Annotated in this window: 118 protein-coding genes, 1 tRNA gene and 3 rRNA genes (2 of these 122 running past the window's edge); 72 read left to right on the top strand and 50 right to left on the bottom strand. The window is 63.4% G+C overall.

The annotated features are described in order from the left end of the window. Together LDH74_RS06385 and LDH74_RS06380 are read left to right on the top strand one after the other, a co-directional pair. A protein-coding gene (locus LDH74_RS06385; RefSeq protein WP_226041685.1) for a PQQ-dependent sugar dehydrogenase crosses the window boundary here: on the top strand, window positions 1–148 show its 3' end. The gene continues 1,136 nt to the left of window position 1, outside the view; 148 of the gene's 1,284 nt are visible here — the last part of the coding sequence; the start codon falls outside the window, past its left edge; the stop codon is at window positions 146–148. Window positions 149–286: 138 nt separating this feature from the next. Next, window positions 287–613: a zinc ribbon domain-containing protein gene (locus LDH74_RS06380; RefSeq protein ID WP_226041684.1), complete on the top strand. Its 327-nt coding sequence runs from the start codon at window positions 287–289 to the stop codon at window positions 611–613. Between the two features lie 67 nt (window positions 614–680). Here the strand turns inward: LDH74_RS06380 and LDH74_RS06375 are convergent, their stop codons facing one another. Further along, window positions 681–1,421: an SDR family oxidoreductase gene (locus LDH74_RS06375; protein WP_226041683.1), complete on the bottom strand. Its 741-nt coding sequence runs from the start codon at window positions 1,419–1,421 to the stop codon at window positions 681–683. A gap of 101 nt (window positions 1,422–1,522) precedes the next feature. Next, the gene (locus tag LDH74_RS06370; RefSeq protein WP_226041682.1) at window positions 1,523–2,635 is read right to left on the bottom strand and encodes a glutamate-cysteine ligase family protein; all 1,113 of its coding nucleotides are present in this window, start codon (window positions 2,633–2,635) and stop codon (window positions 1,523–1,525) included. A gap of 632 nt (window positions 2,636–3,267) precedes the next feature. On the opposite strand from LDH74_RS06370, the gene LDH74_RS06365 reads away from it, so the two are divergent. Next, window positions 3,268–4,239 (top strand): phosphoadenosine phosphosulfate reductase family protein, encoded by a 972-nt coding sequence (locus tag LDH74_RS06365; RefSeq protein WP_226041681.1) that lies wholly within the window; start codon window positions 3,268–3,270, stop codon window positions 4,237–4,239. A 138-nt stretch (window positions 4,240–4,377) separates the two neighbouring features. Here the strand turns inward: LDH74_RS06365 and LDH74_RS06360 are convergent, their stop codons facing one another. The 7 genes from LDH74_RS06360 to LDH74_RS06335 all read right to left on the bottom strand — a co-directional run bounded on the left by LDH74_RS06360 (window position 4,378) and on the right by LDH74_RS06335 (window position 9,743). Next, window positions 4,378–4,572, bottom strand: a complete 195-nt coding sequence (locus LDH74_RS06360) for a hypothetical protein (RefSeq protein WP_226041680.1) — start codon at window positions 4,570–4,572, stop codon at window positions 4,378–4,380. Between the two features lie 91 nt (window positions 4,573–4,663). After that, window positions 4,664–5,434 (bottom strand): hypothetical protein, encoded by a 771-nt coding sequence (locus LDH74_RS06355; protein ID WP_226041679.1) that lies wholly within the window; start codon window positions 5,432–5,434, stop codon window positions 4,664–4,666. 147 nt (window positions 5,435–5,581) lie between these two features. Next, window positions 5,582–6,424 carry an aldo/keto reductase gene (locus tag LDH74_RS06350; protein WP_226041678.1) on the bottom strand — a complete coding sequence of 281 codons (843 nt, stop codon included), beginning with the start codon at window positions 6,422–6,424 and terminating at the stop codon, window positions 5,582–5,584. 138 nt (window positions 6,425–6,562) lie between these two features. Continuing rightward, complete coding sequence (locus LDH74_RS06345) at window positions 6,563–7,987, bottom strand: amidase (protein ID WP_226041677.1); 1,425 nt, start codon at window positions 7,985–7,987, stop codon at window positions 6,563–6,565. 242 nt (window positions 7,988–8,229) lie between these two features. Then, the gene (locus LDH74_RS26635) at window positions 8,230–8,553 is read right to left on the bottom strand and encodes a hypothetical protein (protein WP_345778541.1); all 324 of its coding nucleotides are present in this window, start codon (window positions 8,551–8,553) and stop codon (window positions 8,230–8,232) included. Window positions 8,554–8,692: 139 nt separating this feature from the next. Then, window positions 8,693–9,439 (bottom strand): PAC2 family protein, encoded by a 747-nt coding sequence (locus LDH74_RS06340; RefSeq protein ID WP_226041676.1) that lies wholly within the window; start codon window positions 9,437–9,439, stop codon window positions 8,693–8,695. Between the two features lie 88 nt (window positions 9,440–9,527). Next, entirely contained in the window at window positions 9,528–9,743 is a 216-nt protein-coding gene (locus tag LDH74_RS06335) for a hypothetical protein (protein WP_226041675.1), read from the bottom strand. Between the two features lie 157 nt (window positions 9,744–9,900). Here LDH74_RS06335 and LDH74_RS06330 point away from each other — a divergent pair, with 157 nt between their 5' ends. Both LDH74_RS06330 and LDH74_RS06325 read left to right on the top strand, forming a co-directional pair. Further along, window positions 9,901–10,812 carry an RsmB/NOP family class I SAM-dependent RNA methyltransferase gene (locus tag LDH74_RS06330; protein WP_226041674.1) on the top strand — a complete coding sequence of 304 codons (912 nt, stop codon included), beginning with the start codon at window positions 9,901–9,903 and terminating at the stop codon, window positions 10,810–10,812. Beyond that, window positions 10,809–11,453: a hypothetical protein gene (locus LDH74_RS06325; RefSeq protein ID WP_226041673.1), complete on the top strand. Its 645-nt coding sequence runs from the start codon at window positions 10,809–10,811 to the stop codon at window positions 11,451–11,453. Before LDH74_RS06330 ends, LDH74_RS06325 begins: the two co-directional genes overlap by 4 nt. A gap of 108 nt (window positions 11,454–11,561) precedes the next feature. Here the strand turns inward: LDH74_RS06325 and LDH74_RS06320 are convergent, their stop codons facing one another. Further along, entirely contained in the window at window positions 11,562–12,155 is a 594-nt protein-coding gene (locus LDH74_RS06320) for a hypothetical protein (RefSeq protein WP_226041672.1), read from the bottom strand. 106 nt (window positions 12,156–12,261) lie between these two features. On the opposite strand from LDH74_RS06320, the gene LDH74_RS06315 reads away from it, so the two are divergent. Next, entirely contained in the window at window positions 12,262–12,672 is a 411-nt protein-coding gene (locus LDH74_RS06315; protein ID WP_226041671.1) for a helix-turn-helix domain-containing protein, read from the top strand. A 61-nt stretch (window positions 12,673–12,733) separates the two neighbouring features. Here the strand turns inward: LDH74_RS06315 and LDH74_RS06310 are convergent, their stop codons facing one another. Beyond that, complete coding sequence (locus tag LDH74_RS06310; protein ID WP_226041670.1) at window positions 12,734–13,078, bottom strand: cupin domain-containing protein; 345 nt, start codon at window positions 13,076–13,078, stop codon at window positions 12,734–12,736. Window positions 13,079–13,213: 135 nt separating this feature from the next. On the opposite strand from LDH74_RS06310, the gene LDH74_RS06305 reads away from it, so the two are divergent. From LDH74_RS06305 to LDH74_RS06295, 3 genes are all read left to right on the top strand, one after another. Beyond that, the gene (locus LDH74_RS06305) at window positions 13,214–14,065 is read left to right on the top strand and encodes a triphosphoribosyl-dephospho-CoA synthase (RefSeq protein ID WP_226041669.1); all 852 of its coding nucleotides are present in this window, start codon (window positions 13,214–13,216) and stop codon (window positions 14,063–14,065) included. Further along, on the top strand, window positions 14,062–14,733 hold the full coding sequence (locus LDH74_RS06300) for a DUF447 domain-containing protein (protein WP_226041668.1): 672 nt from the start codon (window positions 14,062–14,064) through the stop codon (window positions 14,731–14,733). The genes LDH74_RS06305 and LDH74_RS06300 overlap by 4 nt, the downstream gene beginning before the upstream one ends. 65 nt (window positions 14,734–14,798) lie before the next feature. Continuing rightward, on the top strand, window positions 14,799–14,990 hold the full coding sequence (locus LDH74_RS06295) for a 30S ribosomal protein S17e (protein WP_006432730.1): 192 nt from the start codon (window positions 14,799–14,801) through the stop codon (window positions 14,988–14,990). Window positions 14,991–15,224: 234 nt separating this feature from the next. Here the strand turns inward: LDH74_RS06295 and LDH74_RS06290 are convergent, their stop codons facing one another. Further along, window positions 15,225–15,491, bottom strand: a complete 267-nt coding sequence (locus LDH74_RS06290; RefSeq protein WP_226041667.1) for a hypothetical protein — start codon at window positions 15,489–15,491, stop codon at window positions 15,225–15,227. 243 nt (window positions 15,492–15,734) lie between these two features. Here LDH74_RS06290 and asd point away from each other — a divergent pair, with 243 nt between their 5' ends. From asd to LDH74_RS06275, 3 genes are all read left to right on the top strand, one after another. Further along, window positions 15,735–16,769, top strand: coding sequence for an aspartate-semialdehyde dehydrogenase (gene asd / locus LDH74_RS06285; protein WP_226041666.1), 1,035 nt, complete (start codon window positions 15,735–15,737; stop codon window positions 16,767–16,769). A gap of 209 nt (window positions 16,770–16,978) precedes the next feature. Next, complete coding sequence (locus LDH74_RS06280; protein WP_226041665.1) at window positions 16,979–17,623, top strand: helix-turn-helix domain-containing protein; 645 nt, start codon at window positions 16,979–16,981, stop codon at window positions 17,621–17,623. Between the two features lie 53 nt (window positions 17,624–17,676). Beyond that, entirely contained in the window at window positions 17,677–17,985 is a 309-nt protein-coding gene (locus LDH74_RS06275) for a HalOD1 output domain-containing protein (protein ID WP_226041664.1), read from the top strand. 80 nt (window positions 17,986–18,065) lie between these two features. Here LDH74_RS06275 and LDH74_RS06270 read toward each other — a convergent pair whose 3' ends face one another. Continuing rightward, the gene (locus LDH74_RS06270; RefSeq protein WP_226041663.1) at window positions 18,066–18,497 is read right to left on the bottom strand and encodes a universal stress protein; all 432 of its coding nucleotides are present in this window, start codon (window positions 18,495–18,497) and stop codon (window positions 18,066–18,068) included. A 159-nt stretch (window positions 18,498–18,656) separates the two neighbouring features. Then, a complete protein-coding gene (locus tag LDH74_RS06265) occupies window positions 18,657–19,631 on the bottom strand; it encodes a D-2-hydroxyacid dehydrogenase (RefSeq protein ID WP_226041662.1) in 975 nt (324 codons plus the stop codon). A 637-nt stretch (window positions 19,632–20,268) separates the two neighbouring features. Between LDH74_RS06265 and LDH74_RS06260 the strand changes: the two genes are divergently transcribed. Beyond that, window positions 20,269–21,660, top strand: coding sequence for an NAD(P)/FAD-dependent oxidoreductase (locus LDH74_RS06260; protein WP_226041661.1), 1,392 nt, complete (start codon window positions 20,269–20,271; stop codon window positions 21,658–21,660). Window positions 21,661–21,814: 154 nt separating this feature from the next. Continuing rightward, entirely contained in the window at window positions 21,815–22,723 is a 909-nt protein-coding gene (locus LDH74_RS06255) for a heme-copper oxidase subunit III (RefSeq protein WP_226041660.1), read from the top strand. A 51-nt stretch (window positions 22,724–22,774) separates the two neighbouring features. Here the strand turns inward: LDH74_RS06255 and LDH74_RS06250 are convergent, their stop codons facing one another. Continuing rightward, window positions 22,775–22,957 (bottom strand): hypothetical protein, encoded by a 183-nt coding sequence (locus LDH74_RS06250; RefSeq protein WP_226041659.1) that lies wholly within the window; start codon window positions 22,955–22,957, stop codon window positions 22,775–22,777. 387 nt (window positions 22,958–23,344) lie between these two features. Between LDH74_RS06250 and LDH74_RS06245 the strand changes: the two genes are divergently transcribed. After that, the gene (locus LDH74_RS06245) at window positions 23,345–24,187 is read left to right on the top strand and encodes a manganese catalase family protein (RefSeq protein WP_226041658.1); all 843 of its coding nucleotides are present in this window, start codon (window positions 23,345–23,347) and stop codon (window positions 24,185–24,187) included. A 163-nt stretch (window positions 24,188–24,350) separates the two neighbouring features. Here the strand turns inward: LDH74_RS06245 and LDH74_RS06240 are convergent, their stop codons facing one another. Both LDH74_RS06240 and LDH74_RS06235 read right to left on the bottom strand, forming a co-directional pair. Beyond that, window positions 24,351–24,989 (bottom strand): hypothetical protein, encoded by a 639-nt coding sequence (locus tag LDH74_RS06240; RefSeq protein ID WP_226041657.1) that lies wholly within the window; start codon window positions 24,987–24,989, stop codon window positions 24,351–24,353. Continuing rightward, window positions 24,986–27,274, bottom strand: coding sequence for a DUF6789 family protein (locus LDH74_RS06235; RefSeq protein WP_226041656.1), 2,289 nt, complete (start codon window positions 27,272–27,274; stop codon window positions 24,986–24,988). The genes LDH74_RS06240 and LDH74_RS06235 overlap by 4 nt, the downstream gene beginning before the upstream one ends. Before the next feature lie 218 nt (window positions 27,275–27,492). On the opposite strand from LDH74_RS06235, the gene coxB reads away from it, so the two are divergent. Beyond that, on the top strand, window positions 27,493–28,266 hold the full coding sequence (gene coxB / locus LDH74_RS06230) for a cytochrome c oxidase subunit II (protein ID WP_226041655.1): 774 nt from the start codon (window positions 27,493–27,495) through the stop codon (window positions 28,264–28,266). Between the two features lie 556 nt (window positions 28,267–28,822). Here coxB and LDH74_RS06225 read toward each other — a convergent pair. The 6 genes from LDH74_RS06225 to LDH74_RS06200 form a co-directional block, all read right to left on the bottom strand. Continuing rightward, entirely contained in the window at window positions 28,823–29,242 is a 420-nt protein-coding gene (locus LDH74_RS06225; RefSeq protein ID WP_226041654.1) for a hypothetical protein, read from the bottom strand. Window positions 29,243–29,416: 174 nt separating this feature from the next. Further along, window positions 29,417–29,538, bottom strand: a 5S ribosomal RNA gene (rrf, locus tag LDH74_RS06220). Window positions 29,539–29,715: 177 nt separating this feature from the next. Next, window positions 29,716–32,636 (bottom strand): 23S ribosomal RNA (locus LDH74_RS06215). Window positions 32,637–32,863: 227 nt separating this feature from the next. Continuing rightward, window positions 32,864–32,935: transfer RNA gene (locus tag LDH74_RS06210), tRNA-Ala, on the bottom strand. A gap of 151 nt (window positions 32,936–33,086) precedes the next feature. Continuing rightward, window positions 33,087–34,559: ribosomal RNA gene (locus LDH74_RS06205) — 16S ribosomal RNA — on the bottom strand. Together the 16S, 23S and 5S rRNA genes with 1 tRNA gene alongside form the textbook arrangement of a ribosomal RNA operon. 694 nt (window positions 34,560–35,253) lie before the next feature. Continuing rightward, complete coding sequence (locus tag LDH74_RS06200) at window positions 35,254–35,877, bottom strand: metal-dependent hydrolase (protein ID WP_226041653.1); 624 nt, start codon at window positions 35,875–35,877, stop codon at window positions 35,254–35,256. A 294-nt stretch (window positions 35,878–36,171) separates the two neighbouring features. Here LDH74_RS06200 and LDH74_RS06195 point away from each other — a divergent pair, with 294 nt between their 5' ends. The 6 genes from LDH74_RS06195 (at window position 36,172) to LDH74_RS06170 (ending at window position 40,764) form a co-directional block, all read left to right on the top strand. Beyond that, window positions 36,172–37,272: an ABC transporter ATP-binding protein gene (locus LDH74_RS06195; RefSeq protein ID WP_226041652.1), complete on the top strand. Its 1,101-nt coding sequence runs from the start codon at window positions 36,172–36,174 to the stop codon at window positions 37,270–37,272. Beyond that, complete coding sequence (locus LDH74_RS06190) at window positions 37,269–38,111, top strand: ABC transporter permease (protein ID WP_226041651.1); 843 nt, start codon at window positions 37,269–37,271, stop codon at window positions 38,109–38,111. Before LDH74_RS06195 ends, LDH74_RS06190 begins: the two co-directional genes overlap by 4 nt. 148 nt (window positions 38,112–38,259) lie before the next feature. Beyond that, entirely contained in the window at window positions 38,260–38,481 is a 222-nt protein-coding gene (locus tag LDH74_RS06185; protein WP_226041650.1) for a hypothetical protein, read from the top strand. 209 nt (window positions 38,482–38,690) lie between these two features. After that, window positions 38,691–39,983, top strand: coding sequence for a histidinol dehydrogenase (hisD, locus tag LDH74_RS06180; RefSeq protein ID WP_226041649.1), 1,293 nt, complete (start codon window positions 38,691–38,693; stop codon window positions 39,981–39,983). A gap of 90 nt (window positions 39,984–40,073) precedes the next feature. Next, on the top strand, window positions 40,074–40,286 hold the full coding sequence (locus LDH74_RS06175; protein WP_226041648.1) for a hypothetical protein: 213 nt from the start codon (window positions 40,074–40,076) through the stop codon (window positions 40,284–40,286). 103 nt (window positions 40,287–40,389) lie between these two features. After that, entirely contained in the window at window positions 40,390–40,764 is a 375-nt protein-coding gene (locus tag LDH74_RS06170; RefSeq protein ID WP_226041647.1) for an iron-sulfur cluster assembly accessory protein, read from the top strand. 150 nt (window positions 40,765–40,914) lie between these two features. Here LDH74_RS06170 and LDH74_RS06165 read toward each other — a convergent pair whose 3' ends face one another. The 4 genes from LDH74_RS06165 to LDH74_RS06150 form a co-directional block, all read right to left on the bottom strand. Then, window positions 40,915–41,115: a dodecin gene (locus LDH74_RS06165; protein WP_006180927.1), complete on the bottom strand. Its 201-nt coding sequence runs from the start codon at window positions 41,113–41,115 to the stop codon at window positions 40,915–40,917. Between the two features lie 93 nt (window positions 41,116–41,208). After that, window positions 41,209–41,868 carry a hypothetical protein gene (locus tag LDH74_RS06160; RefSeq protein ID WP_226041646.1) on the bottom strand — a complete coding sequence of 220 codons (660 nt, stop codon included), beginning with the start codon at window positions 41,866–41,868 and terminating at the stop codon, window positions 41,209–41,211. Continuing rightward, entirely contained in the window at window positions 41,861–42,478 is a 618-nt protein-coding gene (locus LDH74_RS06155; protein ID WP_226041645.1) for a hypothetical protein, read from the bottom strand. Before LDH74_RS06155 ends, LDH74_RS06160 begins: the two co-directional genes overlap by 8 nt. A gap of 95 nt (window positions 42,479–42,573) precedes the next feature. Next, on the bottom strand, window positions 42,574–43,563 hold the full coding sequence (locus tag LDH74_RS06150) for a metal-dependent hydrolase (RefSeq protein WP_226041644.1): 990 nt from the start codon (window positions 43,561–43,563) through the stop codon (window positions 42,574–42,576). A 256-nt stretch (window positions 43,564–43,819) separates the two neighbouring features. Here LDH74_RS06150 and LDH74_RS06145 point away from each other — a divergent pair, with 256 nt between their 5' ends. Then, on the top strand, window positions 43,820–45,031 hold the full coding sequence (locus LDH74_RS06145) for an alanine--glyoxylate aminotransferase family protein (protein ID WP_226041643.1): 1,212 nt from the start codon (window positions 43,820–43,822) through the stop codon (window positions 45,029–45,031). Window positions 45,032–45,067: 36 nt separating this feature from the next. On the opposite strand, the gene LDH74_RS06140 is transcribed toward LDH74_RS06145, so the two are convergent. Together LDH74_RS06140 and LDH74_RS06135 are read right to left on the bottom strand one after the other, a co-directional pair. After that, window positions 45,068–45,376, bottom strand: a complete 309-nt coding sequence (locus LDH74_RS06140; RefSeq protein WP_226042506.1) for a hypothetical protein — start codon at window positions 45,374–45,376, stop codon at window positions 45,068–45,070. Window positions 45,377–45,597: 221 nt separating this feature from the next. Beyond that, on the bottom strand, window positions 45,598–45,837 hold the full coding sequence (locus tag LDH74_RS06135; protein ID WP_226041642.1) for a DUF5816 domain-containing protein: 240 nt from the start codon (window positions 45,835–45,837) through the stop codon (window positions 45,598–45,600). Between the two features lie 187 nt (window positions 45,838–46,024). Here LDH74_RS06135 and LDH74_RS06130 point away from each other — a divergent pair, with 187 nt between their 5' ends. Continuing rightward, window positions 46,025–46,435: a universal stress protein gene (locus LDH74_RS06130; RefSeq protein ID WP_098727089.1), complete on the top strand. Its 411-nt coding sequence runs from the start codon at window positions 46,025–46,027 to the stop codon at window positions 46,433–46,435. A gap of 53 nt (window positions 46,436–46,488) precedes the next feature. On the opposite strand, the gene LDH74_RS06125 is transcribed toward LDH74_RS06130, so the two are convergent. Together LDH74_RS06125 and LDH74_RS06120 are read right to left on the bottom strand one after the other, a co-directional pair. Beyond that, complete coding sequence (locus LDH74_RS06125) at window positions 46,489–46,929, bottom strand: universal stress protein (RefSeq protein ID WP_226041641.1); 441 nt, start codon at window positions 46,927–46,929, stop codon at window positions 46,489–46,491. 98 nt (window positions 46,930–47,027) lie between these two features. Next, window positions 47,028–48,038, bottom strand: coding sequence for a mechanosensitive ion channel family protein (locus LDH74_RS06120; RefSeq protein ID WP_226041640.1), 1,011 nt, complete (start codon window positions 48,036–48,038; stop codon window positions 47,028–47,030). A 139-nt stretch (window positions 48,039–48,177) separates the two neighbouring features. Between LDH74_RS06120 and LDH74_RS06115 the strand changes: the two genes are divergently transcribed. The 8 genes from LDH74_RS06115 to LDH74_RS06080 all read left to right on the top strand — a co-directional run bounded on the left by LDH74_RS06115 (window position 48,178) and on the right by LDH74_RS06080 (window position 57,213). Then, the gene (locus LDH74_RS06115) at window positions 48,178–49,245 is read left to right on the top strand and encodes a TrmB family transcriptional regulator (RefSeq protein ID WP_226041639.1); all 1,068 of its coding nucleotides are present in this window, start codon (window positions 48,178–48,180) and stop codon (window positions 49,243–49,245) included. Between the two features lie 315 nt (window positions 49,246–49,560). After that, window positions 49,561–51,027, top strand: a complete 1,467-nt coding sequence (locus LDH74_RS06110) for an extracellular solute-binding protein (protein ID WP_226041638.1) — start codon at window positions 49,561–49,563, stop codon at window positions 51,025–51,027. Next, entirely contained in the window at window positions 51,017–52,114 is a 1,098-nt protein-coding gene (locus LDH74_RS06105) for a sugar ABC transporter permease (protein ID WP_226041637.1), read from the top strand. Before LDH74_RS06110 ends, LDH74_RS06105 begins: the two co-directional genes overlap by 11 nt. Beyond that, window positions 52,114–53,196 carry a carbohydrate ABC transporter permease gene (locus tag LDH74_RS06100; protein WP_226041636.1) on the top strand — a complete coding sequence of 361 codons (1,083 nt, stop codon included), beginning with the start codon at window positions 52,114–52,116 and terminating at the stop codon, window positions 53,194–53,196. The genes LDH74_RS06105 and LDH74_RS06100 overlap by 1 nt, the downstream gene beginning before the upstream one ends. A 4-nt stretch (window positions 53,197–53,200) precedes the next feature. Next, complete coding sequence (locus LDH74_RS06095) at window positions 53,201–54,388, top strand: ABC transporter ATP-binding protein (RefSeq protein ID WP_226041635.1); 1,188 nt, start codon at window positions 53,201–53,203, stop codon at window positions 54,386–54,388. Window positions 54,389–54,647: 259 nt separating this feature from the next. After that, window positions 54,648–55,733, top strand: coding sequence for a Gfo/Idh/MocA family oxidoreductase (locus LDH74_RS06090; RefSeq protein ID WP_226041634.1), 1,086 nt, complete (start codon window positions 54,648–54,650; stop codon window positions 55,731–55,733). Window positions 55,734–55,883: 150 nt separating this feature from the next. Beyond that, window positions 55,884–56,129, top strand: a complete 246-nt coding sequence (locus LDH74_RS06085; RefSeq protein ID WP_226041633.1) for a hypothetical protein — start codon at window positions 55,884–55,886, stop codon at window positions 56,127–56,129. Window positions 56,130–56,244: 115 nt separating this feature from the next. Further along, a complete protein-coding gene (locus LDH74_RS06080; protein WP_226041632.1) occupies window positions 56,245–57,213 on the top strand; it encodes a sugar phosphate isomerase/epimerase in 969 nt (322 codons plus the stop codon). 12 nt (window positions 57,214–57,225) lie between these two features. Here the strand turns inward: LDH74_RS06080 and LDH74_RS06075 are convergent, their stop codons facing one another. The 3 genes from LDH74_RS06075 to LDH74_RS06065 all read right to left on the bottom strand — a co-directional run bounded on the left by LDH74_RS06075 (window position 57,226) and on the right by LDH74_RS06065 (window position 59,719). Next, the gene (locus LDH74_RS06075) at window positions 57,226–57,534 is read right to left on the bottom strand and encodes a HalOD1 output domain-containing protein (protein ID WP_226041631.1); all 309 of its coding nucleotides are present in this window, start codon (window positions 57,532–57,534) and stop codon (window positions 57,226–57,228) included. A gap of 125 nt (window positions 57,535–57,659) precedes the next feature. Beyond that, entirely contained in the window at window positions 57,660–59,069 is a 1,410-nt protein-coding gene (locus tag LDH74_RS06070; RefSeq protein ID WP_226041630.1) for a deoxyribodipyrimidine photo-lyase, read from the bottom strand. A 209-nt stretch (window positions 59,070–59,278) separates the two neighbouring features. Further along, on the bottom strand, window positions 59,279–59,719 hold the full coding sequence (locus LDH74_RS06065; RefSeq protein ID WP_226041629.1) for a hypothetical protein: 441 nt from the start codon (window positions 59,717–59,719) through the stop codon (window positions 59,279–59,281). Window positions 59,720–59,998: 279 nt separating this feature from the next. Between LDH74_RS06065 and LDH74_RS06060 the strand changes: the two genes are divergently transcribed. Next, the gene (locus tag LDH74_RS06060) at window positions 59,999–60,187 is read left to right on the top strand and encodes a hypothetical protein (protein ID WP_226041628.1); all 189 of its coding nucleotides are present in this window, start codon (window positions 59,999–60,001) and stop codon (window positions 60,185–60,187) included. 41 nt (window positions 60,188–60,228) lie between these two features. On the opposite strand, the gene LDH74_RS06055 is transcribed toward LDH74_RS06060, so the two are convergent. The 3 genes from LDH74_RS06055 to LDH74_RS06045 all read right to left on the bottom strand — a co-directional run bounded on the left by LDH74_RS06055 (window position 60,229) and on the right by LDH74_RS06045 (window position 63,765). After that, complete coding sequence (locus tag LDH74_RS06055) at window positions 60,229–60,936, bottom strand: 6-hydroxymethylpterin diphosphokinase MptE-like protein (RefSeq protein ID WP_226041627.1); 708 nt, start codon at window positions 60,934–60,936, stop codon at window positions 60,229–60,231. Window positions 60,937–61,256: 320 nt separating this feature from the next. Then, window positions 61,257–62,450: a dihydropteroate synthase gene (gene folP / locus LDH74_RS06050; RefSeq protein ID WP_226041626.1), complete on the bottom strand. Its 1,194-nt coding sequence runs from the start codon at window positions 62,448–62,450 to the stop codon at window positions 61,257–61,259. Between the two features lie 85 nt (window positions 62,451–62,535). Continuing rightward, complete coding sequence (locus tag LDH74_RS06045; RefSeq protein ID WP_226041625.1) at window positions 62,536–63,765, bottom strand: orc1/cdc6 family replication initiation protein; 1,230 nt, start codon at window positions 63,763–63,765, stop codon at window positions 62,536–62,538. 952 nt (window positions 63,766–64,717) lie between these two features. On the opposite strand from LDH74_RS06045, the gene LDH74_RS06040 reads away from it, so the two are divergent. Then, the gene (locus LDH74_RS06040; protein WP_226041624.1) at window positions 64,718–65,479 is read left to right on the top strand and encodes an RNA methyltransferase; all 762 of its coding nucleotides are present in this window, start codon (window positions 64,718–64,720) and stop codon (window positions 65,477–65,479) included. Window positions 65,480–65,630: 151 nt separating this feature from the next. Then, window positions 65,631–66,668 carry a hypothetical protein gene (locus LDH74_RS06035; RefSeq protein ID WP_226041623.1) on the top strand — a complete coding sequence of 346 codons (1,038 nt, stop codon included), beginning with the start codon at window positions 65,631–65,633 and terminating at the stop codon, window positions 66,666–66,668. Between the two features lie 28 nt (window positions 66,669–66,696). Here LDH74_RS06035 and LDH74_RS06030 read toward each other — a convergent pair whose 3' ends face one another. Together LDH74_RS06030 and gatE are read right to left on the bottom strand one after the other, a co-directional pair. After that, window positions 66,697–67,368 (bottom strand): HTH domain-containing protein, encoded by a 672-nt coding sequence (locus tag LDH74_RS06030; protein WP_226041622.1) that lies wholly within the window; start codon window positions 67,366–67,368, stop codon window positions 66,697–66,699. Between the two features lie 245 nt (window positions 67,369–67,613). Beyond that, window positions 67,614–69,482 (bottom strand): Glu-tRNA(Gln) amidotransferase subunit GatE, encoded by a 1,869-nt coding sequence (gene gatE / locus LDH74_RS06025; RefSeq protein WP_226041621.1) that lies wholly within the window; start codon window positions 69,480–69,482, stop codon window positions 67,614–67,616. Window positions 69,483–69,654: 172 nt separating this feature from the next. Here gatE and LDH74_RS06020 point away from each other — a divergent pair, with 172 nt between their 5' ends. Next, complete coding sequence (locus tag LDH74_RS06020; RefSeq protein WP_226041620.1) at window positions 69,655–69,801, top strand: hypothetical protein; 147 nt, start codon at window positions 69,655–69,657, stop codon at window positions 69,799–69,801. Window positions 69,802–69,803: 2 nt separating this feature from the next. On the opposite strand, the gene LDH74_RS06015 is transcribed toward LDH74_RS06020, so the two are convergent. Together LDH74_RS06015 and btuC are read right to left on the bottom strand one after the other, a co-directional pair. Further along, window positions 69,804–71,288 carry a heme ABC transporter ATP-binding protein gene (locus LDH74_RS06015; RefSeq protein WP_226041619.1) on the bottom strand — a complete coding sequence of 495 codons (1,485 nt, stop codon included), beginning with the start codon at window positions 71,286–71,288 and terminating at the stop codon, window positions 69,804–69,806. Continuing rightward, on the bottom strand, window positions 71,285–72,382 hold the full coding sequence (gene btuC / locus LDH74_RS06010; RefSeq protein ID WP_226041618.1) for a vitamin B12 ABC transporter permease BtuC: 1,098 nt from the start codon (window positions 72,380–72,382) through the stop codon (window positions 71,285–71,287). Before btuC ends, LDH74_RS06015 begins: the two co-directional genes overlap by 4 nt. 60 nt (window positions 72,383–72,442) lie before the next feature. Between btuC and LDH74_RS06005 the strand changes: the two genes are divergently transcribed. The 4 genes from LDH74_RS06005 (at window position 72,443) to LDH74_RS05990 (ending at window position 75,644) form a co-directional block, all read left to right on the top strand. After that, window positions 72,443–73,513, top strand: coding sequence for a PGF-CTERM-anchored ABC transporter substrate-binding protein (locus LDH74_RS06005; protein ID WP_226041617.1), 1,071 nt, complete (start codon window positions 72,443–72,445; stop codon window positions 73,511–73,513). Between the two features lie 106 nt (window positions 73,514–73,619). Next, window positions 73,620–73,901 (top strand): signal recognition particle subunit SRP19, encoded by a 282-nt coding sequence (srp19, locus tag LDH74_RS06000; RefSeq protein WP_226041616.1) that lies wholly within the window; start codon window positions 73,620–73,622, stop codon window positions 73,899–73,901. Window position 73,902: 1 nt separating this feature from the next. Beyond that, window positions 73,903–74,160: a Gar1/Naf1 family protein gene (locus tag LDH74_RS05995; RefSeq protein ID WP_098727113.1), complete on the top strand. Its 258-nt coding sequence runs from the start codon at window positions 73,903–73,905 to the stop codon at window positions 74,158–74,160. A gap of 353 nt (window positions 74,161–74,513) precedes the next feature. Next, window positions 74,514–75,644 carry a presenilin family intramembrane aspartyl protease PSH gene (locus LDH74_RS05990; RefSeq protein WP_226041615.1) on the top strand — a complete coding sequence of 377 codons (1,131 nt, stop codon included), beginning with the start codon at window positions 74,514–74,516 and terminating at the stop codon, window positions 75,642–75,644. Between the two features lie 103 nt (window positions 75,645–75,747). On the opposite strand, the gene LDH74_RS05985 is transcribed toward LDH74_RS05990, so the two are convergent. Continuing rightward, window positions 75,748–76,446 carry a DUF6517 family protein gene (locus LDH74_RS05985; RefSeq protein WP_226041614.1) on the bottom strand — a complete coding sequence of 233 codons (699 nt, stop codon included), beginning with the start codon at window positions 76,444–76,446 and terminating at the stop codon, window positions 75,748–75,750. A 185-nt stretch (window positions 76,447–76,631) separates the two neighbouring features. On the opposite strand from LDH74_RS05985, the gene LDH74_RS05980 reads away from it, so the two are divergent. The 3 genes from LDH74_RS05980 (at window position 76,632) to LDH74_RS05970 (ending at window position 80,635) form a co-directional block, all read left to right on the top strand. Continuing rightward, complete coding sequence (locus tag LDH74_RS05980; RefSeq protein ID WP_226041613.1) at window positions 76,632–77,453, top strand: MarR family transcriptional regulator; 822 nt, start codon at window positions 76,632–76,634, stop codon at window positions 77,451–77,453. 221 nt (window positions 77,454–77,674) lie between these two features. Further along, window positions 77,675–79,114, top strand: coding sequence for an FAD-binding oxidoreductase (locus LDH74_RS05975; RefSeq protein ID WP_226041612.1), 1,440 nt, complete (start codon window positions 77,675–77,677; stop codon window positions 79,112–79,114). Window positions 79,115–79,285: 171 nt separating this feature from the next. Further along, the gene (locus tag LDH74_RS05970; RefSeq protein WP_226041611.1) at window positions 79,286–80,635 is read left to right on the top strand and encodes an NAD(P)/FAD-dependent oxidoreductase; all 1,350 of its coding nucleotides are present in this window, start codon (window positions 79,286–79,288) and stop codon (window positions 80,633–80,635) included. A 45-nt stretch (window positions 80,636–80,680) separates the two neighbouring features. Here the strand turns inward: LDH74_RS05970 and cysS are convergent, their stop codons facing one another. The 3 genes from cysS to LDH74_RS05955 form a co-directional block, all read right to left on the bottom strand. Then, window positions 80,681–82,198, bottom strand: coding sequence for a cysteine--tRNA ligase (gene cysS / locus LDH74_RS05965; protein ID WP_226041610.1), 1,518 nt, complete (start codon window positions 82,196–82,198; stop codon window positions 80,681–80,683). A 146-nt stretch (window positions 82,199–82,344) separates the two neighbouring features. Further along, entirely contained in the window at window positions 82,345–82,938 is a 594-nt protein-coding gene (locus tag LDH74_RS05960; protein ID WP_226041609.1) for a mechanosensitive ion channel domain-containing protein, read from the bottom strand. Window positions 82,939–83,046: 108 nt separating this feature from the next. Beyond that, window positions 83,047–83,667: a hypothetical protein gene (locus LDH74_RS05955; protein ID WP_226041608.1), complete on the bottom strand. Its 621-nt coding sequence runs from the start codon at window positions 83,665–83,667 to the stop codon at window positions 83,047–83,049. Window positions 83,668–83,765: 98 nt separating this feature from the next. Here LDH74_RS05955 and LDH74_RS05950 point away from each other — a divergent pair, with 98 nt between their 5' ends. Continuing rightward, window positions 83,766–84,173 carry a helix-turn-helix domain-containing protein gene (locus LDH74_RS05950; protein ID WP_226041607.1) on the top strand — a complete coding sequence of 136 codons (408 nt, stop codon included), beginning with the start codon at window positions 83,766–83,768 and terminating at the stop codon, window positions 84,171–84,173. 26 nt (window positions 84,174–84,199) lie between these two features. On the opposite strand, the gene LDH74_RS05945 is transcribed toward LDH74_RS05950, so the two are convergent. Further along, entirely contained in the window at window positions 84,200–84,721 is a 522-nt protein-coding gene (locus tag LDH74_RS05945; RefSeq protein WP_226041606.1) for a hypothetical protein, read from the bottom strand. 168 nt (window positions 84,722–84,889) lie between these two features. Between LDH74_RS05945 and LDH74_RS05940 the strand changes: the two genes are divergently transcribed. The 6 genes from LDH74_RS05940 to LDH74_RS05915 all read left to right on the top strand — a co-directional run bounded on the left by LDH74_RS05940 (window position 84,890) and on the right by LDH74_RS05915 (window position 89,887). Continuing rightward, window positions 84,890–85,216: a NifU family protein gene (locus tag LDH74_RS05940; protein ID WP_226041605.1), complete on the top strand. Its 327-nt coding sequence runs from the start codon at window positions 84,890–84,892 to the stop codon at window positions 85,214–85,216. A 91-nt stretch (window positions 85,217–85,307) separates the two neighbouring features. Further along, a complete protein-coding gene (locus tag LDH74_RS05935; RefSeq protein WP_098727121.1) occupies window positions 85,308–85,565 on the top strand; it encodes a BolA family protein in 258 nt (85 codons plus the stop codon). Window positions 85,566–85,794: 229 nt separating this feature from the next. Further along, window positions 85,795–86,298, top strand: a complete 504-nt coding sequence (locus LDH74_RS05930; protein WP_226041604.1) for a universal stress protein — start codon at window positions 85,795–85,797, stop codon at window positions 86,296–86,298. Window positions 86,299–86,383: 85 nt separating this feature from the next. After that, window positions 86,384–86,845, top strand: a complete 462-nt coding sequence (locus LDH74_RS05925; protein WP_226041603.1) for a PH domain-containing protein — start codon at window positions 86,384–86,386, stop codon at window positions 86,843–86,845. Then, complete coding sequence (locus LDH74_RS05920) at window positions 86,835–88,451, top strand: PH domain-containing protein (protein WP_226041602.1); 1,617 nt, start codon at window positions 86,835–86,837, stop codon at window positions 88,449–88,451. The genes LDH74_RS05925 and LDH74_RS05920 overlap by 11 nt, the downstream gene beginning before the upstream one ends. A 20-nt stretch (window positions 88,452–88,471) precedes the next feature. Further along, window positions 88,472–89,887: a class II fumarate hydratase gene (locus tag LDH74_RS05915; RefSeq protein WP_226041601.1), complete on the top strand. Its 1,416-nt coding sequence runs from the start codon at window positions 88,472–88,474 to the stop codon at window positions 89,885–89,887. A 48-nt stretch (window positions 89,888–89,935) separates the two neighbouring features. On the opposite strand, the gene LDH74_RS05910 is transcribed toward LDH74_RS05915, so the two are convergent. Then, complete coding sequence (locus LDH74_RS05910) at window positions 89,936–90,367, bottom strand: universal stress protein (RefSeq protein ID WP_226041600.1); 432 nt, start codon at window positions 90,365–90,367, stop codon at window positions 89,936–89,938. Between the two features lie 75 nt (window positions 90,368–90,442). Continuing rightward, entirely contained in the window at window positions 90,443–91,519 is a 1,077-nt protein-coding gene (locus LDH74_RS05905) for a hemolysin family protein (RefSeq protein ID WP_226041599.1), read from the bottom strand. A gap of 298 nt (window positions 91,520–91,817) precedes the next feature. Here LDH74_RS05905 and LDH74_RS05900 point away from each other — a divergent pair, with 298 nt between their 5' ends. Then, window positions 91,818–92,051, top strand: a complete 234-nt coding sequence (locus LDH74_RS05900) for an HVO_2901 family zinc finger protein (RefSeq protein ID WP_098727128.1) — start codon at window positions 91,818–91,820, stop codon at window positions 92,049–92,051. 112 nt (window positions 92,052–92,163) lie between these two features. Here LDH74_RS05900 and LDH74_RS05895 read toward each other — a convergent pair whose 3' ends face one another. Further along, window positions 92,164–92,820, bottom strand: a complete 657-nt coding sequence (locus LDH74_RS05895; RefSeq protein WP_226041598.1) for an enoyl-CoA hydratase/isomerase family protein — start codon at window positions 92,818–92,820, stop codon at window positions 92,164–92,166. A gap of 138 nt (window positions 92,821–92,958) precedes the next feature. Here LDH74_RS05895 and LDH74_RS05890 point away from each other — a divergent pair, with 138 nt between their 5' ends. From LDH74_RS05890 to LDH74_RS05880, 3 genes are all read left to right on the top strand, one after another. Then, complete coding sequence (locus LDH74_RS05890) at window positions 92,959–93,447, top strand: PH domain-containing protein (protein ID WP_226041597.1); 489 nt, start codon at window positions 92,959–92,961, stop codon at window positions 93,445–93,447. Further along, on the top strand, window positions 93,444–95,048 hold the full coding sequence (locus LDH74_RS05885) for a PH domain-containing protein (RefSeq protein ID WP_226041596.1): 1,605 nt from the start codon (window positions 93,444–93,446) through the stop codon (window positions 95,046–95,048). Before LDH74_RS05890 ends, LDH74_RS05885 begins: the two co-directional genes overlap by 4 nt. A 77-nt stretch (window positions 95,049–95,125) precedes the next feature. After that, on the top strand, window positions 95,126–96,154 hold the full coding sequence (locus LDH74_RS05880) for a patatin-like phospholipase family protein (protein ID WP_226041595.1): 1,029 nt from the start codon (window positions 95,126–95,128) through the stop codon (window positions 96,152–96,154). 15 nt (window positions 96,155–96,169) lie between these two features. On the opposite strand, the gene LDH74_RS05875 is transcribed toward LDH74_RS05880, so the two are convergent. After that, window positions 96,170–97,036: an SDR family NAD(P)-dependent oxidoreductase gene (locus LDH74_RS05875; protein ID WP_226042505.1), complete on the bottom strand. Its 867-nt coding sequence runs from the start codon at window positions 97,034–97,036 to the stop codon at window positions 96,170–96,172. 329 nt (window positions 97,037–97,365) lie between these two features. Here LDH74_RS05875 and LDH74_RS05870 point away from each other — a divergent pair, with 329 nt between their 5' ends. The 18 genes from LDH74_RS05870 to LDH74_RS05785 form a co-directional block, all read left to right on the top strand. After that, the gene (locus tag LDH74_RS05870; protein ID WP_226041594.1) at window positions 97,366–97,962 is read left to right on the top strand and encodes a hypothetical protein; all 597 of its coding nucleotides are present in this window, start codon (window positions 97,366–97,368) and stop codon (window positions 97,960–97,962) included. Between the two features lie 1,616 nt (window positions 97,963–99,578). After that, on the top strand, window positions 99,579–99,731 hold the full coding sequence (locus LDH74_RS05865) for a hypothetical protein (protein ID WP_226041593.1): 153 nt from the start codon (window positions 99,579–99,581) through the stop codon (window positions 99,729–99,731). Then, window positions 99,724–100,278: a hypothetical protein gene (locus LDH74_RS05860; protein WP_226041592.1), complete on the top strand. Its 555-nt coding sequence runs from the start codon at window positions 99,724–99,726 to the stop codon at window positions 100,276–100,278. Before LDH74_RS05865 ends, LDH74_RS05860 begins: the two co-directional genes overlap by 8 nt. Before the next feature lie 291 nt (window positions 100,279–100,569). Next, window positions 100,570–102,690 carry a minichromosome maintenance protein MCM gene (locus tag LDH74_RS05855; RefSeq protein ID WP_226041591.1) on the top strand — a complete coding sequence of 707 codons (2,121 nt, stop codon included), beginning with the start codon at window positions 100,570–100,572 and terminating at the stop codon, window positions 102,688–102,690. Beyond that, the gene (locus LDH74_RS05850; RefSeq protein WP_226041590.1) at window positions 102,690–103,079 is read left to right on the top strand and encodes a hypothetical protein; all 390 of its coding nucleotides are present in this window, start codon (window positions 102,690–102,692) and stop codon (window positions 103,077–103,079) included. Before LDH74_RS05855 ends, LDH74_RS05850 begins: the two co-directional genes overlap by 1 nt. After that, window positions 103,072–103,419 (top strand): hypothetical protein, encoded by a 348-nt coding sequence (locus LDH74_RS05845; RefSeq protein WP_226041589.1) that lies wholly within the window; start codon window positions 103,072–103,074, stop codon window positions 103,417–103,419. The genes LDH74_RS05850 and LDH74_RS05845 overlap by 8 nt, the downstream gene beginning before the upstream one ends. Then, the gene (locus LDH74_RS05840; RefSeq protein WP_226041588.1) at window positions 103,416–103,643 is read left to right on the top strand and encodes a hypothetical protein; all 228 of its coding nucleotides are present in this window, start codon (window positions 103,416–103,418) and stop codon (window positions 103,641–103,643) included. The genes LDH74_RS05845 and LDH74_RS05840 overlap by 4 nt, the downstream gene beginning before the upstream one ends. Then, window positions 103,640–104,029, top strand: coding sequence for a hypothetical protein (locus tag LDH74_RS05835; protein WP_226041587.1), 390 nt, complete (start codon window positions 103,640–103,642; stop codon window positions 104,027–104,029). Before LDH74_RS05840 ends, LDH74_RS05835 begins: the two co-directional genes overlap by 4 nt. Beyond that, window positions 104,026–104,280 (top strand): helix-turn-helix domain-containing protein, encoded by a 255-nt coding sequence (locus LDH74_RS05830; protein WP_226041586.1) that lies wholly within the window; start codon window positions 104,026–104,028, stop codon window positions 104,278–104,280. Before LDH74_RS05835 ends, LDH74_RS05830 begins: the two co-directional genes overlap by 4 nt. A 110-nt stretch (window positions 104,281–104,390) precedes the next feature. Continuing rightward, a complete protein-coding gene (locus LDH74_RS05825) occupies window positions 104,391–105,098 on the top strand; it encodes a hypothetical protein (RefSeq protein ID WP_226041585.1) in 708 nt (235 codons plus the stop codon). Then, window positions 105,098–105,280 (top strand): hypothetical protein, encoded by a 183-nt coding sequence (locus tag LDH74_RS05820; protein ID WP_226041584.1) that lies wholly within the window; start codon window positions 105,098–105,100, stop codon window positions 105,278–105,280. Before LDH74_RS05825 ends, LDH74_RS05820 begins: the two co-directional genes overlap by 1 nt. Window positions 105,281–105,473: 193 nt before the next feature. Further along, window positions 105,474–106,073: a hypothetical protein gene (locus tag LDH74_RS05815; protein WP_226041583.1), complete on the top strand. Its 600-nt coding sequence runs from the start codon at window positions 105,474–105,476 to the stop codon at window positions 106,071–106,073. 8 nt (window positions 106,074–106,081) lie between these two features. Further along, entirely contained in the window at window positions 106,082–106,423 is a 342-nt protein-coding gene (locus tag LDH74_RS05810; RefSeq protein ID WP_226041582.1) for a hypothetical protein, read from the top strand. A gap of 8 nt (window positions 106,424–106,431) precedes the next feature. Beyond that, entirely contained in the window at window positions 106,432–106,641 is a 210-nt protein-coding gene (locus tag LDH74_RS05805; protein WP_226041581.1) for a hypothetical protein, read from the top strand. 3 nt (window positions 106,642–106,644) lie between these two features. Next, window positions 106,645–107,193: a helix-hairpin-helix domain-containing protein gene (locus LDH74_RS05800; protein ID WP_226041580.1), complete on the top strand. Its 549-nt coding sequence runs from the start codon at window positions 106,645–106,647 to the stop codon at window positions 107,191–107,193. Between the two features lie 3 nt (window positions 107,194–107,196). After that, on the top strand, window positions 107,197–108,585 hold the full coding sequence (locus LDH74_RS05795) for a terminase large subunit (protein WP_226041579.1): 1,389 nt from the start codon (window positions 107,197–107,199) through the stop codon (window positions 108,583–108,585). Window positions 108,586–108,587: 2 nt separating this feature from the next. Then, entirely contained in the window at window positions 108,588–110,117 is a 1,530-nt protein-coding gene (locus LDH74_RS05790) for a hypothetical protein (RefSeq protein ID WP_226041578.1), read from the top strand. After that, window positions 110,117–110,948, top strand: the 5' portion of a protein-coding gene (locus tag LDH74_RS05785; RefSeq protein WP_226041577.1) for a hypothetical protein. 50 nt of this gene lie beyond the right edge of the window; only the first 832 of its 882 coding nucleotides appear in the window; its start codon is at window positions 110,117–110,119; its stop codon lies off the right edge, out of view. The genes LDH74_RS05790 and LDH74_RS05785 overlap by 1 nt, the downstream gene beginning before the upstream one ends.

The raw sequence follows: 110,948 nt of genomic DNA, 5'->3' as shown, positions 1-110,948 counted from the left end.
ACTGTGGTCGACCACCGTCCTCGAGATCGACGGCGAAACGTCCCTCGAGCGACTACTCTCCTTCGGTCGCGACGACGAGGGAGAGGTGTACGCGCTCGGCACGGGTACCGGCGGGGGCGGGGTCTTCCGCGTCGTCCCCACCACGTGAGTGCGCCTCGCACGATCCACGGACACCGCAGTCGGACGACGGTGGCGCGAAGCCCGACGGGCGCGGAGGCGCGGAGGGGTCCGCCTGCTGAGGCCAGCCGGCGATAGACGTTTGTAGTCCCGATGGCGAACGACGAGTATGGACGATCCGGGCCCGTACGCACTCCTCGGTCGCCTCGCCGTGGCGGCCTTCGTGATGATCGCCCCGACGCTGTGCTTTCTGGGACTGGTCCGGGGACTCGAACGACTGCGGGACGACGATCTGATCAACGAGTGGGCGCGGACGCGAGGACGTGACGGGGCTCACGACCTCACGGAGCACGACGACGTACTCGCCGTGTTAGCGAACGAGATGGGCGTCGAGGCCAACGGCTCGTCGACGGTTCGGTGTCCCGCATGTGGAGCGTCGAACCGAGTAGGCGTGACGTACTGTCACGGCTGTCAGAACCGACTCGAGTCGTCCTGACGATCGGTTCGGCGCGGCCCGGTTCAGGTCGTCCTGACGGCCGGTCCGACGTGGCTCCGTTCGCTCGTCACTCGAGTCGGTCTTCCCACTCCGCGGCGGTCATCGACTCGCCGGTGACGCCGTCCGGTCCCTGTGCGGCCAGCAACGCGGCGGCGTCGTCCATCACGTCGGGTTGCAGGATCTCCTCGCGCTCGTCGTCGGGGAGGTGCTCCCAGATCCGCGTGTTCACCCGACCGCCGGGATCGATCGCGTTGACGTTGATTCCGTCATCCTCGACCTCGAGTGCGACTCCCTGCGTGAACCCCTCGAGGCCCCACTTCGACGTGATGTACGCTGCGGCGTCCGGAATCGCGTAGCGGCCGAGGCCGGAAGAGACGTTGATGATCTGTCCCGACTTCTGTCCGCTCTCGAGCATTGCCTCGAGGACACGTTTCGTGAACAGGTAGACTCCTTTCACGTTGACGTCCATAATCTGGTCCCACTCGTCTTCGCTCGTCTCGACCAGCGACCGGCGATCCTCGCCGAAGCTAAGTCCCGAGATCCCGGCGTTGTTGATCAGCGTATCGATCCCGCCAAAGCGGTCGAGCGTCGACTCGACGACGCGGTCGACGGCATCGGCGTCGCGAACGTCCGCCGGTGCGACCAGCGTCTCGCCGTCCGCCGCGTCGGCCACGGCCTCGAGGTCGTCCTCGCTGCGGGCCACGAGGACGACGTTCGCCCCGAGTTCCGAGAGGTGCAGCGCCATCGAACGTCCGAGTCCCTTGCTCGCGCCGGTCACGATGATCGTCTCGTCGGTGAGAGTCGTCATGGAGTGATCGTCGGTATCCACGGAGTAATACGTTCCCCAGTGAACGCCCGCTCGAGTCGATCGAAGCGAGATGTCGGCGACCGATCGTCCGCCGTGGATCGTCAGTCGCCGGTGATCGGACTGGCCTGTCGAACGTCCCGCTCGAGGCGCTCGGCGTGGTCGAGTCGAAAGCGGCACGCGTCCGCGGGGGAAACCGGTCCAAGACCGTCGATTTCGTGTGACACGGGCTCGTAAGCGGCGATGTCGAACCCCATCCGATCGAGGTAGGACCACACCGCGTCCGACGCGACTCCCTCCCGAATCGCGGCGTTGACGTACTCGATTACCGCGTCGAACTCCGGGAGGACGATCGTGTCCTCGGTCACGGAGCCGGTCCTCCCCTCGATTCGCACGTCGGCGTCGCCGAGGTGACCGACGATTTCGGCCACTCGATCGGCCAATCGGATGATCTGACTCGGGAGAGCGGCGTCGGGCGAGCGCCACTCGACGGTCCCGAACGTGTCGCGGAGCTGAACGGGCGTCCACACCGCACTTTCGGGGTCGAAGCTCGACTCGATAGTCGCGCGGTCGGCTCCCGCCTCGATGGCCGCCGTCACGAACTCCTCGTATCGCCGCTCGAGACGCCGAGTCCACTCCTCGGTATCGTCGACGTAGGGCCACAGCCGACCCTGGTGAGGAATGCCGTCGTACGCCATCCAGCGGTAGAGTTTCGACTGAGCCCCGACGGCCAGGTTTCGACCCCGGAAATACGGCGAGGAGTTCGCCAGCGCCAGTGCGGGGTCGAGTGCGATGAGCGCGTTCAATTGGTCGATCTCGCGTCCCGGTTGTTGTTCGACGTGGATATGGGTTCCCGCGCAGTGTCGAACGTACTCGAAATCGTCGCCGATGACGCGGTCCTGGATTCGCGTCCTGTCGCTCGCGCGGTCCGGAATCTCGCCGGCGTGTATCGGCGTCGCGAGCGGGACGAGTCCCCTGTCGAGTTCGTCGGCACGTCGCACGACGCGCCCGACCCGGTCGAATAGCTCGTCGCGCAATTCCGCCGTCGTCTCACACGGTGTCGTTTTGATCTCGAGCAGTGGTTCGACGAACTCCCGTTCGGCACCCGCCGACGCGTCGACGAGTTCTCCGGGTTCGACCAGTCGTCCCTCGTCGTCGATCACCCAGTACTCGACTTCGATGCTCCGTCGTATCGGTTCGGATTCGTGTGCTACCACAGCTGTCTCGGTTGCGATTTTGATTCGGGGGTTCGATGGGGCGCCCAGTTCAGTTGCCACACGGGGTCTTGCTATCTATTCACACACCACACGCTACCTTCCGTGAATAGCATACAAGAGTTTTTCGCGAAAGGAAATATTCGCCCCTCCTCGATCCGAGTAGACCCGGTTCGTCCTCTTGTTCAGCTAATATGTATACGTTCGATCGGTCCATGCGAATAGACTGGGCGACGAATCGGGCGTCAGTGGCCGTTCGCCGCTCAGACGGGCCGTTGTACCGATGTCCCGGCGCAAACGCAGGACGGTTTGCGGTTGCTCCGGAACTGGTTTACAGCGGTCCGTATCAGTCGCTCGAAGTCAGCCTGGGCCGGTCCGTGACTCGTCAGCGCAACAATCCGAGACGAGACGGTCCATGCCGTTGCGAGAGCGAAAGTTGCCGCCACCTCCGACACCGTGCCCCGTTTCGCCACCCGACTCGAGTCCTCGATGGGAGTACAAAAACACGGTGTGCGATATCCCACGGCGACGCATCGCTGTCGATTGAACCGCGACGACCCATGCGGTCCGGGATGCCGACAGAGTTTTCCGCCGACCCAAAGGATTTACACCTCCTAATTATATCTAATTACGAGATGGCTGAGAACTTCCCCGACTACGTGAACGTCGACTATTCCGATGGCGAAGACGAGGATCCCGAAGAGTATCCCCACATTCAGGACAAAATCGAGAAAGCGATCGAGGTCACGCGCGAGGGCCTCGAGGAGTACGAGAACCCGGCGGTCATGTGGACCGGCGGCAAGGACTCGACGCTCACCCTTTACTTCATCAAGGAGGTCGCCGACCGATTCGATCTCGAGGTGCCCCAAGCGGTCTTCATCGACCACTACCAGCACTTCGACGAGATCCACGACTTCGTCGACCACTGGGCCGACGAGTGGGACCTCGATGTGATCTACGCGCGCAACGAGGACGTCGGCGAGTACGTCGACGAACACGGTCTCGAGCCCGGCGACGACATCGACATTTCCGAGCTCTCCGAACACAACCAGCACCACGTCGAGGATATCCTCGAGTACGAGGAGGACACGTTCCCCTTCCTGCTCGACACCTACGTCGGCAACCACCTGCTGAAGACGGTCGCGCTCAACGACGCGCTCGAAGAGCACGACATCGACGGCGTCATCTCCGGCGTCCGCTGGGACGAACAGGAGGCCCGCGCCGACGAGACGTTCTTCTCGCCGCGCCACGATCCGGATATCTACCCGCCCCACGACCGCATCCAGCCCATTCTGCAGTTCGACGAGGCCGCCGTGTGGCAGGCGTTCTGGAACTTCGTGGTCCCGGACACGGTCGAGAACTTCCCCGAGGAAGGCTACGTTCCCGAAACCGACACCGACCTCCCCGAGGGCGTCGAACAGGACGACGTTCCGATTTCGCCGAAGTACTTCGCCGGTTTCCGCTCGCTGGGCAGCGAAGTCAGCACGGAGAAGGCCGACGAGGATCCCGCCTGGCTGCAGGACCTCGAAGGCACCACCGAGCGCGCGGGCCGCGCCCAGGACAAAGAAGACCTGATGGAGCGACTGCGCGATCTGGGCTACATGTAGGCTGCCTCGCCGTCGGCCGGTGACTGACACGCAACTATCGATTTCTCGATTTTCGTTCGCTCCATAGAGAGGCAATACGAGCCGTCTCCGCACCGATACGACGGAATTGCTCGTCTCGAGAGATTCTCCGGTCCGTTACTATTGGCCTGTCGTACGGTACTCGCCGTGTTTGATCCCGAGTCCCAACATGATGAGCCCGAAGACGATCATCGACGGTGCGACCATCGTCAGTACGGTGTCCATCTCCATCATGGGCGCGGCGATCAGGCCGACGACGCCGAGCGCGATGACGGCGATAAATGCGGCAGCAGTCGTAGGAAGGTCGAACTCCATGTGCAGTGATTGGGAACCCGACGACTAATGGTATCGGGAATCGGCAGTCCGTTCACGAAGATTGAACGGTGAACGAGAGACGGCGACCGAACTATTGCGACGGACGAACCAGATTCGCCAGTGCCACGACGGTCCCGAGGAACCAGCCCAGCGGGAACGAGATTCCGACCCACATCGCAGCGTAGGCCGGCCCCTCGAGCGTGTAATTATCGCGCAGATAGTCGCTCAGACCGCCGACGAACAGTACGTTGTCGAGCGCCCAGACGGCGAAGTCGTAGCTGGGGTCGAGGATGTAGGGATGCAGCGACGGCGTGACGAGCGCGGCGACGACGGGCGGGAGGAACAGCGCCGTCATCGCGAACGGGTACGCGAGGATGGCCGTCGTGGCGCGACCGCCGACCTTCGAGAACGTCGCGGCGAGCGCGGTCGAAACGGTCGCGACGCCACTCGCCGCTGCGACCGCGAGGACCGCCTCGAGTGGGATCTCGACCTGATCCATGTACGACATCGCACCCCAGGCGATCGTCAGCAGCCCCCAGCCGAGCAGTGCGACGCCAGTGACGCCGACGATGCCCAGTCTGGTCCTGGTCGAGTCGAGTTTCGCCGCGTAGAAGCGGGTTCCGAGACCGAGTACAGTTAACGGATAGAGGAAGAGCAAGCCGATGACCCCGAGTACGCTCCAGCCGTGATAGCCGACCTTCTGCGGGAGGGACTCGGGCTTCCACTTGCCCATGACGGAGTGACCGCGGCCGCGTTGCCTGGGGAAGACGATCTCCATCCAGGCCCCGTGTAACCGCCGAGCGTCGGCCTTGATCGCGCCGACGAGCCCACCGCCGCCACCGCGTTGTGAGCGGGTAGACATACGCGAGCCAAAAAGCCGGTGTACCGTAAACTTTCCTGCTTTTTCTTTCCGAGTGATATGTCGATGATAGCCCCGATGTGAGACCGTACAGCGGCTATCGACGGTGAACGGAGCGATTCAAATGAGCGCTGTGCAACCCGTCGTCGATCAGTTCCAGGGGGCGAAGTCGGGGTCGACCTGGCGGCTCGTCTCGTCGATCGCGTCGATCGTGTCGATATCCTCCCGATCGAGTTCCACGGTCAGCGACTCCCAGTTGTCGCCGATGTGGTCCGCGCCGGTCGCTTTCGGAATCGTGGTGACCCCCTTCTCGCGCGCCCAGGCGAGGCTGACCTGCGCCTCGCTGGCATCGTGTTTCGCGGCGACCTCCTGAATCTCGGCCTGGTTAAAGACTTGCCCGCGTGCCAGCGGCGAGTAGCCGACGACCTCCACGTCGTAGTTGTCACAGGCCTCTCGGACCTCCTCCTGGGGAAGCAGCGGGTGGAGTTCGACCTGATTTGCGAAGATCGGCGCGTCGCAGGCGTCGACGGCCACCTCCAGGTCTTCGGGGAGGAAGTTACTGACCCCGGCGTTCTCGATCAGCCCCTCGTCGTACAGTTCGGAGAGGGCCGACAGGGTCTCCTCGGGGTCGTACTCCCCCGACGGCCAGTGGACGTACAGCAGGTCGAGCGAGTCGACGCCCAGCCGGTCGAGGCTGTCTCGAGCCGTCTCGAGGACGTCGTCGTATGCGAGGTTCGACGTCCAGAGCTTGGTCGCGAGGAATATCTCTTCGCGGTCGACGTCAGCGGCCGCGATACCGTCACCGACGGCGTCTTCATTGCCGTAGGCTTGGGCGGTGTCGATGTGTCGATAGCCCGTCTCGAGGGCCGTCCGAACGCTCTCGACGCACTGCTCGGGATCGTCGTTCTGCCAGGTGCCGAGGCCGAGCATCGGCATGCCGCTGGCGGTCGGACACGTGCCTGGAGCGATCGCTTCTGCGTCTTCAGTTCCCATGTTCGAACGATGGGGGAGAACGTGAAAATGGGTTTGGGTTGCGGACAGCGGTTCGCCGTGCGACAGCGGGTGTAACGGGGTGGCAGTATGTGCCTCGAGACCGTCACCCGTGGGTCGTCGTCTCGGCAGTTTCTCGAGTCATTCGTAGAGATGGTCCCAGGGCCGCTCGCGCTCGAGCGCCGCGCTCGCCGCGAGGACGTCGTCGTCGGCGAACCGGCCACCGACGAGTTGCAGGCCGACGGGGTGGCCGCGGTTCGTCAGGCCGGCGGGCGCGGACGCGACGGGGTGGCCGGTCCAGTTGAACGGCCACGTCATCGGCCATTCCCAGGCCTCGGCCCCGAGGTCGGCGTGGAGTCCCACGTCGGCGCGCGAGAGCGTCGGTGCCACCAGCAGGTCGTATTCCGCCAGCACGCCCTCGATGGCGTCGTAGACGCCCGTTCTGACGATTCCCGACCGGGCGACGTCCGCGGGGCCGTACTCGTCGGCGACGTGGAGCATCGCGAGCAGGCTGTCGGAGACCTCGTCGGACCGCTCTCGGAAATCCACGCCGTGAGCCTCCTCGACGATCGTCGCGCTCTCGAGGACGGACGTCGTGTACGCGGGCATCGCGGCCTCACCCAGTTCGGCCATCGAGTAGCCGTGGTCGACGGACACTGTCTCGACGGTCGCGCCGGTAGCCGCCAGCGCGTCGACCGCGCCGTCGACGACCGCCCGGACCTCGTCCGCGACCGGGAAGACGTCGAGGTCCGGACTGTACGCGATCCGGTAGTCGTCGATCGACCGCTCGAGGGCCCCGCGGTAGTCGATCTCGATGGGAACGGCGTTCGGATCGGCGGCGTGCGGACCGGCCATCACTGACAGCATGAGCGCGGCGTCTTTGACGGTTCGGGTCATCGGCCCCTTCGTGACGTGCTGGAGCTCTCGGCCGAACGCGCTCGGTCTGCCGTCGTCGGGGACGAGCCCGAACGTCGGCTTGAACCCGTAGACCCCGCAGGCCGCGGCCGGGATTCGCAGCGAGCCGCCCGCGTCGCTCCCCGTCGCGATCGGGGTCATCCCGGCCGAAACCGCCGCCGCCGAGCCCCCCGAGGAGCCGCCCGCATTGAGGTCGGTGTCGATCGGCGACGCGGTCGGACCGATCACCTCGTTGTCGGTCGTCCCCTTGTGACCCAGCTCCGGCGTGTTCGTCTTCCCGATCACGATCGCACCGGCGTCCTCGAGGCGCTCGACGATCGCCGCGGTCCGATCCGCGACGTGGTCCGCGAAGAGCGCCGAACCGTACGTGTGGCGGACGCCCGCTTTCTGCGCGCCGAGATCCTTCAGCGCGAGCGGGACACCGTGGAGCGGTCCACCGTTCTCGCCCTCTTCGAGCGCCCGGTCGGCTTCTGCGGCAGCCTCGAGCGCCTCGTCTGCACAGACCGTGACGAAGGCGTTGATCTCGTCGTCTCGCTCGTCGATCCGCTCGAGGTGGGTCTCGACGGCCTCGGTCGCTGTTACGTCACCGTCGCGGATTCGAGCGGCGAGCTTCACTGCGGAGAGCCGCGTGAGTTCTGTCTCGCGTGACATACCGCTAGGACCACCCGTGGTCGTGATATACGTTAGCTTGACTTTCGGGATGTCGGGGCGTGAATCGTAGTTTCGCCGGCTGACTGGTAGTCACATCCTTCGGCGCTCGCCGAGAGAGCGAAGGGGGACCCGCTACCGATAGATGGTATGACGCTTTCGTTAGACAGGTGTGACACTGTATCGGGCGGTTCGGTAACGACAGATGTGAACTGAACGCACTCGATTCTGCGTTTCGCTCGAAATCAGTCGTCTGAGTTGGGAGCTGACCGTTGGTCGTCCGTCGGTTCAGGCTGTAACTGGCGGACGAGATTTAAATGCATCAAGTGAAGATGCATTCCAATTCCGTACAAGATGGTCCCCAGTCCGACGAACGTGAGCGGCATCAGTATCGACTCGATTGCCTGTGATGGGCTCTCAAGATTTGCGGGAAGAACGATACCAACGGCTAACAGAAACGCAGTTAGTATGATCAGCAGTCCGATACGAACCATGCGGGAGTATCTACCGACCTGTTGAATGCGTTCTTCGATCTCCTCTCGAGAAGGTGGTGCTGTCTCACGAGCCATAACGTACGGTTTCTAGCATCAGACAGGGTTATCTAAAGATGATGCCGACAAGACGCTGGTAGCGAAAACAGAAAGGGTTGTAGACGGGGAGGAGTAGTTGCGGGTTCGCTGAATGTAGAACCCGTATTACCCACTTCTTCTACTGGTACATCCGCAACGGCTGGGCCTGCGAACTCTCGTCCTGGCCGATCGCCTGCATCTGCTGGGCCAACTGCTCTCGTTTCGCCCGGATCTCCTCGGCGTGGTCGACGAGTTCCTGAACGTCGACCTCGAGGTCGGTGACCGGCGCGATACCGTCCTCGAGCAGGACGCTCGCGGCTTCGGGGTCGGGGAACTGCGGGCTGCACTCGACGACGAGGCCGAGGCTACCGTAGTCTTCCTGTGCGGCGCGGTTGATGAGCGCCCCCGTCGGCCCGGTGATAACGCCGTCCTCCGACGGAATCGGGATATCGGCCGCCTCGAGTCGATCGCCGCCGTTGCCGGTCGCGATCCCGTAGAGAGCAGGTCGATTATCGCCGTCGCGTTCGGCGGGCAGTCCGCTGAGGTAGATCGGGGTGGCCTCCCGTTCGACGATCCAGCCGGTCAGGCAGTCGGCGACGCTCTCGACGGCCTGCGAGGCGATCGGCGTGTCGCTCTGGAGGGCGATGAGGTCGTGGTCCTCGCTGACGTAGAGCCGCACTGGCGGCCGCACCGTTCGATCACCGCTCCGATAGACGCCGATCCGGGGCAGTCCCTCGCAGTGGACGCTCGCGTAGTAGCGCATCTCGAGTTCCTCGACGAGGTGATCGGTTGCGATTTTCCCGACGAGACCGACGCCCGGGAACCCCTCGACCAGCGTCGGATTCTCGAGTTCCGGTTCCGGCCCTTGCACGCGGATTTCGGCCATACTCGGACCGACGGCCGTCAGCGGCATAAAATCGAGGGCGGCACGACAGCGCAAGCGGCCGGGTGTCGTCGCCAACGGCCCCGCGCCTTTACTCGGAGAGCGGTGTTTCTTCTCGAGCCGAGATGACATCGACGAGCGCGTCCGCGATATCGCTCTTCCGGTGACCGACCTGGAGGTGGCGATAGACGTGGTCTGGACTCTCGCCGGTCAGTTGACAGAGGGGACACTCGGTCGAACGGTCCCGCGACTCCAGGGTCGCCTGCGTTCGCGCCGATTCGTCGTCGCTCGGTGAACCCGTTGACATACGAACGCACGTCTCTCACCTTCGCTGAAAGCGGTTTCTAGGAGGCCTATTGAGAGATCCGCTGAGATAGGCAGCGGTATACAGTCGCGACCGCAGCGACGGTCCGCTTCCCTCGCCTTCGAAACGCACAAGCGCCGCGCACTCGAATCCGCGCTCGATGGAGCCACTCGAGCGGTATCGACCGATCATCGACGACTTCGACGCCTTTCTCGCGGCCTGCGAGCGGCCCCTCGGCAACGCCGTCCGCGTCAATACGATCAAAGCCTCCGTCGAGCGGACGCTCGCGGCCCTCGCGGAGGAGGGCGTAGCCTTCGAGCAGGCCGACTGGAACCCGCGGGTTCTGGACCTCGAGACCGACTCGCCGGGTTCGACGTGGACCTCCTTTCACGGCTTTACCCACGGGCAGGAGGAGGTCTCGGCGGTGCCGCCGGTCGTCCTCGATCCCGATCCAGGGGAGCGAGTCTGGGACTGCTGTGCCGCTCCCGGCGGGAAGGCGACCCAGATCGCGGCGCTGATGGACGACCGCGGAACGGTCGTCGCGAACGACAACAACCTCGGGCGCATCTCCGCGCTGCGATTCAACGCCGAACGGCTCGGCGCGACCAGCCTCGCGGTGACCAACGCCGACGCGCGCAACTACTCGCTCGAGCGCTTCGACTTCGACGAGTTCGACCGTACGCTCGTCGACGCGCCCTGTTCCTGCGAGGGGACGATCCGGAAGAACCCCGACGCGCTCGATAACTGGTCCGAGGGGCACATCTCCTCCGTCGCGGGTATCCAGAAGGGGATCCTCCGGCGTGCGATCCAGGCCACCCGTGAGGACGGGACCGTCGTCTACTCGACGTGTACCTTCGCGCCCGAGGAGAACGAAGCCGTCGTCCAGCACGCGCTCGAGACCGAATCCTGCCGCGTCGTCGACTTCGACCTCGGCCTCGAGCACTCGCCGGGATTGACCGAGTGGGACGGCGAGGCGTTCGACTCGAGTCTCGAAAACGCGGCCCGGATCTATCCACACCAGAACGACACGGGCGGCTTCTTCGTCGCGAAACTGGAGGTGACCGCCGAATGAGCGACGAACGAGATGGCGACGGCACCCTACCGGAGACGAACGACGGCCAGCGGTTCGATCGACTGCCCGCGACCGAAGCGGAGCGAACCGTCGAGGGCCGGGCCACGCGCGAGGAGGTGGTCACTCTCTTCGCCGATCGGTTCGGCATTCCGTCCGAGACGTTCGACGACTTCACCTTCTGGGAGAAGGGCGCGGGCAAGATCTGGATCTACGCCGGCGACGCGCCGACGCCCATCGAAATCGAGGCGATCGGCATGACCTGCCTGCGGACCCGACAGGAGCACTGGAAGCCCACGACGGACTTCGTCCAGCGTTTCGGCACGCACGCGACCGAGTGCGTGATCGAACTCGAGCGCGAGCAGGCCCGCCGATTCGCGGCCGGCGAGGACCAGGAACTCGAGTGGGATGGCGACTGGGGCTATCTCATCGCCGCCCACGATGTCGGGGTCGGGCCGGAGGGCCGATCATCGCGAGAGGGTGAAAGCGAGGCGCTGCGCGCCTCGAACAGTTCGAGCGGGCGAAGCCCGCGAGAAGAGGCCGTCGAGCGCGACGCGCGCGAACCGCTCGGCGTCGGCCTCTACGTCCACGGCGAACTGCGCTCGATGGTGCCGAAGGGCCGACAGCGCGACCTCGAGTCCTGACGATCGTCGGCACTCCGGCTTCTGTCGACGACGGTCGTCGAATACCGGTCGAGGGCTGAACGAAGGGCGGTCAGTACAACGACTGCAATGAGAAACGGGAGAGCGTATCTACGAGGAGAGCTCAGAATCGCGGAACTCGTCGATTGCGGCTTCGAGACTGCGTTCTAATTCGGCCGCTGACGCGTTTTCGTCGCCGTCCCATTCGACGAGCTGTCCGCGTCGGTCCACGAGGAGCATGTAGTGGGCCATCATCCCGTCGAATGGTTCGTCTGTCGGCACCGTCGATGGGTACCGACGCTTCAAGATGTACGTCTTCCGCCGATATTCGCGATGGTCCAGGTATCCAGCTTCCCACTCGTGGCCGCCGTCAGCGTGTTCGAACACGCCGATGATGTGCGTTGCCCGATCCGCGTAGATTTTGAAGTGCGTCGTCCAGTTTTCCCACACCTCGAGTGTATCATCTAACAGAAATGCATGTCCATCATTGTAGAGCTGCTCGACGGTTTTCCCGAGACGGCGTTTTTCCTCGTCGTTGTAACTTCCGAGGACGAAAAACGACCGGTCAGCAGCGATTATATCGAGGACGTCCGTGTGAAGTGCACGTCGAAGGGATCGATAGTCCTCGATTTTCAATTCCGCCTCCCCTCTCTCGGAGTACGTGAGCGTGTCCTCGATAAGCTGCTGCAATCGATCCTCGGCCATTACGAAGCGCTGATTGCCCGACACTAGTCAATCTTTAAACCTTAGCTCGTTGATGTGGGTGGCGCCCCACATCGTTATCTATGCGGAACCTGTACGTCCGAGTGAGATGCCACGGACTGGTGCTTCGGCTGCCCCTCGCGACGATACACGGTTCTTTAGCGTCGCTGAAGCGCTGGCAGAAGAATCACGCCGAGACATCGTTGCGGACATCGTCGCCCACCCGCAGTCCCTCCCCTCGATGAAGGAGTTGGAGTTCACGACCGGGCTACACCGAACGACGGTTCGCGACCATCTGAATACCCTCATCGACGCAGGGGTCGTCGAAGTCGTCGCGTTCCCCCGCGGGCAGCGGACGAACGACCAACCAAGCAAGTTCTACGGTCTTACGGAGAGCGCTCGTGAACTCTTTGACCGGAACGACGTCTTCGTCGAGGAACACTGGCAAGAACTCTACTCGCGCGTAGAGAAACCGGACGAGGTCGACGCCGCGGAAAACGCCCCTCGTCCCGATCGGTAACCGCGTTAGAACCAGTCTTTTGTACAGCAATCGTGACATTACAGCGGACAGCGACGGCACCTCACAGCGGCGCGCCAACCAGCACGAGCTTCGCGCGCTCGTCGCCGCGGTTGTGGATCTGTCGGGTCTCCTCGGGATCCAATCGAATCGCCTCGTCCGTCTCGAGCGTCACCGTCTCGTCTGCGTCTGAAAGCTCGATATCGATTGTTCCCTCGACCACGTAGTACACCTCCTCCTGCCCGGACTCGGCCTCGGCGTGTTCCATGCCCTTGCCACCGGGCTCGAGTTCGAGTACGGAGAGTCCGAGTTCGTCGGTCGCGAGGTCTTCCTTGAGGAACCACATGCCGCCCCACTCCTCGTCGATAACTGAGTCCGGATCGGTCTTGGCTGCGGTATCGTAGCCCATACCCCATCGTTTACGTTTCGACTCTTAAAGCAGTGGGACGGCGAACCCGTCTACCACCTTCGGTCACCGTCTCGCGGTCCGGAGCCCCAGCGAACAACCCGCATCCCTAAGCCATCCCGGGACGCAACGGGACGTATGCGATCGCCGGCACAGAACGCGGAACTGGCACTGCTCCTCGAGGTGGCGGGGACGCCTAAACCGGGCAACGTCGACCGCCACCGCGACCTCGCGGAGCTGCGGTTCGAACACTTCCTCGCCGGAGCGGTGGGGGCTCGCGAGGGACTCGAGCTGGCGGCCGACGGCGCGGCGGTCGGGCCGGCGTTCGAGCGGGCCGTCGAGGAGATGGCCGCCCAGGAGGGCGGAAACACCCAGTTCGGGGCGCTACTGTTACTCGTCCCGCTCGTGCGGGCCGCCCGCGACGACCTCTCCCAGCCCGTCGCCGAGGCCGTCGTTCGGGAGACGACCGTCGGCGACGCGGCGTCGTTCTACCGCGCGTTCGATCACGTCGACGTGGGCGTCGGCGAGCCGCCCGAGAACATGACGGCCCTCGACGTGCGCCGGGGTTCGGACGCGGTTCCGGCCCTCGAGGAACGCGGACTGACGCTGTTCGACGTCATGGAGCGAAGCGTCCCGGGGGACGACGTCGCTCGCGAGTGGGTCCGGGGATTCGACCGGTCGTTCGGGGCCGCCGAACGACTCGCCGAGGCGGACGGCACGGTCTCGGAGCGGACCGCGGCGGTCTTCCTCTCGCTGCTCGCCGAGCGGCCCGACACTCTCGTCGCGACGCGCCACGACGAGGCGACCGCCCGAGAGGTGACCGACCGCGCCGCGGAGCTGGTCGCGGACGACGCCCTCCAGACGGATCGCGACACCGTCGAGGCCTTCGCCGACGACCTCGTCGAGCGCGGGATCAACCCGGGGACGACGGCGGACGTCACCGCGGCCGGGTTGTTCGTCGCGCTCGAGCACGGGGCGATCGAGCTATGACCGACGATCGGACGACGCGTGGGAGCCGAGGGATAGACGACGATCGAACCACTGGGACGGCCGAAAGCGACCGCGACGAATCCACACCGGCGGAGTGGCCCGTCGCCCTCTCGGGCGTCACCGAGTCGGTCGTGACCACGCTGGGACCCAACGGTCTGTGGAACGCCGCCGCGCTCGGCCTTCGCGCCGGCGATCCCGTCACCGCACGGACCTGGGGAAATACTCGCACTCGCCGGAACTTCCACCGACGGGGCGAGGCCCGCGTGCAGTTCGTCGACGACCCCGTCGACTTCGCCGACGCCGCCCTCTCGATCGTCGAACTCGAGGAGCCGATCCTCGAGTCCGCGAGTGCGTGTGTACGCGTGAGCGTCGAACGCATCGAGTCCGGAACCGACGGCGGCACCGACTGGGAGGCGTGGACGCTCACCCCGCTCGAGTCGCGAACCGTGAGCGAACGGGTCCCGACGATCGACCGCGGCTTCGGAGCCGTCGTCGAGGCGACCGTCGCCGCCTCGCGGCTCTCGGTCCCCGACTACGACGAAGCCGAACTCCGCGATCGGCTCGCGTACTGCGCCTCCGTCGTCGATCGGGCTGGGGGACCGCGCGAGCGCGAGGCGCTCGAGCGAGTGCGGGAGCACTCGAGCTGGGAGCCTCGAAGCGAGGAGTGACTCGATCGATATTCCGGAGCGGCGAAGAGAAAGGGATTAAGAGCCTCTGGACGGAACCACTCCACATGGCAATCAAACCGGCCTACGTCAAGAAGACCGGGACCCTCCTCCTGGAGCGGTATCCGGAGGCGTTCACGACCGATTTCGAGCAGAACAAAGAGAGCGTCACGAAGCTCACCAACGTCGAGTCGAAAGGCGTCCGCAACCGCATCGCGGGCTACGTGACTCGAAAGAAAGGCGCAGAAGTCCCCGCGTAAGTCGGTATTCTCGCCGCGAACAGTCGTTACACAACACGATACCGAGCTGCAGGGCTGCTGGACTCGCTCGAGAGCCGTCGGTCAACGGTTTCCGTGACATTGCTGGAAGTCCCTGCCGCGCCGGAGGTCAGTCGCTTCGCTAGCGGTCGGAACTCGCGCGTCGCCAATCGAAGCCGTGGCGAAGCGTCGACGATCGGAAACTGGTACTGGTCGCAACGCGACCGAAAAGTCGAGTTATTTGTCGAGACCGGGCTCCATGTAGACCGCGGCGACGAGCGCCACGAGGGCGACGCCGAGCCCGAACACGAGCCCGACCGCACCCGTCAAAATGGAGAGCTGATAGCCGATCCCCGGCAACACGCCGTCGATAAACCCGAGATAGCCGAACGCGAGGGCCAACAGTGCCGCGACGGCCGCGAGGGCCGCCGCACCCATGCTGAACCGCGTGTCGAGCAGTCCCCGATCGCTCGTACTCGTGGTCGAACTCGTCATCGGGACCACCTCTGGCCGGCGGCCTCGAGTCGATCCTGTCGGTAGTGCATCGGTCGCTAGGAACCGCTCCCGTTTCTTAATATCTTCTATCCGACCGTCGCGACCCGCTGTCTCGCGATGTCAGAGCCATCGGACGGGGGTGCTTTTCCCCAGAGCACTGTTCGGAGACCCCCTCGGCCGGTGCCTCCGTCGATTGACACGCGCTACCGAAAACCCAAACGGTTTTGCGGACACGACTCGGAGTGGCGGAAAATGGCAGTACGAGTAGGCGTACTCGGTGCGACCGGCGCCGTCGGACAGCGACTCATTCAGCTTCTCGATCCCCACCCGGAGTTCGAGATCGCAGCGCTGACCGCGAGCGACGCGAGCGCCGGCAAGACGTATCGACAGGCCGCGAAGTGGCGCGTCGACAGCCCCATCCCGGCGGACGTCGCCGATTCGACCGTCACGGCGACCGACCCCGACGAGGTTCCCGACGATATCGACCTCCTGTTCTCGTCGCTCCCCTCGAGCGTCGGCGCAGCGGTCGAGCCCGGATTCTGTGACGCGGGCTACGTCGTCTCCTCGAACTCCTCGAACGGCCGGATGGACGACGACATCCCCCTCGTAATCCCGGAGGTCAACCCCGAACACATCGACCTGCTCGAGGTCCAGCGCGACGAGCGCGGCTGGGACGGTGCGATGGTCAAGAACCCGAACTGCTCGACGATCACCTTCGTCCCCACGCTCGCGGCCCTGACCGACTTCGGTCTCGAGAAGGTCCACGTCTCGACGCTGCAGGCCGTTTCCGGCGCGGGCTACGACGGCGTCTCCTCGATGGAGATCATCGACAACGCCATCCCCTACATCGGCAGCGAGGAGGACAAACTCGAGACCGAATCCCGAAAGCTGCTCGGCGACTTCGACGGCGCGTCGCTCAGCCACAACGACATGGCTGTCTCGGCGTCGTGTAATCGCATCCCGACGATCGACGGCCACCTCGAGAACGTCTGGGTCGAAACCGAAGACGAACTCACCCCCGAGGCGGCCGCCGAGGCCATGCGGGAGTACCCCTCGCTCGACCTGCGCTCCTCGCCCGACCCGCTCATCCACGTCTTCGAGGAGCCGGATCGACCGCAGCCGCGGATGGACCGCACGCTCGGCGGCGGGATGGCCATCGCCGCGGGCGGCCTGCAGGAGTCGCCGTTCGGACTCCAGTACAACTGTCTCGCACACAATACGATCCGCGGTGCCGCCGGCGCGAGCGTCCTCAACGGCGAACTGTTGCTCGAGAACGGCTACATCTAGTCGGTCGACCGATTTCTCGGCCGCGTAGTGGATTGAGACGGGCCGTGATACGTATGCGCTGTGCGGACCGAACTGATTACTTCGACAGCAGATAGTGGCCACTGAAACGAGTCACACTGATTGCAACGCAATCGCACGATCGGGTGTGGGTTGACTTCTAGCGGCTACTATAACAACCGTGCGTCTCGTAGTACATCGTCGATCATCGTATGGTCCTCATCGTCGAGTTCGAGATCGAGACGCCGATCCTCCGACGAGCGTCCGAAGCCGTCTCGAGAATCGACGTCGAGGAAATTTTTTACTCGTCGGCTGGCGAGACGAAATTCATCTTCTGGACCGACGGCGAGGACCTCGAGGGCGTCGACGATGCGCTGGACGACGACGAGACCGTCTCCGAGTTCACCCTCCTCGAGGCGACGGGCGACCGCCGTCTCTACAGCGGTACGCTGTCGGAACTGGGCGAGAAACACCTGACCTATCCGACGGCTGCCGAGTACGATATCGCGTATCTGGATATCACCGTCACGAGGGACACGAGAATCCGCGCTCGCGTCCCGACGCGCGAGGCGCTGTTCGCCTACCGCGACGCCTGTCGCGAACGGGACATTCCGTTCCGAATCGAACGGATCTTCAGCGAATCGACGCAGTCCGGCGATCGGTACGAGATCACGGACAGACAGCGAGAAGCGCTTCTCATCGCGCTCGAAGAGGGCTACTTCGACGTGCCGCGGGAGACGACGCTCTCGGCGGTCGCCGCGAAACTGGACATCTCGGATCAGGCCCTCTCCGCTCGCCTCCGGCGGGGGCAGGCCAATCTGCTCCGAAACACGCTCCGCGAGCGCACCCCCTCTTAAATCGTTGACCCTCCAAGGGGGATCGTTTCCCCCGTTGCTCCGGTAGAATAGGTATGGAAACCGAAACCCCGACCGACGAGTCGCAACCGAAAGGCGAACGCGGGACGTATCAGGCAGGCCAGGATCAGTCGCTCTCCGGGGCGGTCGTCGAGGCGATCGCCGCGAACTCCGAACTGGACGCACTCGAGATCGCCGACGAGTTCGGACCGCTGTACGACGTGATCGACCCGTCCGCGCTCGATTCGTTGTTCCGATCGACGGGAACGGCCGACCGGCCCGTCGGCTGCGTCACGTTCGAGTACGCCGGCTATCGGGTTACGGTCGACCAGACCGGCTGGGTCGTCCTTTCCGATCGGCAGTAATCGACTCGAGACGAAGACCCCTCCGAGAAGGAACGAAGCGGGGTGGTGTGAAGGTGGGAGACGGGTCGTTTTAGCGACTCCTATTCGTCGGTTCGCGGCAGCGCGACGACGGGAACCGACGCCCGTCTCACTAGCCGACGGGCCACGTCGCCGGTGATCAGTTCCACGAACCGGTTTCCCTCCCGAGGTTCGAAGACCACGGCGTCGACCGCTCGCTCCGACGCCGCGTCCATGATCGTCTCGACGACGTCGGTCCCAAAGAGGATCGCTGTCTCGACCGTTCCGGCCACCCCCTCGAGCGGCCCCTGAGCACGCTCGAAAATCTCTCGAGCGTACTCCTCGCGCTGTTCGACGGAGGCCTTGTCGGGCGCACCGCCGGCCTTCTCGATTACGTTGACGACGAGCACCGTACTCGAGGGCGCGAGGTGCGGCGCGAGCGCCGCAGCCGTTCGCTCCCCGTCGTCCGGATCGGCGACGGGAACCAGAACTGTGCCGTCGAACGTCAGTGTCATCGTCGTTCCTCCACTCGCGCAGGACCGGTCGGTAGTATCAGTTCCATACGCGTGATTCGCAGCAGAAGGCTAAAAAAGTGAGTCAGATCGCGGGGGTGGACGGGTGGATGACGGCACCGGTCGATCGGACAGGTGACGGCACCGTTCGGCCGGCACCGATCAGGGGAGGACCTGATTCTCGAGATCGGCGTCGGCCCCGTCGGCGTCGATCCGAGTGACGTTTTCGGCGACGATATCGGCCAGCCGGTCGTAGTACTGCGGCGTGTGGCCCGCGTTGTGGGGCGTGATCTGGACGTTTTCGAACGTCCAGAGCGGGTGCTCCTCGGGCAGCGGTTCGGGATCGGTCACGTCGAGCGACGCGCCGCGGATCCAGTTCGACCGCAGGGCCTCGACCAGCGCGTCCGTCTCGACGACCGGGCCGCGGGCGACGTTGACCAGTACCGCCTCGGGATCGATCGTCACGAACGCCTCGCGGTCGAGCAGGCCGCGGGTCGTCTCCGTCAGCGGACAGGCGAGCACGAGGTAGTCCGTGCGCGCGAGCGCGTCGTCGAACGCCGCGTCATCGAATCCGATCACTTCGTCGGTCGGGCCGCCCTTCTCGGGCGTGTAGCGCACGCCGATCGTCTCGACGCCGAACGGCTCGAGTCGGTCGCAGACCGCCCGTCCGATCGCGCCCAGTCCGACGACGGTAACCGTCGATCCCTGCAGTTCGTGGGCCCTGTAATGTCGCCACTCGCGGCGGCGCTGGCGGCGCGCGCCGACGTGGAACCGTCGGGTGAAGTGCAAAATTGCCCCCAGCACGTGCTCGCCGATGTTCGGCCCGTGGACGCCCGAGGCGTTCGTCACCGCGACATCTCGTTCCTCGAGTTCCTCGAGGGGGAGGTGGCCGGTCCCCGCGTACGCGCAGGCGAAGACCGAGAGGTTCTCAGCTGCGTCGAGCAGATCCTCCTCGAGGGTCATGCCAGTGACGAACGTCGCGTCCCGGATCGCCTCGCGCTCCTCGGCCGGCGTGCGCGCGAGCCCGACGGTGTGGTCCGGCAGTCGGTCGCGAATGGCGTCGGCGTACTGTTCGATCGGAATGCCGTGAGTCCCCTTCCGGAGGACGAGCACGTCCGGCGCGGTAGTCTCGCTCATGTCCGTGGACTCGTCCAGTGCGATCAAAAACGTTCGTCTCGCGGCACTGTGCCCCTTCCCTGTACGACCGCGACGGATCGGATCGGCGGGACACGAACCGTGATTTGGTATCGTAGCCACTGAAAGTCATCCCACCCTGATCGCACGAACCGCGTTGCGGTCTGCGTGTCAACCGTTTCAGTGGCTACGACAGCAGGCAAATTCGCTCGCACCATCGGTATCCCGGGCCGTCGGGTGATGAGATCATCATGTTTAAGCGAGAGAATTGCGAAGTCGGATACCATGCCCTCAGAGAAGTTCCTCGATGGCGAATCACTCACCGGACGGCAAGCGGGGATTATCGCGATGGGATTCCTCACTTTCGTGGTTCTCTCCGGACTCTTACTGGTGCTCCTCAGAAATTTCTTTTAACGACGGCGAACCGATCAATAGTAACCGTCGCTACCGTCGCGATACCGATCCCTCGAGCGACGGTGCCGCCGGACGACACTATAGGAAAGAATTGACACGCGGACCGCATCGCTGTCATGCGATCAGGTGTGCGAAGACTTTCAGCGGCCACTATAGTCGAAGATCGTCTCACTGTACGGGATCTTCCTCGCAGTTTTTATAATGGCTCACTGAGTCCCCACGGCGTATGGAACGCGTAGACGTCGCGATCGTCGGCGGCGGCCCCGCTGGTGCGTCCGCGGCCGAGCAGGCTGCAGCCCACGGTGCCGAAACGGTGCTCTTCGAGCAGGGGGTTCCCCGGGAGGACCGCGAGGGACCGGGGCCGGATTCGACCGACGCTGCCGGGATGCTCGACTACTGGATCGACATCATGGAGTTCGACTACCGGGAGATTCCCGACGAAGTCATCCACCGGGAACTCGAGGCCACGGAGTTCGTCGGCCCGAACAGCAACCTCGAGTTGCGGACGACGGGGATGGAAGCCAGCTACCCCAAGTTCGGGTACACCTTCCATCGCGCGCGCATGGACGACTGGCTCTACGAGCGAGCGACCGACGCGGGTGCCGACCTTCGCGTCGGGGTGGGCGTCAAAGACCTCGAGACCGATCTGCGAGCGTCCGGTCCGCAGGGGCCGACCCACACGCTGACGCTTTCGAACGGTGACGACCTCGAGGCCCAGTACGTCGTCCTCGCGGACGGCCCACAGCGGCGGATCACGCTCGACGCGCTCGACCAATTCACGGCGCCCGGCCGGAGCGTCTCCGATCACCTCTCGCCGCCGAAAGCGAATCACATCGCGTATCAGGAGTATCGGGAGTTCCCGCCCGAACTGTTCGCGGAGTTCGAGGACCGGCTGAAGTTCTGGTGGGGGTACATGCCCGGCGAGACCGCCTACCCGTGGATCTTCCCGAACGACGGCACGGTCGCCCGCGTCGGCCTGACGATGCCCATCGGGATGGAGCTCGCCGACGTCGAGAACCCCGGTTCCTACAGGCTCCTGCGACCCGACGACGACCGGATTCCTTCGGGTGCCGAGTACATCAGCCGCCTCCTCGAACAGGAGTACGGCGACGAGTACGATATCGAGACGGACATTCCGCGAGTCGAAGACCGCGGGAAGTCGAAGGGCACTGAAACCTATCCGATCTCATCGACGCGACCGATCGAATCGCCCGTCGGCGCGAACATCGCCGTCGCCGGCGGCGCGATGGGCACGACGTCGGCGTTTCACGAGGGCGGCTACCACGTCGCCGTCCGCACCGGCAAGATCGCCGGCCGACTCGCCGCGACGGACTCGATCGCGAACTACAACGACATCTGGAAGCGGGCGATCGGCGACGAGATCCTGCGGAACGTCGCCTTCGCGGACATCGTCGCGGACTACGGGCCCGACGATTGGGACTGGGCGTTCGACACCGTCAACGACATGCAGGGCAACGGATCGGACAACGCCCTGATCAGCAAGCGCTACACCGCCGGAATCGACGCCGCGAAGATCATCACCGCGTACAAGCGCCAGAAGTTCAAGTACCGCGACGGTCGCTACGTCCAGCTTTCGGAAGCCGACTACTTCTACTGAGTCGGCCGGTTCCAGTGGTTCGGGATCGAGCCAGCGGACTCGAGTGCCGACGAACCGATCATGTGGGAGTCCGAAACTGCAGCCGTGACTCTAACACATCCCTAATTGCTTGTACGCAGTGAGCCTTTTTCGGGGTCGACATGGAAGCGGGGGTATGGACTCTGGTGGACGCACTGATCCGTCCGATAAAGCCCCCCCTCGAGCCGACGGCTCCGGACATCGCGTTCCCGAGGGGCAGGCTCCCGAAGAGTACGGCGACCATCGCGGCCACGGTGACCACGATGAGCACGACCACCGGAGTCGCTGGCCGCTCGTCGCCGCCGCGGGAGCCGCCGGGCTCTACGGCGGCGTCGCGATCTCCATCCTCGGGAACGAAACCGGCCTCCTCCCGCCGCTCATCGGCATCGGCCTCGCGGTTGTCGGGGCGATCGTCCTGCTGGCCGGCATCGCGGGCTGGGTCAATCAGGCGTTTCTGGCACCGGCTCGAGACGCACAGGGGGCCTTCAAATCGCGCGAATCATACGTCTCGACGACGCTGCTCTTTCTCGCGACCGACGTCTCGACGTTCGGCGCGCTATTCGTCTACTACTTCTTCGTCAGGATCGGCTCGTGGCCACCGGAAGCGCTCCCGCCGCTGCTCGGCTCCCTCGTGGTCGTCAATACAGCCATCCTGATCGCGAGCAGCGTCACCTTCCACTACGCGCACGAGGCGCTCGAGGCCGACAACCGACGACGATTCATCGGACTGCTCGGAACGACGCTCGGACTCGGCCTCGTCTTCCTCGCCGGGCAGGTCTACGAGTATTACGAGTTCATCGCCGCGGAAGGGTTTACCCTCACGAGCGGTATCTTCGGAACCGCGTTCTTCGGGCTGACCGGGCTCCACGGGTTCCACGTCGCGCTGGGCATCGGCGGGATCACCGTCCTCTGCTGGCGGGCGCTTCGAGGACACTACGGACCGGATCGCGATACGTCCGTCGCGACCGTCTCGCTGTACTGGCACTTCGTCGACGTCGTCTGGCTCTTCCTCGTCGTCGTCCTCTACGTCGGCGCGTCGGTGTGAGGAGACCGGACGGCCAGGTCGGACAGACGACTGAGCATCCGTTGGGACGGTTCACGGTATTTCGTCGTGATCGAGATCCGTCTCGAGGACCTCGAGCGTAGGAGACGCACAATCGCAGAAATCCGTCTGTCCGAGGGGTTGGAGATTGCCGTCGGGCCAGACCTGGACGATACCGATCTCTCCGCAGTGTTCACACGTCGCCGCCGCTCGCTGTTTGTCGTGGTTGTTACCCACCAGGGTCACCTCGGGGACCGATTCGTACCACAGCCAGCATAGAAAAACCCCCGGTGGCCGATCGAATGCGAGTGACGGGGCGGCCTCGGCGGATTCACTGCTGTCCCACCGCCCCGCGGTTCGCTGTCCCGTTCGAGTCCGGTCGGTCACTCGAGACCGACGGTAACGAGAGGAGTGGTGGTGACTCCCGACGAACCCTGGACGGGGCCGAACTCGAACGACCGGTCGGGCTCGAGAGAGACGTTCCCTGACCGATGGCAGCGGAACTGACGGCGTCCGTTCAATGGGATCTGAGTGATCTATCTCAATCAATTACCAGTCGGTAAAAGGTTCAGACGGAGCCGGAACAGTGGTTTATCCCACTGGATGTGGGCAGGGGTGAGTGCGATGTTCTTCCAAGAACCGGAGCTCCAGTACGAGGTTACCGTCGAAGAACCGGACCCGCACTTCGCGAAGCTCCTCCAGCAAGCGATCGGCGGCCAGGAAGGTGAGATGCGCGTCGCTATGCAGTACATGTTCCAGGCCTGGGCCCTCCCAGAGGGGTACGAGGAGTATCGAAACCTGCTGATGGAGACCGCGGCCGAGGAACTCGGCCACATCGAGATGCTCGCGTCGGCCGTCACGAAGAATCTCCGGGGCTCGTCCACGCAGATGAGCGAGGACGCCCAGGAGACCGCGGCAACGGCCGCGGCGATGACGGGTCAGAATCCGCGCCAGTTCCTCTCGGCGGGCGAATCGGCCATGCCCGTCGACAGTAGCGGTGCCCCGTTCACCGGCAACTACATCGTCGCGTCGGGAAACCTCGCCGGCGACCTCTACGCGAACGTAATGGCCGAATCGACCGGTCGGACCCTCGCGACGCGGCTCTGGGAGTACACCGACGATCCCGGCATGAAGGACATGCTCTCCTATTTGATCGCCCGGGACACCATGCACCAAAACCAGTGGCTACAGGCCCTCGAGACGCTCGATGACCCGGTGCCGGTGCCCGCGAGCTTTCCGCAGGAACAGGAGAATCAGGAGTTCAACTACACGTTCATGTCGACCAGGCGGGAAGAACAACCGGACCCCGAGTATCCGTGGACTCAGGGCGACGCCCCGGACGGCAAGGGACAGTTCTCCTTCGCCGCCGAACAGCCGGGCGACGGCGAAGTCATCGCTCCCCAGCCTAGTCCGATGACAAACGACACGCCGAACAGGACGAACGAATCGTCCGACTCGAGCGAATAGAACGGACTCGACGTACCGGTCGACCGATCGATCGACCAGCCATCCGACGGTCTGAGTTCGCTCGAGTTCGCCTTCCACGGTCGACAGCCCTTACTCTCTGTCCAAACACCGAACGCGGACAGCGCACCACGGACGTCTCTCCGCACGTGACTGCCCGGCGGACTCACCTCGTCCGCTCGTTCCGCATGCGCTCCTCGAACCCGGCCATCTTCCGATAGATCGGCGGCGTCAGGACGCCGAGGATCCCCACGATGATCGCGATGGCACCGATCGGGAAGAGCAACGGAGCGACTTCGAGACAGGAGTTCAGGGACGCGATCTGGACGTAGTAGCGATCACCTTCATATTCGACGATCGCCCCCTCGAGCAGGGTGCCCCGATTCGCCATCTCGCCGTCGACCTTCGCTTCCTGAAGCGGGCTATCGATCGCCTCCTCGAGGGCCTCCCGTTCGGCCGACGTGAGGTCCTCGACGGGCAGCGTCTCGATAGTCGCCAGTGCACCCTCGTACTCGTCGGCCGGCGTCGCGGTGATCGTCGGATTGCCACAGAGGCCGACGCCGTCCTGGACGACGACGTAGCCGCCGACGATCGCGAGAGGGAGCCCGATGGCGATCAGGACGACGCCGAGAAAGGGCGCAGCGTAGGTCAACAGTAGCGACTCGGCGGAGGCGGTCGGCTCTACTGGCCCCGTCTCGTCGGTAGCAGGTGGCTTGTCAGTCGCGGGCGGTTCGTCGGTGGCTGGTGATTCGTCGGTAACGGGTGGTTCGTTCGTGTCGGAAGCTGTGTCGTCACCGTCGCTCATTCGTTCTCGTCCTCCCCCGTCGACGGGCGGCGTCGGCGACCGCCGAGATACGCGATCGTTCCCGCGAGTCCCAGCCCGTAGATCCAGTGCGCGAGCGGGACGAAGATGAGGAACGTCACTAGTTCGAGGCCGGTCTGTCCGGTGTAGAAGGCGAGCGCGAACCCGGGTGAAATGACCGTCGCATACCACAGTCCGGTGACGAGGGTGAGCTCGCCCGGCAGGTACTCGCCCAGCGAGAGGAACAACAGGGGCCAGACCGTCATTCCGCCGACGAGGAAGAGGCCGTAGCCGAGGGCGAGGTTCGCCGGCAACCCGACGAACGTCGTGAGGGTCGCGAACGACTCGAGATCGAACGCACCGAGAAGGACGGCGACAGCGAGCACGCCCGACATGAGTAGCGTCCCGACGACGCCGCCGACCGCACCGGTACCGGCATCGTTCGCAACGGTCCGGGCGACCGGCTTGATACGGCCGGACAGCGACAGCGGCCGGTCGTCCTGTGCGGGCACGTAGGACGGACGCACCTCCTCCGGTTCGCTCGGCGGGACCCCGCGCTCGCGCTCGAGTCGGTCCTCGAACCACTGCCACTCGGGCGTGAACTGCTGCGTCGCCTTCAGTTCCCAGGGGTCAGCGGTCTCGATCGGCGTCCCCTGGAAGTACGACCAGATCATGTTGTAGAGCCACATGAGGACGCTGATCCCGATGATGAACGCGCCGACGGTCGCGACCACCTGCAGCCCCGAGTATCCCGCCGGGTAGGTCGCGTACCGGCGGGGGAGCTCGAGGAAGCCGAGCGCCATCAGCGTCATAAACGTGAGTGCGGAACCGACGACCAGCAGCGACGACTGGAAGATCGCGAGTCGGCGGTCGTACATCCGGCCGGTGAGCATCGGATACCAGTAGTAGCTCGCGGCGAACATCATGAGGGGAATTATCCCCATGAGGATGAGATGGAAGTGGCCGACCACGTAGTAGGTGCCGTGATAGATGACGTCGACCGGGATGACCGCGAGGAAGATACCGGTGACGCCACCGACGATGAACAGGCCGATCGAGCCGACACAGAGGATCGTCGGCGCAGCGAGTCTGACGTCGCCGTTCCACATTGTGGTGATCCAGTTGAACACCTTGATCGCGCTGGGAACGGCGATAGCGATCGACGTCGCCATGAAACTCGCCCGGACGCGTGGGTCGACGCCCGTCACGAACATGTGGTGGGCCCAGACGCCAAAGGAGAGGACGCCGATTGCGATCGTCGAGTAGACGATGAACTTGAATCCGAACAGCTTTCGGCCGACGAACTTCGGCAGTATGAGGCTCATCAGCCCGGTCGCCGGCAGGAAGATAATGTAGACCTCCGGGTGGCCCCAGAACCAGAGCAAGTGCTGCCAGAGGATGGGGCCACCTCCCTCGACCGCAAAGAACGTCGTCCCGAAATTGCGGTCGAACAGGAGCATGAGCAACGCGGTGCCGAGCAGCGGGAACGCGAAGATGATGATCGCGCTCGTGATGAGCATGTTCCAGGAGAAGATGTCGAGGTTCGCCCACCCGATCGACTCGTCGCGCTCGTAGATGATCGTCGTGATGAAGTTGATCGCGCCGATCGTGGTCGCGATGCCACTCAAGTGGAGGCCGAGCAAAAGGAAATTCGTCTGCGGGTTTGGTGCCAGCGATAAGGGGGGATACATCGTCCACCCGATCGCCGGCTCCTGAAACGCTAACAGGACCGAGATCCAGTCCGTCGGGACGACGACAGCCAGAACCGCTCCCGTTACTTCGGCAACGATCCCCAACCGAGCGAGCAGCAGCGAGGGCGGCAACAGCCAGAACCCGATAGCGTTGAGCCGCGGAAACGCCATATCGTCAGCCCCGATCAACAGCGGCAGGAAGTAGTTCCCGATCCCGAAAAACACCGGCGTAACGAAGAAGATCAGCATCGTCAGCCCGTGCATCGTGAACAGCTCGTTGTACGTCTGTTCGGTCCAGAGGTTTGCCTCCGGAGTCAACAGATGCGTCCGGATCATCATCGCATCGATCCCGCCCCAGATCGCCGCGACGGTGCCGAACGCGATGTAGAGCAGTCCGATCTCGCGGTGGTTCGTCGTCGTCGTCCACCGAACGGCGGCCGCCTTCGCGTCGCCGAGTCCGAGTCGGCGCTCACGGCCCGTCGCATACCCGCCGTCCGGTGACGGCTCGGCTCGTAACCGCTGTGCGACGAGGACGACCACTAGACAGCCAACGACGACAGCCCCGAACAACGAGACCTCGGCGAGTGCACGGTTCATCGTCGTCTACCACCCTTGATGGCGCGACTGCACCGCTCATCGCCGTGCATAGCGGTGGACTCATTATCGACCCCCATAAAGATCAATTAACAATTCCGTGACTTTCTCCTGTTCATACATTTATTCGATCGTATTTCGCTTGCCGAACTGGTTCGAAGCCGTGAAAGTTTGCCAATTCGTGAATGACGTATTTCACTCCGGTTATTGAACCACCGCCAATGGGAAGCCGCCGTCGCACGATCGTCGCACTCGCCGTCGCGACGCTCTCGAGTCTCGTCGCACTAACGGGAACGGTCGCCGCACAGTCGAAAAACCGCGAACTCATCGACGGCCTCGAGTACCAGTTGCTCTACGTTGCCCTGCCGCTAACGCTGTTCGTCCTCGTGATTCTGGTCTACGCGGCCGTCAAGTTCTACGACAACGACGATCCCGAACCCACCACGGAGGATCCCGCTCTCGAGATTACCTGGACCGCTGCAACGGCGATCATCCTGTTGTTCGTCGGTCTCTCCGGCTACAGCGTCCTCGTCAGCCCGTACGTGTCTCCATCACAGGCACTCGACAGCGACAACCGCAGTCAGGAAGGGTTCGAATCGTTTGCCGATCTCCCCGAGACCGGCGACGAGGAGGTGTACGTTACCGGTTATCAATGGGAGTGGCAAGCGACCTATCCCGGAGCAAACGTCACGACCGAAGACGAAATCGTGATACCCGCCGACGAGAACGTAACGCTCTGGCTCACGAGCGACGACGTTATCCACTCGCTGTTCGTATCCGACCTCGGCATCAAGCAGGACGCGTTCCCCGGTCGCTATACTCGCGCCCGGACGATCGTTTCCGAACCCGGGCGGTACGACGCCGTCTGTGCCGAGTTCTGCGGTACCGGCCACTCGCGGATGGACGCCGATGTCGTCGTCGTCGAACCGGAAACGTACGATCGGTGGCTCGAGACGAACGAGGGTAACGTCACTGCAGCACCGGAACCGGGATGATACCGCGCGATGCCAGTCGAGATTCGATGGCGGTCTGTGTTTCGGAGCTTCCCCTCTGGCTCCGAACTATAGTACCCATTGAAAATCAATACATAGTCGATCGCACGACGGAGGCGCGGTTCGGAGCGAGCACCGTGGTCGAGAATCGCGGGCTGTATAATCAGTGTGTGAATCGTTTTATTTGGTACTATATACACGATGCGCTGCGAGGACTCGAGTCTACAAGAGTTAAACGGGCCGCGTTCCTAGGGGAGATGCGTGCCTTTAGTCCCCGTCCGAGCAGACCCATTCGGGTGCGATGACAGTACGGCGAACCCGGGCACGCGACAATAGTACTCCGGAGAGCTCCCACGAGTTCTCCCGCCCGGCACGAGGGTTAGCCAGCCGACGCGGCACGCCGCCACGGGATGAGGCTGGACGTTAGTGTTCCGGGCGCACATCGACTGCGTAGAGAGATTGCTCTCGTTCGTCGATGTTACGAGTTCCCAGTCATCATCGGTTACCCGGTCCTCTCCGATAGCAATTGATACGAGAGACTGATCCAACGCACAAGTAGCTACGTTGGACTCGGGTCGTCGCGTTCAGTGAACAGTTCGCTGTACAGAAACGACTCAGTGGGGGTACTGACGGTTATATCGAACTCTTCAACTGTCCGTGCACGTTCCACTGTCGACCGTATCGCATCGAATCGATCACCTACGATGATATCACCACTTCGGCGGTCGTAGTTCACCAACCCATGATCGACCAATCGCGGAAGATGATCATGTACTAACGACAGCGTCACCGTGTTCACCGTCTCTTTAGAAACGGTCTCGATCGGAATACCCTGCTCCAACCTAGCGATTTGGAGTGATACCTCGCCGACGTTTGCGCACTCACTTTCCAGTAAGTAATACAGAACATATCGACGATATGAGTCGGATAGAAGTTCGTAAATTCCATCGAAATCCACAGCGTCTACCCCTGCATCCATGTCTTGGCCTTTCGGATACTACTGAATAAGTCTCGTCCCAACAATATTTGGTGTGCTTGAATATCGACTCGGTGGCTTTCGCCCAGTATCCAATCGATAGCGTGCATAACTGCAAAAACCCCACACAGCCAACGCCGGAGCGGTGGCTCTGTGGGGTTGAAGTATGAATATGAGTGGAGGCGGCGAAACGAGTTTCCCAGAGGCTCGCGCACTCCAGTACTCACCGTAACGCTGGCGAGCTTATCTTCCGTGTTCGGGATGGGTACGGGAGGGACCTCGCCGCTGTGGCCGCCCTAACGCCGACCAACGGAATCGAACCGTTGTCCAACGGAAGACTATGTCACGTCTTCCGAGCCTTGGACTTCCGTCCAAGAAACCGTAATCGGTGGTGTGTCCAAAACCGTGTGTATGTGTAGTCCAGTTTACGTCCGGACCCGTTCTCGCGTCACGGATCCAATGCGATGTAATGTATGAATGTGTGGCTTGGCCGATTAGTGCTCGCGGACTCAACACCTCGTTGCCTTGGTGCGTACATCCCGAGTCTATCGATCTCGTCTTCTACGAGTGGCCTCAGTGGTATCTCTTTTCCAGGTGGGTTTCGAGCTTAGATGCGTTCAGCTCTTACCCCGTGGTGCGTCGCTGCCCAGCACGTGCCCTTTCGGACAGCTGGTACACGAGTGGCACCCATTCGTAGTTCCTCTCGTACTATACGAACGTTCCCGTCAGATACCGTAACACCCCCAATAGATAGCAGCCGACCTGTCTCACGACGGTCTAAACCCAGCTCACGACCTCCTTTAATAGGCGAACAACCTCACCCTTGCCCGCTTCTGCACGGGCAGGATGGAGGGAACCGACATCGAGGTAGCAAGCCACCCGGTCGATATGTGCTCTTGCGGGTGACGACTCTGTTATCCCTAAGGTAGCTTTTCTGTCAGCAATTGGCCGCATCAAGCAGCCTAATTGGTTCGCTAGACCACGCTTTCGCGTCAGCGTCGATCGTTGTGTTCGACACTGTCAGACTTCCGTTTGCTCTTGCGCTCTTCCTCGGGTCTCCGACCCGAGTGAGGAAATCTTGGGGCGCGCCCGATATCTTTTCAGGCGCGTACCGCCCCAGTCAAACTGCCCGGCTACCAGTGTCCTCCGCCAGGAGTGAGAGTCGCAGTCACCATCGGGTAGTATTTCAATGCTGGCTCGGTGGGCCGCTAGCGCGGCTACCTGTGTAACGCCTCCTACCTATGCTGCACAATGGCGACCACGTCTCAGTGACAGCCTGCAGTAAAGCTCTATAGGGTCTTCGCTTCCCCTTGGGGGTCTCCAGACTCCGCACTGGAACGTACAGTTCACCGGGCCCAACGTTGGGACAGTGGCGCTCTCGTTGATCCATTCATGCAAGCCGCTACTAAAGCGGCAAGGTACTACGCTACCTTAAGAGGGTCATAGTTACCCCCGCCGTTAACAGGTCCTTCGTCCCCTTGTACGGGGTGTTCAGATACCTGCACTGGGCAGGATTCAGTGACCGTACGAGTCCTTGCGGATTTGCGGTCACCTATGTTGTTACTAGACAGTCGGAGCGCCCGAGTCACTGCGACCTGCCTCTTCGCGAGGCAGGCATCCCTTATTGCGAACGTACGGGACTAACTTGCCGAATTCCCTAACGTCGGTTGCTCCCGACAGACCTTGGCTTTCGCCGCCATGAGTACCTGTGTCGGATCTCGGTACGGACAGTGTGCTCGCCTTTTCACGGGCTCTAGGTTGGCCTGACTTGCGCTATCCTGCCATTCGTCCGCTTCGTACCATTACGGTTTCCACGGATTTCGACAGTTAGACTGGGCGAAAGCCCAGCTCAGGCGGCCCCAAAGCGTCGGCTTTGAGTGCACACTGGCATAGGAATATTAACCTATTTCCCTGTTGTCTGCTTCGACTTACGGGCAGACTTAGGACCGGCTAACCCTCAGCTGATCAGCATTGCTGAGGAACCCTTACTCGTTCGGCCGTCGGGGGTCTAACCCGACTAACGCTGCTACTATGACCAGAATTTTCGTTACTGAACGGTCCACACGACTTCTCAGCCGTGCTTCCACCCGAACAGAACGCCAACCTACAAGATTGCGGTATGAACCGCACTGCTAGGTCTCGGTGGTAGACTTGAGCCCCGATCATTTTGGGCGCCTCAAACCTCGGCCGGTAAGCTATTACGCTTTTCTTAGAGGGTAGCTGCTTCTAAGCTCACCTCCCGGCTGTCTAGGGCTTGAGACCACCTTCGATCGCACTTAGTCTACACTTGGGGACCTTAACCCAGCTCTGGGTTGTCTCCCTCACGGTACACAGGCTTACCCCGTGCACCGGACTCCCTGCGTCAAACGGCGTTTGTAGGTTCGGAGTTGGACAGGGGGGCGCACTCCTCTCGGAGTGCGATCCCCCAATCCGTCGCTCTACCCCACAAACTACCTCGGCAGAGGTCATGCTTCGACATGTTTCGGTTGGAACCAGCTGTTTCCGGACTCGATGGGCCTTTCACCCCTAGACGTAAGTCACGAGAGGGTATTGTAGGACACCAACTCTAACAGACTTCCACGTGCCTTTCGGCACGCTTCATCTTGCTCACGCCTAGATCGTCCGGTTTCGGGTCGTGCCCGTTTGACTCCCCGCGCTTGAACACGGTGACCCTGGTGCAAAGCACTGCGGTCATATCGGTTTCCCTACGCCTTCCCCGATGATCGGGTTAGACTCGTCAAACAGGCACACTCTCTGGTTCGTTTTTCAAAACGTACGACAGAACACCGGCTTCCCAAACTTCTTACTAGAGGCTCGCGCCTCGGTCATTTCGCCTGGGACCTTGTGTGCCCTGTCGCTCTATCGCCAACTGATTTCACGCCCTATTGCACCTCCCTTCGTGGGGTGCTTTTCAGCGTTCGTTCACACTACTTGTTCGCTATCGGTCTTGAGGAGTGTTTAGTCTTCGCGGTCGATGCCCGCGATATTCACGAGGGATATCCAACCCCCGATACTCTGGAGCTGACTCGTCTCTTACTCGATAACAGTACGGGACTGTCACCCTGTCTCGTGCTCTGTTCCAAGAGACTTCATGTTATCTTTCGGAGAGTGATCGTCAGTCCGAACACCACATTGCCCGTAAGGGCTTCGGTTTGGACTGTGTCGCGTTTATTCGCCATTACTAACGACATCGCGTTTGCTTTCTTTTCCTGTCGATACTAAGATGTTTCAATTCTCGACGTTCCCCATTGCGCAAAGCAATTGCGGTGGGGATTCCCATTCGGAGATCCCAAGTTCTTCGCCTCCGTGCGGCTCCCTTGGGCTTATCGCAGCTTGGCACGTCCTTCTTCAGCTCTCAAGCCGAGCGATCCACCAGCTGGCACAGTAGCCACGTTCATCGGATCTGAATTGCAACCTGCAGTTGTAATTCAAGAGTGACCCGGGAACGGGTCCAGTGGACGCCTGGACTACACGTACACACGGTCTCATCTGCACGCCGTAGACGCGGCATGCATTAACCCTTCCCAGCCACGTTTACACGGGCTGGTGCATCGGTTGTTGTTCGGATTAAACCGAAATCGTCTGCCCCACTTAAGGGGCACGATTCGGTTGTCCTCCGAGACATGGACCCACAGGGATTCGAACCCTGGGCATCCTCCTTGCAAAGGAGGCACTCTACCACTGAGCTATGGGCCCACGCCCGTCTCATGATCGAGACAGGCACGGAGTTGGATGTGAACCTTGGTAGTTCTAAGGTGCCCGATCGGCCGGTCGCTGGTCGATCGAACGTGGAACCGCAATCGCAATCCGCTAAGGTGGGTCGGGGCGACGCCCCGATCCCGGTCTGTGGAGGTGATCCAGCCGCAGATTCCCCTACGGCTACCTTGTTACGACTTAAGCCCCCTTGCGGAGCCCAGATTCGACCCTGGAATCAGGGCCTCATCCGGACCCCACTCGGGTGCTTTGACGGGCGGTGTGTGCAAGGAGCAGGGACGTATTCACCGCGCTCTTCTGAAGCGCGATTACTACCGAATCCAGCTTCATGAGGGCGAGTTTCAGCCCTCAATCCGAACTACGACCGAGTTTCGGAGATTAGCGCCCCCTCTCGGGGTTGCATCCCACTGTCTCGGCCATTGTAGCCCGCGTGTCGCCCAGCACATTCGGGGCATACTGACCTACCGTTGCCCATTCCTTCCTCCAGTTTGGCACTGGCAGTCTCCCTAATGTACCCAACCACCGCAAGGGTGTTGCTGGCAATTAAGGATGTGGGTCTCGCTCGTTGCCTGACTTAACAGGACGCCTCACGGTACGAGCTGACGGCGGCCATGCACCTCCTCTCAATGGCTCCAGTAAGATCATCAATCTGACCTTCACTGCACATTGTCGATGCTGGTGAGATGTCCGGCGTTGAGTCCAATTAAACCGCAGGCTCCTCCGGTTGTAGTGCTCCCCCGCCAATTCCTTTAAGTTTCATCCTTGCGGACGTACTTCCCAGGCGGTCTGCTTCTCGGCTTCCCTACGGCACAGCACAGGCTCGTAGCCTGTGCCACACCTAGCAGACATCGTTTACAGCTCGGACTACCCGGGTATCTAATCCGGTTCGTGACCCGAGCTTTCGTCCCTCACCGTCGGATCCGTCTTCCAGAGGCGCTTTCGCCACCGGTGGTCCGTCCAGGATTACGGGATTTCACTCCTACCCCGGACGTACCCCTCTGGTCTTCCGGTCCCAAGCCACGCAGTTTCCACCGGACGCCTGCGCGTTAAGCGCGCAGATTTCCCGATAGACTTGCCTGGCCAGCTACGGACGCTTTAGGCCCAATAATAGCGGTCATCACTCGTGCTGCCGGTATTACCGCGGCGGCTGGCACCGGTCTTGCCCAGCACTTATTCCACCACCACCTTACGGTGGTGAAAAGCGAGGACTATATGCCCTCGCACTCGGAGTCCCCTTATCGCACTCGCGTGCAGTGTAAAGGTTTCGCGCCTGCTGCGCCCCGTAGGGCCCGGTATCTTGTCTCAGATACCGTCTCCGGGCTCTTGCTCTCACAACCCGTACCGATTATAGGCACGGTGGGCCGTTACCCCACCGTCTACCTAATCGGCCGCAGCCACATCCTATAGCGCCTGAACGTTTCGCGTTCATGCCACTCCAGGCAGTGAACGGTATCGGCTATTAGCCTCAGTTTCCCGAGGTTATCGCCGTCTATAGGGCAGTTTGGCCACGTGTTACTGAGCTATCTGCTACGAGTCTGAACTCGTGCAACTAGCATGGCTAAATCGGACTCCAATAGCAATGACCTCCGGCAGGATCAACCGGAATGCTATGTATATACTCCCCCGTGAAGGGGAGGGTCTGTTGGCGGTGAATGTTGCAAACACACTCACACTAAATGGTCCACGTTCGATGACGCTGGTCGAACGACCAAGCGGGCGTCACCGAACTACCAAGGCTCACATCAGATCCCATCTGTACGGCGGACCGCAGGGGTAGGATCCTCATTTCCTTCGGACGTATTCATAAGCCGTCAGGGGTACATAACCCCTTCGGACTCCGAATCGTCCGTGTCGACGCGGCGTATCCAAACGCCCCGTCGCCACATCTTCGTGTTCACATCCGAATGCCCTCGAACGTATAAGGGCGTCGGATCGCCTCCACACCGGAAACCGCATCCGGCGGGGGTGTGTACGATCACAACTGAACGCCCAGACACGTATAAGGGCTCCGGATCGTTGCGACCGGCAGTTCCGGTCGCGACCATCGTTGCGTGGAGCCCTCGAGTACGCAGTCTCTCGTCGGATCGAACCGACGAGGTGTCCGAGGACGGATGTAACGTCTGCCTCCGTGCCGGGTTGCGGCCGGAGGGAACGCGGCGGCGTGCGCCACGTCGTTCGCAATACAATCGAAGTCCGAGTGAACATATAAGGCCGTCGTCTCGAGGAGCCACTGCGCCACGTTGGACAGTCACGAGGTAGTTCGAGCGACGGAGTGTCATCGGCCGAATAATCTGGCGACGCTACCGCCGATTCGAACTCGAGGCGTCGGGTTCTCGTCCGAGAGCCGACCGGACGAGTCCCACTCCGGCTAGCAGACACTCGCGGAGGACCGGTGCGCCGTCGACGAGCCACACCACCAGCGCCGCCCCGGCGAGTCCGAGTTGTGCCCACAGATACGTCGAGATATCGCCGGCGAGCATATCACTCGAGTAGCGACCAAACAGGTCGAAAAATGCCTCGAGGAAACTCGGTCCAGGGGAGTGCCCCTCGACCGATGCGATCGGCCAGAGCATGAGCTCGAACTGGAGAACACCCTGTCGAAACACGGAATCCACGACATCGCCAAACGGATGTAATAGGTAGCCCAGTCCGAACGCGAGACCGGCCCGCGACCGTGTCGCCGCGTGCGCGATCATTCCAACAAAAATCGCCAGCGGCACTGCGAAGAAGAGCGAGTGACCGATCGCGTAGCCGTTCTCGAACACGCCGTACTCCCAGGCGAGTGGCTTGTCAATCAGGTCCGGGAGGACCGACGCGAAGACGACCGTGAACGCCTCGAGTCCGGTGGGTGATTCGCGAAACACGGCGTGACAGCACAGCGAGTAAGCGAGATATCCGACAATCGCATGTTCCCACGGCCACATGGCTGGATGGTTCGCTGTTCGACGAATAGTTATGGTTCGCTTGTCGTGGCGCTCGCGGCTGAGCCGGGTCTGGAGAACTGTGACGGCCGATGCAATACTCGATAAGCCCGTATTACGAGGCAACGTACGTGATTGACAGCGTTGCTGCCACGCGTTGACGAGATCCCGGCAGTCGGAACGGAAAGTCAATCCCGTTTGACGAGCCCTCGTAAAGCGGCACTGGCCGATACAAGGGATCATAGCGACGTGTGGCTGGTCTTATAACTATATCCCCGTGGTTGCCATAGCACGACTGTGACCGACTACGCTATCGAAGCGCGCGACGTAGCGGTGACGTACGCGGACGGAACCGAGGCGGTCCGCGGCGTCGATCTCCTCGTCGAACGCGGCGAGTTCGTCGGCTTTCTGGGGCCGAACGGCGCGGGCAAGACGACGACGATCAAGACGCTGGTAACGCTCCTGCGACCGACCGACGGCTCCATCGTTGTCAACGGATTCGACGCCATCGAGGAGCCCCAACAGGTGCGGTCAACGGTCGGATATATGGCACAGGAGACGAGTATCGATCCCGAGTTGACCGCTCGAGAAAACCTTCGGTTCGCGTGTGACGCCTACGGCGTATCGCGAGCGCAGCGTGGCGACCGGATCGACGAACTGCTCGAGCTTGTCGAACTAACCGACGTCGCGAACAAAGTCGCGGACGACTTCTCCGGTGGGATGAAAAAGCGCCTCGATGCGGCGACCGCGCTCGTCCACCGACCGCCGCTGGTATTCCTCGACGAGCCGACGACTGGGCTCGATCCGGCGGCCCGAAACCGACTCTGGGAGTACTTCCGGCGGATCAACGACGAGGGGACGACCGTCTTCCTGACGACCCAGTACCTCGAGGAAGCCGACCAGTTGTGCGAGCGGCTGTCGGTCATTCAGGACGGATCGGTCGTCGCGGAGGGGACGCCCGGAGAGCTGAAACGTCGCGTCGGCGGCGAGATACTCGCGGTCGAATTGTCCGACCCCGACGAGAGCGAGCGCGCGGTAGCGGTCGCCCGCGATGAGGCGCTGTTCGCGGACGGAGCGACGATCGAGGCAACGGAGTCGGGGCTGGCGGTGACGGCCCGCGATGCGCGGACGCGTGGGACGGAGTTATTGGTCGCACTGCGGGACGCCGGAATCGATGTGATAGGGTTCGATGTCCGCGCACCGACGCTCGACGACGTATTCCTCGCGGTGACGGGTGAGGGGAACGAGGACGACCCGTCAACGGAAGGCGAGTCGGACACGACCGACGCTACACGATCCGAAACGATCAGTAACGGCGGCCGTGACTCGAGAGAGCCGACGGTGAGCGACGAGAGTGAAAACGGGAACGATATCGATCGAGACGGGGTGAACGGATGAGTACTCCCGATGTCGACCGTCACGGCGGGGGCTTCGCGAGCGACGTGTGGGTCACGTTCGTCCGGTGGACGATCAAGTCGGTTCGGAACCCGTTCGTGCTCGTCGTTTCGCTCGTTCAGCCGATCATCTTTCTCGTGCTCTTCACGCAGGTGTTCGGCGGCGTCGCGACGGCCGCCCTCGAGGGCGTCAGCTACGAAACGTATCTCGTGCCGGCGATCGTGATCCAGGTGGCGCTGGTAGCGGCCGCGACATCGGGAATCGGGCTGGTCAACGACATCGAGACCGGGATGTTCGAGAAGATACTGGTCAGTCCGATGAACCGGACCGCCGTCTTCCTGGGGAAGACGCTCGCCGAGGTCGTCCGCATCGTCGTACAGGTCGTAATCGTGCTCGGATTGGGCGTGTTGCTCGGTGCCGAAATCGCGACCGGGATCGCAGGTGCGGTCGCAATCGCGGCCATCTGCGTCGTGTTCTCGGTCTGGTTCACCGCGTTCTCGAACGTGCTGGCCGTGGTGACCCGCGACGAGGAGTCGACGATTATCGGGGCGAACCTGCTTCAGTTGCCCTTGCTGTTCGTCTCGAGTGCGTTTCTCCCGTTGCCGGCGCTTCCGGATTGGATTCGAACGGTCGCGACGGTCAACCCGATTACCTACGGCGTCGACGCCGCTCGAGCGGTGATGCTCGGCGAGGATACGATGACCGTGATCGAAGTTACCCGGTTCGGCGGGATGTGGGACACGCTCGTGCCGGCGCTCGCCGTTCTCGTGGGACTCGCGCTCACGTTCGGATCGGTCGCCGTCTACGCGATCGGCCGCGCCGCCAGCGCCGACGTTCGCTGATACGGTCTGCTGTAACGGTTTCCGGTGCGACCGCGGGACGGTTCGTGGTCGCACCGGAAACGACTTACAGCAGTCCGTATGAGGCCTCGGCGGTCGGCGAGACGAGAATATCCGATATCATTTAGCGACAGTAGTCGTACTGATTCCTATGGATCAGTCCGGGTTCGTCAAACTCGCGGTCATCGGGTTCGGGATCGTCATCGCGAGCTTCTTCGTGCGCGGGATCAGTCGGATCGTCCTCGACGTGGAAACCGCGAGTCTCCTGCAAGCACCGCTCGCAATCGTCGGCTTCGGACTCCTCCTCTATCTGTTCGTCAGGGCGACCCTCGATTTCGTCGGGATCTGGGACATCGAGAACCCTGATTCGTGAGACGGTTCGCTGTCACCGTGTCCCAGCGCACCCGCATGGCGGATCTCGGATACGCCGGAATTGACTGATTGGAGTCCGTACGAAACGGTCGGCCATCGCTGCGTTTCGATCGAAACGCCGGAATGCCCATGTCCAATCGATCCGGTACCGATCTCCGACCGTCCGACCGGAAGGAAACCGTTTTTCGACCGCCGTTCGAACGTGAAGGCATGACAATCGACGTTCAGGCGATCGCGGACCTCGGGCCGGACGACCGCGCGGCCTTCTTCGAGCGCGACGCCGGCATCGAGGCGGTCAGAGGAGACGTTAGCGAGATCGTCGAGCGCGTCCACACGGAGGGAGACGTCGCCGTCCGCGAGTTCACGAGCGAGTTCGACGGTATCGAAGTCGGCAACCTCGAGATCACGGACGAGTGCGAGCGGGCCGCCGACGAGATCGACGACGGAGTCCGAAACGCGATCGAAACGGCCGCGGCGAACGTTCGCGAGTTTCACGAAGCGCAACTACCCGACGACTGGCAACGGGAGTTCAGCGAGGGACGGACGCTGGGACGACGGTTTCGGCCGATAGAGCGCGTCGGCGTCTACGTTCCCGGCGGCTCCGCGGCCTATCCCTCGAGTGCGATCATGGGGATCGTCCCGGCGACCGTTGCCGGCGTGGACCACGTGTCGGTGGTGACGCCGCCGGCCGACGAACTGAACCCGGTGACGCTGGCGGCGATCCACATCGCGGGGGCGGACGCGGTCTACAGCGTCGGCGGCGCGCAGGCGATTGCGGGACTGGCGTACGGGACGGAATCGATCACTCGCGTTCAGAAAATCGTCGGCCCCGGTAACAAGTGGGTGACGGCGGCGAAGGCCGAAGTCCGGGGCGACGTGGAGATCGACTTCCTCGCGGGACCGAGCGAAGTGGTCGTCGTGGCAGACGAGACCGGGGACCCGGAACTCGTCGCCGCGGAACTCGTCGCGCAAGCCGAGCACGATCCGAACGCCTCGGTCGTGGCCGTCACCGACGACGAGGACACCGCCGACGCCGTGGCCACCGCCGTCGGCGAGCAGACCGACGCGCGCGAGCGCGAGGATGTAATCCGAGAAGCACTCGCGAACGACGCGAGCGGGATTCTCCACGCCCGGTCGATGAGCGAGGCGATCCTCTTTACCGAGGCGTACGCACCCGAGCACCTCTCGATCATCGCCGACGACGACGAGTCGATCCTCGAGCGGATCGAGAGCGCAGGGAGTGTCTTCCTCGGGCCGAACACGCCCGTCGCGGCCGGCGACTACGCCAGCGGCACGAACCACGTCCTGCCGACCAACGGCGGCGCGCGAATCACCGGCGGCCTCTCCGTGGAGACGTTCCTCCGGTCGACGACGGTCCAGCGACTCTCCAGGGAGGGACTCGCCGAACTGGGCGGAACGATCACGACGCTCGCGGACGCCGAGGGGCTCGAGGCCCACGCCGAGAGCGTTCGAACTCGGCTCGACGAGGAAACGGATCGATAGGGATCGATGAAATACTGTCGATCGACGATGTTTCAATTCGCTGAACTGCAAGCTGGTTTTACGTAGCTGGAGAACGGAACGGGAAGTGAGATGGAACCGCGTGTCGATCCGACGGACAGGCGCGTCCTCGAGCGCAACTACGATTACGCACAGAAGAACGTGCGGCTCCTCTCGATGTGGTACGACTGCGAGCTCGAACGGATGCTCGAACTCCTAGCGGAACACGATATCGAGCTCTCGCGCAACGACAAACGACAGTTCGGTACCTACTATCGTTCGTTCCGGCGACACTCGAACTGGTGAGCGAACGCGAGAACTGCGCCCGCTCGAGCGGCGACGGAACCCGATTCGGCCAGTCCCAAAGAATGGCGTCACAGTTAACATCGTTGCGCCGGAATGGAGAGGTATGAGCACGGACAGTATGGACGGAGGGGAGGCGGACACGCGCCCCACGATCGAAGTGACCGAGGACGCGGCCGAACAGGCCCTCTCCCTGCTCGAGGGAGAGGATCTCGACGTGGCCGAAGCCGGCCTCCGGCTGTTCGTCCAGCAGGGCGGCTGTGCCGGTCTCTCCTACGGGATGCGGTTCGACGACGCACCGGACGACGACGATACGATTTACGAACACCACGAGCTGCGCGTGTTCGTCGACCCGGCGAGCCTGAAGTACATCGAGGGCAGCGTCCTCGACTACGAGGACGGCCTGCAGGCAGAAGGGTTCCACGTGGACAATCCGAACGTCGTCAGCGAGTGCGGCTGTGGCGAGTCGTTCCGAACGTAATCGATCGCTCGGACAGCGGTTTCCGCCATCTTCCCGTCCGCCGTTTTGCCCAGTCGACCGAACGCCGACAGCGGTGGGAGTGGAACATATGGAACTCGAGCGGCAAAAAACGGGAGCGGTTCGAGTAACCGGCCGGACTCGAGACGGAGCTTACTCCTCGAGTTCGAAGGCGACGGTGACTTCGGCCTGATACTCCCGGTCGTCGGCGCTGGCGACCTCGACGCCCAGTTCGTCGACCTCGATCCACTGAACGTTCTGGAGGGTCGCTTCCGCGCGGTCGATCGCGTCGTCTGCTGCGGCGTCGAAGCTCTCGGGACTGGTGCCGATGAGCGTAATTTTCTTGAATACCATCGCCTCACCACCTACGAGCCATATCGACGTAAAACTGCTGTCGGTTTCACGGAGAGAAGCCCGCTGGTGTCGGTACCGGCGACGGCGAACGGGTCACTCGGTCCGCGACTCGAGGCGCTCGTGGATCGCGCCGGAGACGTCGGAGAGATAAGCACCGCCCCACAGCGCAACGACGATCGCGCCGATCGAGTTGAAGACGAAATCGAGCATCGTGTCCTCGAGCCCGTACTGCGTGAGCACGGCCCTGATGCCCAGCGCCTCGGCCGACAGCGCGATCGCGAACTCGAGGATTTCCCAGAGGACGCCGAAAGCGAGTACGAACAGCAGGATGAACACGGCGACGAATCGCTGCGGAAAGTAAATGCCATCCGCGTGTTCGTGGAGCGCGCGGACGGTGGCGTAACCTACGCCCGCGACCAGCGACGCCGACAGGGCGTGCGTCATGTGGTCCCACCACCAGACCTGACTGTAGAGCGTCGTGGTGGCACCGGGAAGCCCGACGGTACCGAACGCGTGGAGGAAGACGGCGGTGGTGATCCACAGGGTGAGGCGCGGATCCATCGGGATCTCGTAGTCGCGCTCGAGCAGCGGCGGGAGCTGAGTCACGATCAGCGCCACGCCCGTATTGATCACGATCCCGCCGTTTCCTCGCTCGATTCCGACGAACAGCATGCCGATCAGCCCGATCTCCATGAGATAGGTGAGCTGACGCTGGCGATGCTGGGACGGCAACCAGTTCGTGAGGTTAGACATCGTCAACCTCCGCGACCCCGGTAGCGTTCTCGGGGAAGCGCCGCTCCGGTCGGGCGAGGCGTCTGAAGTAGAGTTCGAAGACGACGCCCGCGCCGAGACCAGAGACGGCGGAGTAGACGAACTCCCACATCACTGCATCGTGGTCGGCGGTAAACGGGATTCCCAGCGTCTGCGACGCTCCCCACCTGAGTACCGCCCAGAGACCCGCGGCGGCCATCGTGGTGACGACGACGAAGACGACGGCGAAGCCGGGCGTCATTCGAACGGACGTAAAAGACTGAAGTTCAACGGCGATGACCAGCGCGATGGCTGCGACGGAAAGGTACGCGGCGAAGTGGCCGGTCAATCGATCCGCATCGATGGCCATTCCGAGAACCGGCACTGCGGCGAGCAACAACACCTCCCAGGGGAGCATGACGTGCGACGACCGGAAGGAAACCGGCGGAAGCAGTGCCAGGGTCACGAGCGTCGCCGCGAACGTCGCCCACAGGAACCCGCCGGTCACCAGTTCGCTGACGCCGACGATCGCGATCGCCGCGACCAACGCCCACGCGATCGCCGCGTTGGTTCGCCCGTCCGCGATCAATCCATCGAGTGAAGTCTGAGACACAGTGTGTCGTATCGAGCGTTCTCACAAAAACATATGTTGTCACTGATTGAAATGACGCGGGAACGGGAGCAGCGGGTCTTCAACGATCCGTTCTTTCACGTCGGCACGACGAACAGGTAGACGATCGCGTACGCGGCCAGTGCGAGCGCCACGGCTGCCAGTGCCGTAAGCGAACGCTCGAGGACCGCGTCCGACGACGGGAATCGGCGAGAGGTCGCGCGTGGGAACGTCAGCGAAGGGGTGTCCCGAACGACGCCACAGAGGAGGCCGACGCCGAGGATGGAGAAAACGAAGTGATAGGACACCTCGAGGGTCGGCGGCGTCACCGCGAGCGCGGCGACGCCGTACGCCGCGCCCACCCCGGCCCGGCGGTCGACGAACCCGAGGAGCGACCGGTCGGTGAGCCGACAGATCGTCGCGAGTGCGAGCGCAATCGCGGCGAGTTCGATCCCGAACGCGCCCAGCAAGTGGAGCGTCGGGTCCGAATGCAGGACGACGCGCGACTCGAGCGCGGGGGAGCCAAACGGGAAGAGCCAATCCGGGGGTGAGCCGGTAACGAGGTCGCCCCACGGATGCGACCAGAGGCCCCACAGCGCGGCGAGGGCGACCGTCGACGGCGAGAGCGGCGACGCTCGCGCGGCCCAGCGAGCGACGAGGATACCGCTCGCCGCGAACAGCCCCATCACGAACGCGGCGAGCGGGCCGTCCCAGACGAGTGCGACGACGACGAGAGCACCGAGGGCGCCGATCGCAACGGTCCGAAGGGCTCGCGCTCGAGCGGTGCGACCGCGGACGGCGAGCAGACCGAACGCCGGCGCGGCGATCGCGCCGACGACCAGCGAGTGGGTGACCGAGCGGTGGACGACCCGACTCGCATCCCAGAAGGCCGTCGACGCCCCGAGCGCTCCGTCGGCCGCTTGCCACTCGAGGAGGCCGACGAACGCGTACGCGACGTCGATGTCCGGAATCGCGGCGAACGCGCCCGCGACGATTCCGACGAACAGGGCCGGTCGGCGGTCCCAGCCTCGCCAGTCGGCGACCAGCGCCGCGACGGCGAACGCGAACAGGGCGTGACCGATGAACACAACGTGTCGAATACGGAATGCGTGGGCTTAAGCGACTCGCTCCAGTGCCAAGCGGTGGCAGTTACCACTCGAGAGGGGGGTTGGCACTCGAGAAATGAGATCGAACTCGGGTCGTCGTCGAACAGACAGCGAGCCGTCGTCGAACGGACGTTCGGCTCGTCGGCGGGTCGAGCGTCGATACCTGCAGACGGCCACCGCGGGTCTGTCGTTCGCCGCTGTCGGTAGGTCTTTGCGGATGGCAAGCGAGCACACGCCCATGGCTCAGCAACCGTCGACCGAGGCGACTCGCGCGCCGTCCGTTGGCGAACTCACTCCACCGAATCGAACCCTGATGGGGCCAGGACCGAGCGACGTGAACCCGCGCGTGCTCCGGGCGATGAGCACGCCGCTCGTTGGTCACCTCGACCCCGCCTTCATCGAGATCATGGACGAGGTCCAGGAGCTATTGCGCTATACCTTCCGAACGGACAATCAGTGGACGATTCCGGTCTCGGGGACCGGCTCGGCCGCGATGGAAGCCGCCATCGGGAACGTCGTCGAGCCCGGCGACACGATGCTCGTCCCGACGAACGGTTACTTCGGCGGCCGGATGGCCTCGATGGCGCAGCGGGCCGGCGGCGAGGTCGTCGAGGTCGACGCTCCGTGGGGCGAACCGCTCGAGCCCGACGACGTCGCGGACGCGCTGGCCGAACACGATCCCGACGTCTTCGGCTTCGTCCACGCCGAGACGAGTACCGGGGTGCTCCAGCCCGACGTGCCGGAGCTCACCGACGCGGCTCACGACCACGACGCGCTCGTGATCGCCGACAGCGTCACGTCGCTGGGCGGCGTGGAACTGCGGGTCGACAAGTGGGACATCGACGTGGCGTACTCGGGGCCACAGAAGTGTCTCTCCTGCCCGCCGGGTGCGAGTCCGCTCACCCTCTCGGACGAGGCGATGGAGAAGGTCCTCTCGCGCGAGGAAGACCCTCGCTCGTGGTACCTCGATCTCTCCTTGCTCGAGGGCTACTGGGGCGAGGAACGCGCGTATCACCACACTGCACCGATCACGAACGTCTACGCGCTCCGGGAGGCCCTGCGCCTCGTCGCCGAGGAGGGAATCGAAGACCGCTGGGCGCGCCACGAGCGACTGGCCGGTGCGCTGAAAGCCGGGATGGAGGCGATGGGTCTCGAGATGAACGCGCCCGACGAGTACTGGCTGCCGAGCCTGAACGCCGTCCGCGTCCCGGAGGGCATCGACGACGGCGAGGTCTGCGACGCGCTGATCGAGCGATACGACCTCGAGATCGCCGGCGGACTGGGCGATCTCGCCGGCGAGATCTTCCGGATCGGCTGCATGGGCCACTCCGCGCGACCAGAGAACGTGATCTACGTCGTGACGGCGCTCGGTGACGTCCTCGAGTCGATGGGTGCGGCCGTCGATCCGGGTGCAGGCGTGACTGCGACGCGCAACGCGCTCGAAGAATAAGGAACGTCGTGACGGTCACTCGCGGACCGTCGGTTTCTATGCCGTTACTCGCGGTCCTGGAGGCGCTCGTTCGACCTGATAGTCCTCCCCGTCGACGACGATGATGGCCCACTCGTAGTTCGGATTCGTCCGTTCGAGTCGCGCCTCGAGATCGTCTGCGTCCTCGGGTTCGGCGACGAAACAGTGGAACTGTCCCGACGAAGCGGACGGAAGCTCGTCCGCCTCGAGGACGGCGTTTACGTGGACGACTTTCCACGCGCGTTCGGCGCGAAACTCGGGGCCGTTGCCTTCGACGGTGTAGCCTAGCTCAGCGAAGATCGACCTGGCCTGCTCGACGAGTCGCATGTTAACAGGACCCATTCACTACCACCTATGCCGGCATCCACCATAAATGTTAGTACGTAACAAGAATGTCCAGTTACTTCCCCACTAGTCGGAACTACCCAGTGATTTCGGTTCGGCGGTGCCCCGGTATCAGGAGTTTTCGTCAGTAATTGTCTATTAGGGACGAGTAGGGACGTTCCATCGCACGACTACCTGGCTTTAGTATCCGGTGCGGCGACGGCTCACTCGTGAGCGGCGTCCCACTCGGTGGGCTTCCGAAAGTTTCCACATCGATTGCATTTGATTCGGCCCATCGAATCCATCGCGTTGTCGAGGGTCTCACAGTTCGTACAGAACCAGCCGTAGCGGCTGTCGGCAGTGCTGGATTCGTAGGCGACGAGAAACGGCCCCTTCGACCCCTTGTCGCCGTCCGTCTCCGAAATATAGACGGTGCCGTCATCGTCGGTCGACCAGGTTTGCATGTCCGCCCATACCGTCGCTCGCGGTAAATGACTGTCTGTCCGGGTCGATATCGCCTCCTCGAGCACATCACGTGGCCGAGAACCGCGCCGGATCGGCCGACGGTTCGGTCGATAGTGTGTGACAAGTTCCCAGTGTGGACTGTCCGTACTGAAAGGTTTACCCGCACGGAAATCGTTCGGACGGGTAATGTCGCTGGTCGTGGTTCCCGTTCGGTATCCGTTGTCAAAGCACTCGAGACGAACGCTCGAGCGGGCGATCGAGGTCGCCCGCGAGCGGGAGGCCGCGTTGACGATCCTCCACGTCGACCTCTACCAGAACGGGAAAAAAGTGACGCGTCTGGACCTGAAAAACGCCGTCGAGAGAGCGTTCGGACGGCTGGAAAACGCCCGTTACGTCGTTCGAACCGGTTTTCTCGTCGAGGAGAGCATCCTCGACGAAGTCGCGGCGGAGCAAGCCGACGCCGTCGTCATCGGGAGCAAGCAAGCGAGTCGGCTCCGACGCATCTTCCAGCGCTTTACGGACAATCCCGATATCGACCGGTATCTCCGGAGCCACCTCGACTGCGAAGTCATTACGGTCGAAAGCGCGAGCGCGTAAGCCCGTCGACTGCCGCGTTCAATTTTCAGCCTCCTGTCCCCCGCCGATCGCCGTTATTCGTCGCCCGCGTTTCGCACGACGAACACCGGAATCGAGGCGTTGTCGACCACCCGCTCCGAGACGCTCCCGAGCGAGGTCACCTTCTCGCGCGGACTCTTCCCGCGAGTGCCGATAACGATCAGATCGATCCCCTGCTCGTCGGCGTACTCGAGGATCGTCTTCGCGGGCGTCCCCTGACGCACCTCGCTGACGGTCTCGAGGCCCTCGGCCGTCGCCCGTTCTTCGACGGTGGCGACGGCCTTCCGGCCCTCGTCCTCGAGCGTCCGCTCGAGGTCCGTACTGGTGTCTTCACCGGCGGCGGCGGTGACGCGGCTATCGACCACGTACAGCGAGTGGACCGTCGCGTCGTTGTTCGTCGCGATCGGCAGTCCGTGAGCCAGCGTCTGGGAGATCGTATCGCTTCCGTCGGTGGGAATGAGGACGTCGTCGTACATCTGTTGGATACGGAAGGATTGGACTGGGGGGCGTATAAATCACCACCACGATGGACACCGAGAGAACGAGCGTGCAGTCGTGAGCGGGAGCGCGGTCGTTACTGATCGGCCGGATCCGCGGGACTCCCGCCCGGTTCGACGGGTGAGTCCGCGGCTGTTCGCGCGAAGCCTGAATCGTCGACGGCCAGTCGCGCGACGCCGCTGGTTTCGTCGAAGACGTGGTGGCGGTGCGGGTAGGCGAACTCCACGTCGAGATCCGCCAACCGTTCGCCGATAGCGTCTTGCACCGCCGACCGGACGACGGTCTGCTTGTAGGGATGTTTCATCCAGAAGAACAGCTCCAGAGCGACCCCGTGGTCGCCGTACTCGTTGATGTAACAGGAGGGCGCTGCGGCGTACCGGGCGCTGCCGATCCGAATGTCCGGACCACCGGAGATGACATCGTCGACGCTTCGAGCGGCCCGCTCGGTGGCCTTTCGCGCCGCCTCGAGATCGCTCTCGTAGGTGATGTCGAGCCTGAGAGAGACCCGCGTGCGCTCGTCTTCCGCGGAATAATTGATGACATCGCGCGCGTGGATTTCGGAGTTCGGAATGACGATGAAGGTGTTCTGGAGGGTGAAGATCTTGGTGTACCGGATCGTGATGTCCTCGACGAACCCGCGGTGGCCGGCGTCGGAGACCTCGATCATGTCACCGATCTCGTAGGGCCGGTCGGCGAGGACGTAGAGACCGTTGATCAGGCTGCCGACCACCGGGGCGAGCACGACTGCGATGACGGCCGAGATCACGGTCACCGAGAGGAGGATTTGCGTGTCGCCGACGCCGAGGATACTCGCAGCGACGACGGCCGCCCAGATGAGAACGGCGGCCCTGACACCGCGGAGAGCGGTTCGCGTGACGCTCGGTCGTTCGATTCGACGGGCGACCGTTCGACCGGCGATCCGAACCGCGACCTTCGAGAGGTACCAGCCGACGGCGAGCACGACGAACGCGAGGGCGATCTCGATGAGGATCTCGGGAGGATCACCGGGAATGTTGCGCTGAATCGCGTTGACCGCCGAGCTCGCATTTCCCGCGGAGCTCTCGTTACCCTGAAGGACCCTGCGCATGGCAACACACTCTGGCCCGCAGTGGTTAAGCGTTCTGACCGTCCCTTTCGGGTACCGATCGTGAAACAACCCGATTTCGAAAACGCGTGCTACTCAGAATATAATAAATCATTTAGCTACTGGATGCGTAGGAGCAGATATGGCACCAGACGAACTTCGCTCGACTGTCGAGCGTGTCGGGGATCGGTTCAACCTCGGCGAGTACGAAATCGACGCCTATCTCACCGTGTTGGAACAGGGACAGCTCACGGCGAGCGAGATCGCGGACCGAACGAACATCCCCCAGCCCCGAGTGTACGATACCGTCCGTAGTCTTAGCGATCGCGGTCTCGTCGAACTGCGCGAATCCCGTCCCATGAAGGTCGTCGCGATCGATCCCGGAGAGGCGTTCGATGACGTCCAGACCTCCTTCGAGCAGATGATCGACGAACTCGAGGCCCGCTACACCGCGCCGGCGCGCGACACGGAGGCGGTCTCCCTCGTGAAATCGCGATCGACGATCCTGCGCTACCTCGAGGAGGTCATCGACGGCGCGGAGTTCGAACTCGCGCTCTCGCTGACGCCGGACCTGCTGACCCGGTTCGAAGCGGAGTTGCGCGACGCGATCGAGGCCGGCGTGAGCGTCGACCTGATCGTGACGCCGGCGAGCGAGGCACCCGATCCGGACGAGTTCGCGTACGGCGAGGTCGCGTCGACCGCCCGCGCCCGGCGAGGGATCACGACGCCGGTCGTCGCCGTCGCCGACGGCAACTATTCGGTCTACGCGACCCAGGACGCCCTGCGGGACGATCAGGATCGCTACGGCGTCATCTTCAACCGGTCGGCGCTGGGCTTTCTCGTCTCCAGTTTCTTCGGGACCGTTCTCTGGACGACCGCCGACCGAACGCTCGGCGAGGACGACACCGCGAGATCGTATCCGCGAAAGTACGCCTCGATCCGCCGATGCGTGAAAGACCTGCTCGACGAGGGCGGCGAGTTCTACGCGACCGTCGACGGTCGCGACGTCGAGGTCGGCGGCCGGCGGATCGTCCGCGGCCGCGTTCGCGACATCTCCTTCGAGGTCAGCGAGGAAGTCGCCAGCATCACGATCGAAACCGAGGATGGCGAGGAACTCTCCGTCGGTGGCCGCGTCGCCGCTCTCGAGGACATCGAAGCCCACGAGATCCGCATCGGCCGAAACGAACCGCCGACGCTCGAGGATCGCTGATCGGTCTCAGTGCAGAGAACCGAGCCTAAAACTTCGAGCCAACGAGGTGGCTTCGATCCTCGAGCCGGTCCGGCGGAATCTGCTCACCAGAGGAGAGGGGAAACTCTCGTAATCCGGCGGCCGGCAGTTGCCGACCACTGGCGCGCAACAGGTGATTAGAGACACCCTTCCGAACCGCTTTGCAACCGTGTCGATGGCAATCCTCACAGCGTTCGCCATTGGGTGACCATAACTGAAACGCGATTCGAACACTCACATTTTATTACCATATTTATAGCTAACAATTAAGGTGGTGAACGTGGTCCGTTGCTCCGCATGGGACGCGAATCCACCGACCGACGCGATCGCACTCGCTTCAGGCGGCGGTCGTTCCTGAAGGCAGCATCGGCGTCGACAGCAGGAGCGGTCGCCGTCACCGGCTGCCTTGGTCGGGGTCGCAGCCCGGGACAGGTGGTGATGACCGCCGCTCAGGACGTTGCGGGGATCATGCACAGCGATGGGGACGACCCGTCTATCCAGAAAGCGCTGTGGGACGCCGGTCTCGACGAGGACATCCGCGTCGAGATCCAGACCGTCGTCAGCGACTCCGCATCGCGAATGCAGACGACCCAGTCGGCGCTCGAGGCGGGACGGGCTCCCCCCGACATCCACATGATGGACAGCGGCTGGACGGTCCCGTTTATCCTTCGCGAGCAGACGGTCAACCTGACCGAACGCTTCCCGGAAGACGTCCTCGGCTACGTTAACGACACCTATCTCGAGGCGATCCTCGAGACGGCGCGCCATCCGCAAAACGGCGATCTACACGCCCTGCCGCTGTTTCCTGATCTGGGGTTTACCCTCTATCGCGAGGACCTCATCGAGGACGCCGGCTACGACACGAGCGGCTGGGGGACCGATCCGCCCCGCTGGGAGGAGTTCGCGAACGCAGTCCGCGACGCGAGGGACCAGGCCGACCTCAACTACGGACTCACGACGCAGGCGGCCGCCTACGAGGGGCTGTCGTGTTGTACGTTCAACGAGGTGATGACGACATGGGGCGGCGCGTACTACGGCGGCGTGGAGAACCTGTTTACCGCGGGCGACCGACCGATCACCGTCGACGATCAGCGGGTCATCGACGCGATCCGGATGATGCGATCGTTCATCGAGGGAGAGGAGGAAAACACCCTCGAACGGTATCCCCAGATCTGTCCGGCGGCGATCGTCCAGTGGACGGAACAGCAGTCGCTTGCCCCGTTCTCGGGCGGTGAGGCCGTCTCGAACCGCAACTGGTCGTACGCGATCGCGGAGACCGGGACCGAGGAGGCCTTCGGCGAGAACCTCGGCGTCATGACGAGACCGTACGCGGTCTCCCGGGAGGAAGCCCAGTACGCGGACGTCGGCGGCACCGCCGCGGCGCTGGGCGGCTGGAATCTCGCCGTGAGTCCGTTTTCGAACCGGGAGGAGGAGGCGCTACAGGTCCTCGAGGCGTTCGCTAACAGAGAGGTAATGCTCACCGTCTTCGAGCTGGGTGGGTTCCTCCCGCCGAATCTCGATCTGGTCGCGGAAGCCGATCCGAACGATGTCGGCCCCGTCGCGCGGTACGCCGACGTAGTCCAGTCGGCCAGCGATAACGCGATCCCGCGACCTGCAACGGACCTCTGGCCGGAGCAGTCGGCGCTAATTTATCAGGCAGTCAACGGGGCATATCGCGGCGCACAGGCGCCCGAAGCCGCAATGAACGATCTCGCGGAGGAACTCGAGCAGAGCGAAGCGGAGGTGCAAACGAATGGGAACTGATTCCAACGACGAGCAGCGTCCCGACGACGGCACGGCACCCGCCAGCGAACCGCTGACCGACGGCGGGACGCTAACCGGCGGCGAATCCGGACGGAGCCAGGATCGGGAGCGGACCGGCAACGCCGTCATGAACTGGATGGAGAACCTGAGCGAAGCGGCGTATGCGTACCTGCTGTTGCTGCCCGCGTTCGCGCTGCTGACGCTGATCGCGTTCTACCCGCTGATCCGGACGTTCGTCATTTCGCTCCGGGCCAACCAGACGCGGGGGTTGGAACCGCTGGGCGCCTTCGTCGGCATCGAAAACTACGTCGACATTCTCACCGGGAACGCGCGGCTAGCTCGACAGTTCCTCGACGTCGGGCTGACATCGTCGTTCCCCTTCGTCGAACTCGGCACCCCGTTCTTCCAGCAGGCGCTGTTCGTCACGCTCGCGTTCGCGGTCATCAGCGTCGTCATCGAGACGGTGGTCGGATTCGGCCAGGCCTACGTGCTCGATCAGGACTTCAGGGGCCGACGCTGGGTCCGCGTGGCGATCATCCTCCCGTGGGCGGTGCCGATCGTCATTCAGGGGATGATCTTCTTCCTGCTGTTCCAGCCGACGGTCGGGTTCGGTTCCGACCTCATGCAGAGTCTCGGCATCTTCAGCGCGACGCCGCTGGCGAACAGCCGGGACGCGTTCATCATCATCCTCGTGGCCGACATCTGGAAGTCGTCGGCGTTCATGGCCTTGCTGATCCTCGCGGGACTCCAGAGCGTCGATCGCAGTCTGTACGATGTCGCGCGCGTGGCAGGAGCCTCGCCGTGGCAGCGGTTCAAACTGATCACGCTCCCGCTGATAATGCCGGCGCTGTTGGTCGCGATGCTGTTCCGAACGATGGACGCGATGCGAGTCTTCGGGCTGATCGAATCGACGGCCGGCTGTACCACCGTGCCGTCGCTAAGCTGTCTCGTCGTCGAGGCGATGTTCGGCGGGACGCGCATCTACGCGACGGCCGCCGCCGTGGCGTTCGCGACGGCGCTGGTGATCGGCCTGATTATCGGCGGCTACGTACTGCTCTTCCGCGACACCGAAGGAGGGATGTACTAATGACTGATCCATCAGATTCCACTGAGCCGAACGATAGCGGAGGTATCGGCGACGGCGGGGACGATCGACCACGAGATCCAACCCTCCGCCGGCCCGACGGCGGCGAGCCGACGGACCGTTCCGCGGGCCGCCCCGACGGCGGCACGAACGTCCTCGAGGACGCCCGCGAGGCGGAACTCGATCGCGGCCCGCTCCAGCAGTGGGTCTCCGACTCCATCTCCCACCCCGAGCGAGTGTACCGCGCGATGTTCTACGTCGCGGCGATCTTCTTCCTCTTTACGACCCTGTTTCCATTCTACTGGCTGCTCATGGTCGCGCTCACACCCGAAGGACAGCTCCAGGACATCGTCTTCACTCCCAACGGCTTCAATCCCGACGCGTTCATCGAGGTCTTCGAGGTCGTCCCCTTCCACGTCTACATGTTCAACAGCTTCGTGATCGCACTGGCCTCAACGGTCGTCGTCCTCGTCATCGCCAGCCTCGCGGGCTACGCCTTCGGCCGCCTCGAGTTCCCCGGCCGGACGCCGCTCATGTTGCTCGTGCTGGTCATCTCCTTTTTCCCGCCAGCGGCCTTCTTCATCCCGCTGAACGACCTCTTTAACACCTCGTTTTTCTTCCTCGAGCCCATCACGGGCAACGGGACGCTCTACAACACGCCCTTCGCGCTGGTGACGCCGCTGTCGGCGATCTTCATGCCGCTGGCGATATTCATCCTCACGACGTTCTACTCGCAGATTCCCGACGGGCTCGAGGACGCGGCCCGCGTCGAGGGAACGACTCGGCTGGGCGCGCTGTTCCGCGTCATCATCCCGCTGTCGGCACCCGGCGTCGCGACCGCCGGCGTGCTGACGTTCATTGCCGTCTACAACGAGTTCTTCTTCTCGTTCCTGATGACGGACGGCCAGCCCGAAAACTGGGCGCCGATTCTCGACGGCATCCTCGCCTATCAGGGACAGTACCAGGTGTTGTACAACCTCATGGCCGCGGCGAGCATCCTCGGGGTCATCCCCGTCGCGATCCTCGTGGTCATCGCACAGGAAAAGATCGTCAGCGGACTGACTGCCGGCGCACTCAAAGAGTAACACAATGGCACGAGTACGACTCGAGAACATCACGAAACGGTACGGAGAGGAAACGGCGGTCGACGACGTCAGCCTCGAGGTCGAAGACGGCGAGTTCGTCACGTTCGTCGGCCCCTCGGGCTGCGGGAAGTCGACGACCATGGAGACCGTCGCGGGGCTGACGACGCCCTCGGAGGGACGGGTGTACATCGGCGACGACGAGGTCACCAACCTCGCCCCGAAAGACCGGGGCGTCGCGATGGTCTTCCAGAACATCGCGCTGTTCCCTCACATGGACGTCTACGAGAACATCTCCTTCGGACTCCGGCTCCGGAAGTACGACGACGAGGAGGTCCGACGTCGCGTCGAGCAGGCCGCCGACATCGTCCAGCTCGAGGGGATGCTCGATCGGATGCCGGCCGATATGTCCGGCGGCCAGCAACAGCGGGTCGGCATCGCCCGCGCGATCGTTCGCAACCCGGACGTGTTCCTGATGGACGAGCCGCTGGCGAACCTCGACGCGAAGCTGCGGGTCCACATGCGGACCGAGCTCCAGCGCCTTCACCGGGAACTCGACGCGACGGTCATCTACGTCACCCACGACCAGGCCGAGGCGATGACGATGTCCAACCGGATCGCCGTCCTGAACGACGGCAAACTCCAGCAGATCGCGCCGCCGCTCGTCTGTTATAACGAACCGACGAACCTGTTCGTCGCGGGCTTCATCGGCTCGCCGTCGATGAACTTCGTCGAGGGCGAACTCGTCGAAAACGGCCTCGAGACGAACAACTTCACCGTCGATCTCGATCCGACGCTGATTCCGGACGTGACGGTCGGCGACGCCGTCACGCTGGGGGTCAGGCCGGAGGACGTCCATCTGACCCGATACGCCGACTCGCTCGCCGCGCCGACGGCACCGATCGACGCCCGGACCGACGTCCTCGAGCCGATGGGAGACGAGGTCTTCGTTTACCTGTTACTCGCCGAGGCCGAGGCGGGATCGATGGACAAAGATGCCGCGACGTCACCGAATCAACTGTTGATGAGCGTCACCCCCGACACGGATATCGAAGCGGGTCAGGACGTCGACGTCGTGCTGGATCGATCGAATATTCACCTCTTCGATACCGCCTCCGGAGAGGCGCTGCTTCACGGCCTGACGGACCTTCCCGATCGCGAACCCGGCACGACCCGGAGGGAAGCGGACAGCTAGTCCCCCGTTCATCGATGACTGAGACGGGGGACCGGGACGATCGCTGTCGGTTTCCCGCCGAATCAAGACGGACCCGTACTTGGGTCGGCTCCCCCTTGCGACTCGGTCCCGGTCGGCCCCTCCCCGAGTACTCGGTTCGCTTTGGTCCCCTCGTTTGGCAACGGACCGAAGTCGCTCGAGCGAGGACATTCGATATAGCGTCACAGGGTGTATCAGACTGGTGCGAGACGAACGAAGGCAGTTCCAGGATCACAGGGAAATGACATCGAACCGAACAGATATCGAAACTGGCATCGTCGGGTTGGGAAACATCGGCCAGTACCACGCCGAGCGACTCGTGGAACTCGGCGTCACGCTGGCCGGCGGAATGGACATCGCCGCCGAAGCGCGAACGCGCTTTGCCAGACGGTACGACGTCGACGTCTACGACGATCACCGCGAATTGTACGACACCGTCGACGCCGTTATCATCACGACGCCGAACAAGTACCACGAGGAGTACGCGGTCGACGCCCTCGAGCGGGATCTGCACGTCCTGCTCGAGAAACCGCTGGGCCACTCGATCGAAAGCGCAGAACGGATCGCGGACGCCGCCGCCGCGTCGAAGGGGTGCGCGATGGTCGGATTTAACAACCGGTTCGCCAACACCGTCCGGATCGTGAAAAACCGCATCGATCATGGCGAGCTCGGCGATATTTCCCACGTCGAAGCGAACTACGTCCGGCGGCGCGGTATTCCGGGGCGGGGATCCTGGTTCACCCGGCGACAGATCGCCGGGGGCGGCGCACTCATCGATCTCGGCGTCCATGCCATCGATCTCGCCCTCTACCTGCTTGGCTACCCCGAGGTGACTGAAGTGAGCGGCGTCGCACGGAGCGAGTTCGGCTCCCGCGACGAGTACGCCTATCTCGACATGTGGGCCGACGATGCGGGACCCGACGGTTTTGACGTCGACGACTCCGCCAGCGCGTTCATCCGCTGTGCGGGAAATCGGACGATCTCGCTCGAGGTCGCCTGGGCGACCAACCGTCCAGCCACCCACGAGTTCGTCGCGCGCGGAACCGAGGCCGGTGCACGGTTCGACCTCCTCGAGGGCGATCTCTCCATCTACTCGGCGAGTAACGTCGGTCCCGACCACCTCGAGGATACGACGATCGAGACGCGACAGAACGACACCCACACAGACGAACAGCGGGCGTTTTTCGATCGGATCGTCGGCGAGGGAAGCCCAGACAACAGCGTCGCGGAGGCCCTCGAAGTGCAGCGTGTCATCGACGGCATCTACCGCTCGAGCGAGGAGGAACGGACATACACGATCGACGAAGTGACCGATTCAGGCGAATAGCTGCGTTTGGACCGCCGTTCGCCACCGAGATCGACCGGTATGAGCCGACAGCTGTGGTGACAGCACCGAACCGAAACGCGAACGGGTCGCCGCACCGACGGGGCGATTTCGTGCACGACGTTTACGGCGCGAAGCCACCAACGGTCGAACATGGAAACGCCTCCCGAACTGAAGGACGTCGCCGGCGACGGGGACGAAATCACGATCGGTAACCGCGAGTACGGCGACGAGAGCGTCATCGCCGTGGATTTCGGTCCGACCGGCGAGAACCCGTCGGTCGACGTCGTCGACGACACGGCGATCGTCACCGTCGGCGGGAAACAGTTCGAGTTCGACGTGCCGGCGGGAGCGAGCGATGTGATCCTCAACGACGGGATTCTGACGATCAGAGGCTGACCCTCGAAGGCTGACCCACTCGAGTACGTCGATCGGCCGATACCCGGACGAAGCACTGCGACGACCGATTCTCGCCGGCCGTCGTTTTATTGCGCCGGCAGTGGTCTCCCCTCCCATGGAGATCGGCGTTCATACCCCCCCGCTGGCCGACGAACCGCTCGAGAGCGCGCTCCCCTACCTCGACGGGATCGGCGTCGAAACGATCGAGCCGGGCGTCGGCGGCCATCCCGGCCAGGACCATATTACGCGGGCCGAGTATCTCGACGACGAGACCAAGCAAGCCGAACTCGACGACCTCCTCGAGGAGTACGAAATGCGGATCAGCGCGCTCGCAACCCACAACAACCCGCTGCATCCGGACGACGAGCGAGCCGAGACGGCCGATACGGAACTCCGAGAAGCGATCCGGTTAGCCGGCCAGCTCGAGGTCGGAACCGTCACCTGTTTCTCGGGGCTCCCGGCGGGGAGCCCGAACGACGAGACCCCGAACTGGATCACCGCACCCTGGCCGCCCCAACACGCCGAGGCCCTCGAGTACCAGTGGAAGCGGGCGATCGAGTACTGGGGCGAGATCGCCGAGTACGCCGACGATCACGGGGTCGACGTGGCGATCGAGATGCATCCGAACATGCTGATCTACGAGCCCCACGGGATGGCGCGACTGCGCGAAGAGACGGGCGAGCGGATCGGCGCGAACTTCGATCCCTCGCACCTCTACTGGCAGGGGATCACGATCACCGACGCGATCCGATATCTGGGCGAGCGCGAGGCGATCCACCACGTCCACGCCAAGGACACCAGAATTTACGACGCTCAGGCCCGCGAAAAGGGCGTACTGGATACGACGCCGTACACCGACGAGCCGAATCGATCCTGGCTTTTCCGGTCGGTCGGCTACGGCCACGGCGAAGCCCACTGGAAGGACATCGTTTCGACGCTTCGCATGGTCGGCTACGACGGCGCCCTGAGTATCGAACACGAGGACTCGCTGACAAGCTCCCGGGAGGGCCTCGAGAAGGCGGTCGACCTGCTCGAGCGGGCGATCTTCGAGACCCAACCCGGAGAAGCCCACTGGGCCGAGTGAACCGAAACGGGGCTACTCTTCGATCGGACTATTGACGGAGTCGTCGGACGAGGGATCCCGAATTTCGATGTCGCTACCGTCGCGAACGATGATTTCGTAGCCCTCGTACTCGAATCGGACTACCACGCTGCTGGCGGTACCGGCGGTGGTAGTAAACAGTTCGTCGAGCGCTTCCGGATTGACGACCGTAAACAGCGGGTCGTACGCCGGCGGCTCGACGTCGGTGACGTCGACACCTTCGCGCGCTGCGATGGCCTCGATGATAGCCTGGGTCGGCGGAACCGTCCCGTCAGGCGTCGACGTATTGTCCAGATAGGACATACCTGTCACTTTGCTAGTCCCGCTGATAAGGATGATGGCAAATATATACAATTGATACGTAGCAGTTATATCCGCGTGACGGAGTGATTACGGCCTCTCGGACGAAGCGACCGGCGATTCCGCCGTCAGTCGTTCCCCTCACCTCGCGCTCGCTCGAACAGTTCGATCGCCCGCTCCCGTCGATCGGCGTGTTCGACGATCGGTGCCGGATACGCCGGCGCGATTCGCTCCCGCTCGACTCGCTCGAGGTCGTGCCAGCCGTGAATCTCGTCGGCGGTCGCCTCGCCGAGTTCGGAAACGTACTCGCGGACGTACTCGCCGTCGGGATCGTACTCGCGCCCCTGCTTCATCGGGTTGAACACGCGGAAGTACGGCTGCGCGTCGGTACCGGTCGACCCGGCCCACTGCCAGCCGCCGACGTCGTTCGCGGTGTCGTGATCGGCGAGCTGCTGCCGGAACCAGTCGTAACCCGCCCGCCAGTCCGTCAGCAAGTCCTTCGTCAGAAAGGAAGCGACGAGCATCCGCACACGGTTGTGCATCCACCCCTCCGCGCGGAGCTGACGCATCCCGGCGTCGACGATCGGAAACCCCGTCTCGCCGGCCTTCCACGCCTCGAGTTCGTCGGGGTCGTTGCGCCACTCGATCTCGTTCGCGTAGCCGCTGAAGTTCTCGACGACTGTCTCGGGATTGAACGCGAGGACGTGCGCGTAGAACTCGCGCCACACGAGTTGGCGCTGGAACTCGCGGACGCTCTCGCGGTCGTCGGTCGTCTCGGCTCGCTCGGCGGCCCGCTCCGTGGCCGCGTACAGTTCCCGCGGCCCGATCGTTCCCCACTTGCAGTGGGGAGAGAGTCGCGACGTCCCGTCAGTGGCCGGATAGTCGCGCTCCTCGGCGTAGCGGTAAATCGGCCCCGAACAGAAGTCGTCAACGCGCTCTCGAGCGACCGTCCTCGTTACGGTGGGCGGCGTCGCCGCGGGTTCGTCGAACCCGAGCTCCGCGAGCGACGGAATCGTCTCGCCGGAAACGGTCGCGAAATCGGTCCCAGCAGGCTCGTCCGCAGGTGCCCGCTTCTCGCGATCGCGCCACTTCGTCCAGAAGTACGAAAAGACCGAGTAGTGCTCGCCCTGGTTCGGCGTGATCGACCCCGGTTCGTGGTGGATCGAATCGTGGACCGACTCGCAGGCGACGCCGTCGTCTGCGAGGGCCGCCCGGACCGCTCGGTCGCGCTCCCGCGCGAGGCCACTGTAGTCCTCGTTCCAGACGACGCTCGACGCGCCGGAATCGGCGGCGACGTTGGGAACGACCCCGCTCGCCTCCCCGCGCTCGACGATCAGATCGCTCCCGTGCTCACGATACCGAGACCGCAGGTCGCGGAGCGCCTCGAGCAGGCACGCGATCCTCACCGGCGACGCGTGCTCGAGAACGGTCGGATCGAGGACGAACAGCGGGACGATTGGATCGTCGATCGACGCGGCGCGTGCGAGCCCGCGGTTGTCGATCGTCCGAAGGTCCCGCCGGTGCCAGTGAACGATCACGGTCGGAGTACGGACTCGAAGGGCGAAAATACCGGGGTGCTGGCACCCCGCGAACGCCAGTGCGACTCGAGCGGCGCATCGAACCGCGTCTCGGACGGGAGGATGGAGTCTCGACGATCGCGGGTACCAGCTAAACCGTGGAACGACGATCGCGGATACCAGCGAGACTGCGGAAATACGACTGCACGCTGGACCGTTGCAGTTCTCGATTAGTTCTTCGTATCGGTGGGAGCGAGAAGTCGATCGATCGCCGAGCGAAAGCCCGGGCTCTCGTGGTACCACAGCCAGCAGCCGACGCCCGCGGTAAGTAGCGAGCCGGCGATCATCCCGAGTGTTGCAGTCAGGTACGCGGTCGACCCGTCGCCGGAGACGGCGAAGACGTTCGCGGGGTTGTCGTGAATGAAGAAGAAGTACACGACGAACCACGCGTTCGTGAGCAGCGTCGAGACCAGCACCGGCGCGCCGTACGCGTAGTTACGCGCCCAGATCAGGCCGATCGCACCCAGCGGCCCGAGCAGTCCGACGATGGCGATAAACGCCGGTTGCCCCTGCGTGAGCGGGGCGTCGACCGTCGACAGCCCAATCCCGAACAACCCACAGAGCACGAGGTAGATGAGAAACGGCGTCGTGACGATGAGTCGTTGATCCACATCGTATCGTGGTCACCTGTTCATCTTAACTGTTATTACCAGTGACTCGATCAGATCGCGGATCGCTAATCGGTCGACCGTGGGCAGGAAACAGGTCGAACGGACGACCGACGATCCGGTTCGGGACGAATCGGCCGGCGAGCACCGATGGACCACGAGCGCCGAGCGAGAGTATAGGGACCGATTACCACGAGAGTCGGACATCGACAATATATCGGCTCACGTGTCGTTCACAGTACGAAGAGAATAACGAATTGTGTTATTCGCAACTGAACGGCCATGAGGGGTCAGGAACAATCGAACGGTACCGCACAGTCGACGATTCGGAACGCGCTCGAGTCGGCCTTGCGTCGAAGCGACGATCAGACGGTCATCGAGGAGTGCCGGCGCTGTGGCACGACGCTCGAGTCGGTGTCGACGTGTCCGTCCTGCGGCGGAAGCGACATCGTCGAATATCGGATTCGGTAAGGACCGCCCACGAGAGGCGAGCGATCGGGAGCACTGGAGAGTCACTGCGAGCCGACGGGAATCCCATCCGTATCGATCGCATCTCGTCGACCGTCGAGCACCGTGAACCGCTCGCCGCGGCGCGACTCGAGCCAGTAAAGGAGGCGTTCGGCCCACTCGAGTTTGTGAGCCTTCGCGGGGTCGACCGCGGGATCGTCGAAATCCCAGCCGACGAACTCGAGGCGCGCGGCGCCGACGTGGTCGGCGAGAAACGCCGCGCGGTCGCCGTCGGTGAAGCCGCCGACGTTTCGGACCGATCCGCAGGGTGCAGCCTGCGTTGTCGGGAGGACGTACGCACCGTCGCACTCGGGAACGACATCGCGAATCGCCGCGAGGTTATCACCGTGGCCGTGGACCGCGACCGGAACGCCCTGAGCTGTGAGTCGTTCGACGGTGTCGGGATTCTTGTCGAGATCGGTCACCATGCAGTCAACGTCGATGCCGTGGCTCGCGAGCGTGTCGACGGCCGTCGATGCGGCGAGGATGACGTCGGCCTCGCGCGCTCGCTCGAGGTGCCGATCGGTCTCGAGCGACGGGCCGGCACCCGCGATAGCGGCAGTCACTCCGCTGACGAACGAAAGGCCGGCGAGGTCGAACGATTCCTCAAGAACCGACGCGAGGAGATCGCGTCCTCGTTCGTCACCGGCACGGTCGTAGCCGAAATCGGCGCAGATCGCCTCGTAGACGGGCTCCCACTCGTCGAACTCCATGCTCGGTCTCGTCGCGCTATCGGTTTGTGTGTTCGGTCTCGATCCCGCGTTTCCGGTCATCCGGTGTGGGCTATCGGATAAACATGTGTACCGATTACCGAGTGGGCTATGGGCCGGCACGTCGGTCACCTCGCGTGGGCGATGGCATCGTCACTGTGCCATGAGACGGTCGCAACATCCCAATCGAGGGTTGTCACTGGTCGGCGTAAGACCACAATAATTCCGTGTTGTGGGCCGGGGGTCGCCTCCAAAGTACCCCTACCCGGGAGGCCGCCCGGCGTCCAATCCCCCTTTTCGAAGCATCCGGCATAAGCTTTCTCTTAACGCAGCACCCTTGACAACTCCCGTCCGAAATCGCTGAGACGACCGTTTTTGGCAGTTAAATCGGTGGCAACATCGGAAATAGTCCCTGTCGATCCAACGAGTAACCATTTCCCGTCGGTCACCCGTCGGATGCCCGCGCCGTGCTCGAGTGCGACCGTCGTGAGCCGGTCGCTCGCGTCGGGCGCGAGGCCGTCGATCTCGAGGAGGTGGGGCTGCCAATCGCCGGCAATCGCGGGATCGATGCCGCGTTCCCGGAGCTGCGTTCGAAACTCCCGGGTGGAGTGGACGTCCAGTTGCGAGATCGTGAGTCCGTCCGCGGTAACGCTCGCGCGCTCGGTGAAGGCCTTCCCGATCAGGGCCGCGTCCCGCGTTTCGGCCACGTCGTGGGTCCTGATCACGTGTGCGCCGCGCTCGACGGCCATCGATGTCGCCGCGAGGCTGACCGGGAGTCGCTCCTCGGTCTCCCGATCCGCGATCTCGCCGAGGAAGTTCTTCCGATTGATCGAGACCAGCATCGGTCGCCCGAGTGCGCGGAACTCCCGAAGCCGGCGGAACGTCTCGCGGTCGTCCTCGAGCGTCTGGGCCTCGCTCCACCCGCCGAACGCGGGGTCGACGATCGTCTTGTCGGTCAGCCCGTTCTGTTTCAACGCCTCGTAGACTTGATCGACGTAGTCGGCTGTTTCCGCCCAGTCGGGCGACTTCCGAACGGCCCAGTCGGTTTCCTCGACCGCCCCCGGCCGCTCGAGATTCGGCGGACTCGCCATCTTCGCGACGGCGACGTCGTGCTCCTCGCAGACGCGCGGCATCTCGGGATCGGCGAAACCGCAGATGTCGTTGACCATGTCGAACCCCTGCGAGAGGGCCTCGTCGGCGACCTCGGCGTAGCGCGTCTCGATCGAGAAGATCGCGTCCCCGGAGACGCTCTCGATCGTGTCGAGCGCGACGTGGAGCCGCTCGAGTTCTTCGTCGGCCGAGAGCACGTCGAAGCGTTTGTTCGCGGACTCGAGGCCGATGTCAACGATATCGGCCCCTTCGCCGATCAGCTCCTCGTCGACGTAGCGAGCCGCCTCGCCGGGATCGTCGAAGACGCTCGGATCGTAGGGAGACTCCTCGCTGACGTTCAGTACGCCCATGATCCGGGGCGGGTAGTCGTCTCCGATCCCCAGACCGGCGGCGTCGACGCTGTTCATACCCGGACTGTGAAAGCGAGACAAAAAGGTATCGCGGTTCCGCCGAGTCGGAGCGCAGCGAGCAGTAAGCGGGAGTGAGCGTGGTTTACTCTTCGTCTTCGAGGACGGCAAGCCGCGAGTCCCGCAGGAGCACCTTCTTGACGATCGAGGGGTTCTCGAGCAGGCGGTGTTTCGCGTGTGCGCCGCGGCCGCGTCCGCGTCCCTCGCGCTCGGACTGGATCACGTTGAGGAAGTTCTGTTCCTGCAGGATCTCCTGGACGCGGCGCTCGGAGAGGACGTCGAAATCGAGTCGGCGGGCGATCTCCTTGTACTGGTTGTAGATGATCTTCGTCGGGAACTCCTTTTCCGAACTGTTCTCCGTCAGCAGCGTCAGCGAGTAGAGGATCGCTTTGGCCTGCTGTGGAGAGCCCTCGATCAGTTCGTTGAACCGGTCGGCCTCGGTCTTCTCCTTGGCGTCGCGGACGTGATCCGCGGTCACTCGGGTATCGCTTCGCTTCTTCGCGATCCGGCCCGCGTTCCGGAGGATGTCGATCGCCTTGCGGGCATCCCCGTGTTCCTGAGCGGCGAGCGCGGCGGTGAGCGGAATGACGTCGTCGGAAAGCACGCCGTCGTGAAAGGCGTCGCGGCGCTTCTCGAGGATCTCGACGAGCTGGTTCGCGTCGTACGGCGAGAAGACCAGTTCGTCCCGCGAGAGGCTCGACTTGACGCGTTCGGAGAGGTGGTCGGGGAAATCGATCTTGTTCGAGATGCCGATGATACCGATGCTCGAGTCCGAGATACGCCTGTTTTCGCCGGCTCGAGAGAGTTTCCGGAGGACCTCGTCGTCCTCGAGCATGTCGATCTCGTCGAGGATGACGATGGTGACGTCGGTGCAGTGGTCGATGGCCTGCCAGAGGCGCTTGTAGTAGTCGCCTGTGCCTAACCCCCGGTCGGGGACGCTGACCCCGCTCGCCTCGGGGTCGTTGACGAGCTGGGCGATCGTCTTGACGATCGACGCCTCCGTGTTCTGCTCGCCGCAGTCGATGAATGCGTACTTGACGGTGATGTCGTCGTGCTGGGCCTCGGTGATCACGCGCTGGGTGACCGATCGCGAGATGAGCGATTTCCCGGTGCCGGTCTTGCCGAAGATGAACAGGTGATTGGGTTCGCTCCCGAAGACTGCCGGATTCAGGGCGTCCGCAACCCGTTGCATCTGCTCGTCGCGACCGACGATCCGATCGGGGCCTGGGAGGTGCGTGATCTCGAGCAGGCGCTCGTCGGCGAAGACCGGATCGTCGTACCGAAAGAGCGGGTCTCGATCGTCGTTGGCGGACATTGCGGTACCGCGCCCCTTCCAACTGGATTGAAATAAAGGTGTGGGGATCGATCGCGGATGTAAATACCCCGACAGAGCGACTCGAGTGGAACCTCGCGGCCGCATAACCGGAATTTGCCCTGAACGCCTGCCTCGCGCTTCTAACCGCCGACGCTGCCCGTCACCACCCACGGACACCCCCGTCGCGGATGTAAAGCTCGCGTGCTCGACCGGCCAACGACCGCGCTGTACCCGGTTTCGGTGGTGAGATCCCGTTCGACGAACGAGGACAGGATTCACATGAATACGGCGAACGAGGGCTCGAGGGACCGAACGAGCGATTCGTCGGTCACTGCGCGGGGCCCACACCCCCCTCGCGTTTGTAACGGCAATAACGGAGGGGTGATCGAGAATTATATCCGGATCTCTACACTGTTGGATCCATACGGATCAATTTTACATCCGCGGCACTGGTGTGTTCCAACAAAAGACCCCCACACGTATATCGCCTTACAAACGCGAGGGGGGTGTGTCCCTCTCTCACTCTCTCCACTGAACGATCGATATCCACTCCTGCGAACAATTCCAATCGAGAATAGACGCAATTGGATTCCAGAGAGACAGTATCCCAGAAACGCAGAAACGCAGAAACGCGGTATATAGATATAAGTAGAATATGGTGCCCCAGTTCTACTCTAGTCTATACTAGACTAGAACTAGCTAGAGCTAGAACAGAGATGAGAGAATGAAGTATGATGGTGAAGTAACTCGAGACCGAAATAATCAAAGCCCGAAAACGAAACGGGGAGAGTTCATCGAGACGTGAACGCGTTCTTTTTGCGTTCGCGTTCGGTACTCCAGCTATGAACGCACCCACCGAGACAGCGCCCCCGTCACGCTCTCTTCCTGTCACCGGAACGGATCTTGCACAAACAACGGATCTCCGTCTGGAATCCTCCCCATCCAAATCCCGATGACCGACGAACCGATCCCAGATGGATCGCCTCCGAGTCGAACGACGCCGGCGGTTGCGGTCGTCGACGCCCAGTCACCGGGCAACGTCGGAACCATCGCTCGCGCGATGAAGAATTTCGGCTTCGAGGACCTCCTGCTCGTCGATCCGCCGGAACTGGACCCCGACGGTGAAGCGTACGGCTTCGCGGGGCACGCTCGAGAGGACGTGCTCCCGAACGCCGACGAGATCAGTTTCGACTCGCTCGTCGAGAACTACCACACGATCGGTTGTACGGCCGTCACGAACGAAGATGATCACAGCCACATGCGATTCCCCTATTCGACGCCCGCCGAGCTGGCCGACCGGCTGCCGACCGTCGAATCACCCACCGCGCTCGTGTTCGGTCGCGAGGGTGTCGGCCTGACGAACGCAGAACTCGCACGGATTGACGAAATCTGCTCGATCCCTGCGAACGCCGATTATCCCGTACTCAACCTCGGGCAGGCGGCCACGATCACCCTCTACGAACTCCAGTCGTTGACGCTCGACGAGACCCAGTTGCCCGACCTCGAGCGCGTTCGAGCTCCCGAGCCGACCGTCGATCGGCTCTACGATCAGTGGGCGGCCCTGCTCGAGGAGATCAACCATCCCGAGGAGAAACGCGAGAAGACGATGCGCATGCTCCGGCGGGTGTTCGGTCGGGCCGATCTGACCGAACGCGAGGCGAACACGCTGCTGGGACTCCTCCGTCGGGCGACCGAACGGCCCGCCGAGGACTGATTCGTCGTCGACCGGCCACTCACTCACCCACTCCGACCCACAGCCCGCTACCGGCTACCGCTCGAGATCGGAGACTGGGTGTCAATCGCCGTACTCGAGCCGGCGGGCGTGGCCAGTATAGTAATACGGTTTCAGTAACCACCAACACAGCATGACTACATATCACCGACGAGCGGCACTGGGTTTGCTGGGAACAGGGATGGCAGTTCTGGCCGGCTGTTCGGGTTCCTCCGACGACGGCAACGGGAGCTCAAACGAGAACGCAGGGGACGGCGACGAACCGACCGGTGACGGCGACATCGACGGCGAGAACGGCGATCTCCCGTCCTACGCGTCGATCCTCCCCCAGGGCGACGACCCGTCGTACTTCTACGGGGCGATCGACGCCGAGACGCTGACGACCCTGCTCAACGACGAGGGTGCGGCGGAGGGCACGGAACCGACCGATCCGCTGATCGGAAACCCAGTCATCATGGCGGTGCTCTTCGGCCGATTCGGCAGCCAGGCGTCGCTTAGAGCCTACGAGAACAACGACGAAACGCCCGCCGACGAGGGCGTCCTGATCGACGCCAACGGCGTCTACGCGATCAAGGGCCAGTACGACCGAAGCGGTCTCGTCGCCGACCTCGAGTCGGCCGGCTACACGGCCGACGCGGAGACGGACGCGTATTCGATCTACAGCGACGACGAATCCGGCGAGGTCGCCGGCGTCACGGACACGGTGTTCGCGCTCACTACGCCGAACCCGAACGACGACTCCTTCGATCCGGTCGCGGCCGTCGAACGAGTCCTCGAGACGGCCGTCGGCGACCGGGCGCCGAAACACGAGGTCGACGGGGACTTCGAGTGGCTCCTCCGCGCCAGTTCGACCGACGGAATGGCGCTGTGTCGATACACGGAAGCCGAGGCCTTCGACCCCGCGACGCTCGGCAACGACCAGGTGGATGCGAACTCGCTCGAGTTCGCGTTCGGTGCCGTCGAAGGGGCCAACGGGATCCACCAGCAGCTCTCGATCGCCGGCGAGTCCGCGACGGCGAGCGCCGTGGTCACCTACGCCGACGAGGGAAGCGTCGATCTCGACCGCCTCGAGTCGGCGCTGGGGACGGACGCTGACTCGGTCGACTTCGGTCAGGACGGCCCGGCCGTCGCGATCGACGCCGAGTACGGCGGCGACATCGTCGAGGAGTAACCCGATCCGTTCGGCTCGAGCGTCGGCGCTACTCGGATTGCGTCACTGGCTTTTCTTCGGCTTCGCCCTCGGCTTTCGCGGCCGATTCCGCCGACGCCGAGACGTACGTTCCCGATCCGTCGATGGTCCCGATCCAGCCGCAGTCGCCACAGGCGAACAGCCCCTGCCCGTCGATCAGGGAGCCGCCGCAGCCGGGGCAGGTGTCCGAGGTCGACGCGGCCGACTCGCGTCCCTCGTTGGCGTCGACCGGACCGAGCGGAGTCGGCACCTCGCCGGTCCGTAGCGTGGCGATGGCTTCATCGGTCGTGTACGTCTCCTCGGTTGCCTCGTTCGAGTGGGGGAAGACGCCGATCAGTTCGTCGTCCGCGTACAGCTCGAGGCACAACAGCGGCGTCACCAGCCGCTCTCGCGTCGTCCCGGTCACCTGCGAGGTCGTCGTTCGCTTCCGGAACGGCGGTCGGACGCTCACGCCGCGCTCGTCGGCCCATTGAGCGAACCGCTCGAAGTTCTCGAGGACTTCCTGATGGGGGCTCTCCTCGGAGAGCGCGACTTCCTTGGGCCAACTCCGGAGGAGCAGGTCGTCGACCGCGCCCTCGGACTCGCAGGCCTGGAGCGTTTCGACCTGCTCGTCGACCGGCTCGAGCAACAGCGGTGCGCGAACGTGGCAGACGGCCGATATCTCGGTTGGGTTGTCTGTCATGTGGGATCGTTGTGAGGTTTGCCAACGGAAGAACTGATAAAGGTTTCTGGGGGCGACTCGATATCGGTTGAAGGTGTATTATACCATACTAGGACGGGAGAGCTGCCGGAAACCGCTGTGCTCGATCGGCGTCGATCCGAGTGACGACGGCTTCAGAACCGGTCGTTCCGGGAACTCTTCGTCGTGCTCGGGTCGTTCCGGGAACTCTTTGTCGCCGATCGAGGCGTCCGAAGATCCGGACGGATCTATGCTCGCTTCTGGATTTCCTCGCGCAGGAGTTCGCTCACGAGATCGCCATCCGCCTTCCCTCGCAGCGCACCCATGCATTCACCCATGAGTCCCGAAAAGGCCTGCATTCCCTCCGCTTCGACCTGACCCTCGTTTCGTTCGACGACCTCGACGACGGCCTCCCGGACCTCGTCCTCGCCGGCCGAACCGAGTCCGGCGGCCTCGGCGGCCTCCTCGGCCGATCGGTCCGGTTCCTCCGCGAGCGCCGTCAGCAGATCCGGAACACCCTCCTGCGCGAGGTCACCGCCCTCGGCCATCGCGAAGACCGACTCGAGGTGTTCTCGAGTCAGCTTCTCGACTGGCACGTCGTCGCGCCGGAGTTCGGTCAGCGTCGACTCGAGCGTCGTCGCCGCGAGCGTGGGATCGATCCCGTCCGCAACGACGTCCTCGAATAGCGGCATGTGCTTACCGTAGGCGACCTGTTCGGCCAGTCCCTCGCCGAGCCCGTACTCGTCCTGGTAGCGCTCGACCTTTGCGGTCAGCAGCTCGGGCTCGGGAACGTCGCTCGGGTCCGGTTCGACGGGCGGCACGTCCGTCTCGGGGTACATCCGCGCCGCGCCGGGCAGCGGCCGCAGATACCTGGTCGTTCCGTCATCGTTCGCACCGCGGGTCTCCTCGGGGACACCCTCGAGTGCGGTTCCCGCCCGCTCCGCGACGGCGTCGATCGCCGACTCCGCGATCTCGGTGTCGGCGGCCACGATGGCGACAGCGTCTTCAGATCCCGCTCCAACGGTGTCTCGGAGCGCTGCAACCTCGTCTTCGGTGACTCCGTACGCGGGCAGCTCGTCCGTGTGAAAGATCCCGCCCGCGCCGTGGCGCTTCGCATGATCCGAGAATTCGGTTCCGAGCCGGCGGTCGGGAGCGATCTCGCGACCCACGACACCGTCGAAGCCGTAGAGTGGGACCGCCATCACCGATCCGCCGCTGTTCAGCGCGCCGCCGATGACGCCGCTCTCGGTGCCCTCGAAGACCTCGGTCACGTCCCGAACGTCGCCGACCGACGCCTCGAGCTCCGAAAGTTCGTCCCGAATTGCGACGAGTTCGGCCTGTCGAGCGACCTCGTTGCGCACGATGTCGTCGATGTCGTCGAGGCTCTGGACGCCCTTGATCTCGACGCGAGCGCCCTCCGCGATCGAGACGTTGACGTCTTGGCGGATCGTTCCCAACCCGCGCTTGACCTTCCCGGTCGAACGCAGCAACATTCCGATGCGTTCGGCCGCCTCGAGGGCCTGCTCGGGGCTCGAGATGTCCGGACTCGTCCCAATTTCGACCAGCGGAATGCCGAGCCGGTCGAGGCTGTAGCGCACCCCATCCTCGGTCTCTTCGACGCGCTGGGCGCTTTCCTCCTCGAGCAGCATATCCTCGATGCCGACCGTGCCCTCGCTCGTGTCGATCGCGCCGTCGGTGGCGATCAGCGACGAGCGCTGAAAGCCCGACGTGTTCGAGCCGTCGACGACGATCTTGCGCATCACGTGGGCCTGATCGACCGGGCTCATATCCATCAGCTGAGCGACCTCGAGGGTCGTCTCGAGGGCTTCCTCGTCGAGTTCGTGGGGCGGTTCGTCGTCCTCCTCGACGAGACAGGTCGAGTCGTAGGCGAGGTATTCGAACTCGCGCTCGACCATGCTCTCCTCGACGGCGGCGTCGTCGAGTTCCCCAAGTTCGCTCCGGGTGGGATGAAGGTAGCGCGTGAACCGTCGCGTCGACGCCTCGGGCTCGCGGATGTCGGTCGGACACTGGCAGAACAGCTTCGTCGCCGTATCGAGTTGCTGGTGGATTTCCAGCCCGGCGACGAGTCCGAGGGACTCGTAATCGTACTCGGTCATTGGCGGCCACTCGGAGGCGGAAGGGTAAAAAACCGTCCAGTTGCGGCGGGATCGTGGACGGTCCGGATTTCCTCGGCGTCGCTCGCTCAGCCCACGTGTCAAACGCAAGACTGGTACCGAACCCGTATCAAGCAAGCACAACGTCTACCCGACGTGACCGACACATCAGAGTATGGTTCGACTCTCGACGATCGTCATCGTCGTCGCGATTGTTCTCGCAATCGGTCTCATTCCGATTCCCGTCGTCCCCGGTATCGGGATTCTCGTCGGTATCTCGGGCGTCGTTCTCGGAATCATCCTCCGGTTCCTCGGGTGGTGATCTCAGTCGCTCGAGGACTCGGCAGACACGCCCGAACTCGAGTCGCCGTCCGATGACGTCGATCCGGTATCCGACGACTCCGCGTCGGTACTCGAGCGCGACGCGTCACCGCCGGTTTCGAGCGCGTCCCCGACCCCCTCGAGTATCCGCTCCGCTGGCACCTCGAGAACGGAGTCCGGTCGGAGTTCGTACGCGACCTCGGAGCCCCGTTCTCGTGGCTCACCGGCGTCGCTTCCCGGAGCGTCGTCTTCCCCTCGTTCCCCCCGCGTCGCGATCACGATCGAGTCAGCGATCGCATCTACGATTTCGAGAAGGCGACGCGTCCCCCCGCCGGAAGATTCGAGCACGTCCTCGGCGACGACGGTCACGTCGGCCTCCCGAACGAAGCTCTCGAACGTCGTTAGATGGGTCGGTGAGAGCGATTCGAACGGCGGGATCTCGACGCACTCGACCCCGAGCGAGCGGGCGGTTTCGGCCGCCGTATCCCCGTCGGTGACCGGGCCGATACTACTCTCGAGAGCAGGGGTATCGGACTCGGTTCCACCGGCTCGAGAACGCGCGAAGCGGGCGAGCACGCGCGCAGCGATCGGCCCGGTTCCAAGGACGTGGATCCGAACGGTGTCGCGATCGATACCGGTCCACGCGCCGTCCGAGACGGAACGCGGGAACGCCGTCACCGTTTCCGCTCCCGTGAGCGGGTGGGTGGTGACCGTCGCGGTCGCGTCGAAAACGTCGCCGAGCGAGTCTCCCGTGAGCACGTCCGACGGCGGACCGTTCCGATAGACGTCGCCGTCGGCGAGCATCACGAGCCGGTCACAGTACCGCGCGGCCAGATCGAGGTCGTGAATCGCCGCACAGACGGTCCGACCCTCGTCGACCAGTTCGCGGACCAGTTCGAGCGTCTCGATCTGGTGATTGACGTCGAGGCTCCCCGTCGGCTCGTCGAGCAGCATGACCGGCGTTTCCTGGGCGATCGCCCGCGCCAGCACGACCCGCTGGCGCTGGCCGCCGCTGACCTCGTCGATCGGTCGGTCGGCCAACTCCGTCGTCCGGGTCCGTTCGAGGGCGCGCTCGACCGCGGCACGGTCCTCTGGCGTCGCCGATGAGAACCGCGAGCGGTGTGGATGCCGCCCCATCTCGACGACGTCGCGGACGGGGAACGAAAACGAGAGCGTCGTATCCTGCGGGACCACGGAGACGAGCCGGCTCGAGGCCCGCGAGGAGAGTTCGTGAATATCGTCTCCGCCAATCGCGACCGTTCCGGAATCGGGCTCGAGCGCGCCGCTGATCGCGCGGAGGAGCGTCGTCTTGCCGGCCCCGTTCGGACCGACGAAGCCGACGAACTCCCCGGGTTCAACCGTGAAGGAGACGTCCTCGAGAACCTCGAGATCGCCGAAGGAGAACGAGCAGTCCTCGACGGTGATCGTCGCCGGGTCGATGTCCTGACGGACCGCGTTCCGCTCGCCCGATCGATCGAATCCGATCATACCGAATGCACCTCCCGTCGAGTGAGCAGGAACAGGAAGAACGGGGCGCCCAATGCCGCCGTGATGATCCCGACCGGGACGACGGCCGGACCGGTCCGCGCGAGCGTATCGGTCGCGACCAGAAACGACGCGCCGGCGAGCGCGCTGGTCGGTAAGAGGATCCGATGGTCAGGCCCCACGATCAGCCGCATGATGTGCGGGACGACGAGGCCGACGAAGCCGATGACGCCGGCGACCGCGACCCCGGCGGCGGTGACGATACTCGCGAGTGTGAGCAAGAGCAGTTTGGTCCGCTCGACCTCGACGCCGAGGTGGTCAGCGTCCTCCTCGCCGAGCAGGAGAACGTTCAACTCTCGCCGAAAGGCACAGAGGACGAGGACGCCGACCAGCGTGATCGGCAGGGCGAACGCAACGTCACTCCACTGGCTGTTGTTGAGATGGCCCATCATCCAGTAGACGGCTTGCCTGAGCGAGTCGCCGCTGTGGACGAGCATGTACGAGATCATCGCGCCGAGAAAGGCCTGAATCGCGACGCCAGCGAGCAACAGTGTTGCGACCGGCGTTCGTCCGCCGTCGGTCGCGATCGCGTAGACGAGAAACGCCGTCCCGAGCGCGCCGACGAACGCCGAGAGGTGGAGCCCTCCGAACGGAATCAACGCCGGAAACGCGATCGCAGCGACCGCGCCCGCGGCGGCACCCGAGGAAACCCCGATGATCGACGGATCCGCCAGCGGATTTCTGAAGAACCCCTGCATCACCGTCCCCGCTGCGGCCAGTGCCAGTCCGACCGTCGCCGCGAGCGCGATTCGGGGAAGCCGAATGTCCGCGACGATGATCTGGCGCGTCGCCGGCACGTCGAACGAAAAGATCGGGGTGTACTCGAGACCGGGGACCGGTACCGAGACGCCGATGGTGGGAAGCGAAGCGCTCCCGATGGCGACGCCCGAGGGGACGACGATCGCGTTCAGCATCGCCATCGCGACCGTCACCAGATCGATCCTGACCGGCCCGAGTGCGGCACTGGCGAGGACGACGGCGACGAGCACCACGAGCAGCCCCGCCGACCACGTCGCCGTTCGGACCGATCGGTACATGCTTAGAAAGCAGTCTTGCAGTAGGCAAATATTTGTTGAAGTAGCGTAGACGTGGTAGCGATGCGACGATACATCTCCGTCTTACTGGCCGTACTGATCGCCGTTTCCGCGTTCGCGCCCGCCGTAGCCGGGCAGTCGGACGATGGGGGCGAATCGACCGTCGAATGCGAGTTCCCGCTCGAGATGACCGACGCCACGGGCGAGACGATCACGCTCGAGGAGGCTCCCGAATCGGTCGTGGCGCTCGGGGCCAGCGACGCCCAGACGATGTTCGAAATCGGGGCCGAGGATCGTCTCGTGGGAATGCCCGACAACCCGGCGACGAGCGGTCTGGATATCGGCGACCGGACGGCCGTTACGGATAATTATCAACTCGTTCACGAGCGGGTAATCGATCTCGATCCCGATCTCGTCCTGGCGGCGAATGCGACGACGACGCGAGAAGACGTCGACCAGCTTCGCGAGGCCGGACTCACCGTCTACTACTTCGACGACGCCGAATCACTCGACGACGTTCGTGAGAACGTGCGGACGACCGGAAAACTCACCGGCGAGTGCACCGGTGCCGAAGAGACCGTCGACTGGATGAACGAACAACTCGAGATCGTCGAACGGACGCTCGAAGAGACGGACCGACCGCTGGCGTACTACGAGATGGGTAACGGCTACACCGCCGGGTCGGGGACGTTCATCGACGAGGTCCTGACGACGGCCGGTGTCGAAAACCTGGCAGCGGAGGTCGGAATACAGTCGTATGACCAGATCAACCCCGAAACGGTCGTCGACGAGAATCCCGACTGGATCATCTATCCCGACGACAGGGACGAACCGCCGATTCACGAGTCGATCCAGGCGACGACCGCCTACCAGAACGACAACGTCCTCGCCGTCAACGCGAATCACATGAGCCAGCCCGCACCGAATCTCGTCTACGCGGTCATAGACATCGTCGAGACGGTCCATCCCGAGGCCTACGCGGAAGCGAGCGCAGAGCTCGATGCCACTTCGGAGGACGCCAACGAGTCGGACGATGAAGAACAGAGCACGGAGAGTCCCATTCCCGGATTCGGCGTCTCCGCAGCTCTCGTCGCTCTGCTGGCCGCTACTGCATTCGTCGCACGGCGACGATAGCTCGAAGACTCGGTTTTCGCTTCGGTCTCCTTTCCGGACATCTCGTTGGTAGCAGTGACGTATCGTTTTGAAAAGGGTTTACTCGCCGGACCGCACAGGAAAGCGCATGGTCGAGAACGTCATCTGGCCCGCCTATCTCGATGCGACCCTCTCGAGGGCCGAGGGACGGCGCGTGTCCGAGGATCTGGCGGTCGAGGAACCGACGGTCGACGAGATCGCGAAGTCCGTCCAGCAGATCGGGTACGACGCCACGATCGAGCGGGACAAGTCTTACTCCCGGGAGCACTGGGCCGACCGGGGTCGGGTCGTCGTTCGCGGGGCCGACGACTCGACGAAGAACGACCTCGTCCAAGCCGTGGCGGCGTACGTCGTCGCGATGCGCGACTGACATGCGCCGAGTAGGCGCAGTCGTCCGGACCGCGCAGGGACTGGCCGTCCTCCGAGCGGACGAGGCGGACGACGCCGGCAGCGACACGCCCGACGAGTTCCGCGACGAGATCGGCACGATGGTCCTCGACGATGACCTCGAGGGAGTCGGCCGCGTCGTCGACGTCTTCGGCCCCGTCTCGAGGCCGTATCTGGCGGTGACACCGGACGACGGCGTTCACCTGCCGTCGCTGATTGGATCGACGCTGTACGCGCGATAGCGTCGTCGGTTGCCGTCTCGTTTTCCGCTTCGGTTCGATTTTCGGCACACTGTGTATTGTATCGGAGTGCGACGTATCCCCCCATAGAGTCGATCGGCATGCGGTGGCGCGCGCTGTCGCCCGTCCGAACGACAGTGAAGGCGGGCGTCGATGCCGTGCGAGGGATGAGCGAGGGAAGAATGACCGAGCGAATCGGCTGGGGAGGGCGTGGCGATTCCGTGTTGTCGCGATAGCAGAACACGTCGTTCACCTCGATCCAGTCAATGCACACCGGTCGATACACCCCTCGAGACGTAGTAGACGCCAAATCCGAAGTGGAAAAGACGATAGGAGCGGGGTGCAAACGCCGCGACATGAACGACCGGATGCGCATCCTCGCCGCCGTTGGCACGACGGTCCTGCTGTTTCTCGGCGTCCAGCTCGGCGCGCTGGCGCTGCTCGAGCCGTTCCAGGAATCGGGCCGACAAGCCGTCGAGGATCCACAGAACCCGACGAACAGCGTCCTCTACTTCGGAATCATGCTCGTCGCGACAGGCCTTATGCTCGCGGCGTTCAAGTACGACCTCGAGTGGCTGATCAGACTCCTGCTCGTCGGCGTCAGCGTGATGATCTCGTGGTACGTCTTCGCCGAACTCGTCCCGTCGCTCGCCACGCCGTTCGTCTCCGACGGTGCAGCGGACGCACTCGCGATCGTCGCCTCGCTGGCCGTCGGCGCGGCGCTCCTGTTGTATCCCGAGTGGTACGTCATCGACGCCGCGGGAGTGGTGATGGGCGCCGGCGCCGCCGCCCTGTTCGGGATCAGTTTCGGCCTGCTGCCCGCGCTACTCCTGCTCTCGGTGCTCGCGATCTATGACGCCATCAGCGTCTACGGCACCGAACACATGCTCGATCTCGCCGAGGGCGTCATGGACCTCAAGATCCCCGTCGTGCTCGTTATTCCCCTGACCCTCTCCTACTCCTATCTCGCTGCCGGCAGCACCGACGACGTGCTCGAGGACGATCGCAAGACCGACGAGAGCACCGACGCTGACGGCACCGCCACCGAAACCGCCGGCGACGAGAGCATCGCCACCGCTGAGAGCGCCGCCGACGGCGGTGAGCGGGATAACGTGGCGGCCGCCGACAGCTCCGCTGCCGATGCCGACGCCCGCGACACCGAAGCCGGTACCGAGGACGATGCGGACGCCCTCGAGCGAGACGCCCTGTTCATCGGTCTCGGCGACGCCGTTATTCCCTCGATTCTCGTCGCCAGCGCGGCGTACTTCCTCGATGCGGGCACGCTCTCGTTCCCCGGAATCGCGCTGAACTTGCCGGCGCTCGGTGCGATGGTGGGGACGATTTCCGGACTCCTCGTGCTCATGTACATGGTCCTCGAGGGCCGTCCCCACGCCGGATTGCCGCTGCTCAACGGCGGCGCGATCGGCGGCTACCTGCTCGGGGCGCTCGCGAGCGGGCTCTCGCTCGCGACGGCGGTCGGGTTCTGATACGGTCTGCTGTAACGATTTAGCGGTGCGACCGCAGGCCGTATTCGCGGTCGCACCGGAAATGACTTACAGCAGTCCGTATGACCGTCGCTCTCCGTCGCCGTCACCCGTCGGCTCCCTCGGTCTCGACGATATCGACCTCGAGGCCGTCGTACTGCTCGAGCCCCCGAACCAGGGTGTCGATCCGCGTTTGCTCCGACTCCCGCTCCCGAACAGCCTCGGTGGGGTAGATCCCCACGACGACGAGGTGATCACCCTCGTGTTCGTCCCGGATGCTGTCCAGGGCGATGTCGAGGTCGTACTCCCCGTTCAGCGTCGCAGTTCCCTCGACGGATTCGACGGGGAACCGCTCGCCGAGCGTCTCGAGCGCGCGGCCCCCGACGGCCCGGTCGATCGACAGTCCGTCGTAGCGACGTTGCACGCGCTCGGCGAGTTCCACTGTCGACGGCCCGCCGACGGGGTTGAACTCCTCGCCACCGGCGGTGACGTGTGGCGCTGCGAGCACGCCGAACGCCCCCGCTCGCACCGGTTGGTCGCCGAAGCGCTCGGCCGGAAGCTCGATCGCCCGATCGTAGACGCTATCGTAGCTCGTCAGTTCGACGTCCTCGCCGCCCACCTGCTGCGTCTCGACCCGTTTTATCGTTCCCTGATACTCGTAGCCGGCCTCGGCGGCCGCCTCGTCCGAAACGCGTGCAGGTGCCGCCGAAACCATCGTCATATCGTCGGCGACGCCGCTGAGACAGCCGGCCACCGTGCCGACGCCGCTCGCCGCGAGCGCGCCGAGAAACAGCCGTCGATTCATGTGATTCTCCGACCAGACTCGAGGAAATAAACGCCGCGGTGGTCTTCACTTGCTGATTACAATTCGAACTGCATGGCTGATCCAGTGACCGGAATAGCTGGCGTTGCTGAAATCCTCGTTGTCAACCCGAATGTGTGACAATCTGTAACAGTGCAGTTATGCCCTCATCGATCGTTACATTCTGTATGTTTACGCCGCTCGAAGACATCCGCTTTCTCGCGGACTCGGAGAACCGATTCACCGCGCTCGAAGCCCTCGCGGCAGGCCCCCGTACGAGGGCGGAATTACGGACCGCGACCGAGGCCTCTAAAGCCACGATCAGCCGCCTCCTCGGTGATTTCGAGAGCCGCGGCTGGGTCGCGAGGAACGGACATCGATACGCGTTGACTCCGCTCGGAGAATACGTCGCGAGCGAGTTCATCGACCTCTACGACCACATGACGACCGCCAGCGATCTGCGGGAACTACTCCCGTGGTTTCCGCTGGGGGAACTGGATATCGAGTTCGACCTCGAGGTCTTGACCGAGGCGAGGATCACCGCGGCGACCCCCGATGATCCGATGGCGCCAGTGGCCCGCGTACTGGACATCGAACGCGAGTCGACCCGAACGAAGACGCTGGCGGACAAGTTTCCCGAACCGTGTGTCGACGCGAGACACGAGGCGGTCGTCGGCGGCTCGCAGACGATGGAACTGGTGACTACCCTGACCGTGATCGAGGCGGTGATGGCGTCTCCGTGCGCCGACGAGTTCGAGGACATCGTCGCCGCCGACCGCGCCGCGGTATACATTTACGACGGTGACGTCCCGCCGGGGGGTATCTACGACGGGACGGCCTACCGCATCGTCCTCGACGATCGGGACGTCTCCGTCGGCCTGATCGAATCCGACGACCCGGCCCTCGTCGACCGGCTCACGGAGACGTTCGACGAGTACCGGGACGCGTCGACCCGCCTCACCGCCTCGGAGTTGCAGAACGGCCGGGAATCCGTGGGGGCAAAGACGTAGCAGCGGCGGGTCCGAGACGACGGATTCGTAGTCGGCGTCTCGTGATCGCGGACGACACGAGTCTCTGGTAGTCGACTGCTCGAGGTGGTCTTCCGACCGGGCCTGCCTTCCACCTCGTGTCGAGGAACGGACAGGGAGCGTACGCGTTGCGCGAGGTGAAACGGTTACAGCAGGTGCCTATACCGTGATCGCAAGCGAAGTCACTCGACGGGTATAGAGCCATGAAAACCGAGACCGAAACAGAGGCGATAGATGCGGACGCGGTAACTGCGTTCGAGGAATCGTTCCGCGGCCGGGTCGTCCTCCCGGACGACGAAGAGTACGACGAGTGCCGTCGGGTCTGGAACGAGATGATAGACCGGTATCCGGCGATGATCGCTCGGTGTGCCGGGGTCGCGGACGTGATCGAGTCCGTGGACTTCGCCCGCGAGAACGACCTTCTCCTCGCCGTCAAGGCCGGCGGGCACAACGCCGCGGGAAACGCGGTCTGTGACGACGGCCTCGTGATCGATTGTTCCCTGATGACGTCGGTCCGGGTCGATCCAGGTACCAAAACCGTCCGCGTCGAACCCGGCGTCACTATGGGGGATCTCGATCACGAAACTCAGGCGTTCGGGCTCGCTACCCCGGGCGGTACCGTCTCGACCACCGGCGTCGCCGGCCTCACGCTGGGGGGCGGATGGGGGTGGCTGAGTCGGCGGTTCGGACTCACCATCGACAACCTTCGGAGTGTGGATGTCGTCACCGCGGCGGGGGAGCTCGTCCACGCCAGCGAGGACGAAAATTCGGACCTGTTCTGGGGGATCCGCGGGGGCGGCGGGAACTTCGGAATCGTCACCTCCTTCGAATTCGACTGCTACGAGGTCGGGCCGATAGTGCTCGGTGGGATGGTCATCCACCCGTTCGAGGACGCGGCCGACCTCCTCCGATTCCACCGCGAGTTTACGGCCGATATGCCGGACGAGTGCTGTTGCTACGCCGCGATCATGACGGCACCCCCGGCACCGTTCCTCCCGGAGGCGGTCCACGGCACGAAGGTGGCTGCGCTCGCGCCGTTCTACTCGGGACCCATCGAGACGGGCGAGGAACTGTTCCGGCCGCTCCGGGACTTCGGCGAGCCGATCGTCGACTTGGTCCAGCCCCAGCCGTATACGGCCCTCCAACAGATGCTGGACGAGCCGCAAGCGCCGGGATACCGAAACTACTGGAAGTCCCAGCTGGTGGATCCCCTCCCCGACGACGCGATCGACACGGTGGTCGAACGTGCGGGAACGCTTCCGTCACCGATGTCGCAGCTCGTCCTCGAGCACCTGGGCGGCGCGATCTCCCGAGTCGAGCCGGACGCGACGGCGTACCGGAACCGAAACGCCGCGTTCTCGTTCAACGTCTTCTCCAGGTGGGAAGATCCCGCCGAGGACGAGACCCACGTCTCGTGGGCCCGGGAATTTCACGCCGCGATGGGACCGTTCGCGACCGATGGCGTGGCCGTGAACTTCCTCAGTCAGGAGGGCGACGAGCGGGTCAGGGCCGCCTACGGCGACAATTACGATCGCCTGGTCGACGTCAAGGATGCGTACGATCCCGAGAACCGCTTCCGGATGAACCAGAACATCACGCCGTCCGCTCGGGCTGACGGCGGCGCAAGTCACGAAAGAGTATGACGACGAATCGACGACGGCCACGTCACGATCGTCGGCGGTTCAGTTCGGACCGATGAACGTGACGAAAGGGACGCCAGGTGTTCGACTGGTCGCCTCGATGCTCGGCACAGCTGTACGACCCGTTGCTGTTGTGCATTCACAGATCACGGTGGCCGAAGCGGGAGTCGCCGAATGACATTAGCAACCGTTCCGCAGTACGATCCCGAGCGGATCACTGAGAGACGGGATCACGCGGTGGTCCTCGGAGCGAGCATGGCGGGACTCCTGGCAGCTCGGGTCTTGTGCGACCGATTCGAGGCGGTCACGCTCATCGAAAGAGATCCGCTCCCTGACGAGGCGATACCTCGCCCAGGCATCCCGCAGGGCCGTCACATTCACGCGATGCAGAAAGCCGGACAGGCCACGCTCGAGGATCTCTTTCCCGGCTACAGCGACGAAGTGACCGACGCGGGCGGACTGGCGATCGATTTCGCGAGCGACTTCGAGATCTATCAGAAGGGGGGCGTACTCGCGAACGGACCCACTCACATCCCCCAGTATAACGCGAGTCGGCCAGTATTCGAACAGGTAACCCGGGAGCGGGTCGCGGGGCTCGACGATGTAACCATATGGGACGACTGTCACTTCGTGGAATACCTCGTCGACGACCACGTCTCGACTGTCGAGGGCGTAACCGTGCGAACTGCCGATGGTGAACGTGAGATCGACGCGGAGTTAGTCGTCGATGCCACCGGGCGAACGTCTCGAACGCCGGTCTGGCTGGAAAACAATGGCTACAGGGCCCCTCCACTCGACGAGGTGTCGATCGATCTGGCGTACAGCACGGTCCTCCTCGAACGGCCCACCGATACTCGCCGGGCATTTCTCGTCCTTCCCGACTCCCCTCGGACACGCGGTGCAGCCGTGTTTCCGATCGAAAACGGGCGATGGCTGCTGACGTTAGCGGGCATGCATGGGGACCATCCCCCGACCGATCTGGAGGGGGTCATCGAATACGCCTCTAGTCTGCCAGTCGCCGACGTTAGTCGCCTCCTCGACGAGCACGCGCTGATTTCCGAGGACATCTACCGATATCCGTTCCCGTCCTCAGTCAGACGTCGCTACGAAGACCTCGATCGGTTTCCCGACGGACTGATCGTCGTCGGTGACGCGATCGCCAGCTTCAATCCGATCTATGGCCAGGGCATGTCTGTGGCTGCGCTCGAGGCCGTACAGTTACATCGAACGCTGGCTACGGCCGACCGTGACGAACTCGCGCTCCGGTTTTTCGAGCGGGCTGCACGAGTTGTCGATGACGCCTGGAGTCTCGCAGTGGGTTCTGACTTCGAGTTTCCACAGACGACCGGCCCGAAACCGTTCGGAACGGACCTCGTGAACAGATATGTGGCCAGATTGCTCCGCAAGGCGCATACCGATGGGAAGTTGACTGACGCATTCATTCGCGTTGTCAGCATGGAAAACCGGCCGACATCGCTGTTCCGTCCGGCCATCTTGTGGCGGGTAGCGAAACCGCGTCCCTGAGTCCACTACGCGCCTCCCGAACGGCTCCTATCGAACCCACGCCCCTCACTCGCCCGACGGCAGCCGGTAGGTCGCCCCCTCGTCGGTGTCTTGGACTTCGACGCCGAGGGCCTCGAGCTCGTCGCGCAGTTCGTCGGCGCGCTCGTAGTTGCCGGCCTCGCGCTCTCGCTCGCGCACGCCGAGGACGAGATCCACCACGTCACCGGCGAGTTCAGCAGAGCCCGTCGTATCGCCCGTAAAGGAGAGTCCCAGGACGCCGCCGAGTTCCTCGAGTGTCTCGACGGCCCGCCGGAGTCCGCGGTAATCGTAGCCGTCGGTTTTCCGATCGCTCTCGCCGTTTGCGTCCTCGAGATGACGATTGATCGCCGTCGCGACCGATAACAGCGCGGACTGCGCTTCTCGGGTATTGAAGTCGTCGTTCATCGCGGTCGTAAACGCTTCGCGCGCGCCATCGATCTCGGTGCGCAAGGACTCGTCGTCGACCTTCGAACTCGCCGCCGGGGAGTCGAGCGCCTCGACGGCCGCCTCGTAGGCCCGCTCGAGTTGGTCCCATCGCTCCTCGGCCTCGGCGATCGTCTCGTCCGAGTAGAGCTGTTTGCTGTTGTACGAGCCGGCGGTCAGGAACGTCCGCATGACGTTCGTCCCCCAGCGATCGATCGCCTCCTCGACGGTAATGAAGTTGCCCAGACTCGAGGACATCTTCTCCTCATCCATCTGGAACAGTTCGCAGTGGAGCCAGTAGTTCGCGAACTGCTGGCCCGTCGCGGCTTCCGATTGGGCGATCTCGTTTTCGTGGTGGGGGAAAACCAGATCGCGGCCGCCGACGTGGATGTCCAGCGTCTCGTCGAGGTGGGTCATGCTCATCGCCGAGCACTCGATGTGCCAGCCGGGACGGCCCTCGCTCCACGGCGAGTCCCAGGTCAGCCCCTCGGGCGGATTTCCGCCGTGGTCGACGCCCTCGTGGCGGTGCTCCGCGACCGCGTCGGCATCGACGCCGCCGGCCTTCCAGAGCGCAAAGTCCGCCGGGTTTCGCTTCTCGGTACGCTCGTCGGGATCGCCCTGAGACTCGATCTCGCCGAGTTCCTGATTCGAGAGCTTGCCGTACTCGTCGAAGCTGCTCACGTCGAAGTAGACCGAGCCGTTGGACTCGTAGGCGTAGCCCTTCTCGATCAGCGTCTCGACGAGGTCGATGATCTCGGGGACGTGCTCGGAGACGCGCGGGTAGACCTCCGCCCGCAGGAGGTTCAGCGAGCGCATGTCGTCGATCGTCCGCTGGATGTAGGTCTCGGCGACGTCGGCCTCGCTCTCGCCCAGTTCGTCCTCGCCGACGCGGGCGACGATTTTCTCGTTCACGTCGGTGAAGTTCTCGACGTGACGCACGTCGTAGGAGCGGTGCTCGAGCCAGCGATGCATGACGTCGACGTGGACCCACGAGCGGGCGTGGCCCAGGTGTGGCGGATCCGAGACCGTCAGGCCACAGTAGTAGAGGAGGACGTTCTCGGGGTCCCGTGGCTCGAACGGCTCTTTTGCGCCCGTCAACGTGTTCGTCACGTGCAGGGTCATTACGCTCACTTCCGCCGGCCGAAAGTTAAACCGTGTGATGCCTCCCGAACGCGGCGCGTTTTCGACCGCGGACCGATACCAGCGAGACCGGTGGCCACGGTCGTCGGCTTCTCTCGAGGATCAACAGCACTGTCGCCGCTGGGTAGCTACTCGGCGTGTGTTTCGACCCGCGATTCGCTTACGGGGCTCGACTCGTTCGTCCACTTCTTTTCGACGTCACGATTCGCGAGGACGACCAGCGTCCCATCCGTCGCCCGGATTCGCGTCTTCCGAAGGTCGATCTGGGTGACCGTTCCGGTGACCGAAGCCGTATTGACGGTGTCGCCGACTTCGAAATCCGGATCGCGGAGCAGGTAGATTCCCGCGACCGTATCCGCGATCATTTCCTTGAGCGCGAACGCGACGCCCAACCCGATGAATCCGCCGGCAGTCCCCAAACTGGCCGCAACGTCACCCAGACCGACGATTTTCAGAAAGGCGAGTGCAGCACCGAACCAGAGGAAGATACCCACGATCGTCACGGAGAGATCGACGATGAGCCGCTGCTCGTCGGGATGCATTCGCTCGAGGACGGACCGAGTGACCCACAGCGCGATCTTGATCAGGAGAGAGGCGACTACCAGGAAGAGAGCGCCCGAGAGTACGTTCGGCAGCGCAGCGATCGTATTGTCGATCAGCTCCGCGAGGATCGTCCTGGGAATCGGCTCGTCCGCCGGATCGGAGACGGCCTGAATCAACATACGATATCGTTCGCCATAAGCCACAAATCAGTTGCGCTCGGGTGACTGTCCGCACCGAACTACTCTCCAGACAGAGAGACTGGCGTAATTACAGTATTGGGCTGGTACTCAGTCGAGCGCCTCGAGATCACCGAATCGTTCGCGATTCATCGTCGTGACGACGAACCGTCGCACGATATCGACGAGTTCCGTTTCGGTCTCGTACGTCTCGATGCGGAGATCCCACCGAGTCCGTGCCGATCGAATCATCTCACTGGTCACGTTCGCCTCGTGGACGAAGACGATCCTGTCACCGTGCGTCTCCGCGACGTTCTCTAAGATACTGCCCGCCTCTTCTCCGACACCGAAGTTGTGTCCGAGGAACGGGACGACGAACACGGTCGTATTCGAGCATCGGGTGTACTCGATGCTCTGTGTTACTGCATCGATGTCGTCCGTATCGACGTCGGTATCGACCGCGAGGAACGCGTTTACGCCTGGGTTCGTCCGAAGCGTCCCTTGCACTCGTCGGAGCAGGGCTTCCGCCTCGTCGATTGCGTCTTCATTCTGGAAGAGTTTTCTGAGGGGCCCGGGGAGGTCTGCAACGGATACGTTCTGCCGTTCCTCATCGGTCAGCACGTAGTTCAAATTGAACGATTTATACGGCCCCATCAGATAGAGGAGAAATCGATCGTATTTCACGGTGCCAAGCCGGTCCGTGATAAGATCCCGCGTAATCTCCTGCGTCATAGCCGGAATAATCTGCCGACAGTATATAAAGAAGCATGTTTTCAGCAAATGCTGGCTTGACAAGGACTAAGAGACGAGAGCGAGTAGTTCGTGGTACGATGGGGACGAAACACACGCGGATCGCTGACGGCGATCCGACCGATCCGGAGGATCTCCTGCCGGAGCAGAGCGTCCTCTCCCTCGAGGAGTATCTCGAGATGCAGGCCGCGATCGGGAATCGAACCCGATTCGAGATCGTCTACCGACTCTCTCACGCGGACGAGCTGACACCGACGGAGCTCGATTCGGTGCTGGAGATCGACGACAGTACGCTCCACTACCATCTCAACAAACTCCGAGACGTCGGGCTCATCGAGAAACGTGTCCGAACGGAACGGGACAGCGACGGACTCTATACGTACTACAGGGCGACGATCCTCGGTGACGTCCTCCTCGAGCACGGTGTCGAAGAGCTCCTCCGTCGCGAGTGGGATTTCGGCGAGGCGTACGATAGCAGCGATAACTGATTTTGCTCGCCCCTTTCGCCCGTCTCTCACTCCCTCCGAACGCCCACGCGATCGAGCGCCGCTTCCACCGCTCGCAGCGCGTTCGCCCCCTCGAGCCGAGCGACCACGACGACCAGCGTGCCGTCGGCGACCGCCGCCGCACTCGGCGAAATCTCCTCGAGCGAGAGCCGTGCCAGCACCTCGGCGAGCGCCGCCGTATCCACGTCGCCGGTCGCGACGATGGCGGTTCGGTCGCCGCTGGAGGGACCGAAGGCCGACCCGCCGACGGTGACGAGCGCGTCGTCGCCAGCGATTGAGGTCCCGCGTTCGTCCCCGCCCTCGAGCGGCCCGATCCCGCTCTCCATTCGGACGCGGACGGTTCGCGACTCGGTCTCGTAGGTCGGTAACTCCTCGGCGTACCGCCGGAGCGCAGTCGCGATAGCGTCGATCTCGCCATCGATATCGAGATAGCGGGCGGCGGCGGTGTAGTTGACGACGCCGGCTCGCAGGGCGGTCCGGAGGAACGGGTGACGGTCGACCGCCCGGCGCGTCTCGGCTGCCAGTGACATATGGGAGACGGCGGCTCGGATCGGCATAAAGTCGCCGTCATCTCGGCCCCCGCGGGCGGGCGCGGTCTCGAGTACGTGCCGCCTCGAAGACAGTCGTGCTGGCTCGAGGACGCGACCATGAACCGGTTCGCCCGACAGTATATATCTCTCCAGTCGTTTGGTCTACGTATGAGTGAGTCCGAGCCGGAGCAGTCCCCCGAGGACGCCGTTCGCGAAGACGTATCGCTGTTCCTCCGCCGGAACTTTCCCCAGATCGAGATGCACGGTGGCGATTCGTCGATCACCGACATCGACCTGGACGAGCGCCGCGTCTCGATCAATCTCAGCGGCGCGTGTAGCGGCTGTGGGGTCAGCCCGATGACGACCCAAGCGATTCAGCAGCGTCTCCCGGCCGAAATAGACGGGATCGACCACGTCTCCGTGAGTACCGGGCTCGACGGACTGGCCGAGCAGGGCTCCTCTGGCCGTGACGTGCCGCCCGATACCCCGTTCTGACTCCGACGGCTCGCAGTTTCACTGTCGCTGACCGGCCGTCCCACTGGCCGCGACCGGGGCGCTTTTGCCTCGAGCGCGTTTTTCACCCAGTATGAATCCAGCTGCCGTCGAGGAACTCATCGAATCGAATCTCGAGGATTGCGAGGCGACGGTCTCCCACGCGCGTGACGAACACGACGAGGACCACCTCGCCGCGACGGTCGTCTCGCCAGTCTTCGATGGATTGCCACTCGTCCAGCAACACCAGCAGGTGTACGACGCGCTCGGCGACCACATGACGACCGACATCCACGCCCTCGAGCTATCGACGTACACGCCCGAGGAGTACGCTGATCTCGAGGCCGAATAGCGGGACGTCCGTTCTCCGCGGTCGCCGTTGACCCTGACAATCGGCCGGTGGTTCGACTGCGTCCGGACCGTCCCGCCAAGCGCCGGCGACGTGTTCGTGCGATCGTGCACTCGTTTCACGCCGTGAAGTCGATTCACGGCCCGCATTCGGGCTTGAGGAACGAAATCATGAGACGCTATGCATAATTTTCTGGATAGATATTTAGCTCTCTTCCCGGTATCGTGACGTAATGTCATCGAAGTCGAGAGGAACGAACGAGTCGACCACGACCGGCGGCCAGAACGTCGCGGGCACGCTCCCGAACGAGACGGGAAGATTCGATCGCGTCCTGGTCGCGATCGACGGCGAGACGGACGATGCGGTCGGTTCGGTCGCCATCTCGGAAGCGGTTCGCCACGACGCGCGAGTCGACGCGCTGTCGGTCGTTCGAATGAACGCGTCGGTCGACCGGTGGGATATGGTCGTAGAGAGACGCGAGGCGAGCGCGGAAGCGTCCCTGGATGCGGTCGGCGACGCGGCTGCCGAAACCGACGTTTCGGTCGAGAAACGGCTCAGATACGGCGACCCGGCCGAAGAAATCGTTCGCTACGCGAGCCACAACGATATCGACCTCATCGTGCTGGGCGAACCGACTCGAACCGGTCTCCGTCGATACATCTCCTCGACGAGCGTCACCGAACGAGTCCGCCGATCGGCGTCCGTTCCCGTACTCACGGTCCCCGGCAGGAACTGACCGCTACCACTGTCGACCGGGTTTCTCCTCGATCCGCCTCCGCCGGAACCGTAGCTTTATCCACCAGTCCTGACACGTTATAGATATGGAATCCCTCCACCCCCGCATCAGGTTGCTCTGGATCGCCCGCGGGGCGATCGTCGCGATCGTCCTCGGCGGGATCCTCTTCGGCCTCGATCAGTGGCAATTCACCGTTCCGCAGGCGGTAATCGCCGGCGTCGTCGCCATCGGACTCGTCTTGGGAACCGTCTACGCGCTCCGCCTGTATCAGCTCTGGCGGTTCGAGCTGCAGGACGACGCCCTCTACCTCGAGCGCGGCGTCGTCACGTTCGTCGAGACGGCCGTTCCCTTCGTCCGCGTCCAGCACGTCGACACGCAGTTCGGCCCCGTCGAGCGGGTGCTCGGCCTCTCGAGCGTCGTGGTCTACACGGCCGGCTCCCGGAACGCGGACGTACGGATCCCCGGATTAACCCCTGATCGCGCGCGGCGTCTCCAGGACACCCTCCGCGAACTGGCCGTCGAGAGCGAAGCCGAGGATGCCGTCTGACATGAATCGCTTGCATCCGCTCAGCGCGGTGACGATGGCACTTCAGCGTGGGCTGACCGGATTTTCGGTTCCGGTATTTCTCGTTGGGGTGGGGTCCAGCTTCTTCGACGTCGATATCGATCTGCTGTTCGTGCTGGCCCCGATCGGCCTCGTCGCCGGCATCGGCTACGGGATCGCGTACTACTACCGATTCGCCTACGAGGCAACATCGGACACCTTCGACGTTACCTCGGGCGTCTTCTCCCGCCGGTCGCGCGAAATTCCGTATCGCCGGATCCAGAACGTGGACGTCTCGCAGGGCGTGTTCCACCGGGTTCTCGGACTCGCCGTCGTCTCGATCGAAACTGCTGGGGGCGGCGACACCGAGGCGACATTGAACTACGTCAGCGAAGGCGAGGCCGAACGCCTTCGGGCCGAAATCCGCCGACTGACGGCCGAGACGGACGACGAAGTGGACGCTGACGATCGCGCGGCCCCGGCCGACGGCGACGACTCGGCTACCGATGTCGGCGAGCGGGTACAGCAAGAGCGCTCTCGAGGCGATGGGAAACCCACCCTCCTCTTCGACCTCGAGGTCCGCGAACTTCTGCTCTACGCGCTGACCTCGTTCCGGTGGGGCGCAGCGGCCTTCCCGATCGCGATACTGTTCTTCTTCGGCGGTGCCAATTCCGGTTCGAGCCTCGTCCCGGCGTTCGTTCTCGACATCGCTCGCCCGTTCGGGGGTCCGGAAGCGGTCGACGGTGCCGGTATGGGACCCCTCCTCGTGTTGATCGGGATCTCCCTCATCCAGTGGTCGGTCGCCACGTACGTCGCCAGCGCGGTCTACACGGTCGCGAACTACTACGGGTTCCGCCTCGGGCGGGCCGGGGACGATTTCGTCTACGAGCGCGGCCTGATCCAGCGCTACAGCGGCTCGATCCCCGTCGAGAAGGTCCAGTCGGTCACCGTCACCGAGAACCCGCTCCAGCGACTGGTCGGCTACGCCGGCCTCTGGGTCGAAACCGCGGGATACGGCCCCGACAGCAGTAGCGGCAGCCAGTCGGCCGTTCCTCTGGCCGGAACCGATCGCGTCTATCGGTTCGCCGAGAACCTCACCGGCGTCGAATCCCCTCGATTCCGGAGTCCGCCGACGCTGGCCCGCCGGCGCTACCTCGTCCGGTACGCCATCGTTGCGGCTATCGTCGTCGCTGCGGCCTTCGGACTCGCGCAGGTAACCGGCCTCGAGCGGTGGTATCTCGCCGCGGTCGTCTTCGCCGCGGTGCCCCCCGCGGCCCACCTGAAGTACGTCAATCTGGGCTACTTCGTCGGCGAGGACCACCTCGTGATCCGGAGCGGCTTCTGGAAGCGTCGGACGACCGTCGTTCCCTACTACCGGATCCAGACGGTTTCGACGCGGCGATCGGTCTTTCAGCGCCGGCTCGGACTGGCGTCGCTGGCCGTCGACACCGCCAGTTCGCGCACGTTCGCCTGGGGGACGCCGACGATCGACGATATCGCCCTCGAGACGGCTCGCGATGTCCACGGCACGGGTCGGGAGCGGCTCCAGTCCGCCTTGCGAGAACGCGCTCGCGAGAACGATATCGGGCTTTCGGTGGATTTTACCTGACCGACCCCGAGCCTCCGCGTATGGCAGACGGAGACGACTACCGAATCGAGGAGGACAGCCTCGGCGAGATGCAGGTACCCGCGGACGCCTACTGGGGTGCCCAGACCCAGCGCGCCATCGGGAACTTCCCTATCTCGGGGATCACGTTCAGCCGCCGGTTCGTCCGCGGGCTCGGCGTCGTCAAGAAGGCCGCCGCGCAGGCCAACCGCGACCTCGACCTGGTCGACGATGATGTCGCCGAGGCGATTATCGAGGCCGCCGACGAAGTCATCGCCGGCGAACACGACGATCAGTTCCCGGTCGACATCTTCCAGACCGGCTCCGGGACCTCCTCGAACATGAACGCCAACGAGGTCATCGCCAACCGCGCCGCCGAGATCATGGGCAGCGAGATCGGCGACCGCGTCGTCCACCCTAACGATCACGTCAACTACGGCCAGTCGTCCAACGACGTCATCCCGACCGCGATGCACGTGGCTTCCCTCGAGGCCGTCGAGAAAGACGTCATCCCGGCACTGGATACCCTTCGCGAGGCGCTCGAGGAGAAGGAAGAGGAGTTCGACGACGTGGTCAAGACGGGCCGCACGCACCTGCAGGACGCCACGCCGGTCACGCTGGGTCAGGAGTTCGGCGGCTACCGGACGCAGGTCGCGAAGGGGCTGGCGCGCGTCGACGGGGTCCGCGACCACCTCGGCGAACTCGCGCTCGGCGGCACCGCGACCGGCACGGGGCTAAACACCCACGAGGAGTTCCCCGGCCGCGCGGCCGAGTACATCACGAAGGAGACCGGCGTCCAGTTCCGCGAGGCCGACAACCACTTCGAGGCACAGGCCGCCCACGACGCGATGAGCGAAGCTCACGGCGCGCTGCGAACCGTGGCCGGTTCGCTGAACAAGATCGCTAACGACCTGCGACTGCTGGCGTCGGGTCCGCGTAACGGACTCGGCGAGATCGAACAGCCCGAGAACCAGCCCGGCTCCTCGATCATGCCCGGCAAGATCAACCCGGTCGTCGCCGAGGCCGTCAACCAGGTCCACAAGCAGGTCGTCGGCAACGACGCCGCCGTCTCCGCAGGCGCGGCGGAGGGCCAGATCGACCTCAACCTCTACAAGCCCGTGCTGGCGCACAACTTCCTCGAGTCGGCCGAACTCATCTCGAACGCGAGCCAGGTCTTCGGCGAGCGCTTCGTCCGGAAACTCGAGGCCAACGAAGAGTACTGCGAGTCGCGAGTCGAGCAGTCGATGGCGATGGCCACCTCGCTGAACGTCCATATCGGCTACGACAAGGCCAGCGAGGTCGCCAAGACCGCGCTCAAGGAGGACAAGACCGTTCGCGAAGTCGTCCTCGAGAAGGGGTATCTCACCGAGGAGGAGGCCGACGAGGTGCTCGACCCCCGGAAGATGACCGAGCGCGGCATTCTCGGACAGGACGACTGAGACGATCAGCGCGACTCGTTTTGTTTCAATTGACGAGTTCCGGCTCGCTCAGGGCCGCGCGATCAACACCGACGTCTCGACCGTACGCACCACGCGATCGGTCGTGCTCCCGAGAAGCCGTTCTTTCAACCCCGACTGACCACTGGCCCCCATGACGACGAGGTCGATGTCGTGTTCGGCACTGTACTTCTCGATCACCTCGTGGGGGTCTCCCTCGCGCGTGGTTTGCTCGTAGTCGACGCTGGCGGCCTCGGCCCGGCTTACCGCGTCGTCGAGGGCCGATTCGGCTTCTTCCTCGAGCATCTCCGTGAGTTGAGATGCGATGTTGCCCGACGCGGATGCGGACATCTCCGTCCCCACGTCCACGACGTGGAGGAAATGGACCGTCGTCGATTCCCCCTCGGCTATCGCGACGGCCTGCTCGACCGCTGCCGTGCTCGAGTCACTCCCGTCGGTCGGAACCAAAATATCGCCGTACACGGGTCCCGATTCCATCAGGAGACGGAAAAGCTGGACACGCGCACTGGCCGGTCCGTCCCGACCGTCGACGTTCGGTCAGCGATCGATCGGATCGATTCGCCCCTCGTCGAGCGGGTCCTCGATATCGCCCATCACCGCCTCGAGCAGGTCGGTCACGGTCACCAGCCCGACCACCTCTCCGTCCTCGAGCACCAGCGCGAGCTCCTGATTCTCCGCCTGGAACTGGTCGACCGCGTCGCTGACGTCCACGTCGGGGGAGAGCGTCATCGGCGGGGCTGCGAGCTCCTCGAAGTCGATGGTTCCGTCGGCCAGCTCCTGCCGATGCCGGACGAAAATCGGCGTGTAGACGATTCCGCGGAAGTCAGTCAACTCCTCGCCGACGAGCGGATACCGCGTCTGGGGTCGCTCCTCCATCTTCCGAAAGTTTTCCTCCGTATCGTCTTCGGTCGACAGCGCGACGATCTCCTCGGGCGGCACCATCAGCTCGCTGATGGACTGTTCGCCGATCTGGAACGCGTTCATCACCTCCTCGCGGCGTTCCTCCGACAGATCTCCCTCCTCCAGGACCGAACCGAGCCGGTTCCGGAGATCCGCTCGGGACTCGATGACGTCCTCCTCGGTCTCGAGCCACGCGCCGGTCATCTCGACCCCGAAGAGTTTGAGCGTCAGTTTCGCGATGCCGTCGCCGAGCGTGATGATCGGCGAGATGATCCAGTAGAACCAGTACAGCGGCGTGGCGCCGTACCGACAGACCATTCGCGAGCGCTCGACGCCGAGATACGTCGGCGTCTGCTCGCCGTGGGTCAGGTGAACGAGGTTAATGATGAGGAAGGCGAGGATCGCACCGCTGCCGATCGTGGCCAGCACCGTGTTCTCGAACACCGGCTCGAAGATCGCGGCCAGCGCCGGTTCGGCGACGATCCCGACCGCGATGCTCGAGGCCGTAATCCCCACCTGACACGTCGTGAGATACAGTTCGAGGTCGTCCGTCATCTCCCACGCCCGCTCGAGTTTGGGGTTCCCGCCGACGAACTCCTCTTCGGTGAACTGCCGTGCGCGCGTCAGCGCGAACTCGATAGCCACGAAGAAGGCGTTCGCCAGGATCAGCAACAGGCCCGCGATCAATCGACCGGCGATGACGAGTGGATCCATTACGGATGCCGTTTGATCGCCGCACACAAATTAGTAGCGAGACCGAACCGAACGAAACCCGGTTTCGCGACCGATATACCAGCGAGCGAACATAGTTCGGAGGTGCCTGTTCACACGGAACACGGGTGTGTCCATCTACCAGCGTGCCGAATACTCGAACGCGAGTAAACACGAAGTCTATCCGTTCTTTATTCCCGATCGGTCGCCGGTAAATCGGGACAGTGACGCCGAATCATCTCGGAATACGGCGTAATAAAATAACCAAGCAGTTTTAGCTGATGCTCACGTCTGACGAAATATGCACACCTGTCGCAACTGCAACCAGTCGTTCCAGACCGAGCTCGCCCTCGAGTTACATCGAGATACGTGCAAAAAGGCACAACTCTTCTGTCAGGTATGCGGAGAGCGGTTCCGAGAGGGGACGGCGACGCAGGACGGCTGGCACTACGAGTGTCCGAACGAGGACTGTGACGGCGACGGGCTCCAGGAGGATCTCTATCGCGTCGAGGACGTCCGGACGACGACCCACTGAGCTTCCGATCCGCTTCTCGCAGCCCCAGCAGACTCGCTCTCTCGAGCGGTAGCCGGGCGCTTTGACGCACAGTTTCGTCTCTGTGCCGTCGAAAGCCGCACAGCGCGGCGCCTCACTCCGGAACGTACGTGGCCGATTTCAGTTCGCGGACGACGGCCGACTCGTGTTCGGCGATCCCGCCGACGAGTTCCCGCGTGGCAGCTTCGACCTCGTTCTCGGCGACGACCCTGTTAGCCAGCCCCAGTTCGTGGGCTCGATCGGGATCGATCGCGTCGCCGGTGAGGGCGATCTCTTTGGCGGCTCTGGTTCCGACGATCCGCTCGAGCGGTGCGATCGCGTGCGTCGCGGCGATCCCGAACTGCACTTCGGGCAGCGACAGCGTCGTCTCCTCGCCGAGGACGAGGAAGTCACAGTGCAGCGAGAGGATGAAGCCGATGCCGACGAGCGCCCCGCGGGCCGCCACGGCCGTCGGATACGGACGCGAGGTGAGGAAGCCGTAGATCTCGTCGTTCAGGTCGCCGATCTCGTCCGCGTACTTCTCGTCGTACTCCTCGTCGGCGACGATCTCCCTGTCCATTCCGGCACAGGTCGCCGGGCCGTTACCGGCGATGATGAGCCCGTTTACTTCCTCCTCCGGTAGCCCGACGAGCGCGTCACGCAGCTCCGAGTGAAGTTCGAGGGTGACCGCGTTGAGTTTGTCCGGACGGTTCAATCGGACGATGGCGATCCCGTCGGATCGGTCCACTTCGACGAGGTCGGCTGTTGCCATATCGATCTCCACCCGTGCGCCCCGCATAAATTCGGGGGTGATCGAACTGAACGCGACCCGAACCGGTCGGACTCTCACGGCGTGCGAACCGCCGCCGCTTTCCCACCCTTTAATCACGATTGTTCCGTGACGATACGTATGGAACGGCTCACCCCGCGAGTGCGAGGCGTCTGGCTCGTTCTCGCGATCGTTCGAGCCGCGATTTTCGGCGGGATCATCGTCGGCGGAACGATCGCGATTTCCCGCACCGATATCTGGACCGATGCGCCGGCAGCACTCGTCCCGGCCGCCGTCGTGATCGTCGTCTTACTCGCCGTCCTGCGGATCGTCGTCGCCTGGCTCCGATACGGCGTCTGGCGGTTCGACCTCCGGAACGACGACCTCTACATCGAACGCGGCGTCTTCACGCGAACCAAGACGGTCGTCCCCTACGTCCGAGTCCAGCACGTCGACTCCCGGCGCTCGCCGCTCGAGCGAACCGTCGGCCTCGCGACGGTGGTGGTGTACACGGCCGGCTCGAGAAGCTCCGACGTCGCGATCCCCGGTCTGACGCCGGCACGGGCCGAGGAGCTACAGGAGTCGCTGCGCCGGCTCGCGATCGAGAGCGCGGGTGAAGACGCGGTATGAAGAAGCTCCATCCGGCGTCGGTCGCCGTCCGATCGCTCTCGCGAAGCCTCAACACCGGCTTCGTCTTCTTCGTCGTCGGCGTCGTCGTCTCTCCTGGCGGCAACGGGATGGATCTACTCTCGGTGTTCGGTCTCGTCCTGTTCGGGGTCGTTACGGGAATCGTCTACGAGTTCGCCTACTACCAGCGATTTCGGTACGAACTCACCGCGGACACGTTCGACGTCACCTCCGGAGTGATCTCGCGTCGGGACCGCGAACTCCCCCTCGGTCGGGTCCAGAACGTCGATATCAGACAGAACGTGATCGAGCGGCTCCTCGGCATCGCCGCCGTCCACGTCGAAACCGCCGGCGGCGGCGAAACCGAGGTCAGCCTCCAGTACGTCGACGAGTCGGAAGCCCGGCACCTCAGACGACAGCTACGACGCGGCGCGAGCGCCGAGACGGGCGAAGCGGACGACGAGGCGACGCGTGAGGACGGGGAAGACGCGGGCGAATCCGCCGCGGAGCCGTCGGCGGACGAAGAGGTCCTGTTCGAGATCGAACCCCGCGAACTCGCGATCTTGAGCGTCTTCACCATCGATCCGGGGGCCAGCGTCCTGGGCGGTATCGCGCTCTCGTTCGCCAGCGGGTTCGATCCCAACACGTTGCTCCCCACGGACCGAATCGCGGAACTTCCGGGACCGGCGACGGGAATATTCCTCCTCGCCTGGGGGCTCTTGCTCTTCGTGCTCGCCGCCTGGATCGTCAGCGCGATCCTCACGTTCACCCGCTACTACGGCTTTCGGCTCACTCGCGTCGACGACGAACTCTACTACGAACGGGGGCTCATCCAGCGCTACAGCGGGACGATTCCCCTCGAGAAGGTCCAGACGCTGACGATCTCGGAGTCGATCCCCTTCCGGTGGTTCGGCTACGCCGCGCTGAGCGTCGAGACGGCCGGGTACGCTCCTGGACAATCTGATTCCCGCGGCACAGAGTCTGCGATCCCACTCGCCGACGCCGACCGGGTGCGAACGCTCGCGCGCGCGATCGAACCCTTCGGTCCGGTGGATCTCGAGTCGCCGCCGCGTCGCGCTCGAGAACGGTACGCGATCCGGTATCTACTCGTCGTCGCCGCCGTCGTCGGCGGTGCATATCTGCTGGCGCGGTATACGACGGTCGTCCGTCAGTGGTACGTCCTCGCTGTCCTCGCTGTCCTCGCCCCGTTCGCCGCTCACCTGAAGTGGTCGAACCGTGGCTACCGCCTCGACGATCGGTACGTCCTCACGCGGACCGGTTTCTGGCGGCGGACGACAAAGGTCGTCCCCTACTATCGGGTGCAGGCCGTCCTCCACGAAGCGACGATCTTCCAGCGTCGCCGTCGACTCGCCAGCGTCACCGCCGACACCGCCAGCTCCGCGTCGCTGCTCGGCCGGGCCGCGACCGCCCACGACGTGGACGCAGACCGTGGCCTCGAGCTACAGGCCATCATCGAGGAACGATTACAGGACCGTCTCCGGGTTCGCCAGCGCCAGCGGACGGTTGGACGGTGGTTTCGGGGCTCGAGCGACGACGAGTCGGCGGACGACGAACCGTCGGCGGAGCCCGGCGACGACGGGTGAGCACCGGGCGGCGAGAACCAGTGTCGGCCGCCCGAGAGGGGTAGTTACATGACCCCGACTCCGAAACGGGCAGGGGAATGCGCGACGAGCACACGAAGATCGCGATCGCCTGCCAGGGCGGGGGGAGTCACACGGCCTTTACTGCGGGGGCGCTCCAGCGGCTGTTACCGGAGATCGCGCGCCCGGAATACGACCTCGTCGGTTTTTCGGGGACGTCCGGCGGCGCGATCTGTGCGCTGCTGGGGTGGTACGGCCACGTCGATCCCGACCTCTCGCCCGGTGCGCTGCTCGGCGAGTTCTGGACCGATCTGAAAGCGACGACGCCCGCCGACCGGTTCGTCAACGACTTCACAGTCGGACTGATCGAACTGCGGACGATGGGCGTCGGATTACCGCAGTACAGTCCATCCCAGACCCCCGCCGGACGGATGGCAGAGCGGGAGCTTCGATCGCTGCTCGAGCGCCACATCGACTTCGAACGCGTCCGGTCGCTAAGTGACACGATCCGCGACCGGCGGCAAAGCGAGGACGTCGTTCTCCCGGCACTGCTGGTGAGCGCGATCGAGGTTCTGACCGGCGACTTCCGCGTGTTTCGCGGCCACGAGATGTCCGCCGATACCGTCCTCGCCAGCGCCGCCGAGCCGGGTATCTTCGACGCTGTCGACGTCGACGGCGGCCACTACTGGGACGGCCTCTTTTCGAAGAATCCGCCGGTCCGGGACTTCTCGATGTCCGACGATATCCCAGACCCCGACGAGGTCTGGCTCATTCAGATCAATCCGTCCACTCGCTCGAACGTCCCCCGTTCGCAGGCGGAAATCGCGGACCGGCGCAACGAACTCGGCGGGAATACCGCCCTCGAGCAGGAGGTCGAGTTCATCGAGCAGGTCAACGAGTGGGTCGATGCAGGTTACCTGCCGGACCGGTACACGCACACGGACATCCGACGCGTTCGGTTCGACGAAGAGCTCCGCTGGTCGACGAAACTCGACCGGTCGCCCGACCTCATCGACGAGCTGTTCCGGACCGGTCGCGAGCGAGCCGGCTCGTTCCTCGCCGATCGAGCCGCCGACGCGCGGCCGACGAACTACTCCGAGGATCCGTAACTCTCTCTTCGGGGATCAGTAGGTCAGGCTCATTCCGCCCTCGTGGGTCATGTCGCCGCCGTTGAGGTGCTTGCTGTGATTCGAACAGCCCATCACGAACAGGTTCGCGACCTCGTAGGGTTCCATCATCTCCTTGACCCGGGTGTGTTCTAACATCACGTTCTCGACGACCTCGTCGACGGTCATGTCGCGCCGATCGGCCGTCTCGGGGAGCTGTTTCGCGACGAGCGCCGTCTTGACGTAGGCCGTGCTGACGGTAAACGCCCGCACCTCCCCCTCGCCTTCGGCGGCGATCGACTGCGTCAGGCCGCGGAGCCCGAACTTCGTCGTATTGTACGCGACCTTGTCCCGCGTCACGATGTGGCCGTGGACCGAGCACATGTTCCCGACGACGCCCCGTCCGTCCTCGTTGTCGCGGAAGTGGGGAAGACAGTGTTTCGTGAGCACCATCGGTGCACGCTGCATAACGTCGTGCATCAGGTCGTACTTCTCGAGCGGGAACGACTCGATCGGCGCGACGGTCTGGATCCCGGCGATGTTGGCCAGATACCGGACGTTGCCCTGTTCGGCTGCTTCGTCGACGATCCGCTCGAGACCATCGTCGTTCGTCAGGTCGGCGACGACCGTGACGAGTTCGCCGGGTAGCGACAGGTCTTCGGACTGCGTCCGCGTTTCGGCCAGCCCCTCCTCGTCGCGATCGGTCGCGAGGACGGTGAGCCCGTTCGCGGCGAAGGCCAGCGCGGTCGCCTGTCCGATCCCGGAGCCGGCCCCCGTCACGATCGCGACGTTCTCCGCGGTGTAGTTCGGGTCCTCGAGTTCCAGGAGATCGTCGCGCGTTAGTTCGGACGGTCCGTACGTTTCCATCGCTTCCTCGACGGTCATATCGGCCATACCAGGTCGGAAGGTCACCAGCGGGGAATAACTACCGCCGATGGGTCTGCGCTCTCTCATCGACAGGGAAAGACTGGCTCCAATCCCAGCGACGGGGCAGAAAAAAGAGTTTCATCGAATCCGACTCTCTCCTCCGGTTTCGATGATCCGTTCGGACGGGTATCGATAGTCGTCGCACGGGGTCGCGCCTCCATCGTGAAGTCGGGCCAGTCGAGAATAGTCACTCGAATCGCCCGAATCAGTGCGTATAAACGACTTAGCTCAGGTGGCTGTTTGACCCTAGAGAAGGTATTTATCTATTTCTCCCACACTTATTTGATATGAACCGCCGCACGATCCTCGCTGGTACCGGCTTCGCCTTCTCCACGCCGTTCGCTGGGTGTCTCGCAGACAGCGCTCCTTCGGGAGAGACCGGTGCTGAACACGACCTCAACAGTTCGAATATACCTGATTCACCCGCAGACTATCCGGTTAACACGGGTGGCTTAGCGGAATTCGACCCGGAAAGCACATACGAGGAGGTTGATCTCGGGAGTCGAGAGGGAGTGGATGATTCCTATAGACCACACGATGTGGAAATTTGGAACGAAGCCGCTGAACCCGAGGTGATACTCCGAATTATCGACTCTGGAGAAGCGCTCGTGGTTCATCACGAGACGTATGAAATCCCGGCCGACACTTCACTCTCGATCTCATTCTTGGAGCCAGCAGAATACCTCATTGAGACGCGCGTTCCTGCCACCGAGGCGCAACACACCTTGCGAGTACCCCGTCGCTTCTTCGATTGTAACGCATCAGTCACACGAATTGGGATCCTCGAGGACGGGCAAATGCGGTCTTCCGTACTCTCGACGACGGCGGCGTGTCCATCTGCAGAAGGTAACCCTCGGACAAATATCGAATGGGTGCTACACTGAGTTGTGTTCCGTTCACTTTTCACGTTAGAAACTTCGGAACCGGCCCTCCTAGCCGTCTATTCGATCGCCTCGATCCGGGGTCGGGGAAATCTCGACCCGTTCGCGAGTGTTAGAAGACGTGGCCGTCGGTCGATCTCTTCGTGAACCCCTCCCCCTTCTTTTCATCTATATAATACGGAATTCTGAACTGACTACTCACGTATCGTCCCCTCAGGGAGTTTGTGCAGTTTCGAGGCAGCCGTGAAACGGTCGCTTCTCCCCAGTATTACCCCTCCGAATGAGTATAGCACTATATACTTTATCAGTCTGGGTGCGGACAGTAAATTTCGCCTAGAGAACGACATTTGTGAAGCCGTCCCATCGACGCAGACCGTTCGAAACGGACAGCCAGTCGTACCGAAGTCGGTGGAGAAGGGACAATATCGCATATCGTGTACGAATTTCCCACCACTGAAACCCGCTCAGTGACGTTCTGAGAGACTTCGAACTGAAGCGATGGATACTGCCGGAAACGAGTACAAGCCGGAGAGGGTCTCCGCCAGAAGGGTAAACGAACTCTCCTGCTCGACTCGAGACCGCCCCCGACAGATGATCGCTGCGACAGAGACCGAAGATGGAGCAGCCGAGACCAGTGGCCTGCTGCCGAGTTCCTCGCAGCCAGCATCGAAGTCGAATCGCGGACTCCCTGCGATATTCGAGAACGGGACAGGCAATGCATGCCGATGCTACCAACAAACCGAACGAAGCGCCACCCGGAGAGTCACGACGCCACAGCAGTGTGCCGTCGGTGGGAAAGGGGCTCGACGTCCGCTGTAGTCGACTGAATGCCGATTACTGATCGACGAGCGGCGAAGTTTCCGCGACAGCGGAAGAATCACAGAGTCACGAGAACGGTAGCACGGCGACGCGTCGAGGCGACCGGGGAGACACGCGGCTACAACCGGATCGCGGTCGAATCGACGTCGAGAGTCGATTTCGGGGTCCGATATCGCGCTGTTCCACACCGACAGAACGCGTTTTGTCCGGCGGGGAGAAGCGGGTCGACTCGAGCCATAGAGCTCCGCTCCAAGCGAGACCGTTTGACGAATCCCCGATCGAACTCCGGCGCTCGACCGCGCGGCGGAACGGGAACTCGAGCCGATCCCGGCCCGACCGGACCGACGATCACGGCTCGTCGGTAGCCAGTCGGCTGCGGCGACGGCCGCGACAGCTGCGCGGAAATCGCGGCCCGCTCGAGCAGTTCGAACTCCCACACTCGAATCAGCGTCCGCTCGAGTCCTACGTGAGAGCGGACGAAATCGCATCCACTGGTCACCGAGTGAGTGATGGCTGACGGGAGTGACACGAGGAGACCGACCCCCGACCGATTGTTCGACAATATATCTCAAACCATAGTACCACATATCAGATTTTCATATCTGTATCTGTGGACCTGTCTTTGCAGCTAATATCGAATTACGGCACTACACTCCGCATAATATGGGTCCCGCATCTCGAGATAAATATACTGTTCTGCCACCGATAGCTCCCTATACGGCCAAATTCAGCCGTTTCGGTGGTGCACTTTTCTTGGTGCACCGTGCACAGACAGTATCAGGTTTTGGAGGGATCGGTGCATGAGCGCCCAGGCCGACGACGGATTCGGCCCGTTCTGCGGGGCGCTCGGCTGTACTGATGACGCCGACGTCGTCATCGACCATCCGAAGCACGGTGAACGGATCGTCTGTTGGAGCTGTACGGATGGCTACCCGGTGATCCGCCATGTCTGAGGACCTCGAGGAGAGGGTGAAAGACCTCGAGGCCCGGGTCGAGGACGCTGTCTTCCTAGCGGATCGAGCAGAGGATCGCGTCGACGAGCTCGAGGAAGAACTCTATGAGAAGGACGAGCGGATCCGCGACCTCGAGCAAACCGTCGAGTCGCTCCAGGATGCCGATCGCCTCATGCAAAAGGTCCATCGAAACGCTGCCGACAAGCCGACCGAGCGGGCTGTCTTGTTGATCAAGAAGCTGAACAACGAGGCCGTCACGAACGAGCAGGCCGGGCGAAACCCGACGGCTTCGATGACGATTCGAGAGGCGCTGAAACAACTCAACCGCGACGGCGTCGACGTCCGCCGGGATACGCTGTACTACACGTTCAAACGAGCAGACGAGCTCGTTGAGGGCGACGTTCTCCGGTACAAGAAGGAGGACCGCTCCTCGGAGAAGAAGTCACGCCTCATCGCCGATCTCGAGATGGGCGAGATGCCGTCGACGGTCGCCGGCTTCGAGATCAGGACGCCATCCTACGTCGAACGGGGTGCGCCGCAGGAGTGAACTCACACGAATCGGCCGGTGTGGAAATTTCACAACACCGGAAACGCGACCGCCCCCCTCCCTGAAGGGGTTCACTGAAACCTCAGTTGGACTGGGTACAACCACACACGAACTCCACGATAACACAACCACGAACCCCACTGTAAGCATGATACGACTACTGCAGAGTACGTTCGCCGATCGCTCGCCTCGCTCTGCTCTCGAGGCTGTCACAGCCGGATCACGGTGTTGTGAAATTTCCACACCGGTTCCGACCAACCACGTCCGAACACTCCCGTCGGAGGGCTCCCGATGAGCGCTATCGGCACCGCCGAGCTGGTGGACTCGATCGGGAAGTTCTTCCGCCGGTACTACGACGACGAGATCAAGCAACTCGCCCAGAAGTACCCGCAGGAGCAACGCTCGCTGTACGTTGACTGGAACGACGTTTTTCAGTACAACGATCGCGAGCGGAAGATCGACGCGATCGCCGACGACGTCCTGGCCCAACCGGAGCAGATGCAACGGCTCTTCGAGGAGGCGCTCCGACAGTACGATCTCCCGGTCGACATCTCACTCGGGAACGCGCACGTCCGGTTCACGAATCTCCCCGATGTGGAGACCTACGATATTGGGGGCTTCTCCCCGTCCCGGAAGGACGGCAACCTGATCGCCCTCCAGGGCCAGGTCGCGAAGAAGACGAAGGTCGCTCCGATCCCGACAGAGATCGCCTACGAGTGTCAGCTGTGCGGGGCGCTCAATCGCGTTCCACAGAGCGGCCATGGCTTCGAAGAACCACACGAGTGCAAGGACTGTGAACGACAAGGGCCGTTCCGAGAGAACAGCGAACAGTCCGAGAAAGAGGACTACCAGAAGATCCGGATCAAACAACCGCCGGAACAGACTGACGGTGGCGATGGTGAACATCTCGACGCCCGCGTTCGCGACGACCTCGTGGACTGCGTCGAGGGTGGCGATCGCGTCACGCTCGTCGGCCAGTTCGTCCTCGAGCGACCGTCAAAGAACTCCGACCAGGAGACGTACGAGATGGTCGTTGAAGGCCAGGCCGCCGAGGTCGAACAGACGGACTTCAAGGAGATCGAGATCACGCCCGAGCTGGAGGACCTCATCAAGCGGATCGGTGCTGGTGAGTTCGGCGATCCAATTGACTTGTTCATCAACTCGATCGCACCGACACTCCATGGCCTTGACGATGAGAAAGAAGCGCTGACGCTCGCGCTGTTCTCGGGTGTACGTGTCGAACACGACGACGGGACCGCTACTCGGGGCGACATCCACATCCTCATGATTGGTGATCCGGGAACCGGGAAGACGACGCTCCTCGAGGCCGTCTCGGAGATCGCGCCCCGGTCGGTCAGGGCCAGCGGTCAGGGGGCGTCGAAGGCCGGCATGACGGCCGCTGCTGTTCGCGATGAATTTGGCGACGGGAAGTGGGCGCTCGACGCCGGCGCGCTTGTTGTCGGTGACCAAGGCCTCGCGACGATCGACGAGATCGACAAACTCGGCGAGGGCGTCGAAGAGGCGATGCACGACGCGATGGAATCGCAGAAGGTCAGCGTCAACAAAGCGGGGATTAACACGACACTCCCAACTCGAACGACGGTCATCGGCGGTGGGAATCCGAAGTACGGCCGCTTCGACCAGTACGAACCCTTCTCAGAACAGATTGAGATAGGTCCGACGATGCTCTCACGGTTCGACCTCACGTTCACACTGACCGATCAACCCGATGAGGAACGTGACCGGGATATCGCAAGGACGAAAATCTGGTCGAAAGAGGCAGCGAAACGTGACGATTCTAACTCGGACGACGCCGCAACGGCGGCACTGGCTGAGATTGCAGAGGAACATGGGTTTGAGCCAGTCGAATTAGTTCGTGCGTATATCGCCTACACGAAACGGAACGTCACTCCAACGGTAGAGGACGACGAGGTCGCCCAGAAAATTGAAGATTCGTACGTTGGTCTCCGGCTTGCGAATGGCACTTCTGACGATGCGGCGGTGCCAGTAACTGCTCGGAAGTTAGAGGGTTTCATTCGCCTTTCCGAAGCGAGCGCTCGAGCACGACTGTCGAAAACTGTCGAGATGCAGGACGTGATGCGTGCAAAACGGCTGATCGGCTCTTGCCTCCAAGACCTCGGAATCGATGAAGAAACCGGCGAGTTCGACGCGGATATCGTCGAGGCTGGGACATCGCAGAGCCAGCGCGATCGCATCAAGAACCTCAAAGACCTGATCAAGGAGATGCAGAACGAGTCCGACCGGCGGCAGGCGGATAAGGAGAACGTCATCGAGACGGCGATCGACGATCTCGGGATTGACAAGCGGAAGGCCGAGCACGAGATTGACAAACTCAAACAGCAGGGCGAGGTCTACGAGAGAGAAACCGGCTGGATTCGGGTGGTCGAATAATGGCCCGATCATCTACCAGCCAGACGGAAGCAGAACGACGCAAGCGCTCGAAGGAGGTCTACGAGCGAGCCATCAGCGCCGTCGATCACAACTCGGGGAACAAGCAGCCACCGCTCGCGAGCAAACCGTCGGTGGTCGGCACACTCAACCGAGCCGGCTTCGGCCTCGAGGAGATCCATCGAGCGTTCACCGCCGCTCGCCGTAACGGCGATCTGTTCCAGACCAAGGACGACGAGGGCCGCACATGGATCGGGATCAACGACCGGTGGAAACTCCGCGAGAAGATCGAATCGAACCTCTCGAGAGTCGACGATCCGCGAGAGGAAGTGATCGGACTGGCGAACGACCGCGTCCAGAAGCTCCGACTCCAGGGTGAAGACGATGAGTGACGAAAACGCACACTACTCAGGCGATACCGAACACGAAAATCCGTTCGAAGGGCGCGGTTCTGATGAAGAACTTCCCCCAATCATCGGCTACACCATCGGACCGGATGACGACGCTGTCACGGTCTGTGCCGACTGTGCCGACCATCAGGACGCGAACTCCGACCAGTGGGGCAAGATACGAGACGGACCGCACTACGGCGACCGTGTTCCCTATCCAGAGTGCTACGTCTGCAACGAGGTGATGCGGCCGGAGACGATCCGCTCACTAAACACGGCTACTGATCGCGCCGTCTCACAGTCTGAGAACTCTACGCGAAGCGAAGGGGGTGACAGCTCGTGACGACCGGCTACGTGGTCAACCTCGACAACGGCCATAACGGCTACTGCGTCGAGAGCCTCCTCGGCGTCACGTACTGCGGACGGACGTTCGATCCCGAGGACGTCGATCGCGAACTCTACGCCGTCGATCGAGGTCACGACCACCCGCACAACACGCTCTGTTTCGATTGTTCGAAGGCCGATTCGCGAACAGTCCGCGGCGCAGTGCGAGGTGAGAAAGCGTGAGCGTCTTTGAAGACAACCACGAGCTCTGGCGAAACGCCCTCGAGCACGACGACGTCCCGACGATCGCCGGACCGACGTCGATCGAGACACTCCAGGAGGCACGCGACCGCTTCGAGCAACTGGGCAACGATCGCAACGACGGCGTCCTCGTTATCTCGATCGGCATGGCCCGCGAGATCCCGCGAGGGTGGGTCGAGATCACGGGCCCGACAGTTCCGTCGGGTCACGAAGAGTTCCGGCCGTTCGGCGACATGATCACGATCACCGAGCGGGTCGACGGCCGCGAGACATTGATCTGCCGGTCGGACGCGGTCCGCCTGGACATGGAGATCCTCGATCCGACCGGTGTCGTCGCGATCGACTCTGAGGAGATTGATACACCATGAGCACACTCACCGACCACGACGACGAGATCGACGGTCTGCCCCCGAGTGCAAAATTCGTCCTGTGGGTCCTTGAGGACGAAGGCGAGCTCACCCAGCAAGAACTGTGCGACACGATCACGCTCCCGGCCCGGACCGTCCGATGGGCACTTAACCGGCTCGAGGACGAGGGGATCGTCGAGTCCCGACCCTACACCCGCGATGCCCGAAAGTCGGTCTATACAATCGCCGATACGGACTACCCGGGTTCGTAAGAAGCGTCGAATATCGCAACAATATCGTCTCTTATGCTTGACTATCTCCACACCTGATAGTAACGCGTTTCTCCTGGGGTCGTTGGTAGCGGCCCGGGACCCCCATAGCTATGTCTGTCCACACAACCACCCCACCCCAGAGCGTCGAGTGCGGACAGTGCGGCGACCAGTTCCAGCTCCCCGCCACTGCGGGCTCGTTCTGTTCGCCGGAATGCCACAACGAACACCGCCGCGAGAAGCGTGCAGACGACTTCTTCGAGACTCTCGAGCACGATCACAGATTCTGTCTCTCATGTGGGCGGCAGGTCAAGGAGGTCGAGAAGCCCCCGGAGCGCAACTCCGCAGGGAAGTCAATCACCGACGCCGCGATCGGCTGGGAACACGTCACCGAACACGGCGAGTTCGGCATCAAGTCCCACATCCACGACGACGGCGACAACGATGACGACGACACTGACGTCCCCGATCTCGACTTCGAGGACGGCCACGATCCGGTCTACGTCTACGACGTCGACGGCGAAGATCACAACGTCGGCACCTACGCGGACTTTCGGAACCCACTGCCGCGCTCGATCGACACCGCCGAACCCATCCCGGTCGGCACCGTCTGCTGCTGCGGTCAGACCGACCACAAACACGAGAACGAGACGCTCCGGACTCGCTTCCCGTTCACGGTGGCCCACTACCTGGCCGTCGCGACGGTCACACTCCGAGCTGAGGACAAGACCGACGTCCGCGTCGATCGGGAGCGACTGTTCGAGGCCGTCCTCGAGGGCGAGTCGACCCGGGAGGCGTTCGCATCGGCGGTGGTCCTCTGATGACGGTCCAGCCGATCGAAGAGAACCAGCCCGTCGAGATCCGCTTCGCCGGTCGCGAAGTCCAGGGCGTCGTCGACGAAGTCCGCTGGACGCCGACGTGGGGCGAGCCACGTTCGGAGATCGTCATCGACGCTGACGGCACCACGATTTCGACCGGCCGGGCGAACGTCCGACCTCGATAGTCCCCGATGTGGCCCGGCGTTGCCCCTACCCCGCCGGGCTGAAGGGGATCCTCATCGCTCCCGCTGTCACTCGCTTCGGGGCGGCTGGCACACCGAGACTGTTAGAGATCCCACGGTCCGTCCCGACCCGCGCTGGGATTTGGCAAAAAGCCTCTCGGACGAGACCCGGCGCACCGTTTTTCATACACCAACCATGATCGAAACACTCCCAGACGACGCCGTCTACCTCGGCGGCGTCGCTATCGTGTCGCTCCTGGTACTCGGTCGGCTCTACGCCGGCGAGCACCTCTTCAACGATCGGGCTCGTTTCTGGGGCCCGCTTCGGCGACACGCGATCCCGCTCTTGCACCGACTGTTCCAACGACACGACGAGGACCTCTACGCCGAGACGACAATCGGCACTAACCAGGTCGTCGATATCGTCGATCGGTCACCGGAGGCCATCCTCGAGGACCTCGCCGACGCCGGCTACGAACCACAACCGCTGGCGAGCTTCGCCCGTGACTGGCTCGGTCGACCGGAGGTAGCCAGCTGGGCACGCTACGAGGGACCGGCCCCGTTCCACGGTGCGCCACACTTCCTTCGTCCGCGCCAGGTCCACGTCCGCCTGTTCGAGACCGATGAGGGCACCATGATCACCGCCCACGAGGAGGCGACGTCGTGGCGTCCTGACCAGTGGCGCGATCACTACCGCGGCGAGACGCTGGACGTTGAGACTGGCGTCGTCATGGTGGCGTTCGATCTCGACCTGAACCACGTCATCGAGGAACTCGCCGATCCGATCGAGGCCTGATAGATGCCATGTCTGCCGACACACCACCCTCGAACCGATGGTACTGCCCGGACTCCGTCCGCGAACACAATCAGAAACTCGGCTGTGTCCTCCAGAGGCGATGGAACATGAGCCTCCGCGTCTACAAGTCGATCAAGGCGCTGACGGAACTGACTACGGTCGCCGTTGTCGGCTTCGCGATCTCCGCCGGCGCCGATCCGACGATCTCCGTGATCATCGCTGGCGCCATCGTTCTCGGTTGGGAAGCCGTCGAGGCTCTGGTCGCCGACTCCGACGTCAGCGTCGACCCCGAGGCCGCCGAAGCGATCGTCAACGCGATCGACGAGGCGACGGACCAGGAGGACGACTGACCAAAGCCATGCCCGAACTCACGCTCACACTAACTCAACTCGGGCTGGTCACCGGCGCAGCAATCACGTTAGCGCTGCTCCCCGGAGCAGACCTTGCGAAACTCGGTCTCGCAGTCCTCTACCGACGAGTCGGAATCAGCCCAGCCTACGCAGAGTCGGTTCAGGCTGGCGAGGATGTCGATCCATCGGAAGCCGACGGAGAGGAAGAGAGTGACTGAGCCATGACCGAGAACCTCACCGATATCGGCGGTATCGGCCCAGCGATAGCCGAGGCGCTCGAGGAGGCTGGCTTCGAGACCGCCGATGACGTCCGCGCTGCGAGCGTCGACGAGCTCGCCGACGTCCACATGATCGGTGTGAAGTCGGCTAAGGGTATCCTCGAGGGCGGGCCCAGCCACCGCGGTCGTGATCCGAAGCTCACGAAGCAGCGCCAGGAGGCGATCGCGGAGATGCTCGAGAACGGACAGTCGGTCGCTGCAGCGTGTCGGTGTAACGGCATCGGCCAGACGACGTTCTACGAGTGGCTCGAGCGAGCCGACGACCAGGACGAAGGCATCTACGCGGATTTTGCGGACAGGGTCGCGAGCGCGCGAGGTGCCGGCGAAGCAAAGCTCGTCGACGACCTGCTCGATATCGCCCGCGAGAAAGGCGACGCTCGGACAGTCCTCTCGGTGCTCAAGAACCGCTACCCCGAGTCGTGGGGCGAGCACGATGACGACGACGCCGGCTCCGGCAGCGTCGAGGTCTACCTCACATCGGAGAAGGACTGATCCATGAGCTCTGCCAGTTCCACGACATCGTACACCGAGGAGTTCCCCGAGCCGAGCTACACGATCTTCGATCGGCAGCGGGACTCTCGAGAGGTCCGGCCGTACGTCCACGCGGACACTGGCCTCGCTCCCCAGGAGGACTTCCTCGCCGGCCCCGAGGGCGACGCCGCGATCTCGTCCGATGCCTCGAACCACGTCATCATCTCGGGGCTCGGCGCCGGCAAGACGGCGACGCTCATCATGCGGGCCTGGGCGAACGCCGAGCGCTGGAACCGCGGCGAGCTCGGCGCGATCATCGCCCCGGACTGGCCGACGATCAAGAACGCCATCCTCCCGACGATGCGAGAGTTCGGTCTCCTCGAGGTCTGCGAGTACGTCGGTCCCGGTGGCGAAGAACCCGGTGTCCACACACCCAGCGGCTCCCGCATCATCCTGCAGACGGCGTCTAACGAGCGTAAAATCCGCCGTCTTCGTGGGCCGAACCTCGCATGGGTCGGAATCGACGAACCCGCGTCACTGGCTGAGCGCGCCTGGGAAGTCCTCTCCGGACGTCTCCGCGTCGGGAACTATCGGAACGCGTTCCTGACAGGGACGCCTCGAGGCTTCAACTGGGTCTACGATCGCTTCTACGAGGACGACGCCGAGATCGTCCACGACGACGTCTACGAGGTCCGCGAGTCCGACCGGGTCCGTGGCGTCTTCGGTGTCCCATCCTGGCTCAACCCGCACAACCCGGACGACTACATCGAGCGGCTGAAAGACGAGTATAGCGGCTCTTACTACCAGCAGGAGGTTGAGGGTGCGTTCACGCAGTTCGACGGGCTCGTCTACCCGTGGTTCGATCGCGACGACCACATCCTCGAGTCGGACGACCTCCCGGACAGCTGGGACGAGACGATCTACGGCGTCGACTGGGGCTTCTCGAACCACGCGGCGATCGTCGCCGTCCTGATCCACGGTGATCGCTGGTACGTCGTCGAGGAGCGCAAGTCCCGGCGGATGGGCAACGACGACATCGCTGCCGAGCTCGAGCAGTTGGAGGGCGACTACGGCTCGGGCCCGGTCTACTGTGACAGCGCCGAGCCGAAGTCGATCGAGGCGCTGAACGAGAACGGCTTCGACGCTCGGAAGTCCGACAAGTCGGTCGAGGAGGGCATCAAGACCGTCGCCGCGAAGCGCGACGAACTCCGCGTCCACGATCTCTGCCAGGAGACGATCAACGAGTTCCACGCCTACCAGTACAAGGACGGTCGGGAGTCGGAGAAGCCGAAGAAGGAGAACGACCATATCATGGACGCGCTCCGGTACGCGATCTTCACTCACGAGACCCAGGACTCGGTTCAGATCCATTTCAAGTCTGGGTCGATGCCCAGCCAGAGTTCTATTCGATAACCATGTCTGCACGATTCCCCAGCCGCGTCCGCGGCCAGATCGAGGCGCTTAGCTCCCGGCTGACCCAGACCGTCGAGACGGTCACCCGGAACTCGAGGATCTTCATCGAGTCTTCGGACGTCGACGATCTCAACCCGCCCGAGGACATCGACGAGTACCACGAGTACTACCGCGAGATCGGTATCATCCGGGCGAACTTCAACCAGTTTGTCCGTGACGTCGTCAAGCCCGGCGTTCGGATCGAGGCTGACGACGACACCACCCAGGCCTACTTCATGGGCGGCGATGACGCTCCGGAGTTCGCACCTGCAGGCGGCTTCCTCGAGAACTGCGCGGTGATCGCCGGCGAGAAGCGCCAGCCGTTCTATCCCTACCTGAAGGTCGATATCGTACAGAAGTGGACCAAGGGGACGACGCTCAACGAGTACCTCAAGCAGGACGGCAAAGAGACCGAGCCCATGGGGCCGATCACGGGCTTCAAGCACATCCGCCCGGAGACCGTCTCGGCTCGTACCTACGCAAACACGAACATCCTTCTCGAGCCGGACGATACGGAGGCGGCAGAGGAGGGCGAGATCACCAAGCGCGGCGAGGCGGCGGCCTACGTCCAGTTCGACGATCAGTCGATCGTCGGCCAGCGCAACGGAGGGATGGACGAAGACGAGGTCTACCTCTCGCAGAACGATGTCCTCAAGCGAACGATCGACCCCGACATCGGCGGCGACGACGCAACCGAGGAGGGAATCTTCGGAACATCTCCTCTCGAGTCGATCGCCGACGATGCCGAGGAGTATCGGTCTATCAAACGGGACCGCGCCGTGGCGATCAAGAAGACCGCCTACGGCGTCTGGCTCGTGGAATTCGATACCGAAGTCACCGAGCTACCGGACGGGGACGCGATCGTCGAGACATGGGACCAGGATGAGCAGGACGAGTGGGTCAACAACGTCGACGACCTCGAGGCAGGCGGAATCATCGGCCACGACGGCTCGATCACGCCCGATCAGTGGGAACCAACGATCCCCGAACTCGACGGCCCGCTTGAGCACTACGTCGCGGACATCCTCGCACCGCTGCCGGCACCGAAGTACGCAACAGCGTTCGGTGAGTCCATTGCGAACCACGTCTCGGATCGGCAGGAGAACTCCTACCAGGACACGATCGTCGAGGAGCGCCGCTCCGCTGAGCGTGACTGGACGCAGGCGTTCCGGGCGGTCGCCGATCGCCATCCGGACCTCGAGCCTGCTGGCCTCGAGGTGAAGATCGCGCCGAAGGAGAGCGACAACCCGATCGCGACGCTGGACGACGGCGAGATCGAGAAGATGGAGCAGTTCATGAAGGCCCTGAACAACGGCCTCGGCAACGTCCCGATCGACGCCGTCCTGGACCTCGAGAAGTTCCTCACGACGACGATGGACCTTCCCGAGGACGTCTTCGCCGGCGGCGAGATCGACGTCGACGAGTCGGCGCCGGATATTCAAGAGATGGCTGAGGGCATGACCGGCGAGGCCGCCGAGGAGGCTGACGACTGATGAGTGCCGCCGCCAGCGCCGACGCCGGCGTCCCGGAGCAGACGTCGGCCCACGAGCGCTACCTCGAGCGGGCCCGTGATCGCGATGAACCAGCGCGGGTCCGATCCATCCGGCAGCGGTACGCCCAGAAGCTCCGTGGACGGCTGGCCGCGATCCGCTCGGCGCTCCGGACGGGAATCGTCGAGAACGACGTCTTTGGACTGCAGACCGAGGCGCTCGTCGACGCGCCCACATCGGGCCAGTTCGAGTTCACGACGGATCCGCAGAAGGTCGAGGCCGCGCAGCGCTGGCTCGAACGGCAGCTCGAGAATGAGGTCCTCACCGAGTACGGCGGCGAGAATCAGTTCATCGATCGGGCCTACCTCAAGGGCGTCGAAGACGCTCAGCACGAGCTCGGTGCGCTGAACGTAGGAAGTGGTGAGGCGGCCGCTTCCGCGTCGATTCGGATGCCGGTCCACCAGGAACAACTCGAGCAGCTCTACTCACGGAACCTCGAGGAGCTCCGTGGGCTGACCGACGACATCGCCCGCGATGTCCGCCGAGAACTGACCGACGGGCTGGCGAGCGGCGACGGGCCTCGAGATGTCGCCCGCGGCGTCTCGGACATCCTCGGTCGCGTCGACGACGGCACGCCTCGAGCGGCGATGAACCGGGCGACGATGATCTCGCGGACGGAGCTGATGAACTCCCACAACTGGGGCCGGCTCAAGGAGTGGGAGCGCGCCGGCGTCGAGAAGGTCGACGTCATCCTGGCGACCGACGCCTGTCCACAGTGCCAAGCCTACGCGGCCGGCGCGCCTTACGTGGCGTCGAAGGCGTACGGGAACCTGC

The organism is Natrinema sp. DC36 (assembly GCF_020405225.1).
GTDB lineage: Archaea > Halobacteriota > Halobacteria > Halobacteriales > Natrialbaceae > Natrinema.
Note: the sequence above shows the minus strand (reverse complement) of the source record. Positions and strands in the feature narration are given on the sequence as shown.

Bases quoted from the DNA above. Each gene is read 5' to 3' on its own strand.
- LDH74_RS05985 (WP_226041614.1), bottom strand. From the start codon at position 76,446: ATGAATCGACGGCTGTTTCTCGGCGCGCTCGCGGCGAGCGGCGTCGGC.
- LDH74_RS05830 (WP_226041586.1), top strand. From the start codon at position 104,026: ATGAGCACACTCACCGACCACGACGACGAGATCGACGGTCTGCCCCCG.
- LDH74_RS26635 (WP_345778541.1), bottom strand. From the start codon at position 8,553: ATGGCTCGTGAGACAGCACCACCTTCTCGAGAGGAGATCGAAGAACGC.
- coxB (WP_226041655.1), top strand. From the start codon at position 27,493: ATGGGAAGCCGCCGTCGCACGATCGTCGCACTCGCCGTCGCGACGCTC.
- LDH74_RS05810 (WP_226041582.1), top strand. From the start codon at position 106,082: ATGTCTGCCGACACACCACCCTCGAACCGATGGTACTGCCCGGACTCC.
- LDH74_RS06185 (WP_226041650.1), top strand. From the start codon at position 38,260: ATGGATCAGTCCGGGTTCGTCAAACTCGCGGTCATCGGGTTCGGGATC.
- LDH74_RS05915 (WP_226041601.1), top strand. From the start codon at position 88,472: ATGGCAGACGGAGACGACTACCGAATCGAGGAGGACAGCCTCGGCGAG.
- LDH74_RS05870 (WP_226041594.1), top strand. From the start codon at position 97,366: ATGAACCGCCGCACGATCCTCGCTGGTACCGGCTTCGCCTTCTCCACG.
- LDH74_RS05930 (WP_226041604.1), top strand. From the start codon at position 85,795: ATGTCATCGAAGTCGAGAGGAACGAACGAGTCGACCACGACCGGCGGC.
- LDH74_RS06295 (WP_006432730.1), top strand. From the start codon at position 14,799: ATGGCAATCAAACCGGCCTACGTCAAGAAGACCGGGACCCTCCTCCTG.
- LDH74_RS06350 (WP_226041678.1), bottom strand. From the start codon at position 6,424: ATGGGAACTGAAGACGCAGAAGCGATCGCTCCAGGCACGTGTCCGACC.
- LDH74_RS05970 (WP_226041611.1), top strand. From the start codon at position 79,286: ATGACATTAGCAACCGTTCCGCAGTACGATCCCGAGCGGATCACTGAG.
- LDH74_RS06310 (WP_226041670.1), bottom strand. From the start codon at position 13,078: ATGGGCTACGATACCGCAGCCAAGACCGATCCGGACTCAGTTATCGAC.
- LDH74_RS06375 (WP_226041683.1), bottom strand. From the start codon at position 1,421: ATGACGACTCTCACCGACGAGACGATCATCGTGACCGGCGCGAGCAAG.
- LDH74_RS06300 (WP_226041668.1), top strand. From the start codon at position 14,062: ATGACCGACGATCGGACGACGCGTGGGAGCCGAGGGATAGACGACGAT.
- LDH74_RS06130 (WP_098727089.1), top strand. From the start codon at position 46,025: ATGTCGCTGGTCGTGGTTCCCGTTCGGTATCCGTTGTCAAAGCACTCG.
- LDH74_RS06165 (WP_006180927.1), bottom strand. From the start codon at position 41,115: ATGGTATTCAAGAAAATTACGCTCATCGGCACCAGTCCCGAGAGCTTC.
- LDH74_RS06135 (WP_226041642.1), bottom strand. From the start codon at position 45,837: ATGCAAACCTGGTCGACCGACGATGACGGCACCGTCTATATTTCGGAG.
- LDH74_RS06275 (WP_226041664.1), top strand. From the start codon at position 17,677: ATGGAAACCGAAACCCCGACCGACGAGTCGCAACCGAAAGGCGAACGC.
- LDH74_RS06170 (WP_226041647.1), top strand. From the start codon at position 40,390: ATGAGCACGGACAGTATGGACGGAGGGGAGGCGGACACGCGCCCCACG.
- LDH74_RS06055 (WP_226041627.1), bottom strand. From the start codon at position 60,936: ATGGAGTTCGACGAGTGGGAGCCCGTCTACGAGGCGATCTGCGCCGAT.
- folP (WP_226041626.1), bottom strand. From the start codon at position 62,450: ATGAACAGCGTCGACGCCGCCGGTCTGGGGATCGGAGACGACTACCCG.
- LDH74_RS06265 (WP_226041662.1), bottom strand. From the start codon at position 19,631: ATGAGCGAGACTACCGCGCCGGACGTGCTCGTCCTCCGGAAGGGGACT.
- LDH74_RS05960 (WP_226041609.1), bottom strand. From the start codon at position 82,938: ATGTTGATTCAGGCCGTCTCCGATCCGGCGGACGAGCCGATTCCCAGG.
- LDH74_RS06115 (WP_226041639.1), top strand. From the start codon at position 48,178: ATGGCACCAGACGAACTTCGCTCGACTGTCGAGCGTGTCGGGGATCGG.
- LDH74_RS06325 (WP_226041673.1), top strand. From the start codon at position 10,809: ATGAGCGACGAACGAGATGGCGACGGCACCCTACCGGAGACGAACGAC.
- LDH74_RS06280 (WP_226041665.1), top strand. From the start codon at position 16,979: ATGGTCCTCATCGTCGAGTTCGAGATCGAGACGCCGATCCTCCGACGA.
- LDH74_RS06005 (WP_226041617.1), top strand. From the start codon at position 72,443: ATGCGACGATACATCTCCGTCTTACTGGCCGTACTGATCGCCGTTTCC.
- LDH74_RS06345 (WP_226041677.1), bottom strand. From the start codon at position 7,987: ATGTCACGCGAGACAGAACTCACGCGGCTCTCCGCAGTGAAGCTCGCC.
- LDH74_RS05860 (WP_226041592.1), top strand. From the start codon at position 99,724: ATGTCTGAGGACCTCGAGGAGAGGGTGAAAGACCTCGAGGCCCGGGTC.
- LDH74_RS06235 (WP_226041656.1), bottom strand. From the start codon at position 27,274: ATGAACCGTGCACTCGCCGAGGTCTCGTTGTTCGGGGCTGTCGTCGTT.
- LDH74_RS05875 (WP_226042505.1), bottom strand. From the start codon at position 97,036: ATGACCGTCGAGGAAGCGATGGAAACGTACGGACCGTCCGAACTAACG.
- LDH74_RS06260 (WP_226041661.1), top strand. From the start codon at position 20,269: ATGGAACGCGTAGACGTCGCGATCGTCGGCGGCGGCCCCGCTGGTGCG.
- cysS (WP_226041610.1), bottom strand. From the start codon at position 82,198: ATGACCCTGCACGTGACGAACACGTTGACGGGCGCAAAAGAGCCGTTC.
- LDH74_RS06085 (WP_226041633.1), top strand. From the start codon at position 55,884: ATGGAAACGCCTCCCGAACTGAAGGACGTCGCCGGCGACGGGGACGAA.
- LDH74_RS05880 (WP_226041595.1), top strand. From the start codon at position 95,126: ATGCGCGACGAGCACACGAAGATCGCGATCGCCTGCCAGGGCGGGGGG.
- LDH74_RS05955 (WP_226041608.1), bottom strand. From the start codon at position 83,667: ATGACGCAGGAGATTACGCGGGATCTTATCACGGACCGGCTTGGCACC.
- hisD (WP_226041649.1), top strand. From the start codon at position 38,691: ATGACAATCGACGTTCAGGCGATCGCGGACCTCGGGCCGGACGACCGC.
- LDH74_RS05900 (WP_098727128.1), top strand. From the start codon at position 91,818: ATGCACACCTGTCGCAACTGCAACCAGTCGTTCCAGACCGAGCTCGCC.
- LDH74_RS05805 (WP_226041581.1), top strand. From the start codon at position 106,432: ATGCCCGAACTCACGCTCACACTAACTCAACTCGGGCTGGTCACCGGC.
- LDH74_RS06320 (WP_226041672.1), bottom strand. From the start codon at position 12,155: ATGGCCGAGGATCGATTGCAGCAGCTTATCGAGGACACGCTCACGTAC.
- LDH74_RS05795 (WP_226041579.1), top strand. From the start codon at position 107,197: ATGAGCTCTGCCAGTTCCACGACATCGTACACCGAGGAGTTCCCCGAG.
- LDH74_RS05975 (WP_226041612.1), top strand. From the start codon at position 77,675: ATGAAAACCGAGACCGAAACAGAGGCGATAGATGCGGACGCGGTAACT.
- LDH74_RS06145 (WP_226041643.1), top strand. From the start codon at position 43,820: ATGGCTCAGCAACCGTCGACCGAGGCGACTCGCGCGCCGTCCGTTGGC.
- LDH74_RS05850 (WP_226041590.1), top strand. From the start codon at position 102,690: ATGGCCCGATCATCTACCAGCCAGACGGAAGCAGAACGACGCAAGCGC.
- LDH74_RS05990 (WP_226041615.1), top strand. From the start codon at position 74,514: ATGAACGACCGGATGCGCATCCTCGCCGCCGTTGGCACGACGGTCCTG.
- LDH74_RS06190 (WP_226041651.1), top strand. From the start codon at position 37,269: ATGAGTACTCCCGATGTCGACCGTCACGGCGGGGGCTTCGCGAGCGAC.
- LDH74_RS05815 (WP_226041583.1), top strand. From the start codon at position 105,474: ATGATCGAAACACTCCCAGACGACGCCGTCTACCTCGGCGGCGTCGCT.
- LDH74_RS05790 (WP_226041578.1), top strand. From the start codon at position 108,588: ATGTCTGCACGATTCCCCAGCCGCGTCCGCGGCCAGATCGAGGCGCTT.
- LDH74_RS05950 (WP_226041607.1), top strand. From the start codon at position 83,766: ATGGGGACGAAACACACGCGGATCGCTGACGGCGATCCGACCGATCCG.
- LDH74_RS06365 (WP_226041681.1), top strand. From the start codon at position 3,268: ATGGCTGAGAACTTCCCCGACTACGTGAACGTCGACTATTCCGATGGC.
- LDH74_RS05865 (WP_226041593.1), top strand. From the start codon at position 99,579: ATGAGCGCCCAGGCCGACGACGGATTCGGCCCGTTCTGCGGGGCGCTC.
- LDH74_RS06360 (WP_226041680.1), bottom strand. From the start codon at position 4,572: ATGGAGTTCGACCTTCCTACGACTGCTGCCGCATTTATCGCCGTCATC.
- LDH74_RS06175 (WP_226041648.1), top strand. From the start codon at position 40,074: ATGGAACCGCGTGTCGATCCGACGGACAGGCGCGTCCTCGAGCGCAAC.
- LDH74_RS05845 (WP_226041589.1), top strand. From the start codon at position 103,072: ATGAGTGACGAAAACGCACACTACTCAGGCGATACCGAACACGAAAAT.
- LDH74_RS06100 (WP_226041636.1), top strand. From the start codon at position 52,114: ATGACTGATCCATCAGATTCCACTGAGCCGAACGATAGCGGAGGTATC.
- LDH74_RS06125 (WP_226041641.1), bottom strand. From the start codon at position 46,929: ATGTACGACGACGTCCTCATTCCCACCGACGGAAGCGATACGATCTCC.
- LDH74_RS06245 (WP_226041658.1), top strand. From the start codon at position 23,345: ATGTTCTTCCAAGAACCGGAGCTCCAGTACGAGGTTACCGTCGAAGAA.
- LDH74_RS06035 (WP_226041623.1), top strand. From the start codon at position 65,631: ATGACTACATATCACCGACGAGCGGCACTGGGTTTGCTGGGAACAGGG.
- gatE (WP_226041621.1), bottom strand. From the start codon at position 69,482: ATGACCGAGTACGATTACGAGTCCCTCGGACTCGTCGCCGGGCTGGAA.
- LDH74_RS05855 (WP_226041591.1), top strand. From the start codon at position 100,570: ATGAGCGCTATCGGCACCGCCGAGCTGGTGGACTCGATCGGGAAGTTC.
- LDH74_RS06380 (WP_226041684.1), top strand. From the start codon at position 287: ATGGACGATCCGGGCCCGTACGCACTCCTCGGTCGCCTCGCCGTGGCG.
- LDH74_RS05940 (WP_226041605.1), top strand. From the start codon at position 84,890: ATGAGTGAGTCCGAGCCGGAGCAGTCCCCCGAGGACGCCGTTCGCGAA.
- LDH74_RS06090 (WP_226041634.1), top strand. From the start codon at position 54,648: ATGACATCGAACCGAACAGATATCGAAACTGGCATCGTCGGGTTGGGA.
- LDH74_RS06030 (WP_226041622.1), bottom strand. From the start codon at position 67,368: ATGACAGACAACCCAACCGAGATATCGGCCGTCTGCCACGTTCGCGCA.
- LDH74_RS06355 (WP_226041679.1), bottom strand. From the start codon at position 5,434: ATGTCTACCCGCTCACAACGCGGTGGCGGCGGTGGGCTCGTCGGCGCG.
- LDH74_RS06305 (WP_226041669.1), top strand. From the start codon at position 13,214: ATGCGATCGCCGGCACAGAACGCGGAACTGGCACTGCTCCTCGAGGTG.
- LDH74_RS06240 (WP_226041657.1), bottom strand. From the start codon at position 24,989: ATGAGCGACGGTGACGACACAGCTTCCGACACGAACGAACCACCCGTT.
- LDH74_RS06330 (WP_226041674.1), top strand. From the start codon at position 9,901: ATGGAGCCACTCGAGCGGTATCGACCGATCATCGACGACTTCGACGCC.
- btuC (WP_226041618.1), bottom strand. From the start codon at position 72,382: ATGTACCGATCGGTCCGAACGGCGACGTGGTCGGCGGGGCTGCTCGTG.
- asd (WP_226041666.1), top strand. From the start codon at position 15,735: ATGGCAGTACGAGTAGGCGTACTCGGTGCGACCGGCGCCGTCGGACAG.
- LDH74_RS06340 (WP_226041676.1), bottom strand. From the start codon at position 9,439: ATGGCCGAAATCCGCGTGCAAGGGCCGGAACCGGAACTCGAGAATCCG.
- LDH74_RS05920 (WP_226041602.1), top strand. From the start codon at position 86,835: ATGCCGTCTGACATGAATCGCTTGCATCCGCTCAGCGCGGTGACGATG.
- LDH74_RS05825 (WP_226041585.1), top strand. From the start codon at position 104,391: ATGTCTGTCCACACAACCACCCCACCCCAGAGCGTCGAGTGCGGACAG.
- LDH74_RS05905 (WP_226041599.1), bottom strand. From the start codon at position 91,519: ATGGATCCACTCGTCATCGCCGGTCGATTGATCGCGGGCCTGTTGCTG.
- LDH74_RS06160 (WP_226041646.1), bottom strand. From the start codon at position 41,868: ATGTCTAACCTCACGAACTGGTTGCCGTCCCAGCATCGCCAGCGTCAG.
- LDH74_RS06095 (WP_226041635.1), top strand. From the start codon at position 53,201: ATGGCACGAGTACGACTCGAGAACATCACGAAACGGTACGGAGAGGAA.
- LDH74_RS06040 (WP_226041624.1), top strand. From the start codon at position 64,718: ATGACCGACGAACCGATCCCAGATGGATCGCCTCCGAGTCGAACGACG.
- LDH74_RS06335 (WP_226041675.1), bottom strand. From the start codon at position 9,743: ATGTCAACGGGTTCACCGAGCGACGACGAATCGGCGCGAACGCAGGCG.
- LDH74_RS06140 (WP_226042506.1), bottom strand. From the start codon at position 45,376: ATGCGACTCGTCGAGCAGGCCAGGTCGATCTTCGCTGAGCTAGGCTAC.
- LDH74_RS05820 (WP_226041584.1), top strand. From the start codon at position 105,098: ATGACGGTCCAGCCGATCGAAGAGAACCAGCCCGTCGAGATCCGCTTC.
- LDH74_RS05890 (WP_226041597.1), top strand. From the start codon at position 92,959: ATGGAACGGCTCACCCCGCGAGTGCGAGGCGTCTGGCTCGTTCTCGCG.
- LDH74_RS06080 (WP_226041632.1), top strand. From the start codon at position 56,245: ATGGAGATCGGCGTTCATACCCCCCCGCTGGCCGACGAACCGCTCGAG.
- LDH74_RS05945 (WP_226041606.1), bottom strand. From the start codon at position 84,721: ATGTCACTGGCAGCCGAGACGCGCCGGGCGGTCGACCGTCACCCGTTC.
- LDH74_RS06045 (WP_226041625.1), bottom strand. From the start codon at position 63,765: ATGTCCGCCAACGACGATCGAGACCCGCTCTTTCGGTACGACGATCCG.
- LDH74_RS05935 (WP_098727121.1), top strand. From the start codon at position 85,308: ATGAATCCAGCTGCCGTCGAGGAACTCATCGAATCGAATCTCGAGGAT.
- srp19 (WP_226041616.1), top strand. From the start codon at position 73,620: ATGGTCGAGAACGTCATCTGGCCCGCCTATCTCGATGCGACCCTCTCG.
- LDH74_RS05995 (WP_098727113.1), top strand. From the start codon at position 73,903: ATGCGCCGAGTAGGCGCAGTCGTCCGGACCGCGCAGGGACTGGCCGTC.
- LDH74_RS06315 (WP_226041671.1), top strand. From the start codon at position 12,262: ATGCCACGGACTGGTGCTTCGGCTGCCCCTCGCGACGATACACGGTTC.
- LDH74_RS06200 (WP_226041653.1), bottom strand. From the start codon at position 35,877: ATGTGGCCGTGGGAACATGCGATTGTCGGATATCTCGCTTACTCGCTG.
- LDH74_RS06015 (WP_226041619.1), bottom strand. From the start codon at position 71,288: ATGATCGGATTCGATCGATCGGGCGAGCGGAACGCGGTCCGTCAGGAC.
- LDH74_RS05925 (WP_226041603.1), top strand. From the start codon at position 86,384: ATGGAATCCCTCCACCCCCGCATCAGGTTGCTCTGGATCGCCCGCGGG.
- LDH74_RS06110 (WP_226041638.1), top strand. From the start codon at position 49,561: ATGGGACGCGAATCCACCGACCGACGCGATCGCACTCGCTTCAGGCGG.
- LDH74_RS06255 (WP_226041660.1), top strand. From the start codon at position 21,815: ATGGACTCTGGTGGACGCACTGATCCGTCCGATAAAGCCCCCCCTCGA.
- LDH74_RS06020 (WP_226041620.1), top strand. From the start codon at position 69,655: ATGGTTCGACTCTCGACGATCGTCATCGTCGTCGCGATTGTTCTCGCA.
- LDH74_RS06270 (WP_226041663.1), bottom strand. From the start codon at position 18,497: ATGACACTGACGTTCGACGGCACAGTTCTGGTTCCCGTCGCCGATCCG.
- LDH74_RS05895 (WP_226041598.1), bottom strand. From the start codon at position 92,820: ATGGCAACAGCCGACCTCGTCGAAGTGGACCGATCCGACGGGATCGCC.
- LDH74_RS05885 (WP_226041596.1), top strand. From the start codon at position 93,444: ATGAAGAAGCTCCATCCGGCGTCGGTCGCCGTCCGATCGCTCTCGCGA.
- LDH74_RS06225 (WP_226041654.1), bottom strand. From the start codon at position 29,242: ATGGATGCAGGGGTAGACGCTGTGGATTTCGATGGAATTTACGAACTT.
- LDH74_RS05980 (WP_226041613.1), top strand. From the start codon at position 76,632: ATGTTTACGCCGCTCGAAGACATCCGCTTTCTCGCGGACTCGGAGAAC.
- LDH74_RS05800 (WP_226041580.1), top strand. From the start codon at position 106,645: ATGACCGAGAACCTCACCGATATCGGCGGTATCGGCCCAGCGATAGCC.
- LDH74_RS06105 (WP_226041637.1), top strand. From the start codon at position 51,017: ATGGGAACTGATTCCAACGACGAGCAGCGTCCCGACGACGGCACGGCA.
- LDH74_RS06120 (WP_226041640.1), bottom strand. From the start codon at position 48,038: ATGCGCAGGGTCCTTCAGGGTAACGAGAGCTCCGCGGGAAATGCGAGC.
- LDH74_RS06060 (WP_226041628.1), top strand. From the start codon at position 59,999: ATGAGGGGTCAGGAACAATCGAACGGTACCGCACAGTCGACGATTCGG.
- LDH74_RS06075 (WP_226041631.1), bottom strand. From the start codon at position 57,534: ATGTCCTATCTGGACAATACGTCGACGCCTGACGGGACGGTTCCGCCG.